Origin of the sequence: Shewanella algidipiscicola, assembly GCF_003605125.1 — a bacterium.
Classification (GTDB): Bacteria; Pseudomonadota; Gammaproteobacteria; order Enterobacterales; family Shewanellaceae; genus Shewanella; species Shewanella algidipiscicola.
Map to the genome: position 1 here is coordinate 115343 of NZ_QPQT01000006.1, position 115343 is coordinate 230685.

A 115343-nucleotide genomic window follows, 5' to 3' on the forward strand; every position below is an offset into this window, starting at 1 on the left:
GGCTCTGGCTTGCTGGGTAGCGGCAAGCACTGCCAACATGTCGTTACCATCAACGCGAATCGTGTGCATACCATAACCGACGCCTCGGCTGGCAATACCATTGCCGGCAAACTGCTCGCTGGTCGGCGTTGAGATGGCATAGCCGTTATTACGACAGAAGAAAATCGTCGGCGACTTAAGCACGGCGGCCATATTCAATCCGGCGTGAAAATCTCCCTCAGAGGCGGCACCTTCACCGAAGTAACAGATTGCAACATTACGTTTGCCCTGCATTTTAAGGCTATAACCGACCCCTGTGGCTTGTGGTATTTGCGTTGCTAGTGGCGATGAAATGGTTTGATAATGCAAGGCACTGCAACCATAGTGGATCGGCATTTGACGGCCTTTCCCCAGATCTTTTTCATTGCTGAACATCTGGTTCATAAACTGCTCGGTGGTAAATCCACGGTAACGCAGCGCGGCATGCTCCCGGTATTGCGCTAAGATAACATCTTCATCATCGAGCGCCGCGACACTGCCAACAACCGAGGCTTCTTCACCGGTGCAGGTCATGTAAAAACTGATGCGTCCCTGACGCTGTGCACCTAACATGCGTTCATCGAGTACGCGAGTAAAGACACAGGTGTCATGAATTTTTTCAGCTAAAGCTTGGTCGATCACCGGTAATACCGCTTCTTCGAACGTGGTGCCGTCTGCTTGAAGGATCTTCAAAATCGGGATTGATAGCGAATCTTTATCAAGAAAGCTGACCCGATGGACAGTTTCTGTCGTGCTCTTAGTGTTGCTCATACTATTCTCTTATCAGCTGAGTTTTCTTGTTATTGAGTTGCCAGCAAATGTGTTAACACCCATTCATTGGCCAGTATTATCTTCACACGTGAGCCTCAAGTTACGTTAACGTAAACTACCTATCAAGCCCAACTCGTCTAAAGTAACTAACTAGCATCTAACATTGTTGTATATTTAGCTTTACAAGCCTAGCGCGCCGCCTTAGTTAACCTGATAACCCTGTGCAGGCACCAAACAGAGCACGGTTCTTTGCCCGACCGGCACATTGGCATTAGGAAATACGATAGACTCGGATGCAGCATCAACCTTAATCTCTGCCCCCCCCTCTTTTGCTAACACATAACCTTTAGGAAACGCGGTAAAATTCTCCACATCACTGGTAAACGTAAACTCAAAATCGTCATAACGCTTATTGATAGAGCGATTAACTTGGTAAAGGTTAAGCTGAGTGTTATCGAAGGCCGGCAATCCCAAAGGTTCACCTTTAATCAATTGAATTAACATTGTTTTTAACGCAATAAAGCGTGTCATATCATTTTGGCCCATCGGCATTACCTTGCCAAGTTCGATAGTAAAAGCATGGGCTTGATAATTATGAGCAGAAAAATAACTAAAAGTGGTGGTTGGCTCATGATGAAATAACACAGTGTTAATACCACAAGCGGCTAAAAACATCAGTTGCTCACCACTGTACGGTGCACCTTGACGATAAGGATAAATGGCAAACTTCTCATGCTTGGAACCACGAATAGCCGTATGTAAGTCATAGTGATATCGCGGCGAGTTAGGCTGACCACCCATAAAGAAGCGATCGACATAACGCTCAAGCTTTTTAGCTCTCACACGCTCGGCGTTGATAAGCCCTTGTCCACTGGAGTGTGCCCCACTAAAAAGTCGATTGAGGTTTTCTTCAACAAAACGGGTGCCATTTAAAATCGCTGCAGGATTACCAATTAAAAAAAGTAACCTTTGCTGCGTCACCAGTTGGCCGCTGAGTAACTGAGTGATCAGCGTGTTACACAGTTCAATGGGTGCGGTTTCATTACCGTGTATGGCGCTGGACAATACAATATTTTTAACTAGTGCATCGCCGCTAGACTTCGGCTCAAATGCAATCACCCCAGTATCCCAAATATGTACGCGGGTGTGTTCACCTATGCTAAAGGTAAACGGCTCAGGGATAGATTTTGGATTTGCGAGGGTAAATTGCAAAAAGTCATTCGACAAATTTAGTGCTTGTTGCACACAAAACTCCTTACATTATTCATACCTTACAGACCACGTTGATCTGTCGTAATAGGCATGACTCCTTGGATTTATTAGTATTATGTTTATCAACGCCTGATAGTACCATTTAACGGATCAGACAGCCATTTGTCACCACACAATAACTTAGTGACCGGTAAATTAAACTTGCAATCTCATTAAAGCCACCACACAATAAAGCCATCTAGACGTCTACACTGGCTAAAGAGGAATACTGATAACTTGCTCCTCTACCTGCTATATAGGCATATCAATTAAACGTCATGGGGTGTACAGATGGCTATAGCCACATTTGGTGCTGGTTGTTTTTGGGGTGTAGAGTACTTTTTCAGACAAATTGAAGGGGTGACAGCAGCAAGCTGTGGTTACATGGGCGGTGACGATAAACGCACCACTTACGAACAAGTCAAACAAGGTAACAGCGGTCACGCTGAAGTAGTTCAGGTTGAATATGACGAACATCGAGTCAGTTATGAACAACTTTTAGCCGTATTTTGGTCTAATCACAACCCGACCATGCTTAACATGCAAGGCGGTGACATAGGTCATCAATATCGCAGCGCGATCTTTTTTTACGATCAGCAACAAAAAGCGGCAGCTGAGCAATCGAAGCTTGCCTTAGCGCGAAGCGGAAAATGGGGGATGCGCCAAATAGTCACAGAAATAGTGCCCGCGATGCCGTTTCACCGCGCCGAAGAGTATCACCAAAACTACTTAAAAAAGAATAACCTACCAAGTTGTCACCTGACTTATTAAGTGACGATTACAAGCTCAATACTCAGCGAGGATATTACTTTCCTGACACTATTTATAATAGTACTGGCATGTAGTCTGCTCATTTTTTGTGATGAAGAACTCAGATTAAGTGGCTTGTTATGAAAGCGGATAGTTTATGTCGAAAGTACTTTGATGCTAACCACTCTTTGATGTCTGTATGCTACTCACCAGTTTGTTGAGCCTTAAAAATGCCACCAATCCATAAGGTTGGCGGCTTTTTATCATATCAATCTAGTCATCACAGCGTTTTATGTAACGATTGACTTCAAACGACTAATTGATAGGCCTTAGTATTTATAGAGCTTAGTATTCACCGCAGTTAAGTCAGTTTAATCTCAGTTTGCATCAACAGCACTGGGTCTTCACCAAACTTATGCCGTTATTTTTGCGATAATATTTTGCTCGCCGGGTAACATGGCTTGCATCGATGCCCGCGCCTTAACCCGTAAATATAAAGCACTTAAATATGGCCAACGCGTCGCATCAATTGTCTCGCCAGCGTGCTCCATATTAACCATCTGACAACTGAAAGCCAGATCCGCTAAGGTGAGCTTTCCTGCGACAAAATAATCATTACCGGCTAACTGTTGCTCAAGGTAATCGAAATGAGCAGGCAGTTTTTCAGTCAGTGTTAACTGTACAACACCTTCGTCACACTCTTTCCCCATACTTTTACTGAGCACACGCTGTGCAAACACACTAAAGGTTGTCAGAGGTGCTAGCTCGTCATCGGCGTATTTAGCTAACCAACGCACGCGCGCATTTTGTTCAGCATTATCACCCATTAAGCTCAACGCTTGTGGGTATTGCTCTTCGAGATATTGGCAGATCACGCTCGAATCGGCCAAAGTGAACTCTCCCACTTTAATCGCAGGAATACGGTTGAGTGGGTTTATCTCTTTATACCAAGACGGCTGATCAAATGGCGAGATTATCTCTAATTGATAATCCAGCGCCTTTTCAGCCAAGCACAAACGTACTTTACGCACAAATGGCGACAGCGGCACACCATAGAGTATCAGGCTCATTGTAAATCCTCAGTTAATTTAGAATTAGTTAATTTATAAAATGAGTCATGCTATACGTCTTATGTGATTAACACAAGATGCCGTTATTACAGTGAATGATATGGCACATATGCCAAATCATCATGACGGCCCACATCAACTTGTATGCTGCACGACAAAGGCTTAGATGGATTGCCTGAACGTAATTCACAGAATCTATAGCTAGATGCTTAGCTTGATCTCCCCCAACAACTTTATATGGCGCAACATCCTTGTGATGACTGCGCGCCACTGTCACAAGGGGATCATGACTAAGCCGGCAATGATAAACTAACCCAACGCATGCCCAATGCGACATCTCATGTACCGAGCCCCTGTAAATCGCTCAATTCACCTCGACTTCAACTTTATAAACAAGCAACTCACCTTTACTAACCGGCACTAAGGCAGACTTTAGGTTATTTTGCTTGTTTAACCAAAGGGTGAAATCTGCCAGCTCATCGCGATGAGAAATGGCATTATCACAAACAAGTAAACCACCAGGCTCACAAGGGTATTAAATAATGGTTCGGCTAATGATAAATACGCCTTTCGGTCAGCATCGAGAAATATGAAGTCGACTCGTTCAGTCAGATGCTCAAGAACTTCACTAACGTCCCCGGCTAGCTGAGTGATCTTAGCGCTGACACCGGCTTGTTCAAAGTTAAGCCTAGCTTCTGAGATTTTCTGTGGATTCACCTCAACAGTGTAAATTCTGCCGCAACTTAGAAGTACAGAAGCCAACCAAAGTGTGGAATACCCATTAGATGTGCCAATCTTTAAAATCTTACTGGCACGAGTAGCCTGAACAAGAATGGAGAGAAATTCACCTGTATCTCTTGTTATATTGGGGTATTTTTTGATATCTCAGATTGAATCCGATCATTCTCGATACCCATTTGCGCTAAGTCGGACATCAATTTTTGCAGTGTCATCGTACTTCCTCTTTAAAAATACATAAGGTCCCACTTTGACTCAAAATTGTGCCCAAAAGCACCAGAAATATCGCTCTAGACTAAAAACGCTTCTCCAGTAGATTGTTACGTGCTTAACTAAATACGGCTAAGCACCGGACTTCACCATCTCTTTGATCTTGATCGCTTTTTCGAAGTGATCCAATTTATGTGTTTCGATCCACCAGCGAGCCACCTCCATGAGAAGCTCTGGCTGATCGTTTCTATTTTTGAAGAATGCATAAAAAGACAACCCAACTTCCGAGCCTTTCTGCTTAATCTTTAGATCACATACTTCAACAATTTTATCTCTAAGTACTGTGCGCAAAACGGTATCTCAATATTGGGTTGTCCAACTGACAGTATGGTATTGACAACATTAATTCAAATGTGCATCGATTTGAATTGCAAGAACTAGGCGTTAACTGTCCGCTTAACACTGTTATAAATAATTGACTGTATACTTAACTTGAATATAGTCATTTGGATATACCCTAGCAAAAGCGGATGTTAACTTAATAGGTTGAGCAACTTTACCGAAGAGAGGAATGCCGCCGCCAAGGATAACAGGGGCTTTAGTGATGATCATTTCATTTATCAGTTGTCGATTTAGAAACGAGGTGATCGTAGTACCACCATCAATATAAGCATGCTCATAGCCCTCACTCTCGAGTTTATTGATAAGATCCCCGATATCGCCAGAATACATCTCCACTTTATCTCGTAAACTCACTGCCGCTTGCGTCAGCGAATGACTCAGTGCGTAAATTTTGATATTCCCGTAAGGCCACTGCTCTGGAGTGAGGTTAAAACTAGACAAAGTCTCCATGCATTTACGCCCCATAACCATACAGTCAACCGATGAAATAAAATCATTAAACCCCATATCTGGGCTGTCACTCATATCCGCTTCTTGATCACCCGATGTATGAAGCCAATCAACATTGCCTCCTAGTGTTGCTATATAACCATCAGCGCTAGTTGCAATAAATACAGAACATTTCATGTTTAATTTTGACCTCAAATCTCAGAACACTTATAACGAGCTGTTAAACGAAGCCGCTTCGCGGCAGAAAAGATAAAAAACCTCTTTATCCTTCCTGCCTAAATACTTTCTAGAGGCGACCTGATTTGGCTTGCCAACCTAACAACAACGCTTTGATTCTCTTTATGAACAATATCTTACCAACTTGACACTACAAGGAAAGCGACCTGCGACTATCGATGCTTATAGCCGTGCGCTACGGCGTATTTCAGCCTACTTTGACTGCTAGTCTAATAACTTGAGTACCGCTGATTTAAAGTGATAGTTCGCTGATCTCATAGCGTCTCATTCATGGCACACGGTTAAGTTTGACCTGTTTAACGCCTTTAACCTTGCCAGCGCTAAAATACCTGCCCCGCTATCTTTATCGCGGCGCACTTCCTGACAAAGCAATCATCAATGACATTGATGACCACATCAGCTTCAACTATCTAGACAGTTAAACTCAGACCTCTAAAGAGCATACCTTAGGTCTATGGCTTAACGATACAAGCAGCTAGAATTCGCCCATTATCTAATGCAGCAAAACACCATGAATCAGATAGATATGACGCGATATTTGCTTCGCAAGGATCAGCTTCAAACAATAAATCTAAAGGAGTTTCGCTACTTTTGACTTCGATATATTGCATATTTCCTCCAAGCACATAACGCCGCCTTGAGTGGTGAATAACACTAGCATCCAAGCTAAACAAGCAGCCTCGGGCTTGTTCAACACTTGGGATAAGGTCGCGGCTACGCGCGGCCTATCCTTATTGTATGGATAATAACTAAGTAATTTGTTAGGAGTGGTTGCCCGACAATATTTCATTAACTCTTGGTTTTGTATATTTAAACTCTGCCACCACATCATCTGAGTCTCCTCGATGATGGTACTCCCCCTCATCAAAGGCCAAGTAAACATCATACGCTGGTGATGGCAGTGTGTTGTTGTTAGAGGATAAAAACACTTCATCAGTCATAAATCCAAAGAGCCAATTTGCAGCACCATCTCCAAATTTAAAATCATATTGACCATTTTGATATCCTTTCGCCAGCGTTATTGCAAAATCGTTTACAAACTCAACTAGCGATTGCTTTTTTGAACCAGCAAAATCTACTGCAACGCCGTAGTCAAGCTCATAATCACTCGCTTGATTTAGAATCTGCTCTAGGGTCACTCGTACTCCTAACGCCTCGAACACCGGCGTGGTGAAGTTGGCGGATTTTGTGTGTGTTTTTGCACAAAGGGTGACAGCTTTGCCACGTCCGAGTGCTTTGATTTATTATGTGATGGGCTATCAATCTGGCAGCCCGTCGAACTTTGGTAATGTGTCTAATTCTTTATCCCAAACAGCTTTGCTAGATGTAAAGATGTGAGCCGTTGGTGACATAGAGACTTCCATGTCCAAACACCCAGCGGGAATGACTAGAAGACCTGCGTCATGAGTGCTTGGCAATGCTGAACCGCAAACCTTACAAAAACTTTTTTTGTGGCGAGTACCTGCAAGCGTAAAGGTCGTTACTGAATCTGAACCTGCCAACCAAATTAATTTAGCTGACTGTGAAAATAAATTTGCCGCATGAGCAGAACCGCTATCCTTTTGGCAATGCTGACAATGACACAAATAAAAGCTATCAAAGTCCCCTTGCACTTCAAATTTCACGGTGCCGCATAGACAAGAACCAAAGTAATCAGTCATAAAGCTTCCCTTTGCTGCCTGCAGATGTCTGGCACATAACGCCCATTTCTGGGGGATCCCCAGATAATTGCTTTTACAATCAATTAGTAGTTTGATCTAATCAATTTCGCCAAAAACAAACTAGAACAGCACCATGCGCGACATTACAATACTACATGGATCACTAACCGAGCAATGCCCTTCAATCCACAAGAAACGCCTTACTTCTCTTATGGTTGCCACAAAATCACTACTTGATGGCAATCAACTCTCTTTGATGCTGCTAGGCCGTAACATCTCTGGCAATGCAGATTGAAGAGATCTTTATAGACTTAAAAAGACCACAATACGGCATGAGGCTAAGACACAGCTAAAGTCGTTGCCCTAAGCGATTAGATCTCTTGTTACTCATCGCCATGCTAGCTGAGACTGCCTTGTGGAGCATAGGTATCATTGCCCTGCATTTCGGTTGGCAAAAGCACTTTCAGGCGAACACTATTAGGCATCGGCCGGTCTTCTCGATTGTAAAATTAGGGAAAAAAGTACGACGGAGAGATAACTATCGAATAACAGAGCAACATTTACGCTGGGCAATGCATGAATACATTACGTTGGTTCACACAGCAGGGAGACCCGAATTATGAGGGGATCCCCCAGCGCTAGAACAAGTTGCAGTAGTACAAACAGCAAAAGCCCGTTACCTTTCGATAAGGCCTTTTGTTTTAATATGGCAAAGAGATAGCTGACTTTAAACAATAGGCACCCGAGGGTTCAAGTCGCTATCTTTACGAATACAAGTAGCGGAAGTACAAACAGCAAAAAGCCCATCACCTTTCGATAAGGCCTTTTGTTTTAATATGGCAAAGAGATAGCTGACTTTAAACAATAGGCGCCCAAGGGTTCAAGTCGCTATCTTTACGAATACAAGTAGCGGAAGTACAAACAGCAAAAAGCCCGTTATCTTTCGATAACGGGCTTTTTGTTTTAATATGGCAAAGAGATAGCTGACTTTAAACAATAGGAACCCGAGGGTTCAAGTCGCTATCTTTACGAATACAAGTAGCGGAAGTACAAACAGCAAAAAGCCCGTTATCTTTCGATAACGGGCTTTTGTTTTAATGTGGCGGAGAGATAGGGATTTGAACCCTAGATGGGCTATAAACCCATGCCGGTTTTCAAGACCGGTGCATTCGACCACTCTGCCATCTCTCCGAACGCTGCGAATAATATAGTGCTCTTTAATCGATGTAAAGTAAAAATGATATTCGCGGCATCAACTGCTTAACTAACCATCAACTAAGGGCTATCACCTACTATCGTTTTATTTTGAAAGCAGATGTTGCCCTTTCGAAGAAAAGGGCAATTAATTTTCGTCGCTGTGGATACCAACACGCGAATTATCAGGCGCCGCCAGTTCTTTACTTAACTTTTTACTTAGCTGGCTCCAGCTATTTAAACGGCGCATTTTGTACCCTGCCAGCACACCAACTGATGACACGACAATCGCGATAGCGATAGTCACTTCAGCATGTATTGCCCATATCGCAACAATCGATGATGCGCCGAACGCTAAGCTTATCTGTAAAAAGTTCTGTAAGCCTGCCGCCTTGGCTGAGGCTTGCTTAAAGACCTGCAGTGCACAATTAACCACAATAGGATAACAAGCACCATTAGCCGCTGCTAATACCGAGAAAATACCCAACAAAGGCCAAATGGTGTCAGCCTGCATCACCAAGGTGCTAAACGCTATCCCGGCAACGCACATGCCAAACAGTAACAATAAAATGGTTAAGGTTTGCTCGGCACCGACTCGACGGATAAGTACTTTGCTCATGTAACCACCTACTATAAACATGATAGTTTGAGGTATAAAGCTCAGGCCAATTTCAGTGGCTTGGTAACCGTGTTGCTCCATAGTGATCGGCCACAGCGTCAGATACGAGAAGAACGCCGCAGAGCAAGCGCCAAATATTAATACGTTACCCAAGTATTGTGGACTCTTAAGCATATCAAGATAACTGACACCCACCTTTTGAGGTGCTTCAGCATTACTTTCAACTTGCTCAGGTTTAACCCACATCATGGTTGCCAGCATCAACAACACAGTGAGGCCAGTTAATAGCATAAATATGCTGCGCCATTCGCTATGCTCTAATACGTAAGCGCCTAGTATGGGCGCTAACGCCGGTGATAGAGCCACCAAAGGCATAATATTACCAAACATCTTTTGTGCTTCAGTCGCCTCATATTTATCGATAACGATGGCTTGCCAAATTACAGCAGCACTGCAGGCACCAATAGCCTGGAAGAAGCGACCAAGATTAAACAGCCACATAGAATCACTCACCGCAACCATATAACTGGCACTGCCGAAGATCACCAACCCAAATAGTAGGCTGTTACGCTTACCAAAACGCTGCACTAATGGTCCATACAACAATTGACCAATAGCTAAACCAGCTAAGAAAAAGGTCAATGAACTTGCCACATGGCTAGGGGTTGTTCCAAATGTTGCCTCAATTGCTTTGAAAGCAGGTAAATACATATCAGTTGCAACAAAACCCAACATACTCAGCAACGCAAGATAGATAAAAAACAGCAATTTTGAGCATTTATTCATAAAATTCATACATTCACACTAATAACCAAATAACGAATCGCGGAGTGTAGATACTTGCTTATTGCTTGTGAAGCGTTTATTTTTGCTTACAGGTTTGAAAAATTCTCACAGCAAGGACCTAAAGAGTATGCTTTCAGAACAATCCATGAAACTTGTCGATATGGTGGCCCGCGCGGGCAGTTTTACCGCCGCGGCCAATAAGCTGCATAAAGTCCCTTCTGCTGTGAGTTACGCAGTTAAGCAAGTAGAAGAAGAGTTAGGTGTGGTGCTGTTTGAACGTCACCATCGCAGTGTCAGCTTAACGCCTGCGGGCGAGCACTTTGTCAAACAAGCCCGCCAAGTGCTCACCAATATTGAAGCCTTAAAAGACAATACTAAACGGGTTGCTAATGGCTGGCAGCCGACATTATCTATCGCACTCGATAACATTGTAAGAGCCGACAAGATCAGTGTATTGATTGCTGATTTTTATCGCCATTTCGACAATGTCGAGCTGATCATTCGCATTGAAGTGTTTAATGGGGTTTGGGAGTCTATTGCCACAGGTCGCAGCGATATTGCCATTGGCGCAACCACCGCCATCCCCGTTGGCGGCGATTATCGCTTTAAAGATATGGGCCATATCGATTGGACCTTCTTGGTTAGTAAACATCACCCATTAGCAGCAATTGACCGCCCTTTACTTGACGATGAACTTAAGGCTTACCCTGCAATTTGTCTTGAAGATACCTCACGTGAGATCCCCAAACGCATGACCTGGCTGCTGGAAAATCAACGTCGCTTAGTCGTTCCCGATTGGATACGCGCAATTAACTGTTTCCGTGAAGGGTTAGGCATAGGGTACATGCCTAACCATTTTGCTGCGCCCTTTATTCAGGCGGGCGCGCTTATCGAAAAACAGTTAGAGAGGCCCAAGGCCCCTAGCCCGTGCTGCTTGGCTTGGAACGATGCCAATATGTCTCCGGCGATGGCGTGGGTATTGGATTACTTAGGCGACAGTGAAAAATTGCAACGAGATTGGTTTCATTAATCATTTAGCATCAATCAATTAGTATAAATCGATGACTAGCGCTTTTACCTCAGCGCTGGCTCAGGTATGATTTAGCCATGGACATTGACTAGCGTAAAATTCTATTCATTTAATGGAACTGTTGAATATGAATGAACTCAAATGATTATTGCCACTTTATACTATTGAGTCACTCTGATTAAGCAATAACGCTAAGCAAAAGTTATTTCGGGTCACTGGAGAAAAAGATGACACAAGAAACACTGTACGCAGGACATGCTTCGACAGAAGTTGTTAATAAACTGCTTAAAAATACCTATATGCTATTGTCGATGACACTCGCATTCTCTGCATTATGTGCCGGCCTTGCAATGGCGATGCAGATTGGGCCTATGATGTCATTGGGATTATCCCTTGGCGGGCTAGTACTGTTATTTGTCACATTAAGAAAAGCCGAAACCGCTGCAGGACTCTTTTGGGTGTTTGCATTTACAGGCATGGAAGGTGCGTCTTTAGGCTATATACTTAACCACTATGCGGGTATGGCGAACGGCCCACAGCTGATCATGCAGGCCTTAGGCTTAACCTCAGTGGTGTTTATCGCTCTGTCAGGTTATGCCCTAACCACGAAAAAAGATTTTTCATTTATGCGTGGCTTTTTAATTGCCGGTTTGGTGATTGCAATCGTTGCGGGTATCGCCAATATCTTTATTGGTAGTGGCACCGTATTTATGGCGCTGAACGCGGGTGTCGCATTATTGATGACAGGATTCATTTTATATGATACCAGCCGCATCGTTAACGGCGGTGAAACCAACTATATTCGCGCGACTATCTCGCTATACTTGGATTTCTTAAACTTATTTATCTCTATCCTGCATCTAATGGGGATTGGCGGCGACGATTAATTTACCGCTTAGCCCCTGTCCCTAAAGGACTTCGCGTCTGTTTGGGATACAGGGATAAATTGCGATAGAATAGCTCCCAATTATGGGAGCTTTTTTTGCTCCATTATTGGGATTATTGGTCTTCATGAGTAAAATTTTAATTCAAGTCAATCAACCCGCCTACGGTCAAAACACCAGTTTTAAAGCATTGTGCTTTGCCAAGGCGGCTATCGCTGAAGGTCATGAGATCCTTCGGGTATTCTTTTATCAAGATGGCGTATTATCAACCAACAGTTTAAATAGCCCCGCTTCTGACGAATTCGACCTCACTAAGGCTTGGATAGCATTGGGGCAACAACATAATGTCGCTTTAATTAATTGTGTCTCGGCCGCATTAAGACGCGGCGTGTTATCGCAAACAGAAGCCAGCGAACAACAACTTACCCATTGGAACTGTGATAACCCTTTTGTTATGGGCGGTTTGGGTGAATTGGTTACTGGTATAGAACAGGCTGATAGAGTGGTCTGTTTTTAGCGTCTCTTGTAGGAACATCATGAAAAAAATCACCGTAGTGTTTCGCCATGCCCCTCATGGCAGTGCCAGTAGCCGTGAAGGGCTTGATTTTGCGCTGCTTAGCGCCAGTTTTGAACAACAAGTCACCTTAATATTTGTCGATGATGGTGTGCTCAATCTGCTTGCTAATCAACAGCCAGCACAAATTGGTTGCCGTGATTATATTGCAACCTTTAAGGCCCTGCCCCTCTATGATATTGAGCAAGTGTTTGTTTGCCAGCAGTCATTACAAGCTAGAACACTCAACCTTGAGCACTGTGCGATAACGGTCGAGCCACTAGAGCCAGAGGCGATAACCGCGCAATTACAGCTAGCCGATGAGGTGTTTGTATACTAATGATATTACATATTATTCAAGCAGATGATACTGCGCTAACCACATGTTTGCGCTATATGGCTGAGCAAGATACCCTGCTGTTATGTGGCGATGCCGTTAATCTTTTGCTGCAGGTGAAGTGGCAACAAGCGTTAGCACAGCGGAACGTATTGCTGCTGCAAGATGATGTCGAAGCTCGTGGACTTGGTGACCTGCTGGCCAATTACTGCGGCATTACTCAACAAGGGTTTGTGCAACAAACATTGCTTAATTCAAAGGTGATAACCTGGTGAACTACATACAATATCAAGCTGAAAAAATTGAAACTGATGCTCAAGGGTACCTTAAAAATGTCAACGATTGGCATGAGGAGCTGGCCAAGGTTATTGCCGCGGGTGAGAATATAGAACTCACTCCAGCCCATTGGGAGGTGATACATTTTGTGCGCAATTTTTATTTAGAATACAACACCAGCCCAGCAATACGAGTATTAGTTAAGGCCATTGGTCAGGCGCTCGGCGCCGAAAAAGGCAACTCTAAATATCTTTACACCCTATTTCCGGTGGGGCCAGCCAAGCAAGCGACTAAGATAGCAGGCCTGCCAAAACCGGCAAAATGTATTTAACCAAACGGCATCGACCCTTGATGCAGTTAAAACTCAGTCATGGTGCCAGTGATGACCAATAAGCAATAGCCCATAAGCATTAATGCCTTGATTCAATACAAAAAAGCCTAGCATCGCTAGGCTTTTTTATTACAGGTTTTTTAATATCAACAAGACTGCTTTACCAAATGTAGCTAGCATGACGCCAACGAAAATACAGATAATGACTACATAGGTCAGCCACTGAAACGAGTGCCTACCGTTATCCATTAAGTCTATGTTCTCTAAGCGTTAGCCTATTTGAGTCATGCCACCCATATAAGGACGTAACGCCTCAGGTACCGTAATAGAACCATCGGCATTTTGATAATTTTCTAACACGGCAACCAGAGTACGACCAACGGCCAGACCTGAGCCATTAAGCGTGTGCAGTAGCGCAGGTTTTTTGGCTGATTTCGCTTTATAACGCGCTTGCATGCGACGAGCTTGGAAATCTTGCATGTTGCTGCATGATGAAATTTCACGATAGGTATTTTGCGCTGGCAACCAGACTTCGATATCGAAGGTCTTCGCCGCGCCAAAGCCCATATCGCCAGTACATAACACCACAGTACGGTAAGGCAGCCCCAGCTTTTGTAATACCGTTTCGGCATGTTGAGTCAGGCTTTCTAGCGCCGCCATTGAGTCTTCTGGCTTAACCAATTGCACTAATTCCACTTTATCGAACTGATGCTGGCGAATAAGTCCTCGCGTATCACGACCGTAAGAGCCGGCTTCGCTTCTAAAACATGCGGTATGCGCAGTAAGTTTAACAGGCAACTCGTCTTCATCGATAATGTTATCGCGTGCAAGGTTGGTCAATGGTACTTCTGCCGTTGGGATCAAGCTTAAGCCTTGACCCTCTTCAGTAGCCGGTTTGGTGTGAAACAGATCTTCACCAAACTTTGGCAATTGGCCTGTACCTAACAGACTGTCTTCGTTGACCAATAATGGAACATAAGCTTCGGTATAACCATGTTCATTGGTGTGTAGATCAAGCATGAACTGCGCCAAGGCACGATGCATGCGGGCAATTTGTCCTTTCATCACGATAAAGCGTGAGCCGGTGATTTTAACTGCATTTTTGAAATCAAGACCACTGTGCAGTTCACCTAAATCAACATGATCTTTGACTTCAAAATCAAATTGTTTTGGTTCACCCCAGCGACGGATCTCCACATTATCATTTTCGTCCGCGCCAATTGGAGCCGATTCATCAGGGAGATTAGGCACGCTCATCGCAATCGCGTTAAGTTCGTCGAGTAGGGTCGCTAACTCTGCTTTTTTGCTATCAAGCTCGGCACCCAAATCGCCTACTTGTGCCATGATAGGCGCCACATCTTCGCCTTTGGCTTTGGCTTGGCCAATGGATTTAGAGATGGCGTTACGCGAAGCTTGTAACTCTTCAGTCGCCACTTGCAGTGACTTACGCTTTTCCTCTAACTGGCTTAAACGACCAACGTCAAGAATAAACCCACGGGTTGCGAGACGCTCGGCCGTCGCTTCTAATTCTGTTCTTAAAAATTTGGGATCTAACATGTTTTTAGTTTCTTAATAGTTAAATGCGAGAAAAAACCAATTGCTGCCCTATGTAAACCATGAAAAGGCATAGACAAAGGTTCAGAGCGATATTAATAAAAGCTTTCAACCACTGGCCTTGTTGAATTAACAGCAAGGTTTCATTGGAAAAGGTTGAAAATGTTGTCAGCGCCCCTAATAGACCTACCGCCACGAGAGCTTTCATTTCCGGACTGACATCACTGACTTGACCGAGCGCATAAATCACGCCCATCAAAAATGAGCCAAGGGTATTAACGACCAGTGTACCAAAAGGAAATGCTGAGCCAAATACCTGAATCATCAATATTGAGATAAGATAACGAAAAACCGCCCCTATTGAGCCCCCTATTGCAACAAACAGTAGATTACTCATACCGTTTCAACTCACTTTGGCTGTCGAGCTGAGCTAATAATTCGAGTTTAGCCTTAATGCGCTTTTCAAACCCATGCTCGGTTGGGTAATAAAAACGACTATGAGCTAACTCTTCAGGGAAATAGCATTCACCACTGGCATAGGATTGCGGCTCGTCATGAGCATAACGATAGCCTTCACCTAAACCAATATCGGCCATCAATTGTGTCGGCGCATTACGCAGATGGTTAGGCACTGGGGCCTGACCAGTTTCACGCGCCAAGGCTCGGGCAGCTTTAAAGGCGGTGTAAACCGCGTTGCTTTTGGGCGCACTGGCTAAATACACTATGGCTTGGGCTATAGCACGTTCACCTTCAGAGGGGCCTACTCGATGAAAACAGTCCCAAGCATTAAGCGCCACCGTCATTGCCACCGGATCGGCATTGCCGATATCTTCAGAGGCGATGGCTAGCAATCGTCTGGCGATATAGAGAGGATCGCAGCCGCCTTCAAGCATGCGGCAAAACCAATACAGCGCCGCATCGGGCGCAGAGCCGCGAATCGATTTATGCACCGCTGAAATAAGGTCATAATATTGATCGCCATTTTTATCGAACCCAGCCAATTGCTGACCCGCCACATCGATTAACAGCGTTTCATTAAAATATTCGCCATCGGCAATCATGTCGCTCATTAACTCAACAAGGTTTAGCGCTTTACGCGCATCTCCTTCGCAGAGCGCAGCTAACTTTGTCGCCACCGCATCGGGCATATGTAACTGACGTTTACCTAAGCCACGCTGCTCATCATGCAGCGCCTGTTGCACTATGGCTTTGATCTCATCATCGGTTAAGCGTTTAATTAAATAAACTCGCGCCCGTGATAAGAGTGCGTTATTAATTTCAAACGAGGGGTTCTCGGTGGTGGCGCCGATAAAAATCACCGTACCATCTTCAATAAAAGGCAAAAAGGCATCTTGCTGGCTCTTATTAAAGCGATGCACCTCATCAACAAATAACAAGGTGCGCTGCCCACGAGACTGGGCGACATTTTTAGCATGCTCGATGGCGGTGCGGATCTCTTTAACGCCAGAGGTGACCGCGGAGATCCGCTCGACATGGGCGTTAGTGTACTTGGCAATCAACTCAGCTAAGGTTGTTTTGCCTGTACCGGGTGGGCCCCACAACATCATGGAATGAGTTCGACCCGCCTCAAGCGCTTTACGCAGCGGTTTGCCAGCATCGAGCAGATGACCTTGGCCAATATATTGCTCTATGGTTTCTGGACGCATTCTGGCCGCAAGTGGCCTAAAGTCAGGGGCGAAATCGAAGGTTAGCGTTGACACAAGCTTGCCTACTTAACCGCTTTTAAGCGTTGATCGTCAATATCCACGCCTTCGGGAACGGTAAATTTAAACAGGCTCTTGTCGACATCAGCCAGCGTCGCTTGCTCTGACAAGTTAAACTCGCTGAGATTCCCTTGCTGATCTTCAAGCTTCATGGTTTGTAAACTGCTGGCGTTAAAACACACTTCAACCTTGGCGACCCCAGCATCGACATCTTTAGGCGCTATGGAGTAACAGTTGTCAGCTTGGGTGACCTGATATTGTTGCCAAGTATAATCATCACGGTGAACCAATAAGGCGATAGGAGACGCCTCAATAGCCTGATTTAAATCAAGTACTGACACCTCTTCTGCAAACGGATTGTAAATCCACACATCCTGGCCATCAGCCACAATGAGAGATTCATCTGGTGAAGTTAAATGCCAATAAAATTGATTAGGCACAGCAAGGGCAAATGTCCCCTCGCCCTGCTGAATAACCTTACCATTAATGTCGGTAACGGTTTGGCTAAATTGGGCTTTTAAACTGTTTAAATCGCTTAGCTTTTGCTTTAAAGAGGCCGCATCATCGGCACTGGCCTGCGCAGTAAACAGCAAAGGGAAGCTTAAAGCGAGTAACGCAATTCGAGTCAACATCATGATTTTCTGTTCCTATTTATGTCTAAAGCGCAAAAGTCGAACAACGGTATTTATTGGCAAAGATAAGTTAATACACTTTAGGTGGAGGCGGCGCTAATACCTCTCGGTTACCATTGTGTCCTTGAGAGCTCACCACACCTTGCGCCTCCATCTGCTCGATAATACGCGCAGCACGGTTATAACCAATCTTAAATTTACGTTGAACACTAGAGATAGAGCCGCGGCGTGTTTCGGTAACAAAGGCAACGGCATCGTCATAAAGCGCATCGGTATCTTCATCGCTTTCAGCTGCTTCGCCAGGCAACAATACTTGTTCACCTTCCGCTGAGCCCTGTAAAATTTCATCAATATATTGTGGCTTACCGCGGCGGTGCCAATCGGCAACAACCGCATGGACTTCATGATCGTCAATAAATGCACCATGCACCCGATTAGGCACACTTGTTCCTGGTGGCAAGTAAAGCATATCACCCATACCAAGCAAGGCTTCAGCACCTTGCTGATCGAGAATAGTACGCGAGTCGATGCGTGATGACACTTGGAACGCCATACGTGTTGGAATATTGGCTTTAATTAAACCCGTTATCACATCGACTGAAGGGCGCTGAGTCGCTAAAATTAAGTGGATCCCTGCAGCACGCGCTTTCTGAGCGATACGAGCGATAAGTTCTTCCACTTTTTTACCGACAATCATCATCATATCGGCAAATTCGTCCACAACCACCACAATTGAAGGCAGCTTATCCAGTTCGGGAGCTTGCTCTTCCATGCTATCTTGCGAGCGCCATAGCGGATCGGTTATCACCTCGCCTCGCGCCTTAGCCTCTTTAATTTTAGCATTATAGCCCTTGAGATTACGCACCCCGAGTGCGGACATCAACTTATAACGACGCTCCATCTCACCGACACACCAGCGCAGGGCATTGGCCGCCTCCTTCATGTCCGTCACCACTTCACACAGTAAATGGGGAATGCCTTCGTAGACAGACAATTCGAGCATTTTAGGGTCAATCATAATAAAACGTACATCGTCTGGGCCAGACTTATATAACAAGCTGGTGATCATCACATTGACCCCGACCGACTTACCCGACCCCGTGGTACCTGCCACCAATAAATGAGGCATTTTACCCAAATCAACGACAACGGGTTCACCCGCAATATCTTGCCCAAGTACCATACTTAAATGTGATTGACTCTCGGCAAAGGCTTTGCTGTCCAAAACATCACGCATAAATACGGTTTCGCGGAACTTATTGGGCAATTCAAGCCCCACATAGGCTTTACCCGGGATGACCTCGACAACACGCACACTTTCAGCTAGCAGAGAACGGGCCAAATCTTTCGATAAGTTGGTAATTTTAGACGCTTTAACCCCTGGAGCGAGCTCTAATTCAAAGCGAGTCACCACTGGCCCAGGGAAAACACCGACGACATTGGCGACAATATTAAAATCGGCAAGCTTAACTTCAACCAGCCTCGCCACTTGCTCCAACTCTTCAGGGCTTATAGGATTGGCTTTGCGATTAGGTACATCCAGTAATGAGATGTCGGGTAATGGCGTGCTGGGTTTAGTGGGTTGTGCACTATCGCCGCCGGGAAGGACAACAACACCATCCACTATTTTAGCTTTCTCAGTTTCGTGCTTACGCTTAGCAGCAACCACTGCGCCCGTTGAATGCTTGGCATCAAAATCTATCTCATCATCAAGGTCACTGTTGATTGACGGCGCTATTTGGCTCAATTTCGCGTTATTCGGTTTCTCTTTGGTATGTAATGACGCTGCGTCATCCACATCGGCACTAATATGAGCCATATCGATAATACTGTCGTTATCACTCACAGACCGATCACCTAAGCGATCATCTTGATCATCCTCAAGATCTTCAGCGCCAAACGCATCTTCATGACGTTGGCGGCGCTGTTCTTTAAACCGATTCACTACAGACATAAAGCCTTTAGTATCATCCGTTTCAGGTGCACTAGAGAACTTTTCTGGAATCGTTTTTAATTGACTAAAACACCAAATAGTGCCATAGCCGATAGCATCAATAATGGTTAACCAGCTCACTCCTGTGAGTAAGGTAAAACCTGCGCCGACAAAGCAAAGTAACAGTAAGGTAGTACCGAGTTGGTTGAAATAAGGCAACATGGCACTGCCGATCACATCACCCGATACTCCGCCTGCAGAAAACTCATAAATATCGTTCGCATTCATACTTGCGAGTGCCGCAAGGCTAAACATGATCAACAAAAAACCGATAAGCCGAAGGCCAACCGAGAAGTAATCGATCTCGAGGAGTTTATGGATACGTTTAAAAAGCAACCAGCCCGTTAAAGCGATTATCACCGGAATAATATAGGCTGTATAGCCAAAAAAATAGAATAATACATCGGCCAGCCAAGCCCCTACCGCACCGGTAAGGTTCTTAATCTCACCATCGAAATGTGACTGGCTCCATCCGGGATCGGATGAATGAAAGCTGCTTAATGCCAGTAGAATAAATGTCGCCACCATACAGCAAAAAATCAGTCCACCTTCTAGTAGACGCTGTATGCCACTGAGTGTTTTTACACTATTTCCCTTAGACAAACGAAAACCCATGATGCAAAAATAATAGGTAGCGCTAAGATACCAAAATAATCTACAAGGTGCAGCGTTTTCCCTGTTGATACAGCGCAATAGATGAGGATAATGGGGCTTGTTGATGAAATTATGTGCGGGATAAAAAAAAGGAGCTTCAAAAGCCCCTTTTGACGACTTAAAAGATCTATGACTCTAGTGTGACATTGATTGCCACTCTATTGGTTTGCTTTACTTCTTCCATCACCACGTATGTACGGGTATCTGAAACCGCAGGCAACTTCAATAACGTTTCACCTAACAAGCGACGATATGCGGACATATCTGATACGCGAGTTTTTAACAAATAGTCGAAGTCTCCAGAAACTAGGTGACATTCTTGAATATCATCTAGTAACTGAACTGCCCGATTAAATTTATCAAATACTTCAGCAGTATCACGATTAAGCGTTATCTCAACAAACACTAATAAGGACGCCCCAAGAAAATGAGGATTTACTAACGCTGTATAACCATTGATATACCCCTGCTTTTCGAGTCTTTTAACTCTCTCTAAACAAGGTGTAGGGCTTAAACCTACACGCTTAGATAACTCAACATTAGAAATGCGGCCATCCATTTGTAACTCATTAAGAATGTTACGGTCGATCCGATCTAAGTCTTTTATAGGACTCTTTTTATTATTAAGCATATTTTTGACCTTGCTTTATCACTAAAACAATATTTAGTTCTGCATACACCCGAAATACGGCAGTATTAACTGCCGAAGTGATACTATACTAGATTTCCCTGAAACAATCACGTTCAGGTTATATAAAATAACAATACAACCCACAAAAATGGGTTTTTCTACATTTTGAGGCTCGAAGATGATAATTGGTGTACCTAAAGAAATCAAAAACCACGAGTATCGTGTCGGTATGGTACCGTCTAGTGTCCGCGAATTGACCAATAAAGGTCATGTTGTTTACGTGGAGACCAATGCTGGTTTAGGCATTGACTTTAACGACCAAGACTACATTGATGCTGGGGCATCTATATTAAACACTGCAAAAGAAGTGTTTGAAAAAGCAGAGATGATTGTCAAAGTTAAAGAACCACAAGCCGTTGAACGCGCCATGTTGCGTCAAGATCAACTGCTATTTACCTACCTTCACCTTGCACCAGATTTGCCACAGACGAACGATCTTGTTAGCAGCGGCGCCGTTTGTATCGCTTACGAAACTGTTACTGATAACCGTGGTGGTTTACCGCTACTGGCTCCGATGTCTGAAGTGGCGGGGCGTATGTCGATTCAAGCCGGTGCCATGGCACTTGAAAAATCTAAAGGTGGCCGAGGTATGCTACTTGGTGGTGTACCTGGGGTTGAGCCAGCAAAAATCGTGATTATCGGTGGCGGTATGGTTGGTACAAACGCGGCGCAAATGGCGGTAGGCCTCGGTGCTGACGTAGTCATTCTGGATCGCAGTATCGATGCCCTGCGCCGGTTAAATGCCCAGTTTGATAATCGAGTTAAGGCCATTTACTCCACTGCTGCAGCCATTGAAAAACATGTATTAGAGGCAGACTTGGTAATTGGCGGAGTATTGGTGCCTGGCGCTGCAGCGCCGAAACTGGTCACTAAAGAGCATATCAAGCAGATGAAGCCTGGTAGCGCGATTGTTGATGTTGCCATTGACCAAGGTGGTTGTGTTGAAACCTCTCATGCAACTACCCACCAAGATCCGACCTATATTGTAGATGACGTGGTTCACTACTGCGTAGCAAACATGCCAGGTGCCGTTGCGCGAACATCTACTGTTGCATTAAACAATGCAACCCTGCCTTATATCATAAAACTGGCAGACTTAGGTTATCGCAATGCTTTATTGCAAGATAAGCACTTGCTTAACGGTCTTAACGTTATGCACGGCAAGATCACCTGTAAGGAAGTCGCTGAAGCCTTAGGGCTTGAATTTGTCGACCCCAAAATTTTATTAGCTTAACTTCTGGCTAGAACAACACAAAGGGAGCCTTCTGGCTCCCTTTTTCGATTAGGTCAATCTAAAAGATTGCCTTTACCCTCACCATTAAATTCCCTACAATCGCTGCAATTCGCTAAAGGCACGGAGAGAAAGATGAGCCAAGCTAGACACTGTAACTTACTAATTTTGGGTTCTGGTCCCGCCGGATATACTGCAGCCGTATATGCTGCCAGAGCTAACTTAAAACCTGTGATGATCACCGGGATGCAGCAAGGTGGTCAATTAACCACCACGACTGAAGTTGAAAACTGGCCTGGTGATGCTGACGATCTTACTGGTCCCGCATTAATGGAGCGGATGCAAAAACACGCAGAGAAGTTCGACACCGAAATCGTATTTGACCATATCAATGAAGTCAATTTACAAGTCCGTCCTTTCCAATTAAAAGGTGACAGTGGCGAATATACTTGTGATGCTCTGATCATCTCAACGGGTGCATCTGCCATGTACTTGGGCCTCGAATCAGAGGAAGCATTTAAAGGTAAGGGAGTTTCGGCCTGTGCAACCTGCGATGGTTTCTTCTACCGTAACCAGAAAGTGGCTGTGATCGGCGGCGGTAATACCGCAGTTGAAGAAGCCCTGTACCTAAGTAATATTGCTTCTGAAGTTCATCTTATCCATCGTCGTGACAGTTTCCGCTCAGAAAAAATCCTAACCAAACGGTTAATGGATAAAGTTGAGAACGGCAACATCATACTTCATCTGGACAATACTTTAGAAGAAGTCGTTGGTGACAACATGGGTGTTACCGGCCTAAAGATGAAGAGTACCAAAGATGGATCAATCACTGAGTTGGAAGTGATGGGTGTTTTTGTTGCAATTGGTCATAAGCCGAATACTGAAATGTTTGCAGGCCAACTCGAAATGAACAACGGTTACATCAAAGTTCAAAGTGGCCTAGAAGGCAATGCAACTCAAACCAGTATTGAGGGGGTATTTGCAGCGGGGGATGTTATGGATCAACATTATCGTCAAGCTATCACATCCGCTGGCACTGGGTGTATGGCGGCACTCGATGCCGAACGTTATCTTGATGCATTAAAATAAAACTTATCATCCGTTAATTAAAAAAGCAGGCTTAGCCTGCTTTTTTTTGTAGTACATAAAGGTATATAAATTATAGACATATCAACGTAAGTACTGATATTAAGTTAACTTTATGTATTACTCCTCCCTCTGTCACTCTGCCAATCACTCTGTTTATTAAAAATCATCACTCGCTAACGCCCTATACTTTGATGGGCATACTGTCATCAATAATAAGCTCATTGAAGCTTACTGCTCTAAAGAAGGGAGATATTGCTCCCTAATAACTACTACCAGAAAATTCACAAGTAAGCAGCCCGTTTATTGTTTTAGTAAAATACACAAATCATTAGCAACCGATATATTAGTGATAAACCATATCAAAAGAGAGTAGTAAAACGCATTAGGGTAAAGATACAAGCAATAAAAAAGGGGCCCTAAGGCCCCTTTTCCAAGCAATACATACTAATTACTTAGCTAATGCTTCTTTTGCTTTTTCAACTAAAGTTGCAAACACAACTTTGTCGAATACAGCGATGTCAGCCAAAATCTTACGATCGATTTCGATAGACGCTTTCTTAAGACCGTTGATGAAACGGCTATAAGACAGACCATTTTGACGAGAAGCCGCATTGATACGTGCAATCCATAATTGACGGAATTGACGTTTCTTTTGACGACGGTCACGGTAAGCATATTGACCAGCTTTAGTTACGGCTTGCTTTGCAACACGGTAAGTACGTGAGCGAGCTCCGTAATAACCTTTGGCTAGTTTTAGTACTTTCTTGTGACGAGCACGAGCGGTTACACCACGCTTAACTCTAGGCATTGTTCTTTACTCCTCTAATTAAGCGTATGGTAGTTGACGTGCGATTGCTGGCACATCAGACTTTGCAACTAAACATTTTGCACGTAAGTGACGTTTACGCTTAGTGCTCTTCTTTGTCAAAATATGACGTAAATGGGCTTGCTTGCGCTTAAAACCGTTAGCGGTTTTCTTAAAACGCTTTTGTACACCCTTGTCTGTTTTCATTTTAGGCATTGCTAAAACTCCGCATTGGGACATTAATAAAACGCAAGGCGAGCAGAATCCCTAAAAAGGTCTCTGCTACTTTTCATGGTTGCCTTACTATTTCTTTTTCGGCGCGAGTACCATCACAGCCTGACGTCCTTCCATTTTTGGAAAGGACTCAACAACTGCTATCTCAGCCAAGTCATCTTTAATACGATTCAAAAGATTCATACCAAGACTCTGGTGAGCCATCTCGCGACCACGGAAACGAAGCGTAACTTTCGCTTTGTCGCCGTCATTTAGAAAACGCGTCAGGTTGCGTAGTTTTACCTGATAGTCGTTTTCATCAGTACCGGGACGGAATTTAACTTCCTTCACCTGTATCTGTTTTTGCTTCTTTTTTTGTTCTTTTTGAGCTTTCCCTTTCTCAAAAATGAACTTCCCGTAGTCCATAATACGACATACAGGCGGCTCAGCATTAGGGCTAATCTCTACCAGATCAACACCAGCTTCGTCTGCAAGCTCTTGAGCTTCCTTGAGGCTGACAATACCGATAACTTCACCATCTAACCCACTTAGACGTACTTCTGGTACGCCTACAATGAGTTCGTTAATTCTATTTGCCGCTGCTTTGCGCGCATCTGTTTTTTTGATCTTTATGACCTATTCCTCCAACATATTTAGACTACGGAGCGAAATTTGTTGTTTGACCTTGGCAGCAAAATCTTCGATTCGCATTTTACCCAAGTCAACACCATCTCTGGTTCGCACCGCTACTTCCCTATTTTCCATTTCTTGGTCACCAACGACCAAAAGATAGGGGACACGCCTTAGTGTGTGTTCGCGTATTTTAAAGCCTATCTTCTCATTCCTCAAGTCTTTCGAAGCACGAATTCCCTGATCTTTGAATAAATTGACAACTTCGTCGACATAATTTGATTGTTTGTCGGTAATGTTCATCACAACCGCTTGCACTGGAGCAAGCCAAGTTGGGAATTTACCCGCGTATTCTTCAATCAAAATGCCGAGGAAGCGCTCTAAGGAGCCTAAAATAGCACGATGGATCATCACTGGCGTTTGACGACTATTGTCTTCGGCAACATAAGTTGCACCTAAACGCCCAGGCAGTGCGTAATCGAGCTGCACTGTACCACATTGCCACGCTCTGTCTAAGCAATCATGCAATGTAAATTCAATTTTAGGGCCATAGAAGGCACCTTCGCCAGGCAGAATCTCATATTCGATCTCATTTGCCTGTAATGCGTCCATTAATGCTTGCTCGGCCCTATCCCACATCTCGTCATCGCCGATACGCTTTTCAGGGCGAGTGGACAACTTCACTACGATATCTTTAAAGCCGAATGTTTCATACGTATCGTAAACCATCTTGATACAGGCGCTCACTTCCTGCTGCACTTGTTCTTCGGTACAGAAAATATGCGCATCATCTTGAGTAAAACCGCGGACGCGCATCAAGCCATGTAATGAGCCTGATGGTTCGTTACGGTGACAGCAGCCAAACTCAGCCATACGTAGCGGAAGATCGCGATATGATTTTAAACCTTGGTTGAAAATCTGCACATGACCCGGGCAGTTCATCGGCTTAACGGCATATTCACGACTTTCAGAATGTGTCGTAAACATGGCTTCAGAATACTTATCCCAATGGCCACTACGTTCCCAAAGCACACGATCCATCATCAAAGGACCTTTCACCTCTTGATAGGTATATTGTCCTAATTTTTGGCGAATGAACTTTTCTAATTCTAAGAACAAACTCCAACCATCATTGTGCCAAAACACCATTCCTGGTGCTTCTTCTTGCATATGATACAAGTCAAGTTGCTTACCGATTTTACGATGGTCGCGTTTAGCCGCCTCTTCTAGACGAGTAAGATGGGTCTTTAATGCTTTCTTATCAGCCCATGCTGTACCGTAGACACGTTGCAACATTTTATTGTCAGAGTTACCACGCCAATAGGCGCCAGCCACACTCATTAACTTAAAGTGATGACAAAACTTCATGTTCGGCACATGAGGACCACGACACATGTCGATATACTCTTCGTGATGATAAAGTGCTGGCGAATCATCTTTACTGATGTTCTCATCCAAAATTGCCATTTTATACACTTCACCACGCGACTCAAAAGTGTCACGTGCTTCTTGCCAGCTCACTACGCGTTTAATCACCTTATAATCGGTTTTTGCTAGCGCAAGCATGCGTTTTTCTAGTTCGTCGATATCATCTTCAGTCAACTTATGTTCTAGATCGATATCATAGTAAAAACCGTTGTCGATCACAGGCCCGATAGCCATCTTGGTTTCTGGCCACATTTGCTTGATGGCATGACCTAATAGATGCGCGCACGAGTGACGTAATATTTCAACGCCCTCTTCATCTTTTGCCGTGATGATAGCGAGTTCAGCATCCGATTCAATCAGATCGCAAGCATCTTTTAGCTCACCATTAACGCGACCTGCGATACAGGCTTTAGCAAGGCCTGGACCGATATCGGCGGCGACATCAAATGTAGATACGGCATGAGCAAACTCGCGCTTGCTACCATCAGGAAGTGTAATTACAGGCATGAAAATTCCTTATCCAGTGGTGACCCCCACGTAGGGCCACTTGGTTATTTAAGTCAAAAGAAATAAGCATCTGAAGAGCAAAACATTACTAAAGTTTTGGGATTCTCCAACGCAGGGCGGTCATTTTAGGGGGCGGAGCCATAAATCGCAAGAGTAATGCCGCCCCGACGCTACTTATTCTCACTAAAAACCACCAATTCGCGACTTAGACTTAATAGGTAGTCACATTAATCTCATTCACTACTGATCCTAAAGTTCAAGGCTGTTAAGCTTTATTACTGTATTTTATAATAAGCTAGGACGTCATTTAAGATGAATAATTGGGTACTGATTACCGGCGGCGCACAGCGAATTGGCCGTGCAGTCGCACTACATTTACATCAATTGGGCTACAACATCGCACTGCATTACTCACGTTCGAGCTATGATGCAACAGCGGTCTGCGATCAACTTAATGCCACTAGAACAAACTCCTGCCGATTATTCCATGCTGACTTGAGTCAAGCTCAAGAGATAGAGCATCTTATAGACCAAGTTTCACAGCAATGCCCCGCCTTGAAAGTCGTTATCAATAACGCCTCTTTATTCACTGCAGATAACTCGATTGTCGGTCACAGCGCCTTGACTCGCCTATTGTCGGTAAATTTAATGGCGCCCTATCTTATTGTACAAGGGCTAAAGCGCATATTAACGGATAATCAGGGATGTGTGATTAACTTAATTGATATCCACGCAGACAGGCCATTACTAGGCCATGGACTATACTCAATGTCGAAAGCTGCGTTAAAAATGGCGACCTATTCATTAGCGCAAGAACTTGGCGCCAAAGTGCGTGTAAATGGGGTCTCTCCAGGCGCGATACTATGGCCTGAGCAAGCCAATGATGCTGCCCAAGAGCAAGTGCTAAAGCAGATCCCACTGCGGCGCTGTGGCACTGTTGACGACATAGCCCACGCAGTTAACTTTTTAATTGATGCGCACTACATTACTGGTCAAGTGATCGCCGTTGATGGTGGTCGCAGTGCAACAGGTTACCAAGGAGCCGACGGATGAGAATTATAGACAAAGTGATCAGCTGCCCCCATTGCGGTCATCATCAGCATATTAACATCGACATCAGCTGTGGCGATCAAGACTATTACGATGATTGCCGCGTATGCTGTAACCCGATCCATATGCGTACTCACGTTGACGCTGCGCAGCATAGAGTTGAGTTGTATATTGATTCTGATGATGAACAAGTCTATTAACTATTAGGGGACTTGCCAGTATCAGCTCAGGCCTCGCAGCTTGATCATAGTGACTGCGGCAAAATGACTATCAGAGTTACCACTATACTCTCTGGATGAGACTCTAGATGAGTGAATTGATTGGCATGTAACGCTAGACGTTAGGCAAAATGTTGGCGTGCTGCCAGTACTCACCCCCAATGCTCAATACCGAATTACTCAGTTAATTTAACGTATTAGCTTAAGCTCAGTGAGATCACTTCAATGACTTCATATGCGAGACTTCTCCCACGCAAGGAGTTAAATGCCAAAATGTAGGCGCAGCGGCTAGCAAAATGCTGGCCACTGCACGGTTGTAAATGTTGTCCTAGTTGCTCTGCAGTGCAAAACGTTTAGCCAGTACTCGCTCTACTGTATCGACGATCGCTTGCGTTTGACCGTCTATTTCGATATTGAGTCGGTCACCTTGTTTGCATTCACTGAGGTTGGTTAATGCTAAGGTTTCGGGAATGAGATGTAACTTAAAACTGTGCTCAGTCACTTTCCCTACCGTTAGACTACAGCCGTTTACACCGACAAAGCCTTTATAAAGAATATAATTCATCCACTTAGGGGCAACCTCTAACGTGAGGTTAAAATGTTGCTCGGTATGGCTAACCTCAGTAACCAACGCCTGCGTATGAACGTGGCCCGATAGAATATGGCCGCCAATCTCACTACCGAAAGTGAGTGACCGTTCGATATTCACCGGCGAGTCTACGCTTAGATTTACCAGATTCGTAACGTTTAATGTCTCTTCCATTACATCAAAAAACACCCTATCATCAGCAACCTTAGTCACCGTTAGGCACACGCCATTGGTGGCGACGCTCGCCCCAGTCACTAATCCCTGTATAAGATGTGAAGGGAAAGCGATTTCGATCGTATTGAGTCCATTTTTTTTAGTAATTGCCACAACATTGCATGTGGCTTGAACAATACCTGTAAACATATTTTACTCGCTGTATTAAGGCTTTATCCATGAATCAATTCGGCTTTCAAGCCAAAAAGCTCGTTCAATTAGCGCTGCCAGTGCTTATCGCTCAAGTCACTCAAACCATGATGGGCTTTATCGATACTGTAATGGCAGGTCGAGTCAGTGCGGTCGATATGGCCGCGGTCGCTATCGGGGGAAGCCTTTGGTTACCCGCGCTACTATTTGTGCAAGGCCTGTTGATGGCCTTTACCCCGGTATTTGCCCATCACCATGGTGCGAACGATCAAAAAGCGATTCAACCGATTGCGTTTCAGGCCGCCTATATTGCCATAATTGGTAGCCTTGTGGTTATCTCCTTCCTGTTTTTTGCGCCACAGATCTTTAAATGGATGGGCTTAGAGCCTGAACTCGCTGCGTTAAGTGTGGAGTACCTCTATGGGTTTGCATGGGGTGTACCCGCCTTTGTATTGTACCAAGTCCTACGAGGATGCAGCGAAGGGATCTCTTACACATTACCAACGATGGTCATCGGGTTTGTTGGACTCGCGGTCAATATTCCAGCCAACTATATCTTTATCTACGGTCATTTTGGTGTTCCCGCCATGGGCGGCGCTGGCTGTGGTATCGCGACGGCATTAGTATTTTGGGCCATGTTGATTTCGATGACTATTTATATGCAGCTGCATTCACGTTTCAAGCAGCTGGCGCCGTTCAGTGCATTTCACCTACCGAATTGGTCCACCATCTGGACCATGACCAAACATGGTATGCCGATTGCCATGGCGCTGTTCTTCGAGGTCAGCCTGTTTGCCATTATCGCGCTATTACTCGCCCCTATGGGAGCTAACGTCGTTGCTGGCCACCAGATAGCCCTTAACTTTTCATCGATCGTATTCATGTTGCCACTGTCCATTGGTATTGCCGTATCCATTCGGGTGGGTTATTACCTGGGACAAGAAAAAGAGGTCGTTGCCAAACTGGTGACCAAAGTGGGATTACTCATTGCGTTTTCCTTGGCGATGCTCACCGCAATTATCACGGTCGCCTTTAGAACTCAAATTGCACTCCTTTATAACAATAACCCAGAAGTGGTCACGCTTGCTGGTAGCCTGATGTTTTTAGCCGCCTTGTATCAACTCTCTGATTCGGTGCAAGTCGTAGCTGCTGGTGCATTAAGGGGATATAAAGATACCCGCAGTGCGTTTTACATTACATTAGTGTCTTACTGGGCTATCGGCATGGTATTGGGTTATTTGCTTGCCCAAACGGATCATATTGTGCCTGCAATGGGTGCACATGGCTTTTGGATTGGGCTGATTGCTGGCCTGACTTCGGCGGCGCTGCTATTTGCATTACGCCTTAAGTATATCCAAACACACCGCGCAGCCATTAGTCCGTTATAAAAATTGACGGTGCAGTGCCAAGATGATGGCGATAAGGCCATCATCTTGGAGGATAAAACCACAAGTTGCACAGCAAATCACCGCTTAGCTAAAAAATTACTTTTTTTACTTGCAACAACAGTAAGATCCCCCTTAATATAGCGCTCGTTCGATGGCAACAGCCAGACAACAAACGATACAACCGTAGCTCAGTTGGTTAGAGCACTACCTTGACATGGTAGGGGTCGGTGGTTCGAATCCACTCGGTTGTACCACTTCTTTATTGCGGAAGTAAAATAGCAATAAGCACTGAAAATACGGACGCGGGATGGAGCAGTATGGTAGCTCGTCGGGCTCATAACCCGAAGGTCGTCGGTTCAAATCCGGCTCCCGCAACCAATTTTCAATGGCAATACAACCGTAGCTCAGTTGGTTAGAGCACTACCTTGACATGGTAGGGGTCGGTGGTTCGAATCCACTCGGTTGTACCACTTCTTTTACAGTAGAAATAAAACAACTGTAACGCTTAAAATACGGACGCGGGATGGAGCAGTATGGTAGCTCGTCGGGCTCATAACCCGAAGGTCGTCGGTTCAAATCCGGCTCCCGCAACCAATTTTAAAGTGATAAGCCAGCGAAAGCTGGTTTTTTTGTGTCTAAAATGCCCCAATGCCCTCCTCTAATGACTATCTATATCCTATATCACTCAAATACAAACTTATAAGATCTACAGATGATCAACTGCTTGACTAATCGTAGGACGTATCAATTGTAATCTGACAGCATTGCAATCTGCTTGAGTAGCCATTCTGTCAATCTCCCTTGTCTTCTTTATAATTGATTTAACTAGAGTAATGATCAGCATTATTCATCTAATACCCCATTAATAGCATGGCAGCTGACGACAAAAGTCACTCACCTAGCTCACAGCGCCAGCCCCATATTTAACCAACTAACAGTAATACTTATCCTACTAAAATCTTAGAGAAAAAATAATAAATTGAGTTACACTGCTAAGGGATTAGCGGCAATTGGAGCTCAGCATGAGTCAGCGGACATTACACTCTTTATTTAAGCCAAAATCGGTTGCCATTATTGGTGCATCTAATGGAAAAAAACGAGCTGGTAATGTCGTGATGCGCAACCTTTTATCAGGGGGGTTCTCTGGCCCTATCATGCCCGTTACCCCAAAGTATGAAGCCGTGCTCGGTGTGTTAGCTTACCCCAATATCGAATCATTACCCTTAAAGCCCGATCTCGCGATTATCTGCACCGCCGCCGCCCGCGTACCCGCCATTGTTGAGCGACTGGCTCAATTTGGCTGTAAAGTGGCCATAATTAATGCCTCTGGTATGGCGATGCAAAGCGATGATGAAGGCAATAATTTATTGGCGTTAACCCGCCAATACGCAAAGCGCTATGGTATGCGTTTATTGGGTCCAAACAGTTTAGGCATGATACTCCCCAATTTGGGGCTCAATGCCAGCTTAGCCCACACTAGCGCCCTGCCAGGAAAAATCGCCTTTGTGTCACAATCGGCCGCCATTTGTACCACTGTGCTGGACTGGGCTAATAATAAAGGAATTGGTTTTTCCTCTTTTATCTCTTTAGGTGATGCTACCGATATCGACTTTGACGAATTACTGGATTTTCTCGGCCGAGACTCTCGCACCACAGCCATTTTGCTCTATGTCGACTCTATCAACGAGAAGCGCCACTTTTTATCTGCCGCCAGAGCGGCCGCACGTAATAAACCGATTTTAGTGATCAAATCGGGACGGAGCTTAGAAGGCACCACGGCCGCCAAATTACATACGGGTGGTGTTGGGGGGAATGATGCCGTCTATGAGGCCGCTTTTAGACGTGCGGGTATGCTAAGGGTTAATGACCTAATTGAGTTATTTGCCGCCGTTGAAACCCTAGCCCACTCCTCTGCCTTAGAAGGTGAACGTCTCGCCATCATGACTAACGGCGGTGGGCCTGCGGTACTCGCGCTGGATCAGTTGATGTTAAGCGGCGGTAAAGCCGCGCAGCTTGATCAAGCCTGCATCGATGCCCTCAATGCCTTATTACCCAGCACATGGTCAGGACAAAACCCGGTTGATATTGGCGGTGATGCCGATGCAGAACGCTACACGCAATGTTTAAACATCTTAATGAATGCTGATATTGCCGATGCGATTTTAGTGTTGCACTCGCCGTCGGCGCTGGGTGATAGCGTGGAAATTGCCGAGCGTATAGCGACGTTAATCGCCTCTCACCCTAATCGTAATCGCATCAATGTGCTTACCAATTGGAGTGGCGAAGATTCAGCTTATGCTGGACGCAGATGCTTTAACCGCGCGGGGATCCCAACGTACAGAACATCAGAAGGTGCCGTCGGAGCCTTTATGCATATGGTGGAATACCGCCGCAACCAAAAATTATTACAGGAAGTCCCTCAGTCTATCCCCGATAATATTCCTACCGATGCCGAACTGGCGCGGCAACTCTTAGGCCAAGCCTTAGCTAAACACAAAAAAGTGCTCGAGACCCACGAAGCGACGGCGATCATGAGCGCCTATGGCCTTAATACCATCGAAACCCATTTCGCTACTTCGGCCCAGCAGGCTGCTGAACTTGCTGATCAAATAGGCTACCCTGTCGCATTAAAAGTGCAATCACCTGATATTCATCATAAATCAGATGTGCACGGTGTCATACTCAACTTAACGACTCGCAATGAGTTGATGCAAGCAGCCGAGGCCATCATTGGCCGTGTGCATAGCTTAAATCCCGATGCCATTATTGAAGGTATGATAGTGCAAAAAATGGCTCTTACCGCTGGAGCTCAGGAGATCCGGGTGGCGGTCATTAACGACGCTGTGTTTGGTCCGGCAATTTTACTCGGTGAAGGCGGCTCAGAATGGCAACCCAGCACCGATGCCGTAGTTGCCCTGCCCCCGCTGAACATGACCTTAGCACGCTATATGGTGATCCAAGCATTAAAGACCCATAAACTCAAAGACAGACACTTACCCTTGGGGCTCGACATGAATGCCCTGTGCGTGATGTTGACGCAAATTTCTCACCTGATCATCGATTGCCCCGAAATAGCGGGCTTAGATCTCAACCCGGTGCTATGCGCCGGGAAGCAAATCACCCTGCTCGATGTCAACATCCAGCTGCAAGAGGGGGTGATAGATAACAGTAATCGTTTGGCTATCTGTCCATACCCTAAAGAGTTAGAGCAACGCGCTAGATTAAAAAACGGCCTAGAGATCATGCTGCGTCCCATATTGCCAGAAGATGAACCTAAACATCTAGCCTTCGATAATTCCCTTTCTGACGAAGACAGATATAAGCGTTATTTTGGAGTTCGTTCTAAGATGACACACGAAGAGATGGCGGTTTTAACTCAGATCGATTACGCCAGAGAGATGGCGTTTATTGCCACCACCAAAGGCCCTGATGGTGAAGATATCACCTTAGGCGCTGTGCGGGCCTCTATCGATCCTGATAATACCGAAGCCGAGTTTGCTATGGCGGTTCGCAGCGACCATCAGGGGATTGGGTTAGGTAAACTCCTCCTCGAAAAGCTAATTGCCTATTACAAGGCCAATGATACGCAAGTCTTGACCGGGTTTACCATGTTTGAAAATCGCAATATGGCGAGCCTAGCGAAAAGCCTTGGCTTTACCGTAACGTTCGATATGGAGGAACGCTTAATCAAGATGGATATGCAATTAAAACCAAGTGAGTAACTGACTAAGGTAAATCGACAAAGCAGACCAAAGCCACTACGCTAACGACAAAACTCACTACAACAGCTAATAGCTAGGGTCATAAGATGCTGGCGTTAAATAGTGTAACTTAAGTGGAATTAACGTGCCAAGGTTGTGAAATAGCGTCAAGGCTACTATCAATATAAAGCCTAAATAGATGTAAAGCATACCACCTTATAAAGACCTCTGCTTTTAGCCTATCACCTTTAACGACTTAGCCTTTAACACAGTTACGTCCCGCTGATTTGGCCCGATACAGTGACTCATCAGCACGGATAAAATAGCTGTCTCTATCATCACCGCGGCGTAAACTCGCCACCCCAACAGATACCGTGATAGCCCCAAGGGACAGCTTATTATCTTTACCTATGCTCAACCGTCGCTCTGCAATACGGCTTCGCAATAACTCAGCCACCACCATAGCTCCGGCATGATCGGTATCTGGCAGTAACACCACAAACTCTTCGCCACCATAGCGCGCGACAAAATCTTCGCCTCTAACGCCTTGCTTCAGCGCCAGCGCAATATAAGCTAGCACCTTGTCGCCAACTAAATGGCCATGAAGATCATTAAATTGTTTAAAGTTATCGATATCGATAATCAATAAACTGCTATGGGTATTATGTTGTTTAAAATATTGAATATGACTCAGGAGTTCTTCATCGAATGCACGACGATTGTATAAAGAGGTCAGTTGATCCGTCATTGCTACCAGATTTAAGTTTTGCATCTCAGACTTAAGACCAACAATCTCTTGACTCATCATAGATAGACTTTGCTCCATCTGTTGATTACTCAGCACCACACTACTGACTTCTTGAGCTAGTGCATCGATAAGGCCATCCAAGGTTTTTTGATCTGGAGACAGTGATATATCATTACAAAAATCGCTCAGACTCTGGCCAAACTTAGCGGTACCAGCGGTCATCATAGACAACTTTGACATTAAGCTATTAATCAGTAATTGAGTTTCAACCTGGACGGTTTGAATCACTTCCGGTGATTGCTCTTGGATAAATCGGTTATGCAAACTAGCGTTAATGTCTCGGGTAAAGCTTACCTGATTTGAGAGTAATCCATCTATAGCCCGTTTCAAATCAAGGTTAACCCCACGAAAATACTCATACCATACGGCGTAATTATCGGGTGTAACCGGAATATTGAGTTCGGACATGCGGGGAACGGCATGCCTTAAAATTTTAGCTGAAAGCTCCGTTTCAGAAATATGTTGTGCTAAATTCATTCATTATCGCCATTGATTAGTGACTAAAACACAGAGGAAATACTGAATCTTATAAACAACCGACTTAAGTTGGTGAGTAAGATACCTCTACCATAAACAATTATCCGCATTTTAGCAGCAATTTTGTTACTAGTTTGTTGCGCTTAGACTGTTTTTATCTATATCGACTCTGCAACTTGAAAACAGATCCAGAGCAGGAAGGTAAAGGCTAGTAGTCACATTCATTAGCCCGAGTAAGCTCGAAAATAAATTGTCATGAGAAAAGCCTCCTTGGGTTGCAAATTGAGTTAAACAATCGATATTCAATTGATTATCAGCAGCAAAATCAGCCGAAAACCAAGCCAACAAGGGGACTGAAATTTGTTCTTTTGGTGCAAAAGCATAAGGCGTACCGTGCAGGTATAAACCTCGCTCACCTAACGACTCACCATGGTCTGACACATACAATAATGCACTATCGACCTTATGTTGCGTCTCTTTTAGCCGCTCAATAACCTGAGCCAGAATATAATCAGAATACAAAATTGTATTATCATAGGTATTGATTAATTCAGCATCACTGCAATTTTGAATATCACTACGCTGACAATCTGGAATAAAGGTGCGGTGCGCATCGGGATAACGCAAATAATAAGTAGGACCATGAGATCCCATAATATGCAGTACGATAAGTGAGTCTTGGGATACTGGTAACCCTAAGTGTTTATCTAACTCGGCTAATAACACCTCGTCATAGCAATAATGGCCGTCACAAAATGGATTGTCTGCACTCATATCAACCTTAAGATATTCAACCCTGTCGCACACTCCTTTGCAACCACTATCATTATCGAGCCAATTGACCTTAATACCAGCATAGCTGAGCACATCAAGCACGGTATCTTGCGCCTGAGCCTCACGTGCTTTATAGCTTTGCCTGTCCATACTGGAAAACATACAAGGTAGTGACACTGCAGTAGCGGTGCCACAAGAAACCATGTCTTGAAACGCTATAATATCAAAGGGCTGAGTATGTGCATTCGTTGCTCTATGGTAACCATAATAGGCATAATTCATCGAGCGAGCAGTTTCGCCCACCACCAATACCAGCAAGTTAGGTTTTTGGTTAGTACCGGCAGAGATATTTTTGGCATCAATACCCTGTCGCTTATAAACCAAAGGAGTTTGTAAATAATTGCTATTGATATATTTCGCCAAGGAGCCTACGGCATAGATTGGTACTATATAACGCTTGATTTTATCGTTATTTCGACCAAACGTGACATAATGTTGATAATAAAGCATGCCAATTAGGCCAATACCTAGCGCCATTACTAATATAAAAGCCAGCTTGTACAATAATTCGTTGAAGAAAGGTTTATGGGTAATATTCATCCTATAAATCAATAGTGCGGGTAATAGGCCAGTCACAATAACAGCGACCACAGAGTCAAGGTTGAGATAGGTAAACGCCTCACTGCTATTGGTTTGTAAGGTATTTTCAATCATGCCGTAATCAAACACGACACCGTACTCTAACGCGGCAAAAAACAACGTCGATGACAATAAAGTCAACACCATAAAAAACGGTTTAAGTATCCACTTAATACTAAACAGTGAAAAAATAATACTCAGCGAAAATAATAAAAAAAAAGGCAGACTGGCGACAAACAGATAATTGACATCGCCCTGCTGAGCGATACCTTGTCTGACTAATTTAAACAAGGGAATATTAAAAATAGCAACATAAAATAGTGCAATAAGGAAAGTAAACTGGTTGGTACTGAATCTATTATTGAAGAATTTCAAGTATAAGTCCCTATACACTACCTGTATTTACGCTATGAATAGCGCCTCATCAAGGCGCCATCTCAACATAAACCATAGTCTTTATAAGACTTAAACACTACCACAACGCAAATTGCTGGCAACAAATTACTTACATTTGATTCAACACAGCTGACCAGAGCTTATACAGATTAAAATTCGTGGTTCATTCGCTCAAACAAGCCCAATAAACAACGACGCTCATCGTCACTCATTTTCATCGTCAACTGCTTAGTCAATTGATGATGCAATTCATCATGTTGCTGATAAATTACCTCACCAGCTTCGGTTAACGTTACCAATACAGCGCGTCGATCTGTTTGCGGTACTTGCCTCATGACTAAGCCGCTGCGCACCATCTTATCGATCTGCACCGTTAGTGTGCCAGTGGTGATCCCCATTTTTTCAGCTAACTCCTTCATGCGCATTGCTCCGTTAACCCCTAAAATCTCAACCGCATGAATGTGTGATAATGAATGCCCAGTGCCTTTAACTACCGCCAGTTCCCACGAAGAGAGCTTGTCATAAAACTCAATAATTTCATGACTTAATTTACGATGATTAATGTCCATGACCATCTGTCCCTCCCGCTAAAGAATGCGATTCAGCTAAGGTAAACACCTCAATCGTTAAGTGATCGATCCGTTTAAATGAGGCTAGCTTTTGCCTAAAATACTCCACCTCTTTGGGATGTGGGCTAACGATTGAGACCATAGCTGCGTGATGGTTGGCACTCACGGGCCAAACGTGAATGTCGCTTACTCGGTGTTGCTCTTCTTGCTCTACAGCATCAACCATTTGCTGTAAATAGGCTTCATCAATACTGGCATCGAGTAAAATGGGCGCTGTTTGCTTGACTAACCCCCAGGCCCAAAAACTAATAATGACCGCGCCAACAATGCCCATAGCTGGGTCTAACCACTGCCAACCCAAGAACTTGGCAAATAACAGCGCGCCGATGGCCAAAAGTGAAGTAAGCGCATCGGCCATCACATGGAAATAGGCTGCACGCAAGTTATGATCATGCGCTTTACTTTGTCCCTCGCCGTGATGATGTTTGCTTGCTTGATGTTCATGTTCATCAATATGGTGAGTATGTTGATGTCCATGATGATGGTTATGTCCGTGATGATCGTGACTGTGATGATCTTTAAGTAAAAACGCTGAGATCACATTAACGGTTAAGCCAATTAAAGCCACAAATATGGCTTCATTAAAATGGATCTGCTCAGGGTTAAGCAAGCGACTAACCGATTCGACCACCATGAGTAATGCTACCAACCCTAGCGCTATGGCACTGGTAAATCCACCGAGTACCCCAACCTTGCCTGTACCAAAAGCATATTTAGGATCGTCTGCGTATTTTCGGGCATAGTAATAAGCAAATAAGGTGATCATAAACGCCGCCGCATGAGTGCCCATGTGCCACCCATCAGCCAATAACGCCATTGAGCCATATACTGTGCCCGCGACAATTTCTGCCACCATGGTCACTAGCGTTAAATACAAGACATAACGGGTATTGCGCTCACCATCGGTGTTTAAACGCACAAATTGGTGGGTATGTTGCCAAGGCTTGGCATTATGATTCGCCATAAATAAATCTCTCAAAAAGTGACTGACAAATAGTATGTCTTCCGAATATTTTGATTATCAAACTAAATCCATAGCAAGACAAGTCTACCAGTGAGATTTACATTGCCAATCAAAGTAAATTATTGCATGTAAATACTTGGGTTTCGGTTAAGGGGTATGTCATGCAAAAGACGACACCATTATGAGGATCTCACCTCTGGTCTATCAGGGCTGTTGGGGCGTAACCTATTTACCCATAAAAAAAACCTCTGCTATTGCAGAGGTTTTTTATGGGTCTTAATACTGAGCGTCAAACTACGCTCAACTTAATTAAATGCCGCTTATCGCTTCTTTACACAATTGAGTAATACGTTCCCAGTCCCCCTGCTCCATTGCATCGGTTGGCGCAATCCAGCTGCCACCGATACAATCAACATTATCCAATGCCAAATAATCTTTATAGCTGCTAGGAGTGATCCCCCCCGTTGGGCAAAAACGAATATTACTCAATGGACCAGAAAAGGCTTTTAACGCATTAACCCCACCAGAGGCCTCAGCCGGAAAAAACTTAAAGTTGGTGTATCCCAGCGCCATGCCTTCCATCACTTCAGAGATACTGGCAACACCAGGGATCAAGGGCACAGTCCCTTCCATCGCAGCTTTAAGCAACTCAGTGGTGGCACCAGGGGTGATCACAAACTGTGCCCCAGCATCTACCGCTTGCTTTAACTGCTCTTTATTTAATATCGTACCTGCCCCCACCAGCGCTTCGGGGACTTCTTTGGCTATTTTAGTGATCGCTTCTAATGCACAAGGTGTACGCAATGTCACTTCTAATACACTGATCCCCCCTGCCACCAGCGCCCGTGCTAAGGGCACTGCATCTTCAATCTTATTAATCACCATTACAGGAACGATTGGGCTACGTTTAAAAATATCTTGCGGTTGTATTGACCAGTTATTCTCAGCCATTGCTTTAGTCTTCCTCAATGATTAATAATTTTCGTCAATGGTCGTGGTGCAACGCGCACCCGTCTCAGGACTACTTAAGTTTGAACGCAGTGCCGAGAACAGTTCTCGTCCCATGCCGTAACTGTTGCTGCGTAAATTAACTTTCTCAGCCTCACGGGTCGACAACACGGTTTCATTTACCAACAAGGTCAGTTCACCGCTGTTGGCATCGACGCGAATTAAATCGCCATTCTCAACTTTAGCAATCATGCCACCATCTAAGGCTTCAGGGGTCAAATGAATAGCAGCAGGCACTTTACCCGATGCGCCAGACATGCGCCCATCGGTCAACAAAGCAACCTTAAAGCCTTTATCTTGCAGCGTGCCTAAAATAGGCGTCAGCTTATGCAACTCAGGCATGCCTATCGCCTTAGGACCTTGCCCCTTAACGACGACAACGCAATCTTTATCGAGCTCACCGGCTTTAAATAAGGCTTCTAACTTATTTTGATCGTCTATGACAATTGCAGGGGCTTCTACCACACGATGCGAGGGTGATACCGCCGAGACTTTTATCACCGCACGACCTAGATTGCCCTTAAGCAGTTTTAAGCCACCATTGGCTTGGAAAGGCTGTGCCACTTTCGTCAGCACCTCAGGATCTAATGACTCACTTGGTCCCTCGACCCAAATCAGTTCATTATCAATCAGTTTAGGCTCTTGGGTGTAACGACGCAGACCAAAACCCGCTACCGTATTAACCTCTTCGTGCAGTAGGCCTGCATCGAGTAGTTCTTTAATCAATAACGCCATGCCGCCTGCGGCGTGGAAATGGTTAATATCAGCATGACCATTTGGATAGACACGTGCTAACAACGGTACGGCATCGGACAACTCAGAAAAATCATCCCAATTAACAATAATACCGGCAGCACGAGCAGCAGCCACAATATGCATGGTTAAATTGGTTGAGCCACCTGTAGCAAGTAAAGCAACAATACCGTTAACTACCGATTTTTCGTTCACCACTTCACCGATAGGCGTATACTGTGTGCCCATCTCAGTGAGACGACAAACCTGCTTAGCCGCCATCTTGTTTAAGGCTTCACGCAGTGGATCGTCTGGATTAACAAACGAAGACCCCGGTAATTGCAGCCCCATCACCTCAAGCATCAACTGATTACTGTTAGCCGTACCGTAAAAGGTACAAGTGCCGGCGCTGTGATAAGACTTTGACTCGGCTTCTAACAGCGCCGCTCTGTCGACTTGACCTTGGGCAAACTGCTGACGAATACGCGCTTTCTCTTTATTTGGGATCCCCGACTTCATCGGGCCAGCGGGCACAAACAGCATAGGCAAGTGACCAAAACTCAAGGCACCTATGAGCAACCCAGGTACGATTTTGTCACAAATACCCAGTAATAATGCCCCATCAAACATGTTATGTGACAAACCCACGGCGGTAGCCATCGCGATCACTTCGCGGCTCAGCAAGCTCAGTTCCATACCAGGTTGACCTTGGGTAACCCCGTCACACATGGCGGGGACGCCACCGGCCACTTGCGCCACACTGCCCACTTCTTGGCAGGCGGCTTTTAGCAACTGTGGATAATGCTCATAAGGCTGATGCGCCGACAGCATGTCATTAAAGGCAGTAACAATGCCGATGTTGGCTTTAGTCAATGCCTTAATAGCACTCTTATCGGCGGGGCTACAGGCTGCAAAGCCGTGGGCTAAATTACCACAACTTAAACTGCTGCGATGCACGCCATTAATTTTAGCCTCATTGAGGGCGGCTAAATACTGGGCACGAGAATGCTGGCTTCGGGCGATAATTCTATCGGTAACTGACTGGACTACTGCATGCATAATAACTCCTTAGGCGCTCCAATAGACATCGACTGGCGTGCTATGCTGGCCTAATACGGCGCGGATAGGCATCGCTTTTTCGTCTTCATTTTCGAGCGCTTGGCGGTAAACGGCTAACTTTTGTTCACCGACAATATGTAAATAAATTTGACGGCTAGCTAACACCGCCTTTTTAGACAAGGTCATGCGTCCGTGAGGCGCAGCACCAGGATTGACCGCTAAACAGAGGGCTTGCGTGGTTAATGCCTGCTCGATTTCAGGGGCGCAAGGAAACCATGAACAAGTATGACCATCGTTACCCATGCCCAATACCACGACATCAAACGGCTTGGGGAAATTAGCCAGATGTTCAATCGTCATATCAACGCCGGCTTCTGGGGTCGCGAACATATTTTTTAACCCACGAAATTTAGCCGCTGCCGCGCGGTGCTGTAACAGATGTTGTCTCACTAGCTTTTCATTAGAGTCATCTGATTCGGTATCGACCCAACGCTCATCGGCCAAGGTGATGTAAACATCGCCCCATTCGATAGCCTTATGGCTCAATAACTCAAATAATGCTATGGGTGTCGAGCCACCGGAAACCACAAGGCTTGCCTTGCCGCGCACATCTATTGCCGCTTGTAATTGATTGGCAATACGCTCAGCTAGTTGATGTTCCAGCGCGGTTTTATTATCAAACGACTTAAACACTGATTCTTTAATCATGACAACTCCTTCCTATTCGTCCCATGAACGGCCGTCTTTGGCGATTAACGCCACCGACGCTACAGGGCCCCAACTTCCTGCTGGATAGGGCTTAGGCCTTTCATTACTCTCTTCCCACGCTTGAATAATGCCATCGACCCATTTCCACGCTTGCTCTACTTCATCGCGGCGCACAAATAACGCTTGATTACCTAACATAGCCTCGAGTAATAAACGTTCGTAGGCATCGGCAATGCGGTCGTTTTTAAAGGTATCTGAAAAGCTTAAATCCAGCTTGGTGGTTTGCAATCGCTGTTTCTGCTCAAGACCTGGCACTTTATTCATCATCTGAATTTCGACCCCTTCATGGGGTTGCAAGCGAATGGTTAATTTATTGGCAGGTAGATTACGATAACTAGAACGATATAAGTTATGAGGTGGGTTCTTGAAATAGACAACAATTTCTGAACTCTTAGTGGGCATACGCTTACCACTGCGTAAATAAAATGGCACGCCAGCCCAACGCCAATTGTCGATGTCGACTCTGAGTGCCACAAAGGTTTCTGCATAAGACAGGGTGTTGGCGCCCTCTTCTTCTAAATAACCCGGTACGGGTGTGCCTTTTAAAAAGCCAGCAGAATATTGACCACGAACGGTATTTTCATAAATATTATCGGCGTCGATTTTTCTTAATGACTTAAGCACCTTCACTTTTTCATCACGAATACTGTCGGCATCTAAGTTAACCGGTGGATCCATTGCCACTAAGGTGAGTACCTGTAACAAGTGGTTTTGGATCATGTCGCGCATTTGGCCAGCTTTGTCGAAATACCCCCAACGGCCTTCAATGCCCACCTCTTCTGCAACCGTGATTTGTACATGGTCAATAGTACGGTTATCCCATTTAGAGGCAAATAACGAGTTTGCAAAGCGCAGTGCAATCAGGTTTTGTACAGTCTCTTTACCTAAGTAATGGTCAATACGGTACACCTGATTTTCATTGAAATAAGCACTGACCTGATCGTTTATCACCCTAGATGATTCGAGATCCGAACCAATCGGCTTTTCAAGTACCACTCGGGTATCAGGGAAAATCAGGTTTTGTTCATGCAGACAACGACAGATGTCGCCAAAAATGGCGGGAGGAGTGGCAAAATAATTAACCATGACGCGCTTTTCTGGCTCTAATACGTCATGAAAAGCCGCGTAACCTTCTGGCTCAGTAAAATTGGTGGCGATATAAATGCAGCGTTTAAGGAAACGAGCTAAAGTTTGTTCACATAATGTTTCTTTAACAAAGCTAGTTAAAGCGGTGTTAACTAACTCTTGGTATTGTTCTTGAGTAAATTCATCTTTGGCAACCCCAAGAATTTTGGTCTCTTTATTGAGTAGACCGGCCTTATCAAGCTGGTATAAAGAGGGCAATAACTTACGCCTTGCTAAATCGCCTTTGGTTCCAAACAATACAAAATCACAAGCTTTGGCTTCTGCTGATGTCATGCCCATAGCTTAAAAGTCTCCTATACCACAGTGGCCCATCGCATCGATGAGAAATTCACACATTTGTTGTAATATAACAACAGAATTCATTGAATGCATCTAAATTTTACAAAAAATGACCTATCAGTAAACTAGTAACAAGACGACAAAATCTGATATGCTTTTCTCAATTAACTGTCTCTATATAGTAGCAAGTTTGCTGTGTAGTCAGATTATAGTTCGATATATAAAGCCAGACTTTAGCACTTTTTGTTTGTTTCTATAATGACATAAAAGAATAAATATAATTACATTACTATCGAGTGGATGTACGCATATGAATACCCTAGAAAAGGTTCAAAAAAGCCTAACTCATTTCAGTAAATCGGAACGTAAAGTCGCTGAGGTCATTTTAGCGTCACCACAAACCGCTATCCACTCCAGCATTGCGACATTGGCTAAAATGGCCGATGTGAGCGAACCCACAGTCAACAGGTTCTGCAGACGTTTGGATACTAAGGGATTTCCTGATTTTAAGCTGCACTTAGCACAAAGTTTAGCTAATGGCACGCCCTATGTCAGCCGCCACGTAGAAGAAGATGATAGTCCCGATTCTTACACCACCAAAATTTTTGAGTCATCAATGGCTGCGCTCGATACCGCTAGACAAAGCATGGATACTGCCGCCATCAATAAAGCTGTGGATATCCTTACTCAAGCAAAAAAAATCTCATTTTTTGGTTTAGGAGCATCGGCCTCTGTGGCACATGATGCACAAAATAAGTTCTTTCGTTTCAATGTGCCCGTCATCAGTTTTGATGATGTGTTAATGCAACGTATGAGCTGTATTAATAGTACCGAAGGTGACGTGGTGGTCCTTATCTCACACACAGGGCGTACAAAATCCTTGATCGACATTGCCCGTTTAGCGCGGGAAAATGGCGCTGCAGTCATTGCTATCACCTCGCGTAACTCTCCCTTGTCGAGTGAATGTACTTTACCCGTGACAATGGAAGTACCAGAAGACACTGATATGTATTTACCCATGGCCTCTCGCTTAGCTCAATTAGTCATTATTGACGTGTTAGCCACCGGCTTTACCCTACGCCGCGGCCCTCGTTTTAGAGAGAGTTTAAAGCGGGTTAAAGAGGTGTTGAAAGAGTCGCGTATTGAGAAAGATCCTATACTCTAAGCAGCCTAGAGAGGGATGAAAGGCGAGTTGGTTTATCCAAATCGCCTTTTTTTTACCTTTTAGCGGCTGTGGCTCACAAAATTAATAACTTGAGGTAGATCATTTTGTTTGTAATTTTCCTACAAAACTGAAGTTTGTCTGTTAATATAGAGTAAGATTTTTTAACTTTAACGGAGTATCTCATGTTCCGCAGAACCAAAATTGTAACGACACTCGGTCCAGCCACCGATCGCGATGACAATCTACGTCGTATCATTAAAGCTGGTGCAAACGTTGTTCGCCTAAATTTCTCCCACGGCTCACCCGAAGATCACCTTAAGCGCGCCACAGATGTGCGTAATATCGCCAAAGAACTGGGTGTTCATGTGGCTATATTAGGGGACCTACAAGGGCCAAAAATCCGTGTATCCACGTTTAAAGATAATAAGAAGGTGCAACTTGACCTTGGTAAATCTTTTGTCCTAGATGCCGATTTAGCCAAAGGCGAAGGCGATGAGCACCAAGTCGGTATCGACTACAAAGAGCTCCCTAAAGATGTCACCATTGGCGATATCTTGATGCTCGATGACGGACGAGTGCAACTTAGAGTTGAAAAAGTTGAAGGCAACAAGGTGCACACCACTGTGACAGTTGCTGGCCCATTATCTAATAACAAGGGCATCAACAAAAAAGGCGGCGGGCTTTCAGCTGCTGCGCTAACAGAAAAAGATAAACAAGATATTATTACCGCAGCCGCGATTAAAGTCGATTATCTCGCAGTGTCATTCCCACGCTGCGGCGCTGACTTAAATTATGCCCGAGAATTGGCACGTAAAGCTGGCAGTAATGCATTAATTGTCTCTAAAGTTGAACGCGCCGAAGCCGTTGCGACCGATGAAGCGATGGATGATGTGATTTTAGCATCCGATGCTGTGATGGTTGCTCGTGGTGACTTAGGCGTCGAAATTGGCGATGCGGCGCTGGTTGCCGTACAAAAGAAACTCATTAGCCGCTCTCGTCAACTCAATAAGAGCGTGATCACCGCGACCCAGATGATGGAGTCGATGATCACCAGTCCAATGCCAACTCGCGCCGAAGTGATGGATGTGGCGAATGCTGTGCTTGATGGTACCGATGCCGTGATGCTTTCTGCCGAAACGGCGGCCGGTGACTTTCCGGAGGAAACGGTATTGGCTATGGCTAATGTCTGCCTTGGCGCCGAAGCTCACCCAAGCGTGCAAGTATCAAAACATCGTTTAGATGAACGCTTTACGTCAGTAGAAGAAACCATCGCACTGTCTACAATGTATGCGGCCAACCATCTAGAGGGCGTTAAAGCCATTGTCGCATTAACCGAATCAGGTGCCACACCACAATTGATGTCACGTATCAGCTCTGCGCTGCCTATTTTTGCCTTATCGCGTCACGATGTGACATTGGCCAAAATGGCACTGTATCGCGGAGTACACCCTTTCTACTTTGATTCTACCGCTCATGCTGCCGATGAACTGGCCAAGAAAGCATTAGAGGCGCTGCAATCAGCGGGTTACCTCGACAGTGGTGATATGGTGCTGATGACCAAAGGTGACGCCATGGAAACCATTGGCGGTACCAATACCTGTAAAGTACTTATCGTGGCGTAATGATGATACTTTCATCCTCATCGAGATAGCGCCATCGAGCTAAAACGGTTAGGTATAAAAAAAGGTACGCATTGCGTACCTTTTTTCTATCTGTTGCTTGCAGGTTAAGTCAATCATTTCAAGCTAAGCTCACTTCCCCTTATTGACCCATCTAAACCATTCACTGTTAAATAACATAGTCCAAATAGCTCACGATAAGCGACTTGGCCTTAATTAGTCAGGCCAGATAGCAAAGTGATTAGCTCAACCACTCAGCTATAAACGTTCGAAATCATCCACAGCAATAGCCACTTGGCGCAGCTTATCCGCATCAATCAATTGCTCAAACTCATTCTCGCTAATGATGTCTGCTTCTAACGCCTGTTGATAAAGCAGCGCAGGAGCAAGCTTTTTGGCAAGTTGACCCTCTTTTTGCGCGCGTTTGATTTTTTTGCTCAATCCATCGCAAGCATGAAGAGCCACAAACGCCTGTTCCACTTGCGCCATACCGCCCTCATCGCCATCAAAGTTAGGGCACAAGAATGTTAGTCTGTCTCTGGCAGGACCTGGTTTGAGCATGCCTTGGCAAACCTTTATCGCTAACTTGTCGTCCGGAGCATTGAAATGATTGCCTAACGGAAATACCAGCAAACGCATCAACCAGGCAACGGGACGATTAGGGAAATTGCGTAACGCCCCTTGCAGTGCATTTGCCGCCTTATGCAATCGAGTCTGCATCACATAATGCACCGTGGGTAAATCATCTTGTTGGCGGCCATTGTCTTCAAACAATTTTAACGTGGCAGAGCCTAGGTAAAGCTCACTGAGTACATCGCCCAAACGTGCCGACAACATCTCTTTACGCTTTAAATCGCCGCCCATAATCAACATTGACAGGTCGGTCACAAACGCCAACGCCGCAGAGATGCGAGTCATGTGCTTGTAATACTGCGCTGTACTGCCACTGACTGGCGCGGCATTAAAACGACTACCACTGAGCGCACTAAATAACGTGCTGAAGGCATTGCGACAGGCATACCCCATGTGACCTAACAGTAAGTTATCAAAGCGTGCCAACGCGGCAGTATCATCGTCCATTGCCGCGGCTTCCATTTCGGCTAACACATAAGGATGACAACGGGTCGCGCCTTGACCAAAGATCATTAAACTGCGGGTTAGAATATTAGCCCCTTCCACAGTGATCGAAATCGGGTTCGCCATATAACCGTGGCCTAAATAGTTTTTCGGCCCAAGCTGGATCCCCTTGCCCGACTGGATGTCCATGGCATCGTTAAATACATCACGGCCCATCTCGGTCATATGGTATTTGGCTATTGCAGTGACCACCGAAGGTTTCACTTTGAGATCGATGCCTGTTGTCGTTAATCGGCGCGCCGCCTCTAACTGGTAAGTATTGGCGATGATCCGCGCCATCGCCTCTTGAACCCCCTCAAATTGGCCGATAGCTAAACCAAATTGATGCCTAACATAGCTGTAAGCCGTAGTCGTTTTAGTGGCCAGATGACCCGATGCTGTCGCTAATGCAGGCAGTGAGATCCCTCGACCAGCCGACAGGCATTCCACCAGCATACGCCAACCGCGGCCAGCGTATTGTGGGCCGCCGATAATCCAATCTAGCGGGATAAACACCTCTTTGCCCTGAGTGGTGCCATTCATAAAGGCCATATTCAGTGGATTATGACGACGACCAATTTCAACACCAGGATGATCGGTCGGAATAAGCGCACAGGTGATCCCAAGATCAGGGTTATCGCCTAAAAGTCCATCGGGATCGCGCATTTGAAACGCAAGCCCCAATACTGTGGCAACTGGAGCTAAGGTAATATATCGTTTGTTCCAGGTGAGACTCAGCCCTAACACCTCTTCGCCATCAACGGTTTTACGACATACGATACCTTCATCAGGAATAGCACCGGCATCAGAGCCCGCTTCGGGCCCAGTAAGTGCAAAACAAGGCACGGCTTCACCACTGGCTAACAGAGGCAGCCAATGTTCACGCTGCTCTTTGGTACCATAATGGGTCAACAACTCGCCGGGGCCGAGTGAATTAGGCACCATCACGGTCACGGCGGCGCTCACACTGCGACTGGCCAACTTGCTAACAATGGTTGAATTAGCATAAGCAGAAAACGCTTTCCCACCGTATTCCTTAGGAATAATTAGCGCAAAAAAACCTTCATCTTTAAAGTATTGCCATAATTCTGGGGGGAGATCCTTACGATTTTGTACTATGTCGAAATCGTCAATCATCGTCAGTGCCGTCATCACTTGATTATCAATGAACGATTTCTCTTCTTCACTCAGAGCTGACTTCCCGTAACTGTGCAAGGCGTCCCAATTGGGCTTACCGCGAAACAGTTCCCCCTCCCACCATACATCACCGGCTTCCATCGCCTCCTTTTCCGTATCAGACAGCGGCGGTAGTACCTTTTTGAAAAAGGCAAATACTGGCCGAGTAATAAACTGCATGCGGATACTTTTAACACCAAACAACACTATGATAAGCAATAGTGCCAAAATAAAAAGAGTCATAACGCCCCCCTATTGGGTACTAACGGGTACTGCCACGCCGGCAGCGAGATATGGAATAACTTTGCGAATTACGGCTTCGATATCATAGTGTTCATTAAAATCAGCCTGGGCGATTTCGGTTAATGCATCGGCGGATGCCATAGTGAACACCACAGTGCCTAAGGTAAAGTGTAATCGCCAAAACATCTCTGCGGGGGGAATATGTGGTGCACTTTCTGCGACAGCCTTCACAAACTTGTTAAGGTGCTCACCGTAATGAGTGGTAATAAACCAGCGCAGATGCCCCTGACTTTCGATATAACCTCGGCCAAGTAATTGTAAAAAAGTACTGGTACCGTCCACCTTGAACTTATTTAATTCAAGTAAAGGTTTGACTAAAGAGGAGAAAATGTCATTTAGTGATGGATCGCCACTGGCCTTGATGAGCATTAATTCATCAGAAGCTTCAGGCATGAAACGGTCTAAGTAGCGTGCCAGCACCGCCCTGATAAGCTCCTTTTTTGAGCCAAAATGATAATTAACCGAGGCAAGATTGACCTCAGCTTTACTGGTGATCAATCTTAATGAGGTTTCTGAAAATCCACGCTCTGCAAATAGCTTTTCGGCGGCATCCAGTATTCTTGTTTTAGTATCGGATCGACTTGCCATTCCGTGACCTTAACTCTGATTTAAACATGCGTTTAAATTAAACACTAGTACACTTTTTGTCAAATGAAATTCCGCTGTATCACCATACTTTAGGTATTGGGATCACAGATAATCTAACAACAAATAGCCAGTGACTTTAGGCAAACGAGGCTGTAACCCCATAGCAAGATTAACGCTATGTCATTAACGCAAATGCGCCCCCTTGCGTGTTAGCTCCCGCGTGTTCATTCGTGCCTTTTCTGATTTTGCCAGCATCACCATTAATGCGCCCGCTCCACCCCACTCTCTTGGCGCACTGTGATAACCAATCACGCCATCAATCAAGGGCAGCCAATGAGCTAAACAGGATTTAATTAACGCAGGAAACGGCTTATTGTGCACACCGGTGCCATGGATCACTATCACGTTACGATATTCACAGCTCAAACTGCGTTGAATAAAATCGAACAAAAGCTCTCTGGCGCGCGGTACATTATAGCCTTTAAGGTCTATATCGGCTTGCATCGAATACTGACCTTGGCGAAATAATTTGAACACTTGTTGCTGTACCCCTTCACTTTTCATACTGATAACTGCATCGGGAGCGACTGGCTCAATCACACTCAGATCATCACTTAAACGAGAGAGTGCTTCTCTGCGTTTAGTTTCAAAGTATTTATGTTGCTGTGACTGAGATGAGGCAATTTGAGAGCTAATTGCCGTTTTATCGCCATTTAGAGGTATCACATCTGCCATAGAGGCTAGAAATATCGCACTCTCTTCTTCTGTCATGGTACTGCTTCCTCTTAATTCATTGCGATTACAGCTCTTAACGCTACATCATATCGATGCGAAGCACTATTTTGACTGTAGCAGCTAAAAATATCCAGCGACTGTACGAGTGACTTATGCAGCTTCACCCATTGGAATACCACCTTGAGGACGACTATGAACATAATTTGCCCCACCCAACTTAAGACAAAGGGCAGTGTGACACACTTTGTTAATATCTAATTCTTTCCCCATAAAAGGGCATAGATTATAGTGGCGCTAGCATTAGTAAAGATGAATATCTTAATGAAATTTCTAACATCCTTAATCCTTATCTGCAGCGCACTGTGCTGCGCCTCTGCTATAGCGCAACAAACCGATGGGGACAATGAGGCCTTAAACCAGTTTTATCGCCAATTTAGTAGCGCATTTGCCCAGCTCGATGCCACTGTAATTGCCGATCTGTATGCAGAAGATGCCAGTTATATCCCTGAACAACAAAGCAAAGCGATCACCATCGGTCGAGAAAATATTATCAGCTTATACCAAAGATTTTTCGGCAAGATTAAACACAAAAACGCCCAAATTGAGGTCGACTTTCGGGTTATTGACCGACAGATATCCCCCCAAATTGCAACTGATATCGGCTATTACCTTATCCGTTTTTATCCACCCAAAGAGAGTGAGGAGCCCATGAGTGAATTCGCGGGCAAATTTGTCACTGTCTCAAAAAAACAAGCCGATGGACGTTGGTACTTAACGGTGGATACCAATAATCGCGGGGAGCCGGCATTCTATTACGATGCGAAACCGCTACCAAACCTGTATTATGGCAGCCAATTTTCAACAGCCAGTAATAAGTCGAGTCATGAAAAGTGATCCATTAACGGGTGAGCAAGTCTTCAAGCACAGTAATACAGCCCAAGAGTGTCCCTGCGGTCAACGTGTAAAAGGAGAGCGCTTAACCTATCAAGCATGCTGTAAAATATATCATCAAGGCGCGTTTGTACCGACCCCTGAAGTCTTGATGCGCAGCCGCTACAGTGCATTTGTCATGCGTCTGCATGATTACCTCATCGCCACACATCATCCAGATACCTTAAATGGCTTAACGAAGTCGATATTAGATAGCGATAATCAGACCCAATGGTTGGGGTTGAGCATTCAGCGTAGCGCAACCACTGACGATAATGGCGTGGTTGAGTTTCATGCATGGTATCGAGAAAACAATCGATTAGATGCCATACATGAAGTATCGCAGTTCATTAAGCAACACGGCGTATGGTGGTATACCAGTGGTGAGCAACTTAATCCGCAGCTCCCCAAGCGTAACGATCCTTGTATCTGTTATAGCGGGCGTAAGTTTAAGCAGTGCTGCTTAAATCTAGCGAATTGAAAATAAAAGCTATGCTCGTGTTCGCGCATACTCACACACGCACAAGAGACACATATCGTTAAGGTGCTGTAACTAGTCGCGCCCACAAAGACTTTTATAAGCGATAACTACGCGACAAGCAAAGCGACAAGCAAAGCGACAAGCAAAGCGACAAGCAAAGCGACAAGCAAAGCGACAAGCAAAGCGACAAGCAAAGCGACAAGCAAAAAATGGCACACGGCAACATCTGCTACTGGCGCTATGTTAAGCCCGAGCGATCAATGGGCTTTACTAGGGTCAGCGCCACTTAACACACCAATACTGGTTCGTAAAAATTGACTGAACTCGGCTTCTCGTAGCGCCGGGCTGTATAAGAATCCTTGGGCCTGATGGCAACATAACTCAGATAAGAAGTCTTCTTGCTCCAAGGTTTCCACCCCTTCAGCAGTCAATGAAATATTAAGCGCATAGGCCATCGCCACAATCGCACTGACAATTTCACGGCTTTCATGACTTACCCCTATATCAGAAATGAAAGAGCGATCAATTTTTAATTTTGAAATAGGAAACTGTTTTAAATAACGCATCGAGCTATAACCGGTACCAAAATCATCGATGGCTAATCCAACACCCAGCTCAGCCAACTCTTTGCACAAATGGGTAACATAGACAATGTCTTCCATCAGCTCCGTTTCAGTTATCTCTAAAATCAATGTGTTAGGCTTAATTCGATAACGGGTCACCAGCTGCCAAATTTGATCATATAAGTTTGAGCTAAAAAACTGTTGCGCTGCGACATTGACATGCATCGAAATATTAATATTGTCCCGCTGCCAAAGATTCAATTGACGACAAGCAGCTTCTAGCACCCACTCACCTATGGAGTTGATCATGCCAGACTTTTCTGCCACATCGATAAATGCACCAGGATACAACACGCCTCGCTTAGGGTGATTCCAACGGATCAAAGCTTCTGCGCCAATATAACGATTACTCTTTAAATCTTTAAGCGGTTGATAATAAAGTTCAAATTCGCGACTTTTGAGCGCCAACTGCAGTTCTCTCTCGATAACTGCAGTCTCTTTAAAGGCGCTCAATAATGCATGATTAAACACTTGAATGGCATCGCCTTGCTTATTTTTAGCATACTGCAGCGCAATGTCGGCACATGTTAATGGGGCAAACATTTGCTCTAATGTTTCAATACAAACTACAGATAAGGCGGGTTTAACCTCAAATAGTTCATGCTTAATCATCACAGGCAAACACAAGTGCTGATATAACCGATTAATGAGTAAGTTCATTCTGTACTGACTGTCGAGCGTATCGATGACTAAGGCAAACTCATCACTGCCAACCCGCGCCAGCAGTTGTGTTTTACTCATGCTTGCAAAGTGGCTTAAACGCCGTGCCATCTCAATCAGCAGTAGATCCCCTTTTGCATGCCCATAAGTATCGTTAAAGCGTTTAAAACCTTTAAGGTCGAGCAAAATCAGATGACCTTGAGTGACATTGTCCAATTGCTGACTAAAATGACGGCGGTTGTATAGGCCTGTGAGTGGACAACGCCACGCCAACCGCTCTAATTCTGTTTGATGTTGACGAGCCTCTGAACAATCTTCTGCGGTGACCAAAGCATAATCATTGCCCCTTTTAGTCGTAAATGGCTTAACCGAATATCGCAGCCAATAACAGGTACCATCTAAGCGGGCTATTTGCACTTCACCTTTAACCTTTTTACCCCGCTTAACCTCAGCGAGTACCGTTCTGGCTTCACTGGGGGATTGTTTAAAAAAATCAAGGTGATTGACGTCAGCACCTATCACCTTCTGCTTGGGTATACCTGACATGGCATGGTGGGCACCATTAACATACTCGATAATATCAGTTTGCAGATTAACCACCATACTGACCTGCTCTGAGTGCTCTATGGCCTTAAGAAACAGGCTCAAGCGCTCATCGGTTTCATAAGCGCGAGCCGTCGCTAAGGTGAGTGCCAATTGGTCAGCGACTTGTGCGGCAATATGCAGTTCACTTTCACTCCAAGTATGGGCTTCAATGTGTTCTAAAAACAGTACGCCTTCGAGATGACCGTTAATCCTAATGGCCACTTCTAAGGTACTGGCAATACCTTTGGGGCGAAGATAGCACTCGTGAAGCTCTTGCACTCTGGCATCATTGTACGCAACAACAGCATCGATAGTACGATGTTGCTTAAGCTCAGATAAATAATGTGGACATAAGGACGGGTTGGGGCGAACGGGATCAATCGCAGCCAATTTATCACAATGACCAACAAGATAAGTTGAATCATGCTCAACCGAAAATAGGCAAACACCAACATAATCGACAAAGAGATGCTCACTTAACAAGCGCGTTGCCAGCACCGCAGTTTCGTTAAATAGCCCCTGTTGTTTCTCTAACGAATTAACAATGGACTCGAGCAAATATTGGTATTTACGTTTAATCATAGCATCCTAAAACCAACAGGCATGGTTAGCCAGCTGAGGCTTTGCGATATAAATAAGCTTAATTTAGCTATCAAATAAAGCGTAATAATATTACAACTTAACAATCACTTAAACCCATATCTACAATGCATATCATAGATTATTGTGTAATTGATAAATCATTTTTTCGGCGCTAAAGGCAAAGGTCAACGACAAGATTTTACTGCCAGCCTTGTCTATGACATCCACTTCGACATTATCGAAACGTGCTTTGGCCGCATTAACCAGGCGTTCTATCTGCATATCGGCATCGTCACCTGCTATCTCTATGGTTAACACTCTATCGTGCTCGTCAATCACAGCGCCGATATCGGCATAGCTACCACAGTCATTACAGGTGTCATTGACTAGATCTGATTGTCTCTCTTGAATGTTTTTCATATTTAGAACAAGGTTAGTTAAGTTAGCAATCATTATAGTGATATATAAACTTAGATACGAGACGCGGCTCAAATCTCGGTTTAAATCTATATCCTTTTCTAACTCATTTCTAGCGTAACTAGATTTATACCATGAGGTCGGCCATCGAACGTTGCGCCACGACCTGATCGGCAAAGTGTAAAATATCTTCCATGCCAATTTGAGGGTTCAGTTCGCCTCGGTAACGCGACAGGGTAATTGGATCGCAATTATTTAACACCGCATTCATCGCAATGCTATCTTGCCCGCGGATCACTAGTGCTTCTGGCGTTAGACTTTGCTGCAGATGAAAGGCACTCATCCCTTGCTGATGAAACGCAGCACTATTATCGGTCAAGGCGACCTCCGCAATGTTGGCCAATAAGGGTTGTGATTGCGGTAGCTCAAACTGCTGACGTAAACGGCTTTCGGTATCTTTCAATGAATCTGGCAGATTAAACTGTGCCATATCACGTGCGTCATCTGAAAGCATGGCAAGTAATAAGGCAAACTCCCCACGCCTATCATCTGAAACAGCATGATTAAGCCGGGTGCCTAAATTGACCTCATTGATTAATAACCGATTGGTTTGCATAAAAAAACATCACTAAAACAAGTCGTTGGTATTTTATCGACCGCTTAAACACTAACTTTAGTAATTATTTTAATTAGGGGGTTTACAGAGGATGAGTTTGTGACTACTATTGCCGCCGCAATTGAGGAGGGGTTCCCGAGTGGCCAAAGGGATCAGACTGTAAATCTGACGGCTCAGCCTTCGAAGGTTCGAATCCTTCTCCCTCCACCATTTGCGTACAATATGATATAAAGAGATATTCGTGGAGGGGTTCCCGAGTGGCCAAAGGGATCAGACTGTAAATCTGACGGCTCAGCCTTCGAAGGTTCGAATCCTTCTCCCTCCACCATCTTTATCTCTGGTGCTTAAAATGGTTGTAGTTAGCGTTACAACTGATGCTAAGTTCATAGTGTTATATTGGGTAACAAAAAAGTAGTAACAAAAAGTAATATGTGGAGGGGTTCCCGAGTGGCCAAAGGGATCAGACTGTAAATCTGACGGCTCAGCCTTCGAAGGTTCGAATCCTTCTCCCTCCACCACTTTTCCTGTTTCTCAATTCTGTAAATTTCCTGATTATATCCCCTCTACACTTTACGCGGTATATAACATCCTTAGGTTTACATTCTCCCCTGACTTAGCACTGTAATACTTGTCTGTAACATTGTTACCTATTGATAATTAAAAACATCTGTCATTGCATGCTCAGCATACCTTTTGTCACACTTAGGCACTGCCTTACGACACACTTTTTAAGAGCTAACAATCAACATCACTCCCCCCACGCTATAGCTAGTTTCAACCGCATAATAGGCATCCGACATTATTTTATAACTGTCAGTATTTCCCTACGCTTAGGATGCGATAAAATCAAAATGGTTAATCTTGTCTATATCGACTGACAAAACATCGTTATAATTTATAACCAAACGCTATATAAGAATTGCATATAATCCCTCAGTTAGAGGGCCTATCATACTGGAGAACGAATGGAACGCTCGTGGGTTAACCAAGCAATCGCAAAAATTGAAGCCGATTATCAACGCAGTGCAGACACGCATCTCATTCATTTAGATATCCCCTCGATTAAGGGGATTGATATCTATTTAAAAGATGAAAGTACTCATCCCACTGGCAGCCTTAAACATCGTCTGGCACGTTCGCTGTTTCTCTATGCCTTGTGTAATGGTTGGATCAAACAAAACACCCCCATCATCGAATCATCTTCTGGCAGTACAGCGGTTTCTGAAGCCTATTTTGCACGCTTACTCGGCTTGCCCTTTATTGCCGTCATGCCAAAAAGCACCGCTAAAAAGAAGATCCAACAGATCACCGCCTATGGCGGTCAATGTCATTTTGTTGAACACTCAAGTGAGATCTACGCCGAATCACAACGTTTGGCCGATGAATTATCGGGCCATTATATGGATCAATTTACCTACGCCGAGCGGGCCACCGATTGGCGTGGCAATAATAATATCGCCAACTCTATCTTTGAACAGATGAAATGCGAGCCCCACCCGGTTCCTAGTTGGATTGTCATGAGCCCTGGAACAGGCGGCACCTCGGCGACCATAGGCCGCTATATTCGTTACCAAAGAGAGCAGACACAACTGTGTGTGGTCGACCCTGAACACTCGGTATTTTATGATTATTTTGTCAGTGGCGATGCCAGTGTCACCTGCACACAGGGCAGCAAAATCGAAGGTATTGGTCGTCCACGCGCAGAGCCGTCGTTTATTCCTGGTGTGGTCGATAAGATGGTTAAAGTGGCCGATGCTGCCTCTATAGCCACGATTTATTGGCTAGAGCAACTCATTGGCAGAAAAGCCGGCCCCTCGACGGGCACCAATTTGTTTGGCGCACTGCAGCTGGCCTGTGATATGCACAATCAAGGACAACAGGGCTCTATCGTCACCTTGTTGTGTGATTCAGGCGAGCGATACTTAGATACCTATTACGATAGCCAGTGGGTAAGTGACAACATAGGTGATATCACTCACTACCAGACCCTGCTGGGGCAATTTAACCAAAGTGGTAAGCTTGATTAGTCGATATTAAGGTATTTATGAGTCTGTATCGATAAACGCCAATTGCGCGCGATACAGACTTGCATCGCTAACTGAGTTGCCCGTGGCTTTTGGCTTATCGGCTGTAAACAGATAGTTTTGCCCAAGGTATCGATATTCGCCAATAATGCATCAAGTTCATCAATATGGCTCTGTTTCGCAACTGGATGTTTTATCTCATCGGCACGTTGCAAGGCCTGCTCAAGGACCTTATAACCGCCCTTCATATTGACTTTCGGTGAGACGGTCACCCAGCTGCGTAAATCACACTGCACATCAAAGGTGCCACTGGTTTCAATTTGGCATTGATACCCCTGATCCGATAACGCTTGTGTCAACGGACGTAAATCGTAAATACAAGGCTCGCCACCCGTGATCACCACATGTTTAGCTGTAAACCCTTTACGTTGCCATTGCACCAAGAGTTGCGCAGCATCTAACTCTGCCCAACGGCCAATTTCACCATCGACTTGGATCACTAGCTCAGGATCGACGCGGTTTTCAGCCAGAGTCTCCCATGTCTGTTTGGTATCGCACCAAGCGCAGCCCACAGGGCAGCCCTGTAAGCGAACAAAAATCGCGGGAACGCCAGTGTAAACACCTTCACCCTGAATAGTTTCAAATACTTCGTTGACCGGGTACTTCATGGTTAACCTCATCGCTATGGGGCCGCTTTTATAGAAGATTTAGCGCCTACTGGCAAGTATAACGCGATTATTTGTCTCGCAAGTGGGTTAAATCCTCTTCCAAACGGCTTTGCGCTCAACAAGACATTTTGCAAGCGTTGCAGCGTCAGTTAAACTAACGCCAAATTTTGTTAACGATAAACCTTCATGTCTAAAGCAGTTGTAGTGTTCAGTGGTGGCCAAGACTCCACAACCTGTCTAATACAGGCGTTAAACCAATATGATGAAGTTCACGCTATCACCTTTGATTATGGGCAACGTCATCGACAAGAGATAGACGTTGCCAAGCAACTCGGCCAGCAGCTTGGCGTTATCAGCCATAAAGTTCTCGATGTGACGGTATTGAATGAGCTGGCGATTTCAGCATTAACTCGTGATGCCATTGAAGTATCTAACGAGCTGATGGCCAATGGATTACCCAATACCTTTGTGCCGGGCAGAAATATTTTATTCCTCACTTTAGCGGGGATTTATGCCTACCAACTGGGGGCTGACACTGTGATCACTGGGGTGTGTGAAACTGACTTTTCTGGCTATCCCGATTGCCGAGATCAATTTATTAAGGCGATGCAATCAGCTTTAGAGCAAGGCATGGATCGTAACTTGACGATTGAAACGCCATTAATGTGGCTTAATAAGGCACAAACTTGGGCGCTGGCCGATAAATACCACAGCCTAGCGCTTATTCGCGATAGCACCCTCACCTGCTACAACGGCATTATAGGCCATGGTTGTGGTACTTGCCCTGCCTGCCTATTGCGCAGCCAAGGGCTACAAGACTACTTAGACAATAAGACAAGTGTCATGGCTGAGCTGAACCGCCAATGTTAATGTCATTAAAATCAAGTGCTAAACCCTATGGGCTAGTACTACTTGTCAGCATTGTCTGTATCGCGCTCTATTTTGCCCCGTTCGATAGTACCCTAGCCTACCGTAAAGCGGCCATTGCCCAAGGTGAGTGGTGGCGTTTATTGACGGGTAACTTGCTGCATACCAATGCTTGGCATTTAGCGATGAATCTCGGCGGATTATGGGTATTAGCATTTTTGCATGAGATACATTACCGCGCGGCAAACTTTAGCTTGCTGTTTGTCCTATTGTGCTTATTACAGGGATTAGGGCTTTACTGGGGCTTTCCCACATTACTGGGTTATGTAGGGCTTAGCGGTATGTTGCACGGCTTGGTAACCTATGGCGCCCTTAAAGATATTCAACGCGGTATACGTTCAGGTTATCTCTTGTTGGTCGGCGTGTGCGCTAAAGTCGCTTACGAACAAATCTATGGCGCAAGCAAGCAGATCAGCCAATTGATCGATGCTCGCGTCGCCACTGAGTCTCACTTAGTCGGGGTGTTTACAGGCATTTTGGTGTTTATTGGCTATAAGCTTATTCGGCGCTGGTCCAAATAAACTGAAAAAATAAGTCATCCCCCACATCCGTCAGCTGACGGGTGTGGGGGATTTATCCGCTCTACCTTTATCTAATTCACGACTTAGCGCTCGTTAGATTTAGGCTTTTATTAAAGCCTCTCTTAACGCATGGACTTGATCACGCAGCGCCGCGGCTTGTTCAAACTCAAGATCGCGCGCATGTTGATGCATGCGTTTTTCCAGCTCATCAATTTGATGGCTCAGGGTCGCGGCATCAGCAGCAACATAATTCCCTTTAGGCTCGGCCACTTTTTGATAAGAAGGTAACACCCTTGCGGTGTGCTCGTTACCCCCACCAACATCCATCACATCGGTGATCCGCTTTGACACCCCTTTAGGAGTAATGCCATGCTCTAGGTTATATTGGCGCTGCTTTTCTCGTCGCCTTTCGGTCTCATCAATCGCCTTGGCCATCGATTTTGTGATCTTATCGCCGTAGAGGATCACCTTGCCGTTAACGTTACGCGCAGCGCGCCCTATGGTCTGAATCAGCGAGCGCTCTGAACGTAAGAACCCCTCCTTGTCGGCATCTAAAATACAGACTAAGGAGACTTCTGGCATATCGAGTCCTTCACGTAGCAAGTTAATGCCAACGAGTACATCGAACACCCCTTTACGTAGATCGCGAATGATCTCCACCCGCTCTACCGTATCAATATCTGAGTGTAAGTAGCGAACCTTGACCCCATGTTCATCTAAGTACTCGGTGAGATCTTCTGACATGCGCTTAGTCAGCGTGGTCACCAGTACCCGCTCGTTGACCGCAACCCGTTTACCTATCTCTGATAATAGGTCATCGACCTGTATTCCAACTGGCCGCACTTCAATCTCAGGATCCAATAGTCCTGTTGGGCGCACAACCTGCTCGGCAATTTCACCATCACTCTTGTCAATCTCATATTGCGCTGGCGTGGCTGAAACAAACACGGTTTGAGGCATTAAGGCTTCAAACTCTTCAAATTTAAGCGGGCGGTTATCTAACGCCGATGGCAAGCGAAAACCGTACTCCACCAGATTCATTTTTCGCGAGCGGTCACCTTTATACATGGCGCCAATTTGCGGTATGGTCACATGAGATTCATCGATGATCAGTAAACCGTCGGCGGGCAGATAATCCAGCAAAGTCGGTGGCCCTTCGCCTGGGCGGCGACCTGATAAGTAACGCGAGTAGTTCTCGATCCCCGAGCAATACCCCAGCTCTGTCATCATTTCGATATCATACTGTACGCGCTCGGAGATCCGCTGGGCTTCAATCAGCTTATTATTATCCAGTAAGTACTGTTTACGCTGACGAAGTTCAGCCTTGATCTCTTCGGTCGCGGCAATAATTTTCTCCCGCGGCGTCACATAGTGGGTTTTAGGGTAAACCGTGGTTCTGGCAATACGTTGTAAGATATGCCCCGTTAATGGGTCAAATAGACTAAGTCTGTCGATTTCATCGTCAAACAGTTCAACGCGGATAGCATCTCGCTCCGAGTCTGCCGGGAAAATATCGATCACCTCTCCCCTGACCCTAAAGGTGCCGCGCTGCAACTCTATGTCATTACGGGTATATTGCAATTCGCTTAGGCGCTGCAATATCTCGCGCTGCCCCATTAAGTCGCCCTGACGCAGATGCAACAACATCTTCATGTAAGAATCGGGATCGCCCAGACCATAAATCGCCGATACGGAGGCGATCAACACCACATCTTTACGCTCCAACAATGCTTTGGTCGCCGATAAACGCATCTGCTCAATATGAGCATTAACCGACGCGTCTTTTTCGATAAAAGTATTGGTCGATGGCACATAGGCTTCAGGTTGGTAGTAATCGTAGTAAGAAACAAAGTATTCAACGGCATTATGAGGAAAAAACTCTTTCATCTCGCCATACAGTTGCGCCGCCAAGGTTTTATTGGGTGCCATGATAATGGTCGGGCGTTGTAACTGCTGTATGACATTGGCGACAGTGAAAGTTTTACCAGATCCGGTCACCCCAAGTAATGTCTGGCACGCAAGGCCGGACTCGATGCCATCGACCAGCTTTTTTATTGCAGTGGGTTGATCCCCGGCAGGCTCGTACTGAGAGACAAGTTGAAACGATGATTCACTCAATTGAAGACTCCTAACTAGTTCAGCAGGCTATCTTAATCGACCTAGCCAGTTTAGCCAATCTCGTGGCAAGGTTTTAGCCAAACCATTTTAACGTGCGATGATTATTATCGCCCAGCTCCCATTCGGGCAATTAACTGAGATGAAAGTTTAATACGACGACCACAATAAACGACTTTACGGCAAAAATAGGCGTCAACCCCAACCCAGGCGTGACATTAATACACAAGAGCCACCATCAAATTCATTACATATTTACAACACCAGAAACACTTCTTGAGCTTGGCTATTGCTTTTTTTAACCATTTGAAATTAAACAGATAATAAAAAAACAGTTAAATCTAGTCATTTTAAGTACAAGCCCCAATACATAAGGGTTTGACGGCCTATTTTGCAGCTAACCCACAGGTTTATCCACAGATTTAGTGGATAACTCTCATAACCTCAGTACCATCGCGGCTTTGACTAAGTTGGGTTCCTTCTAGAATATGGCAGCTGTACGTGTAATTTTACTACATTTGATATAATTTCACCTAAGTCGATAGCCATGAGTCGATAGCCATGCCGTTTCCCTCAATTACCTCTATTACGATAATCAACAGATGCTTATCTTGCCGTTACGGATTAGCTAACATAATAAAAATGCAGACAAGATGAACAAAATGCGCACTAAGTCAGCAGGATGGGTATTAGATGAGCACTTAACCGCATAATTCCTCTTTTTTTTCTTCCCATCAGTTGACTCGTGTCTAAGAGCGATTTAATATGCGCTCCGTCTTCAACGACGAGTTGCTTTAAACGTTTCCCCTGTAGTTCAGTTGGTAGAACGGCGGACTGTTAATCCGTATGTCACTGGTTCGAGTCCAGTCTGGGGAGCCAAAGCAATACAGTGTAGAAGACAAGTACAATGCATTTCCCCTGTAGTTCAGTTGGTAGAACGGCGGACTGTTAATCCGTATGTCACTGGTTCGAGTCCAGTCTGGGGAGCCAACGCAGTACAAAGAGTGTAAGATAAAAGCTGATGTTAATTAGCGATGTAAAAGTTAATGCGTTTCCCCTGTAGTTCAGTTGGTAGAACGGCGGACTGTTAATCCGTATGTCACTGGTTCGAGTCCAGTCTGGGGAGCCACACTTTTAACACAACAGATGTAAATGTAAAAATAAGTACCTATTCCCCTGTAGTTCAGTTGGTAGAACGGCGGACTGTTAATCCGTATGTCACTGGTTCGAGTCCAGTCTGGGGAGCCACTTATTTTAACACTAACATCGATAAAATATCGATTCCCCTGTAGTTCAGTTGGTAGAACGGCGGACTGTTAATCCGTATGTCACTGGTTCGAGTCCAGTCTGGGGAGCCACCTCTTTAGTTACACCTTCACCGTTAGCCCCTCTCGTTTGATAATAAAATTCCGCTTTAATAAATAATCAGTTAGACTAGTAAACAATCAATTTATCCAAATTTAGCTAGAAATTCTGGACTCACTGTTTATGGGCGTTACTAAGACATTTCACCTAATTTTACCGATAGTATTCAGTGTGATTTCGTTATTCAGTTATCAGTATGAACAGCAACGCGCATCGACTCTAGCCAGTCAATCGTTACAAGACTATGTACAAAACCCACTTTGGCAAACCTCACTCCCTCATGATGGTAATGCGCTCTATGAGCGCTTGAGCCCCGATTATCATTTTAAATTTTTTCAATATATTCATCAATTAGTCGGTACCCTTAACCATACCAGTGGTCAGTTACACCCTGTAAATGATGACATGATTGCCGCGTTATTTAGCCAAGATCTTAGCAACACTCGTGTATTGCCCCAAGGGCGGTTACAAGTCAAGCTAGACGACAGTCATATCAGAATCGAAGCCAAACAACGTTTTATTAAGACATTAAGTGTTATTTGGCTAACTTACCTAGTGATAGCCCTTCTATTTAGCATATTGATGGTGCGCCTCAACCGGGCTATTCGCTACGCCAGTAACTATATCGATACCTTATCGGAACTTAAATTTGACGCCTTAGCCCAATCAGCCTTTCGCGGCGAATTAGCCCCTCTCGGGCAAGCGTTGGAAAAGTGTCGTGTGTCACTCAATAGTAAATATAATGAAATACAGCAGCATAATACCAAACTCAATAAACAAGCCTACCAAGATCCTGTCACCTTATTTAGCACACGAGCTAAGTTTACTGAAAAACTGGACAGTTTAGCTCAACCTGGGACGCACTTCGGCGTCATGGCTATAATCAAGGCCACAGAATTAGGCCAAATAAATCGCTCCCAAGGACGCGAAGCTGGAGATGATTACTTAGCGGGGGTGGCCGATTGTATTCGAACAAGTATACAAGCCTTGGCTCAGGCAGAATGTTTTCGCATTTCGAGCGCCGATTTTGCCCTGTTTATCCCCGACATCACACTCAAAAATGCGCAGCCTTTACTGCGTAACTTGAAAGCAAATTTTGATCTGTTTCAGCAAAAAATCGATGTTGAATCCGTTGCTTATATCGGCTTAGTCCCTTATCAGCAGGGCAATCAAGCGCTGTCGTTAGTATATCTTGGCGATGCCGCCGTGAGCATTGCACAAACAATGGGGCCCAATAGTTTTCATATTCAAGAACAACTCAACGGTGATGAGTTATTTGGTGATTCAAAATGGAAGACCGCCATTGACGATATTATTAAGCGCCGTGCCGTTAAGTTCCATGCACAAGATATACAACCTTGTCGCGGCGCCGATAAAGTCTACCGAGAGTTGTTAGCCCGATTTTATAGCAGCCAAGGGAAATTTCTGCCCACAGCAACTGTGATTGCCATGGCCGAGCGTCATGGTATGAGTGTTGAGTTGGATAAAATGATTATTCTCAGCACTTTTAAATTGCTTATCGACAACCCTAGCCTACCAGGCGCATTTGGCATCAATATTAGTTCTAACTCGATGACACAACCGGCCTTTATTGCCTGGATCAAAACTCTGTTTGTTCGCCAGCGTCAAATCGCCTGTCGCATAGTGTTAGAGGTTAACGAGGCCGGAATGCAAGCCAATATCAATCAGGCGCATAAGTTTGTTAGAGAGATGCACGGTGTCGGGGCTCGAGTCGCTGTGGAACATTTTGGTATGGGGTTCACTTCCTTTAAGTTTTTTAAAGAAGTACGTCCCGATTTTATTAAGCTCGATGGTAGCTACACTCTAGATATTGAATCGGATCATAATCGATTTTTTGTCAAAATGATCGTCGATGTCGCCCGTAAAGAGTCCATTGGCGTTATTGCATCAAGCATCGAACGCCAAGAGCAAAAGTTGATATTAGAACACTTACTTGTCGACGGGTTGCAAGGCTATTACATCGCTAAACCCCAAGCCATAGTCCGACAAAACGAACAATCCTCCGTCAATTAATTGTAAATGAAATAATCCCTGCATTCTATGTGTTGTTTATCGATGCCGAAAGACCGATAATAGCCGTTAAATTAGATATAGATAACCGATTGAGATGAGCGAATATCTCCTGCTTTTGGTCGGCACTGTGCTGGTCAATAACTTTGTTTTAGTTAAATTTCTCGGATTATGTCCCTTTATGGGCGTCTCCAGCAAACTCGAGTCCGCAATAGGTATGTCGATGGCGACCACCTTTGTGCTGACGCTTGCCTCCATTTTGAGTTATTTGGTCGACAACTACCTACTACAACCCTTTGAATTAGGCTATTTGCGAACCATGGCCTTCATCCTCGTGATCGCGGTCGTGGTGCAATTTACCGAGATGTTAATCCAAAAAACCAGTGCATCGCTACACAGAGCATTGGGGATTTACTTGCCGTTGATCACCACTAACTGCGCCGTATTAGGTGTGGCACTGCTCAACGTTAATGAGAAGCATGACTTCATCGAATCTGCAATTTACGGATTTGGCGCCGCTGCCGGCTTCTCCCTCGTGCTTATCCTCTTCTCAGCTATGCGTGAGCGCTTAGCTGCTGCGGATGTGCCTGCGCCCTTTAAAGGTGGCGCAATAGCCATGATCACTGCCGGCCTAATGTCGCTGGCCTTTATGGGCTTTACAGGTTTGGTAAATTAACCATGTTTGAGATCGTCATCGCCATTATATTACTAGGATTACTCGCACTATTTTTTGGCGCGCTACTAGGCTTTGCCGCCGAAAAGTTTAAAGTCGAAGGTAACCCCGTGGTCGAGCAAGCCGAAGCCCTATTACCACAAACTCAATGTGGCCAATGTGGCTACCCGGGTTGTCGCCCCTACGCCGAAGCCATAGCCAATGGCGAAAAAATTAATAAATGCCCGCCTGGTGGCACCGCCACCATGGAAAAATTGGCTGAGTTAATGGGAGTAGAACCTGAACCTTTGACCGCCACTGCCGAAACCCAAATCAAAAAAGTGGCTTACATTCGAGAAGAAGAGTGTATTGGTTGCACTAAGTGTATCCAGGCCTGCCCCGTCGACGCTATTTTAGGTACTGGCAAGCAGATGCACACAGTAATTATCGATTACTGCACTGGCTGCGATTTGTGCGTTGAACCTTGCCCAGTCGACTGCATTGACATGTTGCCAGTAACCCCAAACATTCAAAATTGGAATTGGAAACTTAACGCCATTCCCGTCACCATCATTAGCGAGGAATCCAAGTGTTAACTTTATTTGAACAAATTGATAAAGGAACACTATGGCGCGTGGCGGGAGGTATCCATCCGCCTGAGTTTAAAACCTTATCAAATCAATCTAATATCGCCCGTTTGCCTTTGGCAGACCAATATATTATTCCAGTCCCTCAGGTTGGCGAAAGCTGTACCTTGGCGGTGGCCGTCGGTGATATGGTGACCCAAGGGCAACCACTTACTCAGGGAGACAGCTTTCGTCATCTGCCGGTACACGCACCGGTATCGGGCCTAATTGCGGCCATCGAAACACGTCCAAGCAACCACGCCTCAGGCTTACCGGTATTGTGCTGTATCATAGATAACGATCATCAGCAGCGGCTTTGTCCTGCTATGCATGCGCCATTGAGCCAAGATGACGTTAAAGCAATGTCCAGTGATGAGCTCCTCAACAGAGTAAAACGGGCAGGCGTTGCAGGGCTTGGCGGCGCGGCATTTCCAACTCACATCAAATTAAAACCTGTCAGTGATATTGAGCTCTTGATCATCAATGGTGTCGAATGTGAACCCTATATCACCTCTGATGATCGCTTGATGCGCGAACATAGCACAGAGATTGTGCGCGGCATCGAGATTATTCACCAGTTACTAGGCCCTAAACGCATCGTCATCGCTATCGAGGACAATAAACCTCAAGCCATTGAGCAGATGACTGATGCCCTCAACCACAGTGACTTACCAGCCCAGTGCGCGCGGGTCACCGCCATACCCACTGTGTACCCTTCTGGCGGTGAAAAACAACTAATCCAAATCATTACCGGTCAAGAGGTGCCATCGGGGGCTATTCCCGCTAACTTAGGTATTTTGGTGCAAAATGTCGGCACCGCCTTTAGCATTACCCAAGCCGTTTATTGTAATGCGCCACTGATTGAGCGAGTCGTCACCTTAACGGGTCATAACGTCGGCCGGCCCGGTAACTATTGGGTCCCCATAGGCACACCAGTCGATCACCTATTACGCTGCACTCACTTTAAAGGCGATAGCGAATCTCCCATTATTATCGGTGGTCCAATGATGGGTTATATGCTGCCCAATCGACATGCACCACTACTTAAAGGCACAAACTGTATACTGGCCCCCGATAACAGTGAAATGGCTCCGTCAGCCCCAGAAATGCCTTGCATTCGCTGCGGCGAATGCGCCCAAGCCTGCCCTGCGGGTTTGTTACCCCAGCAGCTGTTTTGGCATGCCAAAGCCGAAGAATATGATAAAGCGGCCAGCTACAACCTGAGAGATTGTATCGAGTGTGGTTGCTGCAGTTATGTTTGTCCAAGTGACATTCCCTTGGTGGAATATTACCGAGTCGCTAAATCGGCGCTGCGGGTAGAAGCCGAAGAGAAGAAACAAGCAGAGCTGGCCAAACAGCGTTTCGATTCGCGCATGCTGCGTCTAGAACAAGAAAAGCGCGCCCGAGAAGAAAAAGCCAAACAAGCGGCACAAAAGCGAAAAGCCGCGATGTCAGGTACAGATAAAGATGCTGTCGCCGCGGCGATGGCACGGATAAAAGCCAAAAAAGCGGCTGAAACAACCACTACTGCTGCGCCCGCATCTAACGCCGACAGAAGCGCCACTACAAGTAACACGGCTACCCAAGATAAAGTGGCCGCCGCGATCGCACGTGCCAAGGCAAAAAAGGCCGCTCAACAAGCATCGAGCGCGGTTCCTGAATCGAGCTGTAATGCACCCGAGCCTGATGAAGTTCACGCTCCAGTTGTCAGCCAGCAAGACAAAATCGCAGCGGCTATCGCCCGTGCCAAGGCCAAAAAAGCCGCCCAGCAGAACCCAAGCAGCGATGAACATCAGCAGGTTGAATCAAACGATGTCGATGTAAGCAACGCCACCTCATCCACGCCAATCAGTGAGGCTGAGGCTAAAAAGGCTAAAATTGCCGCCGCGGTCGCTAAAGCCAAGGCCAAAAAAGCCGGCCAGCAGAACCCAAGCAGCGATGAACATCAGCAGGTTGAACCAAACGATGTCGACGTAAGCAACGCCGCCTCATCCACGCCAATCAGTGAGGCTGAGGCTAAAAAGGCTAAAATCGCCGCCGCGGTCGCTAAAGCCAAGGCAAAAAAAGCCGCCCAGCAGAACTCAAGCAGCGATGAACATCAGCAGGTTGAACCAAACGATGTCGATGTAAGCAACGCCGCCTCATCCACGCCAATCAGTGAGGCTGAGACTAAAAAGGCTAAAATCGCCGCAGCGGTCGCTAAAGCCAAGGCAAAAAAAGCCGCGCAGCAGGCGCCCAGTAGAAATGCAGATATAGCTGCGGTTCCCCTAGAAGCGCCATTGGTTCATGCTGATAAGACCAGTCAGCAAGGTAAAGCTGTCGACAGCGATGAGCTGTCAGCCGCTGAGATCAAACAACAACGTATTGCCGCCGCCGTGGCAAAAGCAAAGGCCAAAAAACTGGCCAAAGCCGCTAGTGCAGCTCCAGATGATGAGCTCGAGGATTAATCATGGCTTTTAAGTTGGCATCTTCGCCCCATATCAATACGAGCGTACAAACCAGCACGATAATGCTTAAGGTCATGGCCTGTGCCCTGCCAGGTGTGATGGTTCAATGTTACTTCTTTGGCTGGGGCGCCATTATCCAAGTGCTACTGTCTATCGCCGTTGCAATGGCTACCGAAGCGGCGGTTTTATCGTTACGTAAGCGCCCAGTTTGGCCAACGTTAAGTGATAATAGCGCCGCACTCACGGGGTTATTGGTTGGTGTGGCCATTCCTGCGCTCGCCCCTTGGTGGGTAAGTGTCATTGGTGTGGTATTTGCCATTTTAGTGGTCAAGCATCTCTATGGTGGCTTAGGCAACAATATCTTTAATCCGGCGATGGCGGCTTATGTCATGTTGCTGATCTCCTTTCCCTTACAGATGACGACATGGGTAGCACCAGCCGGCGCAGCACTCAACGATGTGAGTCTACTGGCAAGCTTACAGATTATTTTTCAAGGGGTAAGCCCTGCTGAAGTATTAGCTTATCGCGCTGGTTTTGACGGCATGAGTATGGCGACCCCGCTCGATGCGATTAAAACTTCGCTTTCAACGGGACTGACCATCAACGAGGCGCTGGAAAAACCTACCTTTGAAAACGGCTTTGGCATTGGCTGGGTATGGATTAACGTCGCCTATCTGTTTGGCGGTTTATGTATGCTTAAACTGAAGTTGATCCGCTGGCATATTAGCGGCGCAGTCATCTTTAGCTTATTTGTCTGCGCAAGTATCGGTTATCTATTAAGTCCCGATACCCATACGGGGCCATTACTGCATCTATTTTCTGGCGCGACCATGATTGCAGCCTTTTTTATCGCTACCGATCCGGTTACTGCGGCGACCAGCGTTAAAGGACGCTTGCTATTTGGCGCATTAATTGGGGTATTGGTTTACAGTATTCGCAGCTTTGGGGGGTATCCAGATGCATTCGCCTTTGCCATATTATTGGCCAATCTGTGTGCGCCGTTTATCGACTATTATGTCAAGCCTCGCGCCTATGGCCATCGAGCAAGCCGTTAAGTCATGCTCAGGAGAGTAAATTGAAACGTTCTATTGTTAAAAATGGCAGTTTATTAGGGTTATTTGCACTGCTCTGCACCGCCTTAGTTGCCATGGTTAATCTGTTTACTGCCGATCGTATTAAGCAGCAACAAGATTTAGAGTTAATGCGGACTCTGCATCAGATCATTCCCGATGAGATACATGACAACGCCTTAATTGAACATTGTATTTTAATCCATGATGCGGCCGCGCTTGGCGTGGATGAGCCTCTACCCGCCTATATCGCCAGTCAACAAGGTACACCTGTGGCCATCGCCATCGAGACCGTCGCACCCGATGGTTATAATGGCCAAATCAAGTTGATTGTCGCGATAGATGTGCAAGGTAAGGTGCTCGGTGTGCGTACCCTAGCCCATAATGAAACTCCTGGTCTGGGTGATAAAATTGAGTTGCGTAAATCAGATTGGGTCTACCAGTTTAATCAGCAGCAGCTGAGCGATGACAATGATAAGCTGTGGGCGGTCAAAAAAGACGGCGGGCAATTTGACCAATTTACTGGGGCGACGATCACCCCCAGAGCCTATGTCGGTTCGGTAAAACGTACCCTACAGTATTTTAATGCTAACCAAGCACAACTGCTTAACCGCCCAGCTAATTGTGAGGTTTCCTATGAGTAATTATCGCGATATTGCCTGGCAAGGCTTATGGAAAAACAATCCGGGACTGGTGCAATTATTGGGCTTATGCCCATTGCTGGCCGTAACCGCTACCCTAACAAACGCCATCGGGCTGGGTTTAGCCACCTTAGTCGTATTAGTTGGCTCCAACATCTTAGTATCGCTAGTGAGAGACTACGTCCCTAAAGAGATCCGTATTCCAGTATTTGTGATGATTATCGCGGCGCTCGTGACCTGCGTGCAACTGCTAATCAACGCTTACGCCTACGGTTTATATCTGTCACTGGGGATCTTTTTGCCACTGATTGTGACTAACTGCGTGATCATCGGTCGTGCCGAAGCCTTTGCGTCGCGTAATACCGTCAGCAAAGCCGCTTTCGATGGTTTAATGATGGGCCTAGGCTTTACCTTAGTCTTGATGATGTTAGGGGCGTGCCGTGAAATTTTAGGCCAAGGTACCCTTTTCGATGGCGCAAATCTGCTGCTTGGAGAATGGGCGGCCGATCTGACCATCCATTTCTGGCAGGTAGACACCAATTTCTTGCTCGCCATGCTACCACCGGGGGCATTTATCGCCATGGGCTTTTTAATCGCCGCCAAAAATATCATCGATGACAAGATTGCCGCACATCGCCCAGCTCCAGAGCCAGAGCAAGCCGTGACCCGAGTTAGAATTACCAAGGTAAGTTAATCGATGAATAACGAAAAACGTCGCCAAATCTTGACCATCTTGCGCGATAATAACCCTAAGCCAGAAACTGAACTTAACTTCTCCTCGCCATTTGAGCTATTGGTCGCCGTCACCTTGTCGGCCCAAGCAACCGATGTGAGTGTTAACAAGGCCACTGATAAATTGTTTCCTGTGGCAAATACCGCCCAAGCCATTTTAGACTTAGGGGTTGATGGTTTAAAACAGTATATTAAAACCATAGGCTTATATAATAATAAGGCCATTAACGTCATCAAAGCCTGCCAAATATTAGTTGAAAAATATGCAGGTGAAGTGCCCGAGAACAGAGAAGCCCTCGAAGCCTTACCCGGTGTGGGCAGAAAAACCGCTAATGTGGTGCTTAATACTGCCTTTGGCTGGCCGACCATTGCAGTGGACACCCACATCTTTCGCGTTGCCAATCGTACTAAATTTGCCATGGGGAAAAATGTCGATCAGGTTGAGCAGAAGATGTTAAAAGTCGTACCAGCTGAATTTAAGGTCGATGTACATCATTGGTTTATATTACAAGGTCGCTATACCTGCTTGGCACGTAAGCCTCGCTGTGGCAGCTGTATTATTGAAGAGCTGTGCGAGTTTAAAGACAAAGTCTATCCTGACGAAGACTGAGACTAGCCACATCGCAAGTGGCACTTATGCCCATGACTCACGCTATCAGCTAACAAAAAAGCCGCTAATGCGGCTTTTTTGTTAGCTGATAGCGCAAATGATACACACTAATTTTGAATGGACTATTGTTGACTTAACCGTTTATTAAGTGAACGACCTATCAATAGATACTCTATCAATAAAGTATCTATTGATAAAATAGCGTCAGCTTTGACTTCGCTCTTCTGTTTGCTCCATTAGGTTTAGTGCGGCGTAATCGTTCGCTTTACTTGCTAAAACCATCGATCAAGCCATGCATTAAAACCAACAGATCAGCATTTGAACAACACTCGCTTCTAATGAGCTGCGGCCCTTAGAACATTGACACAAAAAATATCGATAAAACCACTGCGATAGTGACAGCTAAACCTAAGGCCATTTTTAATTCGCTAGACATGATTAAACTCCTTTAAGTAAGTCGGTTCATTATGCTACCAAAGCAGGTTTGTACCAAAGTATTTACTAAATTATGTGACCTCAATCATAGGCGAAATAACAGGAGTATGACAGGAGTCCCCCCTCCCCCTTGCAGTTCTCGCTCAGCCCCTGACACAGGTATTAAACGGTACACATCAACAGATGGCCATAGACCAAGCAGCATGGTCTTGAATTTATACACTCTGCTTCAGCCTATCTAGAGATGATTAACGACAGTGATTAAGGGTATAATGGCCGCTACCTTAAACCTGAATTAGAGGTCTTCATGGCACAACTTCTTCACACTATGCTTAGAGTCAGCAATCTCGAACGCAGCATTCATTTTTATACTGAAATCCTTGGCATGAAACTGCTTAGACAATCTGAAAACCCTGAATACCGTTATACCCTCGCCTTTGTCGGATTTGACGACGAAAACACAGGTGCCGCAGTGGTAGAGTTGACCTATAACTGGGATACCGATAGTTATGATCTAGGCACAGGGTTTGGCCACCTTGCGATTGGAGAGGCCGATATCTACAGTCGCTGTGCTGCAATTGAAGCCGCCGGTGGTAAAGTGACCCGTCAACCCGGCCCTGTTGCCGGTGGTAGTACTGAAATTGCCTTCGTTGAAGACCCTGACGGCTATAAAATTGAATTTATTCAACTTAACTCTGCGCAACAAGGCCTAGGCTAAACGTTAACAGACTTAAATAACACTTTCTGACGCTAACGACTATCGCAAGTCAACCATGTTAAGCATAAAAAAAAGCGCCTTAAGGCGCTTTTTTATTTCAGCTCTTGATACTCAACAATGCATCGCCAAGTATCTCAGGCTAATTACCGATTAAAACTTGAACGTCACACCAGCAAAGTACTGACGACCTACAGTGTCATATACTTCAGGTACGGTACCGCCGTCACTGCCGTTAGATACTCGTGATGGCTCTTCATCGGTCAAGTTCTTCACACCAGCACTCATGGTCCAGGCATCGTTTAGGAAATAAGTTGCCGACAAGTTGTGATACAAAATCGCATCCACTTTATTGCCTTTGGCCAAATCATCCATTTCACCGATATAACGGTTGAAGTACATTACGTTCCAGCTATCTTGACCAGCTTTGATACTGAAGTTGTTACGTACTTCGGCATAAGCACCGAAATTACCGTCGATGGTGCCAGTATAGTCTTGACCGTCTTGCTCAAAGTTAAGCAAGTAAGTGGTATCGTTATTAATGGCCCAATCTAGTCCTAAACCTTCAAAGTTATAGGCTAGGTTGAAATCGATACCGCTAGTGTCTTGATTACCTACGTTAGTCAAGGCGTTTGTCAGATTATCTAAATCGCCATTAGGGCCAATCTTAAAGGTTTCACATGCGCTCTGATCACCAGCATAACAAGCGTCAAGACCAGCTTGAGTGTCTAAACGCGCAATCGCGTTGTCCACTTTAAAGCGCCAGTAATCAAGCGTTAACGACATACCTTCAACATAGCTTGGTGAATACACTAAACCGGCAGTGTAAGAGTCAGACTCTTCTGGCTGTAGATTTGCATCTGACGTACGATTAACCAGAATCTGAGGATCTTGCTCATTTCCCCAAGGATCGTCAAGATAATCGAACGAACCAGAGTTACCACCGTACAACTCACTTACACTAGGTGCACGGAAGCCTGTTGCTGCCACGGCGCGCAGCATTAAATCATCAGTGGCTTCATAGGTCAGGCCTATTTTCCACGTCGATGCATTACCAAAAGTCGAATATTCATCAAAACGCAGTGCAAATTCACCGGTCAGTTTTTCAGTGAAAGGTACGCTCACCTCTTGATAGACTGAGATAACGTTATAGTCACCATCGGTAGGATCTTGCTGCGCTGAGGTACTTTGGCCAGCAACTACGATTGGGTCAGGATTATAGTAACCACTTTCGCTGCGATACTCTGCACCGATGGCAAAGCCAACAGCACCAGCATCAAGCTCAAACAGTTCACCGTTTAGACCTGCAGACAATACATGCTGCTCGTTACCACCATCGGCTTGTTCGCTGTAGCTCACGCTATCAAGCAAATCGGTATCCGTCATAGGCTGACCAGTAAACCAGACATCTTGATTGGCGTAGATGGCATTTGTCATCAAGGCGCCATTGATTGAGTTTTCAACCGAGGTGTTGGCCTTGTTGTTGCCATAGGTGTATGAGAAGTCCCAGTTCATGCCAGTATGCACATCAAGTGCACCTTCAACACCAACAGATGCACGCCAAGTATCTGTATCTTGCTTATAGATACGTGGACCGACATCATTCATACGTTTTCTGTAGTTAATCAGCCCTTTGTCATCGGCGACGATACCGGCACTTGCCATATCTGCATCGATATCGACACATTCAAGCGTGTTTTGGCCCGGCACACAGACATCTAACATTAGGTTGGCAGGTTGCGCCGCTAACTGCTGACTTGACTTACGCTTGGTGTATAACACGTCAGCATTAAAGATAATGTCGTCGCTCAGCTCTTGCGTCATGTTGGCAAACAAGCTGTAACGTTCACTCGGCGTTTGATAGTAGCTGTCTTGGGTATAATCATAACCCTGCGCTAATGGATCCCAGCTGCCGTTGTTATTGACTTTAACTTCTTGCTTAGGCTTACCATTGTCACCTATTACAGGTTGGCCGTTGGCATCTAACACATTACCTATGATGCCACCGTTTGGTACAAATGAGCTGGCGCCAGGATCAGTCCAATCACGATCAGACTGGATCACACCACGACGGTCTGAATAAGCAGCACCAATGGTGTAATTTCCTTTATCTGTGTTAAAACCATATAGCGCGCTGATATCGCCGTTTTCACCATCGCCTTTATCGGTAGCACCACCGTTTAAGTCGATTTGGAAACCTTCGAAATCTTTCTTAGTGATGATATTCACTACACCAGCAATAGCATCTGAGCCATAAACAGCTGAAGCACCATCTTTTAATATTTCGACACGGGCAATCATAGCAACCGGGATCGAGTTTAGATCCACTGCGCTATCGGCTCCAGAACCCGAGTTAACCATGCGGCGGCCATTTAGCAGTACTAGCGTACGTTCAGAGCCCATACCACGAAGATCAACCTGAGCGATACCGTCAGCACCATTGTTGGTACTAGAACCGATTGCGGCGCCCGCCATAGACGTTTGTGCTTGTAGCATCTGATCTACCGAAGTAAACCCTTCTGCTTTAATTGATGCAGCATCGATAACAGTAACGGGTGAAGCCGTTTCCATGTCTTTACGCTGAATACGTGAACCGGTAACAGCGATACGCTCATACGATGCACTCTCCTCTGCAGCAATGGCATTGCTAGATGCAATAAAACCACCTGTAGAAACGGAGGCAATTAACCCCAACTTAATTGCAGATGCTAATTTTGTTCTTATCATGTAACGATTACTCCCTTACCTTCTATTATTATTTTGCACGCTGTTAACTATTAATATTTATTCAGCGTTGGGCCTGATACTGTCTCGTCACTTAGCGAGCGTCAATACTCAAATAAATTAACCAATGATAATGAAAGGTTAATAAAAACAAACAAACAAATAACAACTAAGTGCATAATTTAAACCAAAACATGGAAAAGCCGGTTAAATAAAACAAAATAGCTCACAAAATAGGAAGCCAGTCTATTTTTACCCCCCAAAAAAAACACATCGCATTAACAACTTAAATATGCAAAAGCGTGACACTCGTCACACTTTGTGGCATTGTTATGATTACTCTCGCCCAAATAGACGACGAAAATGACAATATAACCAAATTAATATTGTCCTCATATAATTGTTAACTATTTGGTTTTTTTAATTATGACCAAGCATTAATTGACGGTCAGCCACTCTGAGTTTTCACCTCAGAATTTAAAGCAGAGCCTTGGTGTCCTAATGAAAACTCATTTATTAATTTTGCCAAGATGCAACTAATCTTAGCTAGCGCAGTTAAAGTATAGAACAGCTTTAATATAACAAATAAACAACAATTGAATCGTTCGGTGAAACATAATTAAAAATAGGCAAATCTTTAAATTAATTAACAATAAGAAAACAAAAGTTAATTAATTCACAAATAATGAATAGTTAGCGAAGGAGAGTATGTTATTCATCATTAAGGGGGCTAGCTTCAACGAAGAGACTTGAGGCACACAATATGCCAACCGAAAAAAAAAGCGCAACTTATTAAATAAGTTGCGCTTTGTTAACACAAAAATGAAAGCCTATGACGATATTAGTCGGGCTTGATCAAATTGAAATGTTGGTAGGCTCGTGGCGTTGCAATACGCCCTCTTGGAGTACGTTGTATAAAACCTTGTTGGATTAAAAACGGTTCGAGTACATCTTCAATAGTCTCTCGCTCCTCACCAATCGCAGCGGCTAGATTGTCTAATCCAACGGGGCCCCCCATAAATTTATCGATGATCGCCAGTAACAGTTTACGATCCATATAATCGAACCCTTCAACATCGACATCAAGCATATCGAGTGCACTTTCGGCTACATATTTAGTGATTTCGCCATCGTGTTTTACTTCGGCGTAATCCCTTACGCGGCGCAGTAAGCGATTAGCGATACGCGGCGTACCGCGCGCGCGACGCGCCACTTCAAGAGCGCCATCATTTTCAATAGGCAAGCCAAGCACCTTAGCTGAGCGGGTCACAATGCTACTGAGATCGGCAACATTGTAAAACTCCAAGCGCAGCGGAATACCAAAACGCGCGCGCAGTGGTGAGGTTAATGCGCCCGCTCGCGTGGTGGCGCCGATCAAGGTAAAGGGCGGTAGCTCTAATTTAATCGATCGCGCCGCAGGTCCCTCACCTATCATGATATCGAGCTGATAATCTTCCATTGCCGGATACAAGATCTCTTCCACCACAGGACTGAGTCGATGGATCTCATCAATAAACAGCACATCGCCCTCTTCAAGGTTAGTCAACAGCGCCGCTAAATCACCTGCCTTTTCAAGTACAGGGCCTGAAGTAGACTTAATATTGACTCCCATTTCATTAGCCACAATCATGGCTAAGGTGGTTTTCCCCAGACCTGGCGGGCCATAAATCAACATGTGATCTAGCGCTTCGCCGCGTTTCTGCGCGGCTTCAATAAACACTTTAAGCTGGGCGCGGGTATCATCTTGACCCGTATACTCATCGAGTAACTTAGGTCGCATCGCTCTGTCTATCTGCTCATCACGTTCCTCAATAGCTTGAGGTTGCGCCTGAATTAATCGATCGGCTTCTATCATTTTATTCTCACTTAACAGGCTATAACATCGACTTTAACGCGGCTTTGATCAGGGTTTCTGAGTCCATATCTTCTTGATACACCCCAGAGACCGCTTTACTCGCTTGTGCGGGTTTATAACCTAACGACAATAATGCGGCGATGGCATCTTCTTCGGCTGAATTGACCTGCGGCTTAGCTGAGTAGTTTGATTGCAAGACAAATTCACGCTCGGAGCCTTGTGAAGCTTCCATTAGGCTCTTCAGTTTATCACGCATCTCAACTAATAAACGTTCGGCGGTTTTCTTGCCAACGCCCGGCAGTTTAACTAGGGTCGCAATATCATCATGTTCAACACATTTAACAAACTCACTGGCGCTCATACCCGACAAAATAGTTAACGCTAATTTCGGCCCTACCCCATTGGTTTTAATCAATAAACGAAATAATGCGCGTTCTTGTTTGGTGACAAAACCGTACAAGAGCTGCGCATCCTCACGCACCACAAAATGGGTGTAAATCACCACTTCTTGGTTAAGCTCGGGCAACTCATAAAAACTGGTCAGTGGCAGCTGTAATTCATAACCCACACCGCTAACGTCAAGCAAGACTTCTGGGGCTTGTTTCTCTACCAATACCCCCCGTAAACGACCAATCATCTGTATCTTCCGTATGTTCTACTGCTGGCTTTACCGCCCATGGCTATCAGGCTCTGATAGGTATGAAAATGGCATACTGCAACACCTAAAGCATCAGCCGCATCGGCTTGGGGCGCTGCAGGTAAGGTTAATATTTGCTGGATCATGTGCTGCACTTGAGACTTTTGCGCCCGACCAGTCCCCACCACGGCATTTTTTATCTGGGTGGCTGAATATTCGGCTACCGGTAAATTGGCATTGGTGGCGGCCACTATCGCCGCGCCACGCGCCTGTCCCAGCTTTAAGGCTGAGTCGGCATTCTTGGCCATAAAAACCCGTTCAATGGCGAATTCGTCGGGTTGATACTGACGAATAATTTCGCTAATGCCATCAAATATAATTTTTAAACGAGAGGGTAAATCATCGGCTTGGGTGCGTATGCAACCACTGCCGAGGTAAATTTGGTGTCTTCCCTGACACTGGATAACGCCATAACCTGTGATCCGCGATCCTGGGTCAACACCTAAAATGATGGGCATGGCATTACTCTAAGGCCTGTAAGATATCATCGGCAATCTCTGCGTTATGATACACCTCTTGTACATCGTCATGATCTTCAAGATTATCAATAAGTCGTAGAAACTTAGGTGCGGTATCGGCATCCAATTCCGCTTTGGTCGACGGTACCATGGTCACTTCAGCATTCACAGCTTCAAGGCCCGCTGCATCTAACGCATCTTTAACCGCGCCAAAATCTTCAGGAGTGGTGTACACATCAATCGACCCATCATCATGGGTGACCACATCATCGGCGCCGGCATCGAGTGCCGCGTCCATAATGGTGTCTTCATCACAGCCTTCATCAAAGGAGATCACGCCGCGCTTTTCAAACAGATAAGCGACAGAACCGTCGGTGCCTAAGTTACCACCCGATTTACTAAAGGCATTACGTACGCCTGATACGGTGCGGTTGCGATTGTCGGTCATGGTCTCAACCATCACCGCAGTGCCACCCGGCCCATAGCCTTCGTACATAATAGTTTCTAATACTTGACCATCGAGTTCACCAGCACCGCGCTTAATAGCACGCTCTACTGTGTCACGAGTCATATTGTTGGATAAGGCTTTATCGATAGCGGCGCGCAAACGTGGGTTAGAATCGGGATCTGAGCCCCCTTCGCGGGCGGCGACGGTCAATTCGCGAATGAATTTAGTGAATAATTTACCGCGTTTGGCATCTTGCGCTGCTTTACGGTGCTTGATGTTGGCCCATTTACTGTGACCGGCCATAACTGACTCCTTATTCGAAACGTTCTCGAAAAAGCCGAGCTTTCGCTCGGCTATGTTTATCTTGTTATTCTGCGTCTTGCTTGGCTTCAGGTTTAGCTTCAACCACTGAGATACCGAGCTCATCGAGCTGGACCGGGTTGGCAAACCCTGGGGCATTAGTTAACGGACAGGCCGCAGTGGTGGTTTTAGGGAACGCCATGACATCACGAATCGATGTGGCGCCAGTCATCAACATCACGATACGGTCAAGTCCGAAGGCTAAGCCTGCATGTGGTGGCGTGCCATACTTTAACGCCTCGAGTAAGAAGCCAAATTTTTCTTGGGCTTCTTCATCATTAATACCCAAAATGCGGAATACCGCTGACTGCATTTCACTGTTGTGAATACGCACTGAACCACCGCCAAGTTCACAACCGTTGAGCACCATATCGTATGCATCAGAGATGGCTGCCGTTGGATTAGCTTCAAGCTCTGCAGGGCTAATGCCACTTGGCGCTGTGAATGGGTGATGCATGGCATGTAAACCGCCATCTGATGTGCGCTCAAACATTGGGAAGTCCACAACCCACAGCGGTTTCCACTCACCTTGCAGTAAGTTGAAATCTTCACCCACTTTCAGACGTAGTGCCCCCATTGCCTCGGCAACGATGTTCGCTTTATCGGCACCAAATAAGATTAAGTCGCCATTAGATGCATTGGTGCGACTTAAAATAGCGTCAACCACCTCTTCGCTAAGGAACTTAAGCACGGGAGATTGAATCCCTTCAAGCCCTTTTTCTAGCTCATTGACCTTCATCCAGGCTAGCCCTTTGGCACCATAGATGTTGACATATTTGCCATATTCATCAAGTTGCTTACGCGACAGCGAAGCGCCACCAGGCACGCACAATACGGCGACGCGACCATCTGCATCGTTAGCAGGTTCTTGGAATACCTTAAAGTCGACGTCTTTAACTAAGTCTGCTACGTCAATTAATTCAAGCGGGTTACGTAGATCTGGCTTATCAGATCCGAAACGACGCATCGCTTCTGCAAAGGTCATCTTAGGGAATTCACCTAAGTCGACATTGAGCAGATCTTGAAACAGTCCACGAACCATCTCTTCGGTTTTGGCCATCACCTGCTGCGATGACATAAACGAGGTTTCGATATCGATTTGAGTGAATTCTGGTTGACGGTCGGCGCGTAAGTCTTCGTCACGGAAACACTTAACAATTTGATAGTACCGATCGAAACCTGACATCATCAACAACTGTTTAAACAGTTGTGGCGACTGTGGCAAGGCAAAGAATTGGCCTTTATAAGTGCGGCTTGGCACTAAATAATCGCGCGCGCCTTCCGGTGTCGCCTTGGTTAAGATAGGTGTTTCAATATCAAGGAAACCATTGCCATCGAGGAAACGACGCACGGCACTGGTCACTTTTGAGCGAAATACAATGCGTTCTGCCATTTCTGGGCGACGTAAATCTAAGTAGCGATACTTAAGACGCTGCTCTTCGGTGTTATGCTGGTTTTTGTCCATGTTGATGGGCAGTGGCGCAGCGCTGTTAAGGATAAGCAGCTCTTTACCCAAAATTTCAATTTCGCCAGTACGCATCTGGTCATTGACTTGGCTTGCAGGACGGGCACGCACTATCCCTTTAACTTGTACACAGAACTCACCACGCAAGGTGCTGGCTATGTCAAACACTTCAGGCAAGTCTGGATCATACACAACCTGAACAATACCCTCACGATCGCGGAGATCTAGAAAAACAACACCACCTAAATCACGGCTACGATTAACCCAACCGACAAGAGTGACTTCTTCTCCAACATGAGACCCGTTGACGTCTCCACAATAATGACTGCGCATCTAACCCTTTCCTTTCATCCACAAAGCGGTGCTTGAGGAATATTCAATACATGACAAAAGCGGCATTATAGTGAAATATTGCCGATTTCAAAACAACTTCATCGTCTTAACATGAAGTAAACCTGTGGGATGGACAAATATCCAACAATTGGCGATTAACCGTTACTATGATCACGCACTACGATAACAGCTACCACCTTGTGCGGCGGCCCGCGATAATCGCTCATCGGCTTTTTTGAGTATCTCAACCGCATTGTCGCCATCGCGTGGGAACATCGCCACTCCAATACTGACCGATAGTGCCACATCTTCAGCATCGATCGCAAAAGGCGCTGAGCAAGTATCGATAATCGCCTGTGCCACTTGGCAGGCCTGGGTCAGATCTTTGCTATGATTAAGAATAGCCACCAGCTGCTGCTCGTTAAACTTGGCCAAGGTATCAGATTTTCTCACCAAGGCGCTGAGCTTATTTATGGCCAAGTTCATCAGCTGCTGGCTTTGCGTGGTGTCTAGGCGCTGCTGGAGCTGTGTTAGATTATCAAAATCGATAAACAGCACGGCAAAAGGCTGCATTTCACGGCGATGAGTTAATATCGCTTGCGTTAATCTATCATCTAATATGCTGCGATTGGGCAAGCCTGTTAATGGGTCAAACTCTGGCGTCGACGTCGATAAAGTAGCTAAGCTCGCCCCTATATCATGGGGGCGGTAGCTTTGGCGCTTTCGAACAGCATTGCGCCACCATAAGGCTAGCATCAGCATTAATACGACCACCAGCAAGAGATAAAAGGCTTGTTTCCAACTGATAGACACAAACGAATGAGGGGGTTCTTGCTCAATCCAACGCTGGTAGATCTGCTGTTGCTGCGCGGTAGACAATTGTGCAATCGCTTTATCGAGCAGCGGCACTAACGGTTGCAGTTGTGCGGTTAATGCAAAATGGCTCTGCTGATCGGAGTAATCGGCTAACACCGACATTTTTAATTGACGATGATCGCTGTCGCTAAGCTCAACGCCCATGTTGATCACTTTTTCAATAAAACCATCGGCGGTACCTTGTAGTACAGCGTCAATACCTGCACGCGTATTGGGGACTAAAATAAGCGCTATGCCTAGGGTGTCATTCATCAGCTGTGGGATCAAATGATAGCCTTCGACGATTGCCAAACGTTTGCCACTCATCTGCGCCAAACTAAAGACCAAAGCATTATTAAGGTTCGTCACCAATCCCCAGGGAGATGGCCAATAAGGGCCTGAAAACACCAACTCTTTTTCACGTTCAGCGGTTAAGGCGACACTGCCGACAATATCGATATCACCCCGCTTGAGTGCAGCCAGCATGCTGCTCCAGTCCTTAAACATCACGGGAACAAACGTCAGATGCAGCTGCGCCGCCAAACGTTGGCTAATGTCATGATTAATCCCCTGAAACTGGCCATCTTCGCCTTCAAACTCCATCGGCGGCCAATCTTGCAGGTAACCGATTTTAAGTGGCCTAAGGTTAGCTAAATAGCGCTGCTGCGCTGGACTGAGTGGCAGCGCTGTCGTGCTCGCTTTTACCGTCCTGTCATTGTTGTCTAAAATCCATTTACTTTCGAGATTAGCCAGCTCAGTTGCCGAGATGAGGTTAAATCCAGCGCGGATACGTTTAATCAGTCCCTCATCTTCGCTGCGGGTTAACGCATAAATATCACTGCTGAATGTGAGCTCCCGGTAAGGGTAAAAATCTTGCCAAGCATCGGCCTTGATTAAATAGTGCTGTGTCCATGCTGAAGCCGCAACAAAAGCGTTGATATCACCCTGTTGCACCGCGGCTATCATCTGCTCAACATCATCAAATAAATGCAGCTCACTGTCTGGCAAGGTGTTGTGCAATTGTTCTAAATAGGGTGCCGACGCGACCGCGCCGATTCGATGACCCGCAAGGCTGTCTAGAGTAGTTAACCTCTTTTGGTAACTAAATAGATGACTATTAACTCGGTAGGTTTGCCATACAGGCCGTAAATCCGCGTAACGGGTATCGGCAAAAGTAGTTGCGAGGCTACTATCCGCCACAGCATTGACGCCCCCCGTCTGCGACGCCTCATCCAATGGATAACCAATGTGGATATCGGCGCGGCGATAAGCTACATCCTCTAAGGTGGCATCAAAGGTGTTGGTGCGAAAATCGACCGCGATACCGGTTTTTTGTGACCACAACCTCCAGATATCGATATACAGACCATGGGGCTGACCATCGCCACCAATATCGACATAAGGCTCGATACCCACAGGCGTGGCAATAATCAACCGTTTAGCATCATGGCTAAATCCCAACCAATGCTTTTCTATCGCGGCACGCATCGCCGGCGTCACTAATTGAAAACCTTGATTGATTTTGGCTTGCAGTACTTGGTTACCTTGTTTAACGGCAGGTAGAATAGGAATGGTTTTAATTAAGAGTCGATGCTCTAATGGAAAAGCTTCCATCACTGCTCGGCTCACCGCTTTATCGCGAAGATACCCTTCCATCCCCGCAAACACATCAACTTCGCCGTTAATCACGCCATTAAGCAGTGCATCGCGTGATTCATAGTAGCGAAAATTAAGGTCACTTAACTGCTTGATTAAATTTGCTTCATGAGATGAGCCACTCACAACGCCAATTCGATATGGGATTAAGTCGCGTAAATGGTTTTTATTCTGTAGCGATTTACGCACGTATAAATAGGTATTAACTGAAGTGATAGCGTCGGCGAAATCATAGCGCGACTCACGCGAGTCAGTATGTCCCATGCCGATGTGAATATCGGCATGGCCTTGTGCCAATTGGTCGAGTGAGTCTTGCCAATCTAAATGCTTAAACTCAACCACTGTGCCCGTTTGCGCGGCCCATTCACGCCATAAATCGACCAAGACGCCTTTAGGCTCACCACTATCATCAACAAACTGATAAGGAAAACTGTCGGTACCCATCACCAAGACTAACGGCGACAGTTCACTGTCGGCACGTGCGCATGAAGACATGCACAACGCCATGGCGAGGAGTAAAGGATAAAGTAATTTCAATGATCTTCCCTAGAACGTCAAGGTGTTGTGAAATATATGTTGTAATTAGGCTATTAGACAGAATTTTCTACAGAATTTCCAGTACTAGGCTTGCTGCTAACGCTGATGTTTCGCTAGAATGAAAAATCGAATTAATCTAATCAATACTCATGAACTCATCTCAAGATACAATATTCGCCCAAGCATGTGAAAATATCAGTGACTTTCAATTCGATGACAGGGTCGCTGGTGTGTTCAATGATATGATTAAGCGTTCCGTGCCAGGTTATGCCCAAATTATCAGTACATTAGGTGATTTCGCCGACAAATGTGTCTCACCCAATACCCGGGTGTACGATTTAGGCTGCTCGCTGGGCGCGGCCACCCTTAGCGTGCGTCGTCGCCTTGACGGACGCGATTGCCGAATTATTGCCGTCGATAATAGTCAATCTATGATTGAGCGCTGTCAACAAAACTTAAATGCTTATGTTAGCGATACGCCTGTGGATCTGATTTGCGGCGATATTCGCGACATTGAAATTGAAAATGCCTCCATGGTCATTTTAAATTTTACCATGCAATTTTTAGCACCAAACGACCGCGAAACATTGCTCAATAAAATCTATCGCGGCCTGCAACCCGGTGGCATTTTAGTGTTATCAGAAAAGCTCACCTTTGAGGATGCACCAGTACAAGCCTTACTCGACGAACTCCATTTAGACTTTAAACGCGCCAATGGTTACAGCGAACTGGAGATCAGCCAGAAACGCAGTTCACTTGAAAATGTCATGAAACCCGACTCATTACCACAACATGAGCGGCGATTAAAAGCCCAAGGCTTTAGTCATTTTAGTGTGTGGTTCCAATGTTTTAATTTTGCTTCAATGGTGGCGATAAAGTGATAAGTTTCAGTTCGTTTTACAAACAGATTGCCGACTCTAGCCTGCAACATTGGCTCGAAACCTTGCCCGCAATCTTGGGCCAATGGCAACGCAATAATAAACATGGTGATTTACCCAAGTGGGAGAAAGTTCTCAATAAGTTGCATTATCCTGAGCCCGATGAGATTAACTTTACGACGAGTGTCACCATCGGCAGTGGTAAGCAACTCAGTGACGGCGAACGTGAAAAACTGCAAAACTTATTAAAAATTTTTAAACCTTGGCGCAAAGGTCCTTATCATCTGCACGGTATCCATATTGACACCGAATGGCGCTCAGACTGGAAATGGGATCGCGTCAAACCGCATATTTCACCGCTGGCCAACCGTACCGTGCTCGATGTAGGTTGTGGCAGTGGTTACCACATGTGGCGCATGTTAGGTGAAGGGGCTAAACATGTGGTAGGGATCGATCCCTCGCCGTTATTTTTATGTCAGTTTGAAGCGGTAAAGCGTTTAGCCGGCGAACATCATCCGGTGCACTTCCTCCCCTTAGGGATAGAGGCATTACCGCCACTGGATGCCTTTGATACGGTATTTTCTATGGGGGTGTTGTATCATCGACGTTCGCCTATCGATCACCTATTGCAGCTGCGAGACCAATTGCGTGCCGGAGGTGAGCTAGTATTAGAAACATTAGTGGTCGATGGTGATGAAAATACCGTATTAGTCCCTGGTGACCGTTACGGAAAAATGAACAATGTCTGGTTCTTACCTTCGGCTAAAGCCTTAGCCGCTTGGTTAGAAAAAGCCGACTTTACCGATGTTCGCTGTGTGGATATTGATGTTACCTCATTGGCCGAGCAGCGCAGTACCGACTGGATGCCTAATGAGTCACTGGTGGATTACCTTGACCCCAATGATATCAGTTTGACTGTCGAGGGATATCCAGCGCCAAAACGCGCCACATTTATCGCCACCAAGAATCAACCGAATAAAGATTTGGTTTAACTGAAATAGTATATGGGATGGACTATGTTAAAACAGATAACAGCCATAAGCGTTGCAACCCTGTTAGCAGGCTGTGCAACGACCGACGTCAATAAGCCTATACCGGTTGATGCCGCCACGCTCAATAGCAGCCTCAGTCAACAACAGAGCGAATTAGCCAGCTTAATAAAGAGTAGTCATGTAAGCCATGAACAAGCGCTCGATGCCATTAGCGCCCTTTCGAAACAAATTGACGCCTTAAATCAATCAGTGGCTAACATCAAGTTACAGCAACCAGAAAAGAAAATTATCGAAGTTCCCATTCAGTGCGAGCCGTCCCCTATTGGTGATAAGTTTATTTTAGGTGCGGTGGAAAATGTCTATATGGACGAAGTTAAAGCGGGCTTCGAGACTCGTATCGATACTGGCGCCGAATCATCCTCATTAGATGCACACAATATTATTTTGTTCGAACGTGATGGTAAACAATGGGTACGTTTTGATGTGTTTACCCAAGGTTATGACAAACCATCACAAACCTTTGAGTCTAAAGTTGAGCGCTTCGTACGCATCAAACAAGAATCAGATGAGGAAAGTGATCGTCGCCCAGTGATCCACGCTCACTTACAAATAGGTCCATATAAAGCCGAGACCGATCTAAACCTTGTCGATCGCAGCCACTTAGAGTACCAACTGCTGCTCGGACGTAAATTTATGCAAGATATCGCCGTTGTCGATGTGGCGCAAAGTTTTATTCATGGCAAAACCATGCCTAAGCAGAGCACGAAATAACATAGGATTATTGGCTGATGCATTCTAGAAAACCGTTTTATATTGTTGTTGCGCTACTCTTTTTAGCGGGTGTGGCGGCAAGTGTTTATCGCGGCATTGAACACAATGTCCCTTTCCTACCAGGCAAACAGGTACAAAGCTGGGCTGTTGACGCCAAAGTGAGTTTTCAAGCCATGGGCGAACCTGCAGAAGTGACCTTTTCGCTGCCCAGTGATCCGGCCTTTGAAATACTGGTCGAAAATGCCACATCCCCAGGCTATGGTCTAACCATCGCAGAAGATGAGATGGGGCGTCACGCCACTTGGTCTATCCGTAATGCCATAGGTCAACAAGACTTATATTACAAAGTCACCCTAGTCCCCACAGGCAATAACCAAGTAATAGCCCTGCAGGAACCTCAACCTCCCCTACCTTATAGCTGGCCTGCAACCGAGCAAGCCGCCGCTGAGCAAATTATGGATGAGGTATGGTCTCGAAGCGCGACTAACCTCTCATTTGCCCAGCAACTGAACAAAAGTTTTAATGCGACCGATCGCAGCCAAAATATCGAGCTTTTATTGTCGGGGAATACTCCTGCCGATCTGTTTATTCAAATGCTCAATAGCAAAGGGATTGCGGCGCAAAAAGTCAACGCGCTATTTTTAGAAGATCAGCGTCGTCGCCAACAGTTAACCACCTTCGTTGAGGTGTACCATCAAGGCGAATGGGTACTGTTTAACCCCGCTAATGGTACCCAAGGTCGCCCAGATAACCTGCTTATCTGGGATCGCAAAGGTAAATCGACCCTTGATGTGGTTGGTGGGGTAAATTCACAGGTCAATTTTTCGATGCTGCAAGATACCCGCTCAGCACTGGCGACCTCTATCGATATGCTCAAAAATAAAGATGCCTTGGATTTCTCACTGTATCAATTACCGCTAGAGGAACAGAGTCTGTTTAAAGGGATTTTGCTGATCCCCATTGGTGTATTGATGGTGGTATTTTTACGCGTCATTATTGGTATTAAAACCTCAGGTACCTTTATGCCAGTACTGATCGCATTAGCCTTTATTCAAACCACACTACTGACCGGGCTTATCGGATTTTTACTCATTGTGGCATTCGGTTTAATGATCCGCTCATACCTGTCCGAACTCAACTTACTGCTCATTTCCCGCATATCGGCGGTGATCATAGTGGTGATAGGCATCATCGGCCTGTTCACCTTAATCTCTTATAAATTTGGTCTCAGCGAAGGACTAACCATTACCTTCTTCCCGATGATCATTTTGGCTTGGACCATCGAGAGAATGTCCATATTGTGGGAAGAGGAAGGCGCTAAAGAGGTGTTAGTACAAGGCGGCGGTAGCCTGTTTGTTGCAACATTAGCCTATCTCGCCATGAGCGCCACTTGGGTTCAGCATTGGGTCTTTAACTTCCTTGGCATCCACTTGGTGATTTTAGCTGTAGTGTTACTTATGGGTCAGTACACAGGATACAAGTTATTAGAGCTCAGACGTTTTAGACCTTTGGCGGGAGAGTAATCATGCTATTTGCGCGTCCTAAGGCGCTAAGGGACAACGGAGTCCTGGGCATGAATAAGCGTAATATCGACTACATAGGTCGTTATAATCCGCGTAAATACTATAAGCGGGTCGATGACAAGTTGACCACTAAACAACTGGCCTTGGCCAATGATATTGCGGTACCCGCCTTAATTGGCACAGTTTCCCAACAGCATGAGATTGTGCACATTCCGGAGATGGTCGATAACCGCAGTGGGTTTGTCATTAAGCCATCACAAGGCTCGGGCGGCAAAGGGATCTTAGTGATCACTAAAGTAGCCAATGGCCATTACTATAAAGCCAATGGCAACGAAGTCACACCCAGTGAAATCGACCGCCATATATCCAACATTCTCAGTGGATTATTTTCATTGGGCGGAAAACCCGATGTGGCCATCGTCGAAGGTCTGATTAAATTTGATCCAGTATTCGATGGCTACTCTTTTGAAGGTGTACCCGATATTCGACTCATCGTCTTTAAAGGTTTTCCAGTCATGGGGATGCTGCGTTTATCAACCGCCGCCTCTGACGGTAAGGCTAACCTACACCAAGGAGCGGTGGGCGTTGGACTCGATATTGCGACAGGACAAGGCTTGCATGCGGTGCAATTTGACCGCCCCATTGAACGCCATCCCGATACCGATAGAAAGCTGACCGATATTTTAGTGCCCCATTGGGATACCTTGCTCCATACCGCTTCTAAAGCATATGAAATGAGTGAGTTAGGCTACTTAGGCACAGATATGGTACTGGATCAAGAGCTCGGCCCACTGCTACTTGAGCTTAATGCACGACCCGGTTTGGCCATTCAAATCGCTAACAGTCAGGGGATTTTACCCCGACTGCAACATGTCGAGCAGATGAGAAATAAATTCATGTCAGTGGAAGAGCGCGTCGCCTATGCTAAAACGCATTTTAGCAATCGCCCTAACACTTAATCTGGTGTCGGCGGCGCAAGCCGCCTCTCCCATTGCGCTATTATCCGAGCAATGCCTTCGCTATGAGATAGCCCCATGGGTGGATAGCCCACCAAGCGAGCCATCTGTGCAGGTTGTCAATCTTGAACGCGACCTTATTAGTCTATTTAACCTGAAAGATAGCCTACGGTATTATCAGCAATATGCACTTAACTCGGCAAGCCAAGAAGCCCTATTGCTGTGCCAACTGCATCTTGGGGATCAAATAGATAAGCTATATCATGATCCCAATATTGTCAGTTTAAGTCAGGCGTTAAAGAATAGCTTTCGCCCGGATGAACAGGCAATCGCAAAACGGCTGACTCAGCTATTACAAGGTAAAATGGAGATCGCCGATAAAGCGGCGTTACACACCAGCGAAGCCAATATCACTTTCGCCCTAAGGCAACAGGCATTGTCATTGGTGATGAGTAACGATCGTTGCCTGCTTAAACCCGTTAAAGATACAGAGCTTAATGACCCCAGCAACAGTCTAGCGCCCGGCTTTAGTGAGTCGATAGCCAGTTACTTGATTGAGCAAAGTGATCCCCATTGCCGTCAGCAAGTCTGGCAAGCCTATCAACTGCGGGCTAAAGACAAAAGTGAACGCGCCCTTACCCATGTCATTGCCGCAAAACAACAACAAGCTGAACTGGCGGGGTTTAGTGACTATGCCAGTTTCAGTTTAGCGTCCCAGCATATCGCGACGCCACAACTTCTGAAACAATATCTCGACGCAATGACTCAGCCAACCCTTGCGCCTTGGGAATTAGGGATTGCACTCTCTCAAGCGGATAAAACACCACTTCAGCCGGTATTTACCCAAGTGATATTAAGTCACATCTACCAAGCGCTCCAGCCCTTTGGGATTAGGGTTGAAAGCCTCAATGACACTATGATCCGTCTATGGCATGGACAACGTCTGCTCGGGGATCTATTTCTCAACCAAGGCGAACCTGATCAAGATACAAGCATTCGAGTGACCCCGATACGCTACAGCGTTGTGGGGCAACAGTTTGGTCAAGTATCGCTTAGTTTTCCAGGCGTACTCGACTCTTATCGCGCACAAACGCAGCTGATTGAGGCATTTAGCAATGCCTTAGCATTGCTGCTTAAAGGGGGACGCTTCTATCTCATCAATACCTTGGCAGCCCCTCAAGACACTGGCTTAGTCGGTCAATATTGGTTGTCATTGTATCTGCAACATCAGTTATTGCCCCCGGCGCCAAAAGAGAGCCGCGAAGCGCGTTTAGCCACTTTTGCCGAGCAACTGAGTGTTTTTCGAAGCAAACTGGCATTAAATCTCTATCAAACAAGGTCTCACGCCTACCCCGATATGGCACGCGAATTTGAATTGAGCTTTACTCAACCTTGGCCGCAAGCTAACGAGGCAATTTATAGTTTTATGGGCATCGTTAACCAAGGGCCGCGCTATTATCAACGTCTTTGGCAACGCAGCCTTGCCCGGCTAATTGACCAACAAGCCACAATCGATAAATCAGCGTTATTCGAACTGCTGTTAATTAATGAAGCGCAGTTACCTTTTACACAACAATTAACCCTTATTTTTGGCGAACCAGTGTCGACCTCCTCTTTAATTAAAAGGATCCAACATGATCAACACGCGGCCCTCTAACTATCTCATCGCAGTGCTCGGCCTTAGTGCAGCATTGCTATTGCCCAACGCCAGTCTAGCTAAGCAGAACGAACAGCAAAGCACACTTGACGCTAACCAGGTGCGCCAAGGTATCCAGACCCATCTGGAACAAAACCTCTACCAACTGCCCCCGAGAGTGCAAGGCCATTATGGTATTCGCCTGTATCGTATGACCGGTGATGAGAAATACGCCAATGCCGCACTGGTCGATCTGTATGCCGTGACCGAGTCACAGAGTTTTTATGCTTGTCAGTTAGATAAGCCTGGATTTATCGACACCGAGGCGAGAGAGGCTATCGCGATACTGGGCAAGGGGCCGCGCGCTAAAGCACGCAAAAAAGCCCTACAGCCTTTTCCTGAGTTTCTATTTTACACCGATGTGTTATTACGCTTTTCCAGCCGAATCGACGAATTTGGCTTACAGGGCCCCTGCCATGACAAACTAATCAAGGCATTAAAATCCACCGATCTCAAAACGGGATTAACCGATAAAGCCATGATTGAAGCTTGGGCTGCACAGCTGATCAATTACGCCTACTGGGCAAAACAACTTGAAGTAGGTGATTATATCGCCGACTACAAACAGGCTTTTAATGATGTCTATCCCGCAAGTCGAGATAGCAAGCTCAACAAAAAACAATTTAGAAACAAAGTCTATGGCATGACCCACTTTATCTTTGCCGCAAGTGAGTATTACCAACAACCTGTTGATGCTAAGGAGTTTGCTTGGATTTTAGATTATTTTGCGGCCAACATTGAGCGGATTTTGGCCGATGCTACCGATGATATTATTGCCGAAGTCGGCATCAGCTTTCATTTAGCAGGTTTGTCGCAACACCCAGTGGTAACGCAAACCCAGCGCCATATTATTAACGCCTATGATGAGACGCTACATACAATCCCCTCACCTAAAGGCAATCCCGATCTCGCCTTAGGTGAACACCGAAATGTGTTGGCTATGATGCTGCTGAATTGGCCAACAACTTTGCATCAAGGCCCCTATTTTCATAAGCTTAAGCGCACCCAGAAATACCTGCCTAAGCAGGTAAGCATTAAACCTTAGCCTAATATCGAGCCGCGCTGCGGCTTGAATAACGAGATTGAATATTCATGAGCCAAGCAAAATCAACCTTAGAACAGTGGCGGATCCTGCAGGCAGTAGTCGATTACGGCGGTTATGCCCAAGCCGCCAAACAACTGAATAAGAGTCAGTCATCGTTAAATCATGCGGTCGCCAAATTGCAATCGCAGCTTGGCGTCGCCTTACTCGAAGTTAAGGGCCGTAAAGCCTACCTCACCGAAACCGGTGAAGTATTGCTGAGGCGCTCTCGGCATATCACTCGTTCGGTCACCGAGTTGGAGATGCTGGCCAATAAATTAGAAAAAGGCTGGGAGCCATCGCTCGTCATCGCTCGTGAGATCATCTACCCGATGGAGACCCTTATCGATGCCCTAAGCCAATTTGAACCTCAAGGACGTGGTACCCGCATTACCATTCTCGATTCGGTTATCAATGGTACCGCTGAGTTAGTCGAATCTGAGCAGGTCGATATAGCTATTGCCGGCTCGCCGCCTAAAGGGTTTATCGCCGAACCACTATGCCATATCGACTTTTTGTTAGTCTGTCATCCAAGCCATCCATTGGCACACCGTGATGAACCTCTATATGACCAAGTCTTAGCCGAACATTTACAAATTGTAATTAAAGACACGGCCCAGATCGCTCGCGCCGATTCAGGATGGCTTAAAGCCGAACAACGCTGGACGGTAACCAACTTCCATGAAGCCTTGGTTATTTTGCAAAAAGGTATCGGTTTTTGCTGGATCCCGGCTCATTTAGTGCAAGGATTACTCGACAGCGGTCAGCTGCGTCGCCTAGCACTACAAGGCAGTAGTCATAGAAAGGCGGGATTGAGTTTGATCATCCCCAACCGTGATAATCAAGGCCCTGCATCACAACTGCTGGAAAAGTTGATATTGGCTCAACACCAAAAGAGCAATTGATTTAACACAGGTTGAATAAGCATGACTGTTGACTAATGATATGGCGTATGGGGGAACTAAGCGGGGATCAAGCCTAGATTAGATGAACCTGCTCCCAGTCTTGACGTTCTAGGCCTTGGCCCAGACATCGACTGGTGTGCTGGCTGGCATTGCCCTACAGCATTACTGTTCGGTCTTAGCGCAATTAGATTCGAGGCGCGATATTGGGTTATTGGCAAGGTTATACCTTAATATCGATAACGGTTCCTAGGGTTTCAGATGACACCGCTATCACTTCAGTGGCCGCTTCGGCTTGATTGAGTGATTCAAGAGATGATACCAAGGCATGGGTTTTATCTGTTTGTGCGACAGGAGCGTAAGTATCTGTTGTAGAGGCACTTGTGTTTGACGTGGCAGGCTTAGCCACGTCCACTGTCGCTTGGGTCAAGCCAGATTGAGCACTCTGTAACCCCGACAATCCTGAGGCAAAACTCGATGGGATCTGCATGATGGTGTCTCCTACGCTGTGATAAAAATACCGCTTGATGATTAGGGACTGTTTATCTTTATAGATTAACTTTACCGTAGTTTGTAGCCATTTTCTACAAGGCAGCACTTATGGCAGGTCATTATTTCTACATGTCACAAGCGCTAAGCTGGTAGAAAGCAGCGAAGGCTTCGGCTAAACCGCAGCCATTTCTATCATGGGGATTGATTTATCCAGCCCGCCTCCCAATCTTTCCAGACAGGGGTTAAACCTTGCGCTTTTAACGCATCAACCACCTGTTCGACACTTCGATTATCGGCAATTTCAAATTGGTCCAGCTGTGTTTGCGGATGAGCATATCCGCCAGGTTCAGTCGAACTGCCAGCACTAATATGGGTGATCCCTAAGCGATATAGATGATCTCGCAGCGCGGCAGGCTCTCGTGTCGACAGGCTTATCTCCAGTTGTGGATTAAAGAGCCTAAAAGCGCAAATAATCTGCACTAAGCCTTTATCACTGAGTGCCACTTTAGGCTGTACGCCCCCAGTACAAGGCCGCAACCTAGGCAGTGAAATGCTGTAACGACTGCGCCAATGCTGGTGCTCTAAATAATGCAGATGATGCCCCATTAACAGGGCATCAAAGCGCCAATCATCGAGTCCAAATAGCACTCCTAAACCTATTTTATCGACACCTGCGCGGGCGATACGCTCTGCAGAGGCTAAACGATAAGCAAAATCTTGTTTATTACCACGCGTATGATGCTGGCGATAAACTTGTGGGTTATAGGTTTCTTGATACAGCATTACCGCATCGAGACCATGGCTCACTAAACATCGATACCCATCTTCGCTCAGCGGCTGTACTTCCATTGCAACAAAGCTAAAATGCCGTTTTACCTCTGGCAACATGGAAACAAAATAATCGATGCCCACTTTAGTTTCATGCTCACCCGATACCAGTAGCAGCGAATCGAAACCTCGGCGTTTTATGATGGCTATCTCTTGGCGCAGTTCTTCAAGGTTTAACCGTTTACGTTTAAGCTTATTACCCATGCTAAAACCACAATAATCACACTCATTGGCACACAAATTAGACAGGTATAAGGGTAAATACATACCGATAGTTGCGCCAAACCGCTGCCGGGTTAACTGCGCTGCACGCTGCGCCATCGACTCTAAATAAGGTTCGGCGGCGGGAGATAATAACGCCATCAAGCCAGACAAAGAGCCTTCGCAGCTCGATAAGGCCCGTTCCACATCTGCTGATGTGGCAGAATATTGCGCCAACTTTAACCGTTCTGTGGGTAGGGCCTGTAAATAATCGACAAAACTCATCGGCAATTACTCCAAGAATTCCGTCAACGGCGTTTGTGGACTGGTATGGCTTGCATGCTCCGACACACCCCCTAATCCGGCTTGGTAGGCGTCACGCCCAGCCTTAACGGCAATGGCGAAACTGCGCGCCATCATTACCGGATCGCGGCTACTGGCTATTGCAGTGTTAACCAATACGGCGTCGGCCCCCATCTCCATCGCCTGCATCGCCTGAGACGGCGCGCCGATCCCAGCATCGATAATTACAGGTACCTTAGCCTGCTCAATAATGATCTTTAAAAATGTTTGGGTAGCCAAGCCTTGATTAGAACCGATAGGGCTACCCAGTGGCATCACCGCCGCACAACCCACCTCCTCTAAACGACGGCACAATACGGGATCGGCATGTACATATGGCAATACCACAAAGCCTTTATCACACAGTTGTTGAGCAGCCTTTAGAGTTTCGATGGGATCGGGCAGTAAATATTTAGGATCTGGGTGGATCTCCAGTTTAATCCAGGAGGTGCCCAGCACATCTCTGGCTAATTGCGCCACCATGACCGCCTCATGCGCATTTCTCGCCCCAGCGGTGTTAGGTAATAGTTTGACCCCTGACGCTAATAATGGAGTCAAAATATCATCGCGTTTTGCGGTCAAATCCAAACGTTTCATCGCCAAGGTGACCAGTTGCGAACCACCCGCCTCAATGGCGGCCAGCATAATTTTTGATGAACAAAACTTACCCGTTCCACTAAATAGGCGAGATTCAAACTGTATATCGGCTATGGTTAACATATTATCCTCCTGCCACTACGCCAAAAATCTCAATCACATTCCCCTCTTCACACAAGGTGCTGCTCCACATCGATTTAGGCACAACATCTCCACCGCAAACAACGGCAACCCTGTCGAGCTGTATCTTCTGTGCAAGCAAGAGCTGCTGCACATTGGTTCTATTGGCGACAGTCACTGGCTCACCATTGAGCATCAGATTGATCTCATCCATGTATCTTCTCCATAACATAGGGGGCGCACACGGCGCATTGCGGGTCGCGCTTACGCCGCGAACTGAGTTGATTTAGGCCAAGGCCATTAAAACGATATAAGGTGTCATACCGCCTTTGTTGCACATCGTCTAATTGCAGCAGGATCTGCATTGCCAGCAATGTCTGCATCGAAGCCATCACGCCCACCATAGGACCTAAAACACCTTGGGTGTCACAGCCTTGGCTCACCTTTAATGATTGTGGAAACAGGCAATGGTAACAGCCAGCTTGTGGCGCCTTTTGCAGGTCAATACACAACAACTGACCACTAAAATGCGCCACCGACGCCACCACATTAGGACGCATTAACGCCACACAGGTTGCGTTAACTAACTGGCGAGTCATAAAATTATCGCTGCAGTCGATTACGACATCGACCTGACTTAAATGGTTGACGGCATTGTCGTGACCAAGATAGTTGTCATCACCACGCACCTGACAGCTAGGGTTGCGATGTTGCAGTTTATGTTGACTCACTAAGGCTTTATTGTGACCAATATCCTTATCATCAAACAGCAGCTGACGCGGTAGATTACTGCTTTCGACCTTATCACCATCGATGAGCAGCAAAGAGCCAATACCAGCACCGGCAAGGTACTGAGCGCAAAGCATTCCCAGCCCCCCTAAGCCAATAATGGCCGCACTGGCACAACTGAGCCGTTGCTGTCCCTGCTCCCCCATCTCTGGCAGCATGATATGACGCGAGTAACGAACATAGTCTTTATCATCAAGCGCCATAACCTTCCTCCCATGCGGCATGCAGGGCATGATAAGCCGACTCGACACTGAGACCCTCTTTTAGCGCCCGCACTACGGCAATACCATCGACCCCTGTAACTTTAACTGACTGAAGTCGCGTGGCATCGATACCGCCGATGGCGACCGTAGGCAGATCTTCCGCTAATAGAGCAGCGTAACGCGTCAGGTTTACCAGCCCTTGAGGCAAAGACGGCATCTGTTTTGTCGTCGTTGCGAAGATATGCCCTAGGGCGACATATGATGGCTTAAGCTGGGCGGCTAACTTAAGTTCAAAATAGCCATGACTCGATACACCTAACGCCAAGCCGTGCGCGGCAATAAGCGCTAAGTCAGCATCATGCAGATCTTCTTGGCCAAGATGCACACCATAGGCGCCATGTTTGAGAGCGAGTTGCCAGTGATCGTTAATAAACACTTGGGCTTGATAGCGTCGACCAAGGGCGATCGCAGCGCAGATCTCAGTCTCAAGTCGTTGTGCATCTATGCCACTTTCTACTTTTAGCCGCAGCTGCACTGTCGTCGCACCACAATGAAGCAAACGCGCTAGCTGCGTAAGGCAATCGACCACAGGATAAACCCCCAGCGGCAAGCGTAAACGGGGGAAGACGAACGGTGACACTTCAACTTTTGACAAGTCATCATCAGACTCGATGCGTTTAATCTCGGCAAAATATGCCATATCCTTAGGCCAACCTGTTCGAGCCAACGGCCCAGCCCCTTGACCTATTTGCTCTGCCTGTGCGATCCCTTGGCTCACATAAGCTTTTGCTAGCAAAATCGCATCATGCATCACAAATCCCTGCGCCAACATGGCGGCGATTGCGGTCGATAGCGTGCAACCACTGCCATGATGGTTGGGATTGGTACTACGCCGACTCGATAACATAAATGCTTGGCCTTGATGCAGGGGACAAACCCCAGCAGCCTGAAGACAAATGAACAAGTCTGTGGCGACATGAGGATGCCATAACAGCCCTTTATCACCGCCTTTAGCTAGCACATTGCAATCTAAATGCTTGGCTAAAGCCGTTGTGGCCGCGACGATACCGGCACCATCGCGTGCTGCGTCACTATTCATAAAGGCAAGCTCATCGGCATTGGGGGTCAGCAAGGTGACTAATCCACTGAGCACCGAATAATCTAAATTCGACGCTAACGGCTCGCCGCAGCTTGCCACCATCACAGGATCGACAATTAAAGGAATGGGTTTTCCCTTGCGCAACTCGAGTTCGCTTAACGCTGTGGTTAACCACTTGGCGATAATCATAAGCTGCGCTTGATTTGCCACCATCCCCATTTTTATCGCATCTGGGGGTAAGTCACTCAACAGGGCATTAAGCTGAGCCAACAATGTGCTCTCATCGACCGGTGTCACCTTGTCAACTGCTACGGAGTTTTGCGCCGTAATGGCGGTGATAACTGTGCAGCCATGACACTGCAAGTCTTGGAGCGTGGCAAGGTCAGCTTGTATACCCGCACCGCCACCACTGTCGGAGCCTGCAATCGTCCACACTATGGCTGGAGTCGAGCTGGCAGCAAGGAGCGACTCATCTAAGTCATTGGGGGGAACATTTAAGCGGAGAGTCATTTGACGACCTCGTCAACCAATGAAGCATCGCGTAACGACACCTCGTTGAGTGCCGTTGACACTGAGAGATCTGCACTGTGATATAGCTCAGCGCCCTGACGCTTAAATTGTTCGGCCATCTGCCGCATTCCTTCCAATGGCGAAAACGCACCTGCATCTTGAACGCTAACGGCTTGCGCCGCCGCATATTGCCTGACTTCCTGAGTAATTTTCATCGAACAAAACTTTGGCCCACACATAGAGCAAAAGTGTGCCACTTTGGCTGACTCTTGCGGCAACGATTCGTCGTGATAGGCGCGTGCCGTATCGGGATCCAGCCCGAGGTTATATTGATCTTCCCAGCGAAATTCAAACCTAGCTTTAGATAGGGCGTTGTCACGCATCTGCGCACTTGGGTGCCCCTTAGCCACATCGGCTGCATGTGCCGCGATTTTATAGGCAATCAAGCCTTGTTTAACATCTTCTTTGTTGGGCAGACCTAGGTGCTCTTTGGGGGTGACATAACACAGCATGGCGCAACCATACCAAGCGATCATTGCCGCGCCTATGCCAGAGGTAAAATGATCGTAACCCGGAGCAATATCAGTCGTTTGTGGCCCCAAGGTGTAGAAAGGCGCCTCATCGCACAAGCTTAATTGCTTGTCCATATTCTCTTTGATCAAATTCATCGGGATGTGCCCAGGTCCTTCGATGATCGTTTGTACATCGTATCGCCAAGCCACTTTAACTAATTCGCCAAGGGTCTCGAGTTCAGCAAATTGCGCCTCATCGTTCGCATCGACGATGGCACCAGGTCGCATGCCATCACCCAGTGATAGTGACACATCATAGGCAGCACAGAGTTGGCAAATATCCTCAAAATGCTCATAAAGAAAGTTTTCTTGATGATGAGAAAGGCACCATTTGGCCATGATAGACCCACCGCGAGAAACAATGCCAGTGACTCGCTTGGCCGTCATGGGGATATAACGCAGTAACACTCCGGCATGGATAGTAAAATAATCGACCCCTTGCTCTGCCTGTTCGATGAGTGTATCTCTAAATACATCCCAAGTGAGATCTTCTGCGATGCCATTGACTTTCTCTAATGCCTGATAAATAGGCACTGTGCCAATAGGCACTGGTGAGTTACGAATGATCCACTCGCGGGTTTCATGAATATAGCGTCCAGTGGAGAGATCCATCACGGTATCGGCTCCCCATCTCGTGGCCCAAACCAATTTTTCCACCTCCTCCTCAATCGATGAGGTCACCGCCGAATTACCTATATTGGCATTCACCTTGACTAAAAAATTGCGCCCAATAATCATAGGCTCTGCTTCGGGGTGGTTAATGTTCAGCGGAATAATCGCCCTACCGCGAGCCACTTCTTGGCGCACAAATTCCGCGGTGATGGGCTCACCTATGGCCGCACCAAAACTTTCCCCCTTAGCTTTACGATTCAGCACATCATCTGCAATCTCGCTCCGCGCCATATTTTCGCGCAGGGCAACATATTCCATTTCAGGGGTAATAATGCCCTGTCGAGCATAATGTAATTGAGTAACACTGCGGCCAGAAATGGCCTTTCGAGGAATCAAGAGTGAGTCGAAACGCAGGTGATCTAAGCCATCGTCTTTAAGGCGTTGCTGGGTAAAACCTGAGCTAACCTGCTCAAGTTGCTCACTGTCGGCGCGCTCGCTTATCCAATGTTGACGTAATTTGGGTAAACCGAGGCGAACATTAATTTCGGTCGCGGGATCTGAATAGGGTCCAGCACTGTCGTACACCTTAAGCGGTAAATTGGTTTCCACGATAGGCGTCTGCTCAGTGCCTGCGATCACTGTGTCACTTTGACGAATTTGACGCATCGCAACACGGATGTCTTGGCGACTCCCGGTAACATAAATTTTCTCTGAATTTGGATGTTGTAACGGTTTAAGAGTCTCGATAAAAGCCTGAGCTTGTTCTCGATTTTGACGACGATTTGACATAAGCAATCTCACTATTAAATGAATATGAAGTTGCTTGTCAGGAGAAATGAGAGTTGATGGCATTAAGCAGGTGCACGACCACTTGGTGGTCATTAACTCGCTCAAAATAATAACGCTGCCATGAAGTACAACTGATTAATAACAGAAAAATAATCTTAAACTGGCGTACTGAGCGAGTGTTTAAGCTCACAGTTGTACACTCGTTCAATGATGTTTAGCTGAGATTCGACTCATATAGTTGTCATCACACGGCGTTAATATCATGCTTGTTTCCTTCGCAGGGACTAACCTGATCAGGTTCAACGGATCCCGAATAAACGGTCTCAGCCTAATGGCACTCCGACAAGAGACGGTCAGTATAGACTCAAGCAAGATCAATAAACAAGCCCCTATCCCATAGTCCAAGATTTAATTAATTCAGCAATTTACCATTTTAATGACAATATAAATAAAGTAAAAAAACGCGAGTTAACCTAGCCACATCAACATTTTCACCTTTATGAGCGTGACCTTCACGCTTTATTTAATGCGCTAGATTGACTGACAATCATCCAGCTCTGGGGTAAAAATAATAATCTCTATCATTGACAGAAGAGCGACGCTCAATAAAAGGTTAACAGGCAGGCTATTTGGTGCGCCCCCTGTACTTCTTGGCAACAACCTCCGCCACAGAGCAAGCTTGGCGCACACGCGTAAGCAGAATGTGGTGTTTATTGATATGAACTGTTAGACTGCGCTAGACGAGGTCTAACCAGATGACACTAAACCCCATGACAAGCCAAGAATTATCTATAACTACTGATAAATCATTACCTAAAGCGCCATACTCACCAAAAGAGGAACTGGCAAACGCCATTAGCCACGGCCTAGGCATTGTGGCTGGCATAGTGGCATTAATGGTGTCGCTCATTAAGGGATGGGATCACCTATCAGGAGTACAGCTTACAGGTGTTACCATCTACTGTGCGAGCATTATACTTTTGTTTCTCTGCTCGACTCTCTATCACAGTGTCAAGAACCCTCAACTTAAACATACACTAAAAATTGCCGATCATTGCGCGATTTACCTGCTGATTGCTGGAACATATACCCCGCTGTTGCTTATTGAACTGGGCGGTGACAAGGCGCTGTTTATGCTCATTGCTATCTGGGGAATAGCCTTAGGTGGAGTGCTATTTAAAACCATCTTCATTCATCGTTTTAAAATGTTCAGCGTATTGCTTTACTTAGCGATGGGCTGGTTATGTATGGTGGTGCTAGACGACCTGGTTGCCGCCATGACGCCGCTTGGCTTTAGCTTATTGCTCGCGGGTGGCTTGTTTTACAGTGGTGGCGTGGTGTTTTACATAGTAAAGCGCATTCCTTATAACCATGCTATCTGGCATTTATTTGTGTTGGCCGGCGCGGTCAGTCATTTTCTCTGTGTCTACCTCACCGTTATCTAACGTTAATCTATTGGGTTAATTGATTGCCCGCGACGATTAAACTCAGCAAATGCGTCGCCAAGCTGCGCTGCTTGAGCGAATAAACCCGCTTGGCTAAACAGCAGTTGCACACATTCGAGTGTACATAATCCACCCTGAACTTGGTTACGTCGTAACTGATATGTTGAATCTTGTATCGCTTGTAATTCCAGTCTATTTGCCTGTTGTAAATAGGGGCTTTGACGCACCATTTTTCGTGCTTCTTGCCACGTAGCATCCAAAATAATAATCGACTTTTGTGTCCCTGTTTTGGCGTCACCCTGTGCGATGTCATCGGCGCTAATCAAGGCAAGATCTGAGTCAACATTAGAGGTAGCAGGCTTATCGATAGCAGGAAACAATAGTAGGGCTTCGCCCGTTTGACAGGCTTGTTGCAACCCCTTATCAGGGTTGATGCGAGACCAAACAAGCTGCTTACAATACTGGGGAAAATGTGCTAACGCTAGCTGACCGGTATTGGTTGGGCGGGTCAGCTCTCGCTCATGGGTAAGTAACACTATGTTCATCTATTTATCTACGCTCGAATGATATAGCACATCGCCTATATGCATCTAGCCATCGCTGTTTCGCGAGCGCCGTCTCAACTTGATGACGCTGGTTAATCGGGGCGACTTGAATCACCCCAAGTAAAAACACCATGAAAGACTCTCGATTAGCGATATTTACTGGCTTTCTTTAAGGCGATTTTCTGTTTGAGTGTTGATAGGTGCTCAATGAAAACTTTGCCGTCGAGATGATCCATCTCATGCTGTAATACGATAGCCAGAAAGTCATCGGTTTCTATTTCAATGCGCTGGCCTTGACGGTCAAGCGCCTTGACCTTGACCTTTTCATAGCGGGTGACCTTAGCGCGGTAACCCGGTACCGATAAGCAACCCTCTTCGCCGATAAACTCACCATCTCGCTCAATAAATTCAGGGTTAATGAGTACTAATGGCTCATCTCTATTATCAGACAAATCGATAACAATGATGGCATGTAAGCTACCGACTTGAGTCGCTGCTAAGCCAATACCGTCGTCGGTGTGATACATAGTCTCGAGGAGATCATCGATAAAAGATTGCACTGCGGCGATATCTTCAACGGGCTGCGCCTTACGCTTTAAACGTTCATCAGGAATGGTCAGGATATCCAATACTGGCATAGTGTTAGTTTAGTCATGAAAATTTGGCGCCATTATGACCTAAATGACGCTAAAGGCAACGTTCGTAGCCGTTTATTTACTTAATGTGCTTGCGCCTTAAACGAAAACGCGATGGCGTCGATATTGAATTATTACGTGCTAAACACTAGGCTATACGTAGCTTGTAAACGATATCAACTCATTGACGATATAGTGTCACCTTAATGAGGATTATCGAGCTCCAAACTATTAATCAGCTTATAGGAACTCAACTTGATCAGTGCATCCTTGTCACCCATGGCGCGCATTTGGCATATTGTCGGCTTAATTCCTGAAGGTAAGGTAAGTTCATATGGTAAAGTGGCTGACTTAGCCGGATTACCTGGCAGAGCTCGGTATGTCTCTCAAGCACTTAAATTAGCTCCTACTGAGCTTAATCTGCCTTGGCATAGAGTGATCAATAGCCAAGGAAAAATCGCGTTTGCTGAGCACACGCCTGCTTTTATAGAGCAGATGCAACGATTAAGAAGTGAACAGGTGATAGTGAACCGTGGCAGGGTTGCATTGTCAAATTATCAATGGCGGCCCGATCTTGCAACATTAGTGCTGGAATTACCATTTTAATCGCCGCCTTTATCCCGGAGAGACTCTTGTTGATCATGAAGCCTATTATTATATTCAGTTTGCTTGCCTTCAGTATGATTGCTTCAGCGGCACAACACCCGCTTACTCCGCACAGTGCCGAGTATCAGGTTAATTATGGCAGTATCGAGCTCGGGAAAGCCCGCTACCAACTGCCGCCGCCACACAATAACCTATATCAATACCGTTTCGACAGTGATGTCAGTCTGCTCATGTTGACTGATAAACGAGTAGTGCAAAGTACCTTTACCTTAGACGGTGAACGATTAGTCCCCATGCGCTATACCCATGAGCGCAGCGGCACCGGTCCGCATTATCAAGAGCAATCGGCTTATGCTACCGATCAGAACATCGTTCATAGCCGTTACAAAGAGGAGCGCACAAAATTTCCCTATAATGGCAATCTATTTGACCCGCTCATGGTGCAGTTACAATTTCGGCTCGACATGATGGCGGGATTAACCAATTTACATTACGCCATGCTCAAAAGCGGTGAAATTGATGAATATGATTTTAAGGTAATAGGCAAGGAGCGAATGCTCATCGAAAGTGGTCAGTATGATACGGTAAAAATTGAAGTGGTGAGAGACAATAGTAAACGCCAAACCTTTTTTTGGATGGCACCTGACTTAGGTTATTTACCAGTTCGACTGACCCACTTTGAAAAAGGCAGTAAGCAATTAGATATCACACTACTCAGCTATCAATTTTCTCACCAGCCTGCTGAGGTGATCAATCAACAGGCGGCTAATCCGTGATCCGTTCAGCTGTTAATGGCAAACCTTTAACAGCTGAAACTAAACAGAGTCTTAATGGCCTAGACTTTGCGATAATTTAATGCTCACATCTTGACGCTCCGATCCGCTCCGATCTTAGTATTTAAATCTTAGTTATCAATATCACTTCCAAGAACGATTTCACCACGGCAAAATACTTGCCAATCACCCGGTTGCAAAATCTGCCAACGTTCATTATCAGTTAATGGCCGCGTTGCTATCACGGTGACGATATCATTGGCTGTGGTTTCCTGATTGAAATCAATTACCACATCGGTATCAATTAACTTAGCCTTGCCAAATGGTGCACGGCGGGTGATATGACATAAGTTATTGGTACAATAAATCATCAAGTATTCACCATCACTAAGGAGCATATTAAACACCCCAAGCTGGCGAATTTCATCGGCTAACGTCGCGACATAACGATATACATCGAGTCGATTCTTTGGTGGTGTATCACCAAAACGTTCGACGATTTTTTCTAAGATCCAGCAAAAAGCCAACTCACTGTCGGTGTCTCCCACCGGCTGATGCCGGGCCACGTTGAACTTAGCGTGATAATCACTTAACTGACCGTTATGGGCGTATGTCCAGTATCGTCCCCAAAGCTCACGCGTAAATGGATGAGTATTTTCTAACGCTACACAACCACGATTGGCTTGTCTTATATGGCTTATCACCACTTCACTCTTAATCGGGTAAGACTTGATTAATTTAGCCACGAGAGACTGGCTGCTAGGTTGAGCATCTTTAAAAGTGCGACTGCCTTTGCCCTCATAAAAGGTTATTCCCCAACCATCAACATGCGGGCCGGTTACCCCACCACGTTCGGCTAAGCCAGTAAAACTAAAAACAATATCGGTTGGCACGTTAGCACTCATGGCCAGTAGCTCACACATAAAAAAGCACCTTCACTCTCAAATCGGTCATTAAAATCATTCTAACTAGTTGACCCAGTTTGTGGAATCCTAGTGTCAATAAAAAAATTTAAACAATTGTTTGAAAATTGCTTGTATAAATGTCACGAGAGGGTTAGATTTTATGCGACACAGGTCTGACCACAATCTATAATTGTGATAACCGTCATATAAAAAGAGCTGACATTAGTGCAGTTAACAGTCGCAATTGAAGGAGAATAACAGTGACAACCTTACTTTGGATTTTAGTGATGCTCTTTACGTTAGGCGCATTAGCCTACCTAAGAGTTTCTCTGCTCACCTCAAGCATCATTGCCGCCATTGTCATGGCAGTCGGTACCGCTACAGATGCCATCGCCATGCTGTCTTGGCTCGTCTTCTTTGCGATTGTGCTTCCGCTTAATATCGCTGCTTTTAGAAAAAGCGTCATCACCCGCCCCCTGCTTAAGATGTACAAAGGCATCATGCCTGAAATGTCTTCAACAGAAAAAGAAGCCATCGAAGCAGGTACAACTTGGTGGGAAGCGGATCTTTTTGCCGGTAAACCCAACTGGAAAAAATTACACAACTATCCGGTTGCTCGCCTAACCGCTGAAGAACAAGCCTTTCTTGATGGCCCAGTTGAAGAAGTCTGTAAGATGCTCAACCAACATCAAGTGTCTCATCAACTCGCAGACCTTCCCCCTGAGATCTGGCAATACTTAAAAGATCACGGTTTTTTTGCCATGATCATCAAGAAAAAGTACGGCGGACTCGAATATTCAGCCTATGCGCAATCACGCGTATTACAAAAGCTGGCTGGCGTATCCAGCGAACTGGCTTCCACTGTTGGTGTGCCTAACTCATTAGGCCCTGGTGAATTATTACAACACTATGGTACTGCCGAGCAGCAAAACCACTATTTGCCTCGTCTGGCAAAGGGATTAGAAGTCCCCTGTTTTGCATTAACCAGCCCTGAAGCTGGCAGTGATGCTGGTGCAATTCCTGACTTTGGTGTGGTCTGTAAAGGGCAATGGCAAGGTGAAGAAGTGCTAGGTATGAAACTGACCTGGAACAAGCGTTATATTACCCTAGCTCCAGTTGCGACCGTTTTAGGCCTTGCCTTTAAGCTGCAAGATCCCGATAAATTACTCGGCGATAAAGAACATTTAGGTATCACCTGCGCCCTTATCCCTACAGATGTGCCTGGAGTTGAAACGGGTCGTCGCCATTTCCCACTTAACTGTATGTTCCAAAATGGTCCAACCCGAGGCAACGAAGTGTTCGTTCCCTTAAGCTTTATTATCGGCGGGCCAGAAATGGCAGGTCAAGGCTGGCGCATGCTGGTTGAATGTTTGTCTGTAGGCCGCGGCATTACCTTGCCGTCAAACTCTGCCGGTGGCGTAAAAACCGCCGCTGTGGCGACAGGAGCTTATGCGCGTATTCGCCGTCAATTTAAGTTACCGATTGGTAAGCTTGAAGGGATTGAAGAGCCAATGGCACGCATCGGCGGCAATGCCTATTTAATGGATGCGGTAACAACCTTAACCACAACCGCTATTGATTTAGGCGAAAAACCTTCGGTAATTTCTGCCATCGTTAAGTACCACTTGACTGACAGAATGCAAAAATGCGTTATCGATGCCATGGACATCCACGGCGGTAAAGGCGTGTGTTTAGGTGAAGGTAACTACCTAGGTCGCGGCTATCAAGCGGCACCTATCGCCATTACGGTTGAAGGGGCAAATATCTTAACCCGCTCGATGATCATCTACGGTCAAGGAGCTATTCGTTGCCATCCTTATGTATTGGCTGAAATGGAATCAGCATTTGATCCTGATGCAAACAAAGCACTAAACGATTTTGATTCGGCGTTATTTGGCCATATCGGCTTTACGATTAGTAACTTGGTGCGCAGCTTCTGGTTAGGTTTAACCTCAAGCCGATTCTCAAACAGTCCCTATAACGATAAAACCAAGCGTTACTACCAACAGATGAACCGCTTTAGCGCTAACTTGGCTTTATTGTCTGACTTAGCGATGGCGACATTGGGTGGGGGGCTTAAGCGTAAAGAGCGTATCTCTGCTCGCCTAGGGGATTTGTTGAGCCAGCTTTATTTAGCGTCAGCAACACTGAAACGCTATCAAGATGAAGGCCGCCAGAGCGAAGATTTAGTCTTAGTGCAATGGGCCGTTGAAGATTCATTGTACAAACTACAAGACTCGCTTGACGATCTATTAGACAACTTCCCTATGGGTTTAGGTCGCATATTACGCGTCATTATCTTCCCATTTGGTCGTCCACTTAAGCGTCCAAGTGATGTACTGGACCATAAAGTAGCTAAGATCATGCAAACACCTTGTGCCAGTCGTGATCGTTTAGGTAAAGGTCAATTTTGGACACCATCTGAGTTCAATGCTGTAGGCATTCAAGAGCAGACCTTTAAAGATATTCTAGCTTGTGAGCCGCTACACGATAAAATTTGTAAGGCATCGGGTAAGCGTCATCCTTTCATGTGGTTAGATAAGCTAGCCGCCGAAGGAAAAGCCTTAGGTATTCTCAGTGACGATGAGGTTGCTTTACTTGAACGCGCTGAAATTGGCCGGATGAAATCAATCAATGTCGATGATTTTGATCCTGCCGAGTTAAAAGCCCAGGTTGTCGCGTCAGCAGCCCAACATCAAGCCGCATAAATCGCTCTAGAAACGATTAACAGCAAAAAGCCCAAACGTGAGTTTGGGCTTTTTTGTTATTTATGTTTCACCCTAATTAAGTTGTTTGTTTGGCAACATAATTTATGCTAGTGCGACAAAGAAATCACATTGTAGGCATCTTAAGCATTTGAGTTATAAAAGATTGATTATTTGATGGCTAAGCGCCCAAATGGTTAAAGACTTAGGCTAAGCTTATCACTTACAACCTCAGCATCTCTTTGACAAACGGGATAGTCAATTTACGTTGATGAACTAACGACGCTTTATCTAATCTATCAAGCACATCAAATAAGGTACGTAAATCACGAGCTAGGCGGTTCAGTAAGAAACGACCGACATCTTCAGGCAACTGTAAACCACGCATCGCCGCTCGGCGTTGTAATGCCGCTAGCTTTTCATCATCAGCCATTGGCTGAACTTGGTAAGTCAAGCCCCACTGCATTCTAGAGATTAAATCGGGTAACACAAAGCCGCTATCGACGGCAGAGGCACTGGCACTGACCACCAATTTGCAATTTTTCTGCTCGGCTACACGGTTATACAGATCAAATAGACTCTCTTCCCATAAAGGGTGGCCGGCTATTGCATCAATATCGTCAATACAGACAAGGTCAACCTGCTCTAATCCTTCTAACAATTCGGTTGAGATACTGGCATGGATCCCCAATGGCAAATAGAAACTGTTGCGATTAAGTTCATTAGCACGGGCACAAGTCGCATGCATCAAATGGGTACGACCCGATTTTACCGGCCCCCATAGATAAACGGCCTTCTCCGCACTTCCATCAGCACAGTCTTGTAAACTTTGAATTAATTGATCGTTTCCGGCCGCAGGATAATAACTGTTAAACGTTTCATCATCAGGCAAATAAACGGGTAACGACAACTGTAATGGGGAATGGGATGCCACTAATTAAATCTCGATATCATTTGTTTGGTAAAAGAAAGGTTCCAAACATAATGGAACCCAGCTTACATTAATGACCAAGCCAAATATAGTTAATGGTCTCACTCTGTGATGGTGCTAACGGATCAGCACCGCCTACTGGCATAGGCGTTAACACAGACTGCGGTTTAATTCTTGATTCTAAACTGAGTAGACGGATAAGATCTTCTTTAGTACCAAATAGCGCTAAAGTAAACTGGGCTGCCCCGCCTTGTAAACGTGTTAACGAAACCTGTTTTACCGCACTGAGTTGAGTAAGATAGTTTTCAATATCAACCAGCTGTTTACGTTCAGTAATATCGATAAAAGTAAGTTGAGTACTGAGTGCTGCACCGCTGTCGGCAACCGCGTACTGGCTCACATAGTATTCGCTTATCGTTAAAAAAATCTGATTAAGAGCACTATCAATATCGGCAACCACTCCGGCGTCTTGTACCAATGGATTAAACAAAACACCGCTTTGAGTGCTTGGATACAATACCATCGAGTAATGAAATTGATTGTCTGCGGTAGGTTCAATCGAACTCATTATAAAATAATCAGTATTATAACGAGCAGATGCGTTAGCGATTGCATCGACAAATAAGCCTCGCACATCGCTGATGCTGACATTCATCGCATCATCAAGATCCATCATTGGCAACAAAACCGGCAGTCCACGAGCCTGAGCTAACTCATCGATATACGCTCGATTCTCTGACGTTGATGAGTCATTCAAAATGGCGCGTTGACCATCTTGCTGCAAGCTTAACCAGATGAGAGTGAGTGGACGCTGGCTTCCCCATACAGGCAACTGAGCATCACGAAGTAATTGGATTATTTTCTGATGATCGAAAGTCGCACGTAAATATTGCTGACCGTCGGTTTCTTGATACCCAAACTGACGAATAAGTGCGGTAGGATTGTTAAGTGCAGCAACAATACTCGGCGCTGATAAGGCACTTTTATTGCCGGTATTTTTAAGGATCACATTGTGTAATGCTTGTGCTAGGGCGTTATTTTTCGTTTTCGTGGTACGGTCTGCTACCTTGACAATACTCATATCAAGTTCAGTCACTTCTGCCGCAACGGCCATATGTGCAACCATCAAGATGATGGTGGTAAACAAACCATAGGTAAGACGCTTAAACATCTATATCAATACTTTAACCAAATACAATGGCTGCAGTGTAACACAGTTTGTGCGGTTCTTGCCTGCATCCCCCCTAACCCGAGGTGATTTTTTATTAATTTTTTTTAACCCAAAGCAAAATAATGTGACCGTAACTAATGCAAATGAAATGACTAAACGTTAAAATCGTTCGGTTTACCTAAAAAAAGAGAATGAAAATGAATCGTTTAGCAATTCCATTACAAGGCGCCCAGATGTTATTTGTCGCCTTCGGTGCACTGGTATTAATGCCGCTATTAACTGGCCTTGATACTAATGTCGCTTTATTTACAGCAGGCTTGGGCACCCTGTTGTTTCAACTCGTCACCCGACGACAAATCCCTATCTTCCTCGCTTCCTCTTTCGCTTTTATTGCGCCGATTCTTTATGGCGTACAAACGTGGGGGATCCCATCGACCATGGGCGGACTCATGGCGGCCGGTTGTGTTTACTTGATTCTGGCAAGTCTTGTCAAAGTACGTGGTGATGGTTTTATCAAGCGTTTATTGCCGCCAGTGGTCGTTGGGCCGGTCATCATTGTGATTGGCCTAGGATTGGCTCCTGTTGCGGTCAATATGGCTTTAGGTAAAAGCGGCGATGGTAGCCTAGTTTTGGTTGATGGCAGCGTAGCATTGATGATCTCGTTAGCATCGTTACTGTCTACCATCGCGGTAGCCATATTTGCCAAAGGCGTTGCCAAATTAATGCCGATTTTAGCTGGGATCATTGTGGGTTATTCTCTCAGTTTAGCCATGGGTATTGTTGATTTCACCCCAGTACACAACGCCAACTGGTTTGCTATCCCAAGCTTCGTTGCCCCCGAGTTTAACTGGCACGCCATCGCCTTTATGATCCCTGTGGCAATCGCCCCCGCGGTTGAACATATCGGAGATATTTTAGCGATTTCAAACGTTACTGGTAAAGATTACATGAAAAAGCCCGGCCTACATCGCACCTTAAGTGGTGACGGCATTGCCACCATCGCAGCATCTGCACTTGGTGGTCCACCAAATACGACATATTCAGAAGTCACGGGGGCGGTAACGCTTACCAAAAGTTTTAACCCCCGCATCATGACATGGACTGCCATCACCGCAATCACCTTAGCTTTTGTAGGTAAACTGGGAGCACTGATGCAAACGATCCCCATTCCAGTGATGGGCGGTATTATGTGTTTATTATTTGGTTCTATTGCGGCAGTTGGGCTTAACTCGCTTATCAAAAATCAGGTCGACATGGGCGAGCCGAGAAACCTGTGCATCGTAGGTGTTACTTTGGTCTTTGGTATTGGTGGCATGGCCTTTGGTATTGGGTCATTTAGCCTAACCGGTATTAGCCTATGTGGTATTGTCGCCATTACCATGAACTTATTACTGCCAGCGACTAAGCCAGAAGCAGCGCTTACCGAGTAACGCATCTACTAGACTAAAATTAAACATAAAAAAAGCCCTTCAATCGAAGGGCTTTTTTATTTAGTAGATGCCTAAGTTAACTATGATTTACTTAACGCCATATATCGCGTTTTAGCTAACAGCACTCGAGTAATGAGCAGACTTATGCGTCTTGGGCAGGGTATTTTGCCGCAGTTTCATTAATCAAAGTTTGCAACTCACCTTTTTGATACATTTCAGTCAAAATATCACAGCCACCGATAAGTTCGCCTTCAACCCATAACTGCGGGAAAGTAGGCCAATTCGCATACTTTGGCAGTTCTGCGCGGATATCGGGATGCTGTAAAATATCAACGTACGCAAATTGTGCACCGCAATTAATCATAAGCTGTGCCACCTGAGATGAAAATCCACAGCTAGGTAACTTAGGTGAACCTTTCATGTAAACGATGATTGGGTTTTCAGCAATCTGCTGTTTGATTTTTTCTACAGTTTCATTTGTTTGCATCTTCTTTCCTAAATATTGCAGCAAAGCTACTTAAACAATTTTGCCTATTGTACGTCAGGATGGCTAAGAACAAAAACCTACTTTTACCAAGGTTATTGCATAGAATAATTTAACGATTGAATTAATCGGTAAAATCAGCCAAACAATGATTCACATCACAATTTTATCAGGTAGAATGGCTAGCTGTGAGCAAACAGAAAAAAGACAATTGAATGTCAATGGAGAAAAAACATGGCTTTTGAATTACCAGCACTTCCTTATGCAAAAGACGCATTAGAGCCCCATATTTCCCAAGAAACGATTGAATACCATTATGGCAAGCATCACAACACTTATGTTGTGAAGCTAAACGGCCTAATTGAAGGTACTGAACTTGCCGAGAAAAGCCTAGAAGAGATCATCAAGACCTCTACTGGTGGTATTTTCAATAATGCGGCTCAAGTTTGGAACCACACTTTCTATTGGAACTGCCTATCGCCAAATGGCGGCGGCGCTGCCACTGGTGATATCGCAGCTGCTATAGATTCAGCCTTCGGCTCTTTCGATGCATTCAAAGCACAATTTACTGATTCTGCAGTGAACAACTTTGGTAGTGCATGGACTTGGTTAGTTAAAAAAGCTGATGGCTCTTTAGCTATTGTCAATACCAGCAATGCAGCGACACCATTAACAGAAGATGGTGTAACACCATTACTGACTGTTGATGTGTGGGAACACGCTTATTATATTGATTACCGTAATGTGCGCCCTGACTATCTTGCTCATTTCTGGGAGCTTGTGAACTGGGAATTTGTTAACAGCAACTTTGCTGCTTAATCAATAGTGTCACAATAAAAAGGAGCCTTAATGGCTCCTTTTTTGTTTTTAATCTAAGGACTTTTAAACAAATCATCGTCAGCCACATATGCAACAATTGCATTTGCAATGTTTTGTTATTGTTTTCATTATACTTTTTGCTACCCAACTCACATTTCCCGTCTATCATTAGGAATAGGTAACTGAAAATTCAGTTGCCCCTTAAGATCTATTGCTAGCTTCAGGGGGTGGGAAATGGGCATATTCGAGCATTATCAACAGCGCTATGAAAAGAAATTAGATGAAGAATATTCGCTACAAGAATTTTTAGCCATTTGCAAAGACGATCGTATTGCGTATGCATCGGCAGCCGAACGCCTGCTTATTGCAATCGGTGAGCCTGAGGTTATCGATACCTCAAAAGATTCAATTTTAAGCCGTATCTTTTCCAACCGTTTAATCTCCCGCTATCCTGCGTTTAAAGATTTTTTCGGTATGGAGGAGGCGATAGAACAGATAGTGGCCTATCTAAAACACTCGGCACAAGGTCTTGAAGAATCTAAACAGATCTTATATTTACTTGGGCCTGTAGGTGGTGGTAAATCATCCCTAGCAGAAAAGCTCAAATCATTAATGCAGCATGTACCTATTTACGTACTCAGTGCTAATGGAGTGCGTAGCCCAGTCAATGACCACCCATTTTGCTTATTCAACCCTGATGAAGATGCCGAGCTGCTCAAGAGCGAATATGACATTCCGGGGCGCTACCTCAAAACCATTATGTCGCCATGGGCCGTCAAGCGCCTCCATGAATTCGGCGGTGATATCTCACAATTTAAGGTGGTTAAAGTCTATCCTAACATTTTAGATCAGCTGGCCATTGCCAAAACAGAACCCGGCGATGAGAACAATCAGGATATCTCCTCACTCGTGGGTAAAGTCGATATTCGCCAACTCGAACATTTTGCCCAACACGATGCCGATGCTTACTCCTACTCGGGTGCACTGTGTCGAGCCAATCAAGGGTTGATGGAGTTCGTTGAGATGTTTAAAGCCCCTATAAAGGTGCTACATCCACTACTAACCGCTACCCAGGAAGGTAACTACAATGGTACTGAAGGGCTTTCAGCCCTGCCCTTCAACGGTATCATTTTAGCGCACTCCAACGAGTCAGAATGGACCACCTTTAGAAACAATAAAACTAACGAAGCGTTTTTAGACCGCGTCTATATTGTTAAAGTCCCCTACTGTCTGCGGGTGTCTGAAGAGATTCAAATCTATAAAAAATTGCTATTCAACTCTGAGTTATCACAAGCCCCATGTGCTCCCTATACTTTGGAGCTACTGGCTCAATTTAGCGTATTGTCACGTATTAAAACACCTGATAACTCATCGATATACTCAAAAATGAGAGTCTATGATGGTGAGAGCTTAAAGGATACAGATCCCAAAGCTAAATCTTATCAGGAATACCGCGATTACGCTGGTGTCGACGAGGGTATGCAAGGATTATCGACCCGCTTCGCCTTTAAGATTCTCTCTAAAGTATTTAACTTCGATCACAGTGAAATTGCCGCCAATCCGGTGCACCTATTTTATGTGCTCGAGCGACAAATCGAACAAGAGCAATTTCCTAACGAAACGGCAGAACGATACCTAGAGTTCTTAAAAGGCTACTTAACCCCTAAATATGTTGAATTTATTGGTAAAGAAATTCAAACGGCCTATTTAGAGTCCTATTCAGAATATGGTCAAAATATTTTCGACCGTTACGTCACCTATGCGGATTTTTGGATCCAAGATCAAGAATATAGAGACCCAGAAACCGGGCAACTGTTTGACCGAGCCGCCCTTAATGCTGAGCTCGAAAAGATTGAGAAACCAGCGGGGATCAGTAATCCAAAAGATTTTCGCAATGAGATTGTGAATTTTGTATTACGAGCCAGAGCTAACAATGAAGGCTCTAACCCACTATGGACCAGCTATGAAAAGCTGCGCACTGTTATTGAAAAGAAAATGTTCTCCAATACTGAAGATCTGTTACCGGTTATCTCTTTTAATGCCAAAACATCGACCGACGATCAGCGTAAACACGATGATTTCGTTAATCGAATGATGGAGAAAGGCTATACCAAGAAGCAAGTAAGACTGTTATCAGAATGGTATCTGCGCGTGCGTAAATCATCTTGATAATATTAGGTGGGGAGATCTCTCCCCACGCGTTGTTTGGAGGTGCGCATGGCTAATTTTATTGACAGGCGATTGAATGCTAAGGGAAAAAGCACAGTCAATCGGCAACGATTTATCAATCGTTATAAGCAACAAATTAAAAAAGCGGTCAGCGATGCTGTGACCAAGCGCAGTGTTACCGATATAGACAAAGGCGAAGAAATTGCTATCCCTACTCGAGATATTAGCGAGCCCACTTTTCATCAAGGCCGTGGTGGTGTAAAAGAGCGGGTCCACCCGGGTAACGACCAATTTGCTCGAGGAGATAAAATTGAACGCCCGCCCAAAGGACAAGGTCAAGGCGGAGGACAAGGTGATGCATCTGACTCGGGGGAAGGACAAGATGATTTTGTGTTTCAAATATCTAAAGATGAATATTTGGAGTTGTTGTTTGAAGATCTTGAACTGCCGAACTTACAAAATAATCGCCTCAATAAACTGGTAGAGTACCAAACCTATCGTG

Annotated in this window: 102 protein-coding genes, 13 tRNA genes, 2 pseudogenes and 1 riboswitch (2 of these 118 running past the window's edge); of the genes and pseudogenes, 59 read left to right on the top strand and 58 right to left on the bottom strand. The window is 45.6% G+C overall.

The annotated features are described in order from the left end of the window. Both DVO77_RS07985 and astE read right to left on the bottom strand, forming a co-directional pair. A protein-coding gene (locus tag DVO77_RS07985; protein ID WP_110457681.1) for a thiamine pyrophosphate-dependent dehydrogenase E1 component subunit alpha crosses the window boundary here: on the bottom strand, positions 1–789 show its 5' portion. The gene continues 390 nt to the left of window position 1, outside the view; 789 of the gene's 1179 nt are visible here — the first part of the coding sequence; its start codon is at positions 787–789; its stop codon lies off the left edge, out of view. Between the two features lie 201 nt (positions 790–990). After that, entirely contained in the window at positions 991–2034 is a 1044-nt protein-coding gene (gene astE, locus DVO77_RS07990) for a succinylglutamate desuccinylase (protein WP_119977961.1), read from the bottom strand. A 297-nt stretch (positions 2035–2331) separates the two neighbouring features. Here astE and msrA point away from each other — a divergent pair, with 297 nt between their 5' ends. Beyond that, the gene (gene msrA / locus DVO77_RS07995) at positions 2332–2811 is read left to right on the top strand and encodes a peptide-methionine (S)-S-oxide reductase MsrA (RefSeq protein ID WP_119977962.1); all 480 of its coding nucleotides are present in this window, start codon (positions 2332–2334) and stop codon (positions 2809–2811) included. Positions 2812–3203: 392 nt separating this feature from the next. Here the strand turns inward: msrA and DVO77_RS08000 are convergent, their stop codons facing one another. The 4 genes from DVO77_RS08000 to DVO77_RS08015 form a co-directional block, all read right to left on the bottom strand. Further along, positions 3204–3860 carry a glutathione S-transferase family protein gene (locus DVO77_RS08000; RefSeq protein ID WP_119977963.1) on the bottom strand — a complete coding sequence of 219 codons (657 nt, stop codon included), beginning with the start codon at positions 3858–3860 and terminating at the stop codon, positions 3204–3206. A gap of 450 nt (positions 3861–4310) precedes the next feature. Then, positions 4311–4742, bottom strand: coding sequence for an O-methyltransferase (locus DVO77_RS08005; protein WP_211328789.1), 432 nt, complete (start codon positions 4740–4742; stop codon positions 4311–4313). Between the two features lie 198 nt (positions 4743–4940). After that, positions 4941–5159 (bottom strand): DUF6500 family protein, encoded by a 219-nt coding sequence (locus tag DVO77_RS08010; protein ID WP_119977964.1) that lies wholly within the window; start codon positions 5157–5159, stop codon positions 4941–4943. 114 nt (positions 5160–5273) lie between these two features. Continuing rightward, positions 5274–5837 (bottom strand): dihydrofolate reductase family protein, encoded by a 564-nt coding sequence (locus tag DVO77_RS08015; RefSeq protein ID WP_119977965.1) that lies wholly within the window; start codon positions 5835–5837, stop codon positions 5274–5276. A 371-nt stretch (positions 5838–6208) separates the two neighbouring features. Here DVO77_RS08015 and DVO77_RS19405 point away from each other — a divergent pair. Continuing rightward, positions 6209–6316: pseudogene (locus tag DVO77_RS19405) on the top strand (IS91 family transposase); the annotation flags it as partial. A gap of 33 nt (positions 6317–6349) precedes the next feature. Here DVO77_RS19405 and DVO77_RS08030 read toward each other — a convergent pair. The 3 genes from DVO77_RS08030 to DVO77_RS08040 all read right to left on the bottom strand — a co-directional run bounded on the left by DVO77_RS08030 (position 6350) and on the right by DVO77_RS08040 (position 7558). After that, entirely contained in the window at positions 6350–6508 is a 159-nt protein-coding gene (locus tag DVO77_RS08030; protein ID WP_211328786.1) for a hypothetical protein, read from the bottom strand. Positions 6509–6658: 150 nt separating this feature from the next. After that, complete coding sequence (locus DVO77_RS08035; RefSeq protein ID WP_119977966.1) at positions 6659–7036, bottom strand: hypothetical protein; 378 nt, start codon at positions 7034–7036, stop codon at positions 6659–6661. Between the two features lie 120 nt (positions 7037–7156). Beyond that, positions 7157–7558 carry a GFA family protein gene (locus tag DVO77_RS08040; RefSeq protein WP_119977967.1) on the bottom strand — a complete coding sequence of 134 codons (402 nt, stop codon included), beginning with the start codon at positions 7556–7558 and terminating at the stop codon, positions 7157–7159. A gap of 284 nt (positions 7559–7842) precedes the next feature. On the opposite strand from DVO77_RS08040, the pseudogene DVO77_RS19240 reads away from it, so the two are divergent. Next, positions 7843–8181: pseudogene (locus DVO77_RS19240) on the top strand (IS4 family transposase); the annotation flags it as partial. 477 nt (positions 8182–8658) lie between these two features. Here DVO77_RS19240 and DVO77_RS08045 read toward each other — a convergent pair. Beyond that, positions 8659–8749: transfer RNA gene (locus DVO77_RS08045), tRNA-Ser, on the bottom strand. 151 nt (positions 8750–8900) lie between these two features. After that, positions 8901–10166, bottom strand: coding sequence for a purine nucleoside transporter PunC (punC, locus tag DVO77_RS08050; RefSeq protein WP_373317402.1), 1266 nt, complete (start codon positions 10164–10166; stop codon positions 8901–8903). Positions 10167–10284: 118 nt separating this feature from the next. On the opposite strand from punC, the gene punR reads away from it, so the two are divergent. From punR to DVO77_RS08080, 6 genes are all read left to right on the top strand, one after another. Further along, entirely contained in the window at positions 10285–11187 is a 903-nt protein-coding gene (punR, locus tag DVO77_RS08055; protein WP_110457690.1) for a DNA-binding transcriptional activator PunR, read from the top strand. Between the two features lie 227 nt (positions 11188–11414). Continuing rightward, the gene (locus tag DVO77_RS08060) at positions 11415–12074 is read left to right on the top strand and encodes a Bax inhibitor-1/YccA family protein (protein ID WP_110457691.1); all 660 of its coding nucleotides are present in this window, start codon (positions 11415–11417) and stop codon (positions 12072–12074) included. Positions 12075–12198: 124 nt separating this feature from the next. Next, positions 12199–12588: a sulfurtransferase complex subunit TusD gene (tusD, locus tag DVO77_RS08065; protein WP_119978042.1), complete on the top strand. Its 390-nt coding sequence runs from the start codon at positions 12199–12201 to the stop codon at positions 12586–12588. Between the two features lie 19 nt (positions 12589–12607). Beyond that, the gene (tusC, locus tag DVO77_RS08070) at positions 12608–12964 is read left to right on the top strand and encodes a sulfurtransferase complex subunit TusC (protein WP_119977968.1); all 357 of its coding nucleotides are present in this window, start codon (positions 12608–12610) and stop codon (positions 12962–12964) included. Continuing rightward, the gene (gene tusB, locus DVO77_RS08075) at positions 12964–13236 is read left to right on the top strand and encodes a sulfurtransferase complex subunit TusB (RefSeq protein WP_119977969.1); all 273 of its coding nucleotides are present in this window, start codon (positions 12964–12966) and stop codon (positions 13234–13236) included. Before tusC ends, tusB begins: the two co-directional genes overlap by 1 nt. After that, complete coding sequence (locus tag DVO77_RS08080) at positions 13233–13568, top strand: TusE/DsrC/DsvC family sulfur relay protein (RefSeq protein ID WP_119977970.1); 336 nt, start codon at positions 13233–13235, stop codon at positions 13566–13568. The genes tusB and DVO77_RS08080 overlap by 4 nt, the downstream gene beginning before the upstream one ends. A 270-nt stretch (positions 13569–13838) precedes the next feature. Here DVO77_RS08080 and serS read toward each other — a convergent pair whose 3' ends face one another. From serS to lrp, 6 genes are all read right to left on the bottom strand, one after another. Next, the gene (serS, locus tag DVO77_RS08085) at positions 13839–15125 is read right to left on the bottom strand and encodes a serine--tRNA ligase (protein ID WP_119977971.1); all 1287 of its coding nucleotides are present in this window, start codon (positions 15123–15125) and stop codon (positions 13839–13841) included. A gap of 19 nt (positions 15126–15144) precedes the next feature. Next, positions 15145–15519: a fluoride efflux transporter CrcB gene (crcB, locus tag DVO77_RS08090; RefSeq protein WP_110457696.1), complete on the bottom strand. Its 375-nt coding sequence runs from the start codon at positions 15517–15519 to the stop codon at positions 15145–15147. Beyond that, positions 15512–16843, bottom strand: coding sequence for a replication-associated recombination protein A (locus tag DVO77_RS08095; protein ID WP_119977972.1), 1332 nt, complete (start codon positions 16841–16843; stop codon positions 15512–15514). The genes crcB and DVO77_RS08095 overlap by 8 nt, the downstream gene beginning before the upstream one ends. 8 nt (positions 16844–16851) lie before the next feature. Next, positions 16852–17478 carry an outer membrane lipoprotein periplasmic chaperone LolA gene (lolA, locus tag DVO77_RS08100; RefSeq protein ID WP_110457859.1) on the bottom strand — a complete coding sequence of 209 codons (627 nt, stop codon included), beginning with the start codon at positions 17476–17478 and terminating at the stop codon, positions 16852–16854. A 70-nt stretch (positions 17479–17548) separates the two neighbouring features. Beyond that, positions 17549–20074, bottom strand: coding sequence for a DNA translocase FtsK (locus DVO77_RS08105; RefSeq protein ID WP_119978043.1), 2526 nt, complete (start codon positions 20072–20074; stop codon positions 17549–17551). 178 nt (positions 20075–20252) lie between these two features. Further along, the gene (gene lrp / locus DVO77_RS08110) at positions 20253–20756 is read right to left on the bottom strand and encodes a leucine-responsive transcriptional regulator Lrp (RefSeq protein ID WP_110457698.1); all 504 of its coding nucleotides are present in this window, start codon (positions 20754–20756) and stop codon (positions 20253–20255) included. 178 nt (positions 20757–20934) lie between these two features. On the opposite strand from lrp, the gene ald reads away from it, so the two are divergent. Further along, complete coding sequence (gene ald / locus DVO77_RS08115) at positions 20935–22050, top strand: alanine dehydrogenase (RefSeq protein WP_119977973.1); 1116 nt, start codon at positions 20935–20937, stop codon at positions 22048–22050. 132 nt (positions 22051–22182) lie between these two features. Beyond that, positions 22183–23136 (top strand): thioredoxin-disulfide reductase, encoded by a 954-nt coding sequence (gene trxB, locus DVO77_RS08120; RefSeq protein ID WP_110457700.1) that lies wholly within the window; start codon positions 22183–22185, stop codon positions 23134–23136. A gap of 448 nt (positions 23137–23584) precedes the next feature. Here the strand turns inward: trxB and rplT are convergent, their stop codons facing one another. The 4 genes from rplT to thrS all read right to left on the bottom strand — a co-directional run bounded on the left by rplT (position 23585) and on the right by thrS (position 26719). Continuing rightward, positions 23585–23944 carry a 50S ribosomal protein L20 gene (gene rplT, locus DVO77_RS08125; protein ID WP_011865827.1) on the bottom strand — a complete coding sequence of 120 codons (360 nt, stop codon included), beginning with the start codon at positions 23942–23944 and terminating at the stop codon, positions 23585–23587. Positions 23945–23962: 18 nt separating this feature from the next. Then, entirely contained in the window at positions 23963–24157 is a 195-nt protein-coding gene (rpmI, locus tag DVO77_RS08130; RefSeq protein ID WP_011865828.1) for a 50S ribosomal protein L35, read from the bottom strand. 87 nt (positions 24158–24244) lie between these two features. After that, positions 24245–24787: a translation initiation factor IF-3 gene (gene infC / locus DVO77_RS08135; protein ID WP_119977974.1), complete on the bottom strand. Its 543-nt coding sequence runs from the start codon at positions 24785–24787 to the stop codon at positions 24245–24247. Positions 24788–24790: 3 nt separating this feature from the next. Beyond that, positions 24791–26719, bottom strand: a complete 1929-nt coding sequence (gene thrS / locus DVO77_RS08140; protein WP_119977975.1) for a threonine--tRNA ligase — start codon at positions 26717–26719, stop codon at positions 24791–24793. Positions 26720–27031: 312 nt separating this feature from the next. Here thrS and DVO77_RS08145 point away from each other — a divergent pair, with 312 nt between their 5' ends. Beyond that, entirely contained in the window at positions 27032–27772 is a 741-nt protein-coding gene (locus DVO77_RS08145; RefSeq protein ID WP_119977976.1) for an SDR family oxidoreductase, read from the top strand. After that, on the top strand, positions 27769–27969 hold the full coding sequence (locus DVO77_RS08150) for a CPXCG motif-containing cysteine-rich protein (protein WP_110457704.1): 201 nt from the start codon (positions 27769–27771) through the stop codon (positions 27967–27969). The genes DVO77_RS08145 and DVO77_RS08150 overlap by 4 nt, the downstream gene beginning before the upstream one ends. Before the next feature lie 346 nt (positions 27970–28315). Here DVO77_RS08150 and DVO77_RS08155 read toward each other — a convergent pair whose 3' ends face one another. Then, positions 28316–28939: a riboflavin synthase subunit alpha gene (locus DVO77_RS08155; RefSeq protein WP_119977977.1), complete on the bottom strand. Its 624-nt coding sequence runs from the start codon at positions 28937–28939 to the stop codon at positions 28316–28318. A 29-nt stretch (positions 28940–28968) separates the two neighbouring features. On the opposite strand from DVO77_RS08155, the gene DVO77_RS08160 reads away from it, so the two are divergent. The 6 genes from DVO77_RS08160 (at position 28969) to DVO77_RS08185 (ending at position 34049) form a co-directional block, all read left to right on the top strand. Continuing rightward, positions 28969–30327, top strand: coding sequence for an MATE family efflux transporter (locus DVO77_RS08160; RefSeq protein WP_110457706.1), 1359 nt, complete (start codon positions 28969–28971; stop codon positions 30325–30327). Positions 30328–30504: 177 nt separating this feature from the next. Further along, positions 30505–30581, top strand: a tRNA-Val gene (locus DVO77_RS08165). Between the two features lie 47 nt (positions 30582–30628). Then, positions 30629–30705, top strand: a tRNA-Met gene (locus DVO77_RS08170). A gap of 15 nt (positions 30706–30720) precedes the next feature. Continuing rightward, positions 30721–30797: transfer RNA gene (locus DVO77_RS08175), tRNA-Val, on the top strand. A gap of 47 nt (positions 30798–30844) precedes the next feature. Next, positions 30845–30921, top strand: a tRNA-Met gene (locus DVO77_RS08180). A gap of 428 nt (positions 30922–31349) precedes the next feature. Continuing rightward, positions 31350–34049, top strand: coding sequence for a bifunctional acetate--CoA ligase family protein/GNAT family N-acetyltransferase (locus DVO77_RS08185; protein ID WP_119977978.1), 2700 nt, complete (start codon positions 31350–31352; stop codon positions 34047–34049). A gap of 235 nt (positions 34050–34284) precedes the next feature. Here the strand turns inward: DVO77_RS08185 and DVO77_RS08190 are convergent, their stop codons facing one another. From DVO77_RS08190 to zwf, 8 genes are all read right to left on the bottom strand, one after another. Next, a complete protein-coding gene (locus DVO77_RS08190; RefSeq protein WP_110457708.1) occupies positions 34285–35313 on the bottom strand; it encodes a GGDEF domain-containing protein in 1029 nt (342 codons plus the stop codon). A 129-nt stretch (positions 35314–35442) separates the two neighbouring features. Beyond that, the gene (locus DVO77_RS08195) at positions 35443–37101 is read right to left on the bottom strand and encodes a phosphoethanolamine transferase (RefSeq protein ID WP_119977979.1); all 1659 of its coding nucleotides are present in this window, start codon (positions 37099–37101) and stop codon (positions 35443–35445) included. A gap of 170 nt (positions 37102–37271) precedes the next feature. Next, entirely contained in the window at positions 37272–37691 is a 420-nt protein-coding gene (locus DVO77_RS08200; RefSeq protein WP_119977980.1) for a MarR family winged helix-turn-helix transcriptional regulator, read from the bottom strand. After that, positions 37681–38715: a CDF family Co(II)/Ni(II) efflux transporter DmeF gene (gene dmeF / locus DVO77_RS08205; protein ID WP_119977981.1), complete on the bottom strand. Its 1035-nt coding sequence runs from the start codon at positions 38713–38715 to the stop codon at positions 37681–37683. Before dmeF ends, DVO77_RS08200 begins: the two co-directional genes overlap by 11 nt. A 309-nt stretch (positions 38716–39024) precedes the next feature. Further along, positions 39025–39666 (bottom strand): bifunctional 4-hydroxy-2-oxoglutarate aldolase/2-dehydro-3-deoxy-phosphogluconate aldolase, encoded by a 642-nt coding sequence (locus DVO77_RS08210; protein ID WP_110457711.1) that lies wholly within the window; start codon positions 39664–39666, stop codon positions 39025–39027. Positions 39667–39687: 21 nt separating this feature from the next. Then, on the bottom strand, positions 39688–41514 hold the full coding sequence (gene edd / locus DVO77_RS08215; RefSeq protein ID WP_119977982.1) for a phosphogluconate dehydratase: 1827 nt from the start codon (positions 41512–41514) through the stop codon (positions 39688–39690). A 9-nt stretch (positions 41515–41523) separates the two neighbouring features. Beyond that, positions 41524–42222, bottom strand: coding sequence for a 6-phosphogluconolactonase (gene pgl / locus DVO77_RS08220; protein WP_110457713.1), 699 nt, complete (start codon positions 42220–42222; stop codon positions 41524–41526). Between the two features lie 12 nt (positions 42223–42234). Beyond that, positions 42235–43707: a glucose-6-phosphate dehydrogenase gene (gene zwf, locus DVO77_RS08225; RefSeq protein ID WP_119977983.1), complete on the bottom strand. Its 1473-nt coding sequence runs from the start codon at positions 43705–43707 to the stop codon at positions 42235–42237. A gap of 310 nt (positions 43708–44017) precedes the next feature. Here zwf and DVO77_RS08230 point away from each other — a divergent pair, with 310 nt between their 5' ends. Next, positions 44018–44872 (top strand): MurR/RpiR family transcriptional regulator, encoded by an 855-nt coding sequence (locus DVO77_RS08230; RefSeq protein ID WP_110457715.1) that lies wholly within the window; start codon positions 44018–44020, stop codon positions 44870–44872. A 182-nt stretch (positions 44873–45054) separates the two neighbouring features. Next, entirely contained in the window at positions 45055–46494 is a 1440-nt protein-coding gene (pyk, locus tag DVO77_RS08235; protein WP_119977984.1) for a pyruvate kinase, read from the top strand. Positions 46495–46749: 255 nt separating this feature from the next. Here the strand turns inward: pyk and DVO77_RS08240 are convergent, their stop codons facing one another. From DVO77_RS08240 to DVO77_RS08250, 3 genes are all read right to left on the bottom strand, one after another. Then, the gene (locus DVO77_RS08240; protein WP_119977985.1) at positions 46750–49026 is read right to left on the bottom strand and encodes an acyl-CoA dehydrogenase; all 2277 of its coding nucleotides are present in this window, start codon (positions 49024–49026) and stop codon (positions 46750–46752) included. Between the two features lie 9 nt (positions 49027–49035). Further along, positions 49036–49674, bottom strand: a complete 639-nt coding sequence (gene psrA / locus DVO77_RS08245) for a TetR family transcriptional repressor PsrA (protein WP_119977986.1) — start codon at positions 49672–49674, stop codon at positions 49036–49038. A 183-nt stretch (positions 49675–49857) separates the two neighbouring features. After that, entirely contained in the window at positions 49858–50445 is a 588-nt protein-coding gene (locus tag DVO77_RS08250; protein WP_119977987.1) for a Smr/MutS family protein, read from the bottom strand. Between the two features lie 285 nt (positions 50446–50730). Here DVO77_RS08250 and DVO77_RS08255 point away from each other — a divergent pair, with 285 nt between their 5' ends. Further along, complete coding sequence (locus tag DVO77_RS08255; protein WP_119977988.1) at positions 50731–51303, top strand: YybH family protein; 573 nt, start codon at positions 50731–50733, stop codon at positions 51301–51303. Next, entirely contained in the window at positions 51293–51820 is a 528-nt protein-coding gene (locus tag DVO77_RS08260; protein ID WP_110457721.1) for a YchJ family protein, read from the top strand. The genes DVO77_RS08255 and DVO77_RS08260 overlap by 11 nt, the downstream gene beginning before the upstream one ends. 257 nt (positions 51821–52077) lie before the next feature. On the opposite strand, the gene DVO77_RS08265 is transcribed toward DVO77_RS08260, so the two are convergent. The 3 genes from DVO77_RS08265 to DVO77_RS08275 all read right to left on the bottom strand — a co-directional run bounded on the left by DVO77_RS08265 (position 52078) and on the right by DVO77_RS08275 (position 55303). Further along, positions 52078–54270, bottom strand: coding sequence for a putative bifunctional diguanylate cyclase/phosphodiesterase (locus tag DVO77_RS08265; protein WP_119977989.1), 2193 nt, complete (start codon positions 54268–54270; stop codon positions 52078–52080). A gap of 132 nt (positions 54271–54402) precedes the next feature. Beyond that, entirely contained in the window at positions 54403–54690 is a 288-nt protein-coding gene (locus DVO77_RS08270) for a DUF406 family protein (RefSeq protein ID WP_110457861.1), read from the bottom strand. Positions 54691–54814: 124 nt separating this feature from the next. Further along, positions 54815–55303 carry a VC2046/SO_2500 family protein gene (locus DVO77_RS08275; RefSeq protein WP_119977990.1) on the bottom strand — a complete coding sequence of 163 codons (489 nt, stop codon included), beginning with the start codon at positions 55301–55303 and terminating at the stop codon, positions 54815–54817. Positions 55304–55428: 125 nt separating this feature from the next. Between DVO77_RS08275 and DVO77_RS08280 the strand changes: the two genes are divergently transcribed. The 4 genes from DVO77_RS08280 (at position 55429) to DVO77_RS08295 (ending at position 57330) form a co-directional block, all read left to right on the top strand. Continuing rightward, positions 55429–55513, top strand: a tRNA-Tyr gene (locus DVO77_RS08280). Between the two features lie 33 nt (positions 55514–55546). Beyond that, positions 55547–55631: transfer RNA gene (locus DVO77_RS08285), tRNA-Tyr, on the top strand. 105 nt (positions 55632–55736) lie between these two features. Next, positions 55737–55821: transfer RNA gene (locus DVO77_RS08290), tRNA-Tyr, on the top strand. A gap of 447 nt (positions 55822–56268) precedes the next feature. Then, positions 56269–57330, top strand: a complete 1062-nt coding sequence (locus tag DVO77_RS08295; RefSeq protein WP_119977991.1) for a PLP-dependent cysteine synthase family protein — start codon at positions 56269–56271, stop codon at positions 57328–57330. Here the strand turns inward: DVO77_RS08295 and queE are convergent. Next, complete coding sequence (queE, locus tag DVO77_RS08300) at positions 57327–57995, bottom strand: 7-carboxy-7-deazaguanine synthase QueE (protein WP_110457725.1); 669 nt, start codon at positions 57993–57995, stop codon at positions 57327–57329. The two genes, DVO77_RS08295 and queE, sit on opposite strands and share 4 nt — an antisense overlap. Before the next feature lie 186 nt (positions 57996–58181). Between queE and queC the strand changes: the two genes are divergently transcribed. Together queC and rrtA are read left to right on the top strand one after the other, a co-directional pair. Next, on the top strand, positions 58182–58865 hold the full coding sequence (gene queC / locus DVO77_RS08305; protein ID WP_119977992.1) for a 7-cyano-7-deazaguanine synthase QueC: 684 nt from the start codon (positions 58182–58184) through the stop codon (positions 58863–58865). Beyond that, complete coding sequence (gene rrtA, locus DVO77_RS08310) at positions 58859–59443, top strand: rhombosortase (RefSeq protein WP_119977993.1); 585 nt, start codon at positions 58859–58861, stop codon at positions 59441–59443. The genes queC and rrtA overlap by 7 nt, the downstream gene beginning before the upstream one ends. A gap of 99 nt (positions 59444–59542) precedes the next feature. Here the strand turns inward: rrtA and uvrB are convergent, their stop codons facing one another. Further along, positions 59543–61561: an excinuclease ABC subunit UvrB gene (uvrB, locus tag DVO77_RS08315; protein WP_119977994.1), complete on the bottom strand. Its 2019-nt coding sequence runs from the start codon at positions 61559–61561 to the stop codon at positions 59543–59545. A gap of 800 nt (positions 61562–62361) precedes the next feature. Between uvrB and DVO77_RS08320 the strand changes: the two genes are divergently transcribed. From DVO77_RS08320 to gloA, 14 genes are all read left to right on the top strand, one after another. Next, positions 62362–62437: transfer RNA gene (locus tag DVO77_RS08320), tRNA-Asn, on the top strand. A 35-nt stretch (positions 62438–62472) separates the two neighbouring features. Continuing rightward, positions 62473–62548, top strand: a tRNA-Asn gene (locus DVO77_RS08325). Positions 62549–62611: 63 nt separating this feature from the next. Next, a tRNA-Asn gene (locus tag DVO77_RS08330) sits at positions 62612–62687 on the top strand. A gap of 43 nt (positions 62688–62730) precedes the next feature. Continuing rightward, positions 62731–62806 (top strand) — tRNA-Asn (locus DVO77_RS08335). Positions 62807–62840: 34 nt separating this feature from the next. Beyond that, positions 62841–62916: transfer RNA gene (locus tag DVO77_RS08340), tRNA-Asn, on the top strand. 130 nt (positions 62917–63046) lie between these two features. Further along, positions 63047–64957 carry an EAL domain-containing protein gene (locus tag DVO77_RS08345; protein WP_119977995.1) on the top strand — a complete coding sequence of 637 codons (1911 nt, stop codon included), beginning with the start codon at positions 63047–63049 and terminating at the stop codon, positions 64955–64957. Positions 64958–65051: 94 nt separating this feature from the next. Beyond that, on the top strand, positions 65052–65630 hold the full coding sequence (rsxA, locus tag DVO77_RS08350; protein WP_110457730.1) for an electron transport complex subunit RsxA: 579 nt from the start codon (positions 65052–65054) through the stop codon (positions 65628–65630). Positions 65631–65632: 2 nt separating this feature from the next. Next, entirely contained in the window at positions 65633–66202 is a 570-nt protein-coding gene (rsxB, locus tag DVO77_RS08355) for an electron transport complex subunit RsxB (RefSeq protein ID WP_119977996.1), read from the top strand. Then, a complete protein-coding gene (gene rsxC, locus DVO77_RS08360; RefSeq protein WP_119977997.1) occupies positions 66196–68679 on the top strand; it encodes an electron transport complex subunit RsxC in 2484 nt (827 codons plus the stop codon). Before rsxB ends, rsxC begins: the two co-directional genes overlap by 7 nt. 2 nt (positions 68680–68681) lie before the next feature. After that, a complete protein-coding gene (gene rsxD, locus DVO77_RS08365; RefSeq protein WP_110457733.1) occupies positions 68682–69734 on the top strand; it encodes an electron transport complex subunit RsxD in 1053 nt (350 codons plus the stop codon). 20 nt (positions 69735–69754) lie between these two features. After that, positions 69755–70393, top strand: a complete 639-nt coding sequence (gene rsxG / locus DVO77_RS08370; RefSeq protein ID WP_211328787.1) for an electron transport complex subunit RsxG — start codon at positions 69755–69757, stop codon at positions 70391–70393. Next, entirely contained in the window at positions 70386–71084 is a 699-nt protein-coding gene (locus tag DVO77_RS08375; RefSeq protein WP_119977998.1) for an electron transport complex subunit E, read from the top strand. Before rsxG ends, DVO77_RS08375 begins: the two co-directional genes overlap by 8 nt. A gap of 3 nt (positions 71085–71087) precedes the next feature. Continuing rightward, complete coding sequence (gene nth / locus DVO77_RS08380; RefSeq protein WP_110457735.1) at positions 71088–71732, top strand: endonuclease III; 645 nt, start codon at positions 71088–71090, stop codon at positions 71730–71732. 742 nt (positions 71733–72474) lie between these two features. Next, positions 72475–72885: a lactoylglutathione lyase gene (gene gloA / locus DVO77_RS08385; RefSeq protein ID WP_119977999.1), complete on the top strand. Its 411-nt coding sequence runs from the start codon at positions 72475–72477 to the stop codon at positions 72883–72885. 150 nt (positions 72886–73035) lie between these two features. On the opposite strand, the gene DVO77_RS08390 is transcribed toward gloA, so the two are convergent. The 7 genes from DVO77_RS08390 to DVO77_RS08420 all read right to left on the bottom strand — a co-directional run bounded on the left by DVO77_RS08390 (position 73036) and on the right by DVO77_RS08420 (position 84228). Then, entirely contained in the window at positions 73036–75609 is a 2574-nt protein-coding gene (locus DVO77_RS08390; protein ID WP_119978000.1) for a TonB-dependent receptor plug domain-containing protein, read from the bottom strand. Between the two features lie 838 nt (positions 75610–76447). Then, a complete protein-coding gene (gene ruvB / locus DVO77_RS08395; RefSeq protein ID WP_119978001.1) occupies positions 76448–77461 on the bottom strand; it encodes a Holliday junction branch migration DNA helicase RuvB in 1014 nt (337 codons plus the stop codon). A gap of 19 nt (positions 77462–77480) precedes the next feature. Continuing rightward, the gene (gene ruvA / locus DVO77_RS08400; protein WP_119978002.1) at positions 77481–78098 is read right to left on the bottom strand and encodes a Holliday junction branch migration protein RuvA; all 618 of its coding nucleotides are present in this window, start codon (positions 78096–78098) and stop codon (positions 77481–77483) included. Beyond that, a complete protein-coding gene (gene ruvC, locus DVO77_RS08405) occupies positions 78095–78616 on the bottom strand; it encodes a crossover junction endodeoxyribonuclease RuvC (protein WP_110457740.1) in 522 nt (173 codons plus the stop codon). The genes ruvA and ruvC overlap by 4 nt, the downstream gene beginning before the upstream one ends. A 4-nt stretch (positions 78617–78620) precedes the next feature. Then, positions 78621–79367 (bottom strand): YebC/PmpR family DNA-binding transcriptional regulator, encoded by a 747-nt coding sequence (locus DVO77_RS08410; RefSeq protein ID WP_110457741.1) that lies wholly within the window; start codon positions 79365–79367, stop codon positions 78621–78623. A 64-nt stretch (positions 79368–79431) separates the two neighbouring features. Continuing rightward, positions 79432–81222, bottom strand: a complete 1791-nt coding sequence (aspS, locus tag DVO77_RS08415; RefSeq protein ID WP_119978003.1) for an aspartate--tRNA ligase — start codon at positions 81220–81222, stop codon at positions 79432–79434. A 171-nt stretch (positions 81223–81393) separates the two neighbouring features. Then, positions 81394–84228, bottom strand: a complete 2835-nt coding sequence (locus DVO77_RS08420) for a transporter substrate-binding domain-containing protein (RefSeq protein ID WP_249038135.1) — start codon at positions 84226–84228, stop codon at positions 81394–81396. A gap of 191 nt (positions 84229–84419) precedes the next feature. On the opposite strand from DVO77_RS08420, the gene cmoA reads away from it, so the two are divergent. From cmoA to DVO77_RS08460, 8 genes are read left to right on the top strand one after another with little or no spacing between them, the layout of a single operon-like run. Then, entirely contained in the window at positions 84420–85151 is a 732-nt protein-coding gene (gene cmoA / locus DVO77_RS08425; protein ID WP_110457743.1) for a carboxy-S-adenosyl-L-methionine synthase CmoA, read from the top strand. Next, entirely contained in the window at positions 85148–86140 is a 993-nt protein-coding gene (gene cmoB, locus DVO77_RS08430) for a tRNA 5-methoxyuridine(34)/uridine 5-oxyacetic acid(34) synthase CmoB (protein ID WP_119978004.1), read from the top strand. The genes cmoA and cmoB overlap by 4 nt, the downstream gene beginning before the upstream one ends. 24 nt (positions 86141–86164) lie before the next feature. Further along, positions 86165–86911, top strand: a complete 747-nt coding sequence (locus DVO77_RS08435) for an ATP-dependent zinc protease family protein (protein WP_110457745.1) — start codon at positions 86165–86167, stop codon at positions 86909–86911. A 17-nt stretch (positions 86912–86928) separates the two neighbouring features. Then, positions 86929–88434: an inactive transglutaminase family protein gene (locus DVO77_RS08440; protein WP_119978005.1), complete on the top strand. Its 1506-nt coding sequence runs from the start codon at positions 86929–86931 to the stop codon at positions 88432–88434. Positions 88435–88436: 2 nt separating this feature from the next. Next, the gene (locus tag DVO77_RS08445; RefSeq protein ID WP_110457747.1) at positions 88437–89393 is read left to right on the top strand and encodes an alpha-L-glutamate ligase-like protein; all 957 of its coding nucleotides are present in this window, start codon (positions 88437–88439) and stop codon (positions 89391–89393) included. After that, positions 89356–91047 carry a gluzincin family metallopeptidase gene (locus DVO77_RS08450; RefSeq protein ID WP_119978006.1) on the top strand — a complete coding sequence of 564 codons (1692 nt, stop codon included), beginning with the start codon at positions 89356–89358 and terminating at the stop codon, positions 91045–91047. Before DVO77_RS08445 ends, DVO77_RS08450 begins: the two co-directional genes overlap by 38 nt. Beyond that, positions 91025–92131 carry a DUF3541 domain-containing protein gene (locus DVO77_RS08455; protein WP_119978007.1) on the top strand — a complete coding sequence of 369 codons (1107 nt, stop codon included), beginning with the start codon at positions 91025–91027 and terminating at the stop codon, positions 92129–92131. The genes DVO77_RS08450 and DVO77_RS08455 overlap by 23 nt, the downstream gene beginning before the upstream one ends. A gap of 47 nt (positions 92132–92178) precedes the next feature. Beyond that, positions 92179–93072, top strand: coding sequence for a LysR family transcriptional regulator (locus DVO77_RS08460; RefSeq protein ID WP_110457750.1), 894 nt, complete (start codon positions 92179–92181; stop codon positions 93070–93072). A 220-nt stretch (positions 93073–93292) separates the two neighbouring features. On the opposite strand, the gene DVO77_RS08465 is transcribed toward DVO77_RS08460, so the two are convergent. The 7 genes from DVO77_RS08465 to thiC form a co-directional block, all read right to left on the bottom strand. Continuing rightward, positions 93293–93559 (bottom strand): chemotaxis protein, encoded by a 267-nt coding sequence (locus DVO77_RS08465; RefSeq protein ID WP_119978008.1) that lies wholly within the window; start codon positions 93557–93559, stop codon positions 93293–93295. 194 nt (positions 93560–93753) lie between these two features. After that, positions 93754–94875 carry a 2-iminoacetate synthase ThiH gene (gene thiH / locus DVO77_RS08470; RefSeq protein ID WP_119978009.1) on the bottom strand — a complete coding sequence of 374 codons (1122 nt, stop codon included), beginning with the start codon at positions 94873–94875 and terminating at the stop codon, positions 93754–93756. 6 nt (positions 94876–94881) lie between these two features. After that, positions 94882–95652, bottom strand: a complete 771-nt coding sequence (locus DVO77_RS08475; RefSeq protein WP_119978010.1) for a thiazole synthase — start codon at positions 95650–95652, stop codon at positions 94882–94884. Between the two features lies 1 nt (position 95653). Further along, positions 95654–95863: a sulfur carrier protein ThiS gene (thiS, locus tag DVO77_RS08480; RefSeq protein ID WP_110458955.1), complete on the bottom strand. Its 210-nt coding sequence runs from the start codon at positions 95861–95863 to the stop codon at positions 95654–95656. After that, positions 95856–96641 carry a HesA/MoeB/ThiF family protein gene (locus tag DVO77_RS08485; RefSeq protein ID WP_162924166.1) on the bottom strand — a complete coding sequence of 262 codons (786 nt, stop codon included), beginning with the start codon at positions 96639–96641 and terminating at the stop codon, positions 95856–95858. Before DVO77_RS08485 ends, thiS begins: the two co-directional genes overlap by 8 nt. Beyond that, complete coding sequence (gene thiE, locus DVO77_RS08490; protein ID WP_119978012.1) at positions 96631–98250, bottom strand: thiamine phosphate synthase; 1620 nt, start codon at positions 98248–98250, stop codon at positions 96631–96633. The genes DVO77_RS08485 and thiE overlap by 11 nt, the downstream gene beginning before the upstream one ends. Further along, a complete protein-coding gene (gene thiC, locus DVO77_RS08495; protein WP_162924167.1) occupies positions 98247–100223 on the bottom strand; it encodes a phosphomethylpyrimidine synthase ThiC in 1977 nt (658 codons plus the stop codon). Before thiC ends, thiE begins: the two co-directional genes overlap by 4 nt. Before the next feature lie 253 nt (positions 100224–100476). Then, positions 100477–100575, bottom strand: a riboswitch (TPP riboswitch). Positions 100576–100993: 418 nt separating this feature from the next. Here thiC and trhA point away from each other — a divergent pair. Continuing rightward, positions 100994–101668, top strand: a complete 675-nt coding sequence (trhA, locus tag DVO77_RS08500) for a PAQR family membrane homeostasis protein TrhA (RefSeq protein ID WP_119978047.1) — start codon at positions 100994–100996, stop codon at positions 101666–101668. Between the two features lie 2 nt (positions 101669–101670). Here the strand turns inward: trhA and DVO77_RS08505 are convergent, their stop codons facing one another. Next, complete coding sequence (locus tag DVO77_RS08505) at positions 101671–102213, bottom strand: tRNA-uridine aminocarboxypropyltransferase (protein ID WP_119978013.1); 543 nt, start codon at positions 102211–102213, stop codon at positions 101671–101673. Between the two features lie 146 nt (positions 102214–102359). Next, positions 102360–102851, bottom strand: coding sequence for a peptide deformylase (gene def, locus DVO77_RS08510; RefSeq protein WP_110458951.1), 492 nt, complete (start codon positions 102849–102851; stop codon positions 102360–102362). Positions 102852–103127: 276 nt separating this feature from the next. On the opposite strand from def, the gene DVO77_RS08515 reads away from it, so the two are divergent. Continuing rightward, on the top strand, positions 103128–103454 hold the full coding sequence (locus tag DVO77_RS08515; RefSeq protein ID WP_119978014.1) for an MGMT family protein: 327 nt from the start codon (positions 103128–103130) through the stop codon (positions 103452–103454). 35 nt (positions 103455–103489) lie between these two features. Next, entirely contained in the window at positions 103490–104230 is a 741-nt protein-coding gene (locus tag DVO77_RS08520; RefSeq protein ID WP_119978015.1) for a DUF3108 domain-containing protein, read from the top strand. 128 nt (positions 104231–104358) lie between these two features. On the opposite strand, the gene DVO77_RS08525 is transcribed toward DVO77_RS08520, so the two are convergent. Next, entirely contained in the window at positions 104359–105150 is a 792-nt protein-coding gene (locus DVO77_RS08525) for a class II glutamine amidotransferase (RefSeq protein WP_110458948.1), read from the bottom strand. Positions 105151–105392: 242 nt separating this feature from the next. On the opposite strand from DVO77_RS08525, the gene fadE reads away from it, so the two are divergent. Beyond that, entirely contained in the window at positions 105393–107840 is a 2448-nt protein-coding gene (fadE, locus tag DVO77_RS08530) for an acyl-CoA dehydrogenase FadE (protein ID WP_119978016.1), read from the top strand. A 220-nt stretch (positions 107841–108060) separates the two neighbouring features. Here the strand turns inward: fadE and hda are convergent, their stop codons facing one another. Together hda and DVO77_RS08540 are read right to left on the bottom strand one after the other, a co-directional pair. Then, positions 108061–108771: a DnaA inactivator Hda gene (gene hda / locus DVO77_RS08535; protein ID WP_110458946.1), complete on the bottom strand. Its 711-nt coding sequence runs from the start codon at positions 108769–108771 to the stop codon at positions 108061–108063. A gap of 67 nt (positions 108772–108838) precedes the next feature. Further along, positions 108839–109939, bottom strand: a complete 1101-nt coding sequence (locus tag DVO77_RS08540; RefSeq protein ID WP_119978017.1) for a DUF2066 domain-containing protein — start codon at positions 109937–109939, stop codon at positions 108839–108841. 197 nt (positions 109940–110136) lie between these two features. Between DVO77_RS08540 and DVO77_RS08545 the strand changes: the two genes are divergently transcribed. Next, positions 110137–111369 carry a uracil-xanthine permease family protein gene (locus tag DVO77_RS08545; protein WP_119978018.1) on the top strand — a complete coding sequence of 411 codons (1233 nt, stop codon included), beginning with the start codon at positions 110137–110139 and terminating at the stop codon, positions 111367–111369. 142 nt (positions 111370–111511) lie between these two features. Here the strand turns inward: DVO77_RS08545 and DVO77_RS08550 are convergent, their stop codons facing one another. Then, entirely contained in the window at positions 111512–111856 is a 345-nt protein-coding gene (locus tag DVO77_RS08550; RefSeq protein WP_110458943.1) for a Grx4 family monothiol glutaredoxin, read from the bottom strand. A gap of 231 nt (positions 111857–112087) precedes the next feature. On the opposite strand from DVO77_RS08550, the gene sodB reads away from it, so the two are divergent. From sodB to DVO77_RS08565, 3 genes are all read left to right on the top strand, one after another. Then, positions 112088–112672 (top strand): superoxide dismutase [Fe], encoded by a 585-nt coding sequence (gene sodB, locus DVO77_RS08555; protein WP_119978019.1) that lies wholly within the window; start codon positions 112088–112090, stop codon positions 112670–112672. 234 nt (positions 112673–112906) lie between these two features. After that, on the top strand, positions 112907–114841 hold the full coding sequence (locus DVO77_RS08560; RefSeq protein WP_119978020.1) for a PrkA family serine protein kinase: 1935 nt from the start codon (positions 112907–112909) through the stop codon (positions 114839–114841). A gap of 48 nt (positions 114842–114889) precedes the next feature. Next, positions 114890–115343, top strand: the start of a protein-coding gene (locus DVO77_RS08565; RefSeq protein ID WP_119978021.1) for a YeaH/YhbH family protein. 815 nt of this gene lie beyond the right edge of the window; 454 of the gene's 1269 nt are visible here — the first part of the coding sequence; its start codon is at positions 114890–114892; its stop codon lies beyond the right edge, outside the window.

Excerpts from the sequence above, each read along its gene's own strand:
- thiC (WP_162924167.1), bottom strand. The coding sequence starts at position 100,223 with ATGTCAAATCGTCGTCAAAATCGAGAACAAGCTCAGGCTTTTATCGAG.
- aspS (WP_119978003.1), bottom strand. The coding sequence starts at position 81,222 with ATGCGCAGTCATTATTGTGGAGACGTCAACGGGTCTCATGTTGGAGAA.
- trhA (WP_119978047.1), top strand. The coding sequence starts at position 100,994 with ATGACAAGCCAAGAATTATCTATAACTACTGATAAATCATTACCTAAA.
- DVO77_RS08515 (WP_119978014.1), top strand. The coding sequence starts at position 103,128 with ATGGCGCGCATTTGGCATATTGTCGGCTTAATTCCTGAAGGTAAGGTA.
- zwf (WP_119977983.1), bottom strand. The coding sequence starts at position 43,707 with ATGGGCATGACATCAGCAGAAGCCAAAGCTTGTGATTTTGTATTGTTT.
- DVO77_RS08060 (WP_110457691.1), top strand. The coding sequence starts at position 11,415 with ATGACACAAGAAACACTGTACGCAGGACATGCTTCGACAGAAGTTGTT.
- DVO77_RS08000 (WP_119977963.1), bottom strand. The coding sequence starts at position 3,860 with ATGAGCCTGATACTCTATGGTGTGCCGCTGTCGCCATTTGTGCGTAAA.
- DVO77_RS08455 (WP_119978007.1), top strand. The coding sequence starts at position 91,025 with ATGATCAACACGCGGCCCTCTAACTATCTCATCGCAGTGCTCGGCCTT.
- DVO77_RS08520 (WP_119978015.1), top strand. The coding sequence starts at position 103,490 with ATGAAGCCTATTATTATATTCAGTTTGCTTGCCTTCAGTATGATTGCT.
- DVO77_RS08260 (WP_110457721.1), top strand. The coding sequence starts at position 51,293 with ATGAAAAGTGATCCATTAACGGGTGAGCAAGTCTTCAAGCACAGTAAT.
- queE (WP_110457725.1), bottom strand. The coding sequence starts at position 57,995 with ATGAAGTACCCGGTCAACGAAGTATTTGAAACTATTCAGGGTGAAGGT.
- pgl (WP_110457713.1), bottom strand. The coding sequence starts at position 42,222 with ATGATTAAAGAATCAGTGTTTAAGTCGTTTGATAATAAAACCGCGCTG.
- DVO77_RS08155 (WP_119977977.1), bottom strand. The coding sequence starts at position 28,939 with ATGTTTACAGGTATTGTTCAAGCCACATGCAATGTTGTGGCAATTACT.
- dmeF (WP_119977981.1), bottom strand. The coding sequence starts at position 38,715 with ATGGCGAATCATAATGCCAAGCCTTGGCAACATACCCACCAATTTGTG.
- ruvB (WP_119978001.1), bottom strand. The coding sequence starts at position 77,461 with ATGATAGAAGCCGATCGATTAATTCAGGCGCAACCTCAAGCTATTGAG.
- def (WP_110458951.1), bottom strand. The coding sequence starts at position 102,851 with ATGCCAGTATTGGATATCCTGACCATTCCTGATGAACGTTTAAAGCGT.
- DVO77_RS08440 (WP_119978005.1), top strand. The coding sequence starts at position 86,929 with ATGCATTCTAGAAAACCGTTTTATATTGTTGTTGCGCTACTCTTTTTA.
- gloA (WP_119977999.1), top strand. The coding sequence starts at position 72,475 with ATGGCACAACTTCTTCACACTATGCTTAGAGTCAGCAATCTCGAACGC.
- rpmI (WP_011865828.1), bottom strand. The coding sequence starts at position 24,157 with ATGCCTAAAATGAAAACAGACAAGGGTGTACAAAAGCGTTTTAAGAAA.
- thrS (WP_119977975.1), bottom strand. The coding sequence starts at position 26,719 with ATGCCTGTAATTACACTTCCTGATGGTAGCAAGCGCGAGTTTGCTCAT.
- tusB (WP_119977969.1), top strand. The coding sequence starts at position 12,964 with ATGATATTACATATTATTCAAGCAGATGATACTGCGCTAACCACATGT.
- psrA (WP_119977986.1), bottom strand. The coding sequence starts at position 49,674 with ATGGCAAGTCGATCCGATACTAAAACAAGAATACTGGATGCCGCCGAA.
- DVO77_RS08485 (WP_162924166.1), bottom strand. The coding sequence starts at position 96,641 with ATGGCGCTTGATGATAAAGACTATGTTCGTTACTCGCGTCATATCATG.
- DVO77_RS08185 (WP_119977978.1), top strand. The coding sequence starts at position 31,350 with ATGAGTCAGCGGACATTACACTCTTTATTTAAGCCAAAATCGGTTGCC.
- pyk (WP_119977984.1), top strand. The coding sequence starts at position 45,055 with ATGTTCCGCAGAACCAAAATTGTAACGACACTCGGTCCAGCCACCGAT.
- DVO77_RS08230 (WP_110457715.1), top strand. The coding sequence starts at position 44,018 with ATGAATACCCTAGAAAAGGTTCAAAAAAGCCTAACTCATTTCAGTAAA.
- DVO77_RS08190 (WP_110457708.1), bottom strand. The coding sequence starts at position 35,313 with ATGAATTTAGCACAACATATTTCTGAAACGGAGCTTTCAGCTAAAATT.
- DVO77_RS08445 (WP_110457747.1), top strand. The coding sequence starts at position 88,437 with ATGCTATTTGCGCGTCCTAAGGCGCTAAGGGACAACGGAGTCCTGGGC.
- DVO77_RS08210 (WP_110457711.1), bottom strand. The coding sequence starts at position 39,666 with ATGGCTGAGAATAACTGGTCAATACAACCGCAAGATATTTTTAAACGT.
- thiE (WP_119978012.1), bottom strand. The coding sequence starts at position 98,250 with ATGACTCTCCGCTTAAATGTTCCCCCCAATGACTTAGATGAGTCGCTC.
- rsxB (WP_119977996.1), top strand. The coding sequence starts at position 65,633 with ATGTTTGAGATCGTCATCGCCATTATATTACTAGGATTACTCGCACTA.
- serS (WP_119977971.1), bottom strand. The coding sequence starts at position 15,125 with ATGTTAGATCCCAAATTTTTAAGAACAGAATTAGAAGCGACGGCCGAG.
- DVO77_RS08525 (WP_110458948.1), bottom strand. The coding sequence starts at position 105,150 with ATGTGTGAGCTACTGGCCATGAGTGCTAACGTGCCAACCGATATTGTT.
- punC (WP_373317402.1), bottom strand. The coding sequence starts at position 10,166 with ATGAATTTTATGAATAAATGCTCAAAATTGCTGTTTTTTATCTATCTT.
- DVO77_RS08420 (WP_249038135.1), bottom strand. The coding sequence starts at position 84,228 with ATGTCTTCATGCGCACGTGCCGACAGTGAACTGTCGCCGTTAGTCTTG.
- DVO77_RS08390 (WP_119978000.1), bottom strand. The coding sequence starts at position 75,609 with ATGATAAGAACAAAATTAGCATCTGCAATTAAGTTGGGGTTAATTGCC.
- DVO77_RS08160 (WP_110457706.1), top strand. The coding sequence starts at position 28,969 with ATGAATCAATTCGGCTTTCAAGCCAAAAAGCTCGTTCAATTAGCGCTG.
- crcB (WP_110457696.1), bottom strand. The coding sequence starts at position 15,519 with ATGAGTAATCTACTGTTTGTTGCAATAGGGGGCTCAATAGGGGCGGTT.
- msrA (WP_119977962.1), top strand. The coding sequence starts at position 2,332 with ATGGCTATAGCCACATTTGGTGCTGGTTGTTTTTGGGGTGTAGAGTAC.
- DVO77_RS08015 (WP_119977965.1), bottom strand. The coding sequence starts at position 5,837 with ATGAAATGTTCTGTATTTATTGCAACTAGCGCTGATGGTTATATAGCA.
- edd (WP_119977982.1), bottom strand. The coding sequence starts at position 41,514 with ATGCATGCAGTAGTCCAGTCAGTTACCGATAGAATTATCGCCCGAAGC.
- DVO77_RS08465 (WP_119978008.1), bottom strand. The coding sequence starts at position 93,559 with ATGCAGATCCCATCGAGTTTTGCCTCAGGATTGTCGGGGTTACAGAGT.
- DVO77_RS08345 (WP_119977995.1), top strand. The coding sequence starts at position 63,047 with ATGGGCGTTACTAAGACATTTCACCTAATTTTACCGATAGTATTCAGT.
- tusD (WP_119978042.1), top strand. The coding sequence starts at position 12,199 with ATGAGTAAAATTTTAATTCAAGTCAATCAACCCGCCTACGGTCAAAAC.
- thiS (WP_110458955.1), bottom strand. The coding sequence starts at position 95,863 with ATGGATGAGATCAATCTGATGCTCAATGGTGAGCCAGTGACTGTCGCC.
- DVO77_RS08250 (WP_119977987.1), bottom strand. The coding sequence starts at position 50,445 with ATGACAGAAGAAGAGAGTGCGATATTTCTAGCCTCTATGGCAGATGTG.
- ald (WP_119977973.1), top strand. The coding sequence starts at position 20,935 with ATGATAATTGGTGTACCTAAAGAAATCAAAAACCACGAGTATCGTGTC.
- ruvC (WP_110457740.1), bottom strand. The coding sequence starts at position 78,616 with ATGCCCATCATTTTAGGTGTTGACCCAGGATCGCGGATCACAGGTTAT.
- DVO77_RS08040 (WP_119977967.1), bottom strand. The coding sequence starts at position 7,558 with ATGACTGATTACTTTGGTTCTTGTCTATGCGGCACCGTGAAATTTGAA.
- cmoA (WP_110457743.1), top strand. The coding sequence starts at position 84,420 with ATGAACTCATCTCAAGATACAATATTCGCCCAAGCATGTGAAAATATC.
- trxB (WP_110457700.1), top strand. The coding sequence starts at position 22,183 with ATGAGCCAAGCTAGACACTGTAACTTACTAATTTTGGGTTCTGGTCCC.
- rrtA (WP_119977993.1), top strand. The coding sequence starts at position 58,859 with ATGTTAATGTCATTAAAATCAAGTGCTAAACCCTATGGGCTAGTACTA.
- punR (WP_110457690.1), top strand. The coding sequence starts at position 10,285 with ATGCTTTCAGAACAATCCATGAAACTTGTCGATATGGTGGCCCGCGCG.
- DVO77_RS08410 (WP_110457741.1), bottom strand. The coding sequence starts at position 79,367 with ATGGCCGGTCACAGTAAATGGGCCAACATCAAGCACCGTAAAGCAGCG.
- DVO77_RS08145 (WP_119977976.1), top strand. The coding sequence starts at position 27,032 with ATGAATAATTGGGTACTGATTACCGGCGGCGCACAGCGAATTGGCCGT.
- DVO77_RS08030 (WP_211328786.1), bottom strand. The coding sequence starts at position 6,508 with ATGCAATATATCGAAGTCAAAAGTAGCGAAACTCCTTTAGATTTATTG.
- DVO77_RS08560 (WP_119978020.1), top strand. The coding sequence starts at position 112,907 with ATGGGCATATTCGAGCATTATCAACAGCGCTATGAAAAGAAATTAGAT.
- thiH (WP_119978009.1), bottom strand. The coding sequence starts at position 94,875 with ATGAGTTTTGTCGATTATTTACAGGCCCTACCCACAGAACGGTTAAAG.
- DVO77_RS08375 (WP_119977998.1), top strand. The coding sequence starts at position 70,386 with ATGAGTAATTATCGCGATATTGCCTGGCAAGGCTTATGGAAAAACAAT.
- DVO77_RS08450 (WP_119978006.1), top strand. The coding sequence starts at position 89,356 with ATGCTAAAACGCATTTTAGCAATCGCCCTAACACTTAATCTGGTGTCG.
- DVO77_RS08150 (WP_110457704.1), top strand. The coding sequence starts at position 27,769 with ATGAGAATTATAGACAAAGTGATCAGCTGCCCCCATTGCGGTCATCAT.
- tusC (WP_119977968.1), top strand. The coding sequence starts at position 12,608 with ATGAAAAAAATCACCGTAGTGTTTCGCCATGCCCCTCATGGCAGTGCC.
- DVO77_RS08475 (WP_119978010.1), bottom strand. The coding sequence starts at position 95,652 with ATGTTAACCATAGCCGATATACAGTTTGAATCTCGCCTATTTAGTGGA.
- DVO77_RS08240 (WP_119977985.1), bottom strand. The coding sequence starts at position 49,026 with ATGACTCTTTTTATTTTGGCACTATTGCTTATCATAGTGTTGTTTGGT.
- nth (WP_110457735.1), top strand. The coding sequence starts at position 71,088 with ATGAATAACGAAAAACGTCGCCAAATCTTGACCATCTTGCGCGATAAT.
- ruvA (WP_119978002.1), bottom strand. The coding sequence starts at position 78,098 with ATGATTGGTCGTTTACGGGGGGTATTGGTAGAGAAACAAGCCCCAGAA.
- lolA (WP_110457859.1), bottom strand. The coding sequence starts at position 17,478 with ATGTTGACTCGAATTGCGTTACTCGCTTTAAGCTTCCCTTTGCTGTTT.
- DVO77_RS08270 (WP_110457861.1), bottom strand. The coding sequence starts at position 54,690 with ATGAAAAACATTCAAGAGAGACAATCAGATCTAGTCAATGACACCTGT.
- DVO77_RS08545 (WP_119978018.1), top strand. The coding sequence starts at position 110,137 with ATGAATCGTTTAGCAATTCCATTACAAGGCGCCCAGATGTTATTTGTC.
- DVO77_RS08550 (WP_110458943.1), bottom strand. The coding sequence starts at position 111,856 with ATGCAAACAAATGAAACTGTAGAAAAAATCAAACAGCAGATTGCTGAA.
- DVO77_RS08255 (WP_119977988.1), top strand. The coding sequence starts at position 50,731 with ATGAAATTTCTAACATCCTTAATCCTTATCTGCAGCGCACTGTGCTGC.
- rsxD (WP_110457733.1), top strand. The coding sequence starts at position 68,682 with ATGGCTTTTAAGTTGGCATCTTCGCCCCATATCAATACGAGCGTACAA.
- rplT (WP_011865827.1), bottom strand. The coding sequence starts at position 23,944 with ATGCCTAGAGTTAAGCGTGGTGTAACCGCTCGTGCTCGTCACAAGAAA.
- queC (WP_119977992.1), top strand. The coding sequence starts at position 58,182 with ATGTCTAAAGCAGTTGTAGTGTTCAGTGGTGGCCAAGACTCCACAACC.
- DVO77_RS08275 (WP_119977990.1), bottom strand. The coding sequence starts at position 55,303 with ATGCAAACCAATCGGTTATTAATCAATGAGGTCAATTTAGGCACCCGG.
- DVO77_RS08200 (WP_119977980.1), bottom strand. The coding sequence starts at position 37,691 with ATGGACATTAATCATCGTAAATTAAGTCATGAAATTATTGAGTTTTAT.
- rsxA (WP_110457730.1), top strand. The coding sequence starts at position 65,052 with ATGAGCGAATATCTCCTGCTTTTGGTCGGCACTGTGCTGGTCAATAAC.
- DVO77_RS08460 (WP_110457750.1), top strand. The coding sequence starts at position 92,179 with ATGAGCCAAGCAAAATCAACCTTAGAACAGTGGCGGATCCTGCAGGCA.
- DVO77_RS08505 (WP_119978013.1), bottom strand. The coding sequence starts at position 102,213 with ATGAACATAGTGTTACTTACCCATGAGCGAGAGCTGACCCGCCCAACC.
- DVO77_RS08435 (WP_110457745.1), top strand. The coding sequence starts at position 86,165 with ATGTTAAAACAGATAACAGCCATAAGCGTTGCAACCCTGTTAGCAGGC.
- sodB (WP_119978019.1), top strand. The coding sequence starts at position 112,088 with ATGGCTTTTGAATTACCAGCACTTCCTTATGCAAAAGACGCATTAGAG.
- DVO77_RS08265 (WP_119977989.1), bottom strand. The coding sequence starts at position 54,270 with ATGATTAAACGTAAATACCAATATTTGCTCGAGTCCATTGTTAATTCG.
- lrp (WP_110457698.1), bottom strand. The coding sequence starts at position 20,756 with ATGCTTAATAATAAAAAGAGTCCTATAAAAGACTTAGATCGGATCGAC.
- DVO77_RS08540 (WP_119978017.1), bottom strand. The coding sequence starts at position 109,939 with ATGTTTAAGCGTCTTACCTATGGTTTGTTTACCACCATCATCTTGATG.
- DVO77_RS08295 (WP_119977991.1), top strand. The coding sequence starts at position 56,269 with ATGGAACGCTCGTGGGTTAACCAAGCAATCGCAAAAATTGAAGCCGAT.